At 71.2% G+C, this 99,818-nt stretch carries 88 protein-coding genes and 2 pseudogenes; 35 read left to right on the top strand and 55 right to left on the bottom strand.

Going from position 1 to position 99,818, the window contains the following annotated elements; all coding sequences use genetic code 11:
- Window positions 1-670: 670 nt before the first annotated feature.
- A complete protein-coding gene (gene trpS, locus ACIA8F_RS32820; protein ID WP_399384298.1) occupies window positions 671-1,669 on the top strand; it encodes a tryptophan--tRNA ligase in 999 nt (332 codons plus the stop codon).
- Window positions 1,670-1,728: 59 nt separating this feature from the next.
- On the opposite strand, the gene proC is transcribed toward trpS, so the two are convergent.
- From proC to ACIA8F_RS32795, 5 genes are all read right to left on the bottom strand, one after another.
- Window positions 1,729-2,538 (bottom strand): pyrroline-5-carboxylate reductase, encoded by an 810-nt coding sequence (gene proC / locus ACIA8F_RS32815; protein WP_399384296.1) that lies wholly within the window; start codon window positions 2,536-2,538, stop codon window positions 1,729-1,731.
- A gap of 117 nt (window positions 2,539-2,655) precedes the next feature.
- Window positions 2,656-3,393, bottom strand: coding sequence for an ABC transporter permease (locus ACIA8F_RS32810; RefSeq protein ID WP_399384294.1), 738 nt, complete (start codon window positions 3,391-3,393; stop codon window positions 2,656-2,658).
- Entirely contained in the window at window positions 3,390-4,196 is an 807-nt protein-coding gene (locus ACIA8F_RS32805; RefSeq protein WP_399384293.1) for an ABC transporter ATP-binding protein, read from the bottom strand. The genes ACIA8F_RS32810 and ACIA8F_RS32805 overlap by 4 nt, the downstream gene beginning before the upstream one ends.
- Window positions 4,197-4,252: 56 nt before the next feature.
- The gene (locus ACIA8F_RS32800; protein ID WP_399384291.1) at window positions 4,253-4,804 is read right to left on the bottom strand and encodes a hypothetical protein; all 552 of its coding nucleotides are present in this window, start codon (window positions 4,802-4,804) and stop codon (window positions 4,253-4,255) included.
- An 89-nt stretch (window positions 4,805-4,893) separates the two neighbouring features.
- Entirely contained in the window at window positions 4,894-5,196 is a 303-nt protein-coding gene (locus ACIA8F_RS32795) for a peptidase (protein WP_399384290.1), read from the bottom strand.
- A 108-nt stretch (window positions 5,197-5,304) separates the two neighbouring features.
- Between ACIA8F_RS32795 and ACIA8F_RS32790 the strand changes: the two genes are divergently transcribed.
- Entirely contained in the window at window positions 5,305-7,422 is a 2,118-nt protein-coding gene (locus ACIA8F_RS32790; protein ID WP_399384288.1) for a protein kinase, read from the top strand.
- Window positions 7,423-7,558: 136 nt separating this feature from the next.
- On the opposite strand, the gene ilvD is transcribed toward ACIA8F_RS32790, so the two are convergent.
- The 4 genes from ilvD to ACIA8F_RS32770 form a co-directional block, all read right to left on the bottom strand.
- Window positions 7,559-9,412 carry a dihydroxy-acid dehydratase gene (gene ilvD, locus ACIA8F_RS32785; RefSeq protein ID WP_399384287.1) on the bottom strand — a complete coding sequence of 618 codons (1,854 nt, stop codon included), beginning with the start codon at window positions 9,410-9,412 and terminating at the stop codon, window positions 7,559-7,561.
- 134 nt (window positions 9,413-9,546) lie between these two features.
- Entirely contained in the window at window positions 9,547-10,200 is a 654-nt protein-coding gene (locus tag ACIA8F_RS32780; RefSeq protein WP_399384285.1) for a TetR family transcriptional regulator, read from the bottom strand.
- Entirely contained in the window at window positions 10,197-11,030 is an 834-nt protein-coding gene (locus tag ACIA8F_RS32775; RefSeq protein ID WP_399384283.1) for a sugar phosphate isomerase/epimerase family protein, read from the bottom strand. The genes ACIA8F_RS32780 and ACIA8F_RS32775 overlap by 4 nt, the downstream gene beginning before the upstream one ends.
- Window positions 11,031-11,129: 99 nt before the next feature.
- Window positions 11,130-12,077 (bottom strand): Ppx/GppA family phosphatase, encoded by a 948-nt coding sequence (locus ACIA8F_RS32770; RefSeq protein WP_399384282.1) that lies wholly within the window; start codon window positions 12,075-12,077, stop codon window positions 11,130-11,132.
- A 63-nt stretch (window positions 12,078-12,140) separates the two neighbouring features.
- Between ACIA8F_RS32770 and ACIA8F_RS32765 the strand changes: the two genes are divergently transcribed.
- Window positions 12,141-12,992 (top strand): hypothetical protein, encoded by an 852-nt coding sequence (locus ACIA8F_RS32765; protein WP_399384280.1) that lies wholly within the window; start codon window positions 12,141-12,143, stop codon window positions 12,990-12,992.
- 12 nt (window positions 12,993-13,004) lie between these two features.
- Here the strand turns inward: ACIA8F_RS32765 and ACIA8F_RS32760 are convergent, their stop codons facing one another.
- Entirely contained in the window at window positions 13,005-14,909 is a 1,905-nt protein-coding gene (locus ACIA8F_RS32760; RefSeq protein ID WP_399384278.1) for a hypothetical protein, read from the bottom strand.
- A gap of 158 nt (window positions 14,910-15,067) precedes the next feature.
- Here ACIA8F_RS32760 and radA point away from each other — a divergent pair, with 158 nt between their 5' ends.
- Both radA and disA read left to right on the top strand, forming a co-directional pair.
- Window positions 15,068-16,495, top strand: coding sequence for a DNA repair protein RadA (gene radA / locus ACIA8F_RS32755; RefSeq protein ID WP_399384276.1), 1,428 nt, complete (start codon window positions 15,068-15,070; stop codon window positions 16,493-16,495).
- Between the two features lie 171 nt (window positions 16,496-16,666).
- Window positions 16,667-17,791: a DNA integrity scanning diadenylate cyclase DisA gene (disA, locus tag ACIA8F_RS32750; RefSeq protein WP_399384274.1), complete on the top strand. Its 1,125-nt coding sequence runs from the start codon at window positions 16,667-16,669 to the stop codon at window positions 17,789-17,791.
- 123 nt (window positions 17,792-17,914) lie between these two features.
- On the opposite strand, the gene ACIA8F_RS32745 is transcribed toward disA, so the two are convergent.
- Entirely contained in the window at window positions 17,915-18,754 is an 840-nt protein-coding gene (locus tag ACIA8F_RS32745; protein ID WP_399384272.1) for a hypothetical protein, read from the bottom strand.
- Window positions 18,755-18,954: 200 nt separating this feature from the next.
- On the opposite strand from ACIA8F_RS32745, the gene ACIA8F_RS32740 reads away from it, so the two are divergent.
- The 7 genes from ACIA8F_RS32740 (at window position 18,955) to ACIA8F_RS32710 (ending at window position 25,633) form a co-directional block, all read left to right on the top strand.
- A complete protein-coding gene (locus tag ACIA8F_RS32740) occupies window positions 18,955-19,563 on the top strand; it encodes a phosphatase PAP2 family protein (RefSeq protein ID WP_399384271.1) in 609 nt (202 codons plus the stop codon).
- Window positions 19,564-19,637: 74 nt separating this feature from the next.
- The gene (locus tag ACIA8F_RS32735) at window positions 19,638-20,603 is read left to right on the top strand and encodes an A/G-specific adenine glycosylase (RefSeq protein WP_399384269.1); all 966 of its coding nucleotides are present in this window, start codon (window positions 19,638-19,640) and stop codon (window positions 20,601-20,603) included.
- Window positions 20,604-20,783: 180 nt separating this feature from the next.
- Window positions 20,784-21,344 carry a SigE family RNA polymerase sigma factor gene (locus ACIA8F_RS32730; RefSeq protein WP_069920779.1) on the top strand — a complete coding sequence of 187 codons (561 nt, stop codon included), beginning with the start codon at window positions 20,784-20,786 and terminating at the stop codon, window positions 21,342-21,344.
- 38 nt (window positions 21,345-21,382) lie between these two features.
- The gene (locus ACIA8F_RS32725; protein WP_399384308.1) at window positions 21,383-22,039 is read left to right on the top strand and encodes a hypothetical protein; all 657 of its coding nucleotides are present in this window, start codon (window positions 21,383-21,385) and stop codon (window positions 22,037-22,039) included.
- 48 nt (window positions 22,040-22,087) lie between these two features.
- Complete coding sequence (cseB, locus tag ACIA8F_RS32720) at window positions 22,088-22,792, top strand: two-component system response regulator CseB (protein WP_399384267.1); 705 nt, start codon at window positions 22,088-22,090, stop codon at window positions 22,790-22,792.
- Window positions 22,793-22,869: 77 nt separating this feature from the next.
- The gene (gene cseC, locus ACIA8F_RS32715; protein ID WP_399384266.1) at window positions 22,870-24,183 is read left to right on the top strand and encodes a two-component system sensor histidine kinase CseC; all 1,314 of its coding nucleotides are present in this window, start codon (window positions 22,870-22,872) and stop codon (window positions 24,181-24,183) included.
- Between the two features lie 130 nt (window positions 24,184-24,313).
- Window positions 24,314-25,633: a LamG-like jellyroll fold domain-containing protein gene (locus tag ACIA8F_RS32710; protein WP_399384265.1), complete on the top strand. Its 1,320-nt coding sequence runs from the start codon at window positions 24,314-24,316 to the stop codon at window positions 25,631-25,633.
- 61 nt (window positions 25,634-25,694) lie between these two features.
- Here ACIA8F_RS32710 and ACIA8F_RS32705 read toward each other — a convergent pair whose 3' ends face one another.
- On the bottom strand, window positions 25,695-26,309 hold the full coding sequence (locus tag ACIA8F_RS32705) for a M23 family metallopeptidase (protein WP_399384263.1): 615 nt from the start codon (window positions 26,307-26,309) through the stop codon (window positions 25,695-25,697).
- A 401-nt stretch (window positions 26,310-26,710) separates the two neighbouring features.
- Between ACIA8F_RS32705 and ACIA8F_RS32700 the strand changes: the two genes are divergently transcribed.
- Entirely contained in the window at window positions 26,711-29,698 is a 2,988-nt protein-coding gene (locus ACIA8F_RS32700) for an NACHT domain-containing protein (RefSeq protein WP_399384262.1), read from the top strand.
- Window positions 29,699-29,783: 85 nt separating this feature from the next.
- On the opposite strand, the gene ACIA8F_RS32695 is transcribed toward ACIA8F_RS32700, so the two are convergent.
- Entirely contained in the window at window positions 29,784-32,309 is a 2,526-nt protein-coding gene (locus ACIA8F_RS32695) for an ATP-dependent Clp protease ATP-binding subunit (protein ID WP_399384260.1), read from the bottom strand.
- A 487-nt stretch (window positions 32,310-32,796) separates the two neighbouring features.
- Here ACIA8F_RS32695 and ACIA8F_RS32690 point away from each other — a divergent pair, with 487 nt between their 5' ends.
- Window positions 32,797-33,438 carry an SCO3374 family protein gene (locus tag ACIA8F_RS32690; RefSeq protein ID WP_399384259.1) on the top strand — a complete coding sequence of 214 codons (642 nt, stop codon included), beginning with the start codon at window positions 32,797-32,799 and terminating at the stop codon, window positions 33,436-33,438.
- On the opposite strand, the gene ACIA8F_RS32685 is transcribed toward ACIA8F_RS32690, so the two are convergent.
- The 11 genes from ACIA8F_RS32685 to ACIA8F_RS32635 form a co-directional block, all read right to left on the bottom strand.
- Window positions 33,420-33,758 (bottom strand): Lsr2 family protein, encoded by a 339-nt coding sequence (locus ACIA8F_RS32685; RefSeq protein ID WP_250752815.1) that lies wholly within the window; start codon window positions 33,756-33,758, stop codon window positions 33,420-33,422. The two genes, ACIA8F_RS32690 and ACIA8F_RS32685, sit on opposite strands and share 19 nt — an antisense overlap.
- A 165-nt stretch (window positions 33,759-33,923) precedes the next feature.
- On the bottom strand, window positions 33,924-34,454 hold the full coding sequence (locus tag ACIA8F_RS32680) for an amino-acid N-acetyltransferase (RefSeq protein WP_399384257.1): 531 nt from the start codon (window positions 34,452-34,454) through the stop codon (window positions 33,924-33,926).
- 9 nt (window positions 34,455-34,463) lie between these two features.
- Entirely contained in the window at window positions 34,464-34,988 is a 525-nt protein-coding gene (locus ACIA8F_RS32675) for a BlaI/MecI/CopY family transcriptional regulator (protein WP_399384255.1), read from the bottom strand.
- Window positions 34,989-35,099: 111 nt separating this feature from the next.
- Window positions 35,100-35,273, bottom strand: coding sequence for a hypothetical protein (locus tag ACIA8F_RS32670; protein ID WP_399384254.1), 174 nt, complete (start codon window positions 35,271-35,273; stop codon window positions 35,100-35,102).
- A 13-nt stretch (window positions 35,274-35,286) separates the two neighbouring features.
- On the bottom strand, window positions 35,287-35,955 hold the full coding sequence (locus tag ACIA8F_RS32665) for a hypothetical protein (protein ID WP_399384253.1): 669 nt from the start codon (window positions 35,953-35,955) through the stop codon (window positions 35,287-35,289).
- Between the two features lie 130 nt (window positions 35,956-36,085).
- Complete coding sequence (locus tag ACIA8F_RS32660; RefSeq protein WP_383955091.1) at window positions 36,086-36,271, bottom strand: DUF397 domain-containing protein; 186 nt, start codon at window positions 36,269-36,271, stop codon at window positions 36,086-36,088.
- A 196-nt stretch (window positions 36,272-36,467) separates the two neighbouring features.
- Window positions 36,468-37,277, bottom strand: a complete 810-nt coding sequence (locus tag ACIA8F_RS32655) for a type III pantothenate kinase (RefSeq protein ID WP_383955093.1) — start codon at window positions 37,275-37,277, stop codon at window positions 36,468-36,470.
- A 3-nt stretch (window positions 37,278-37,280) separates the two neighbouring features.
- Entirely contained in the window at window positions 37,281-38,228 is a 948-nt protein-coding gene (gene nadC, locus ACIA8F_RS32650) for a carboxylating nicotinate-nucleotide diphosphorylase (RefSeq protein ID WP_399384306.1), read from the bottom strand.
- 53 nt (window positions 38,229-38,281) lie between these two features.
- Window positions 38,282-40,102 carry an L-aspartate oxidase gene (locus ACIA8F_RS32645; protein ID WP_399384251.1) on the bottom strand — a complete coding sequence of 607 codons (1,821 nt, stop codon included), beginning with the start codon at window positions 40,100-40,102 and terminating at the stop codon, window positions 38,282-38,284.
- Window positions 40,099-41,121, bottom strand: a complete 1,023-nt coding sequence (gene panC, locus ACIA8F_RS32640; RefSeq protein WP_399384249.1) for a pantoate--beta-alanine ligase — start codon at window positions 41,119-41,121, stop codon at window positions 40,099-40,101. The genes ACIA8F_RS32645 and panC overlap by 4 nt, the downstream gene beginning before the upstream one ends.
- Window positions 41,118-42,146, bottom strand: a complete 1,029-nt coding sequence (locus ACIA8F_RS32635) for a Rossmann-like and DUF2520 domain-containing protein (protein ID WP_399384248.1) — start codon at window positions 42,144-42,146, stop codon at window positions 41,118-41,120. The genes panC and ACIA8F_RS32635 overlap by 4 nt, the downstream gene beginning before the upstream one ends.
- Window positions 42,147-42,187: 41 nt before the next feature.
- Between ACIA8F_RS32635 and ACIA8F_RS32630 the strand changes: the two genes are divergently transcribed.
- The 3 genes from ACIA8F_RS32630 to ACIA8F_RS32620 all read left to right on the top strand — a co-directional run bounded on the left by ACIA8F_RS32630 (window position 42,188) and on the right by ACIA8F_RS32620 (window position 46,681).
- Complete coding sequence (locus tag ACIA8F_RS32630) at window positions 42,188-43,633, top strand: threonine aldolase family protein (protein ID WP_399384246.1); 1,446 nt, start codon at window positions 42,188-42,190, stop codon at window positions 43,631-43,633.
- A 106-nt stretch (window positions 43,634-43,739) separates the two neighbouring features.
- A complete protein-coding gene (locus tag ACIA8F_RS32625; RefSeq protein WP_399384244.1) occupies window positions 43,740-44,864 on the top strand; it encodes a DUF5937 family protein in 1,125 nt (374 codons plus the stop codon).
- A gap of 266 nt (window positions 44,865-45,130) precedes the next feature.
- Complete coding sequence (locus tag ACIA8F_RS32620; protein WP_399384242.1) at window positions 45,131-46,681, top strand: M20/M25/M40 family metallo-hydrolase; 1,551 nt, start codon at window positions 45,131-45,133, stop codon at window positions 46,679-46,681.
- Between the two features lie 182 nt (window positions 46,682-46,863).
- Here the strand turns inward: ACIA8F_RS32620 and ACIA8F_RS32615 are convergent, their stop codons facing one another.
- Complete coding sequence (locus ACIA8F_RS32615; protein ID WP_399384241.1) at window positions 46,864-47,862, bottom strand: SAM-dependent methyltransferase; 999 nt, start codon at window positions 47,860-47,862, stop codon at window positions 46,864-46,866.
- Window positions 47,863-47,968: 106 nt separating this feature from the next.
- Between ACIA8F_RS32615 and ACIA8F_RS32610 the strand changes: the two genes are divergently transcribed.
- Both ACIA8F_RS32610 and ACIA8F_RS32605 read left to right on the top strand, forming a co-directional pair.
- Entirely contained in the window at window positions 47,969-49,168 is a 1,200-nt protein-coding gene (locus ACIA8F_RS32610; protein ID WP_399384239.1) for a sensor histidine kinase, read from the top strand.
- Window positions 49,169-49,170: 2 nt separating this feature from the next.
- Window positions 49,171-49,866: a response regulator gene (locus ACIA8F_RS32605; RefSeq protein WP_399384237.1), complete on the top strand. Its 696-nt coding sequence runs from the start codon at window positions 49,171-49,173 to the stop codon at window positions 49,864-49,866.
- Window positions 49,867-49,960: 94 nt separating this feature from the next.
- Here ACIA8F_RS32605 and ACIA8F_RS32600 read toward each other — a convergent pair whose 3' ends face one another.
- Both ACIA8F_RS32600 and ACIA8F_RS32595 read right to left on the bottom strand, forming a co-directional pair.
- On the bottom strand, window positions 49,961-51,295 hold the full coding sequence (locus ACIA8F_RS32600) for a PH domain-containing protein (RefSeq protein ID WP_399384235.1): 1,335 nt from the start codon (window positions 51,293-51,295) through the stop codon (window positions 49,961-49,963).
- 173 nt (window positions 51,296-51,468) lie between these two features.
- Window positions 51,469-51,960 (bottom strand): PH domain-containing protein, encoded by a 492-nt coding sequence (locus ACIA8F_RS32595; protein ID WP_399384233.1) that lies wholly within the window; start codon window positions 51,958-51,960, stop codon window positions 51,469-51,471.
- A 101-nt stretch (window positions 51,961-52,061) separates the two neighbouring features.
- On the opposite strand from ACIA8F_RS32595, the gene ACIA8F_RS32590 reads away from it, so the two are divergent.
- From ACIA8F_RS32590 to ACIA8F_RS32580, 3 genes are read left to right on the top strand one after another with little or no spacing between them, the layout of a single operon-like run.
- On the top strand, window positions 52,062-53,204 hold the full coding sequence (locus tag ACIA8F_RS32590; protein ID WP_399384232.1) for an NADH-quinone oxidoreductase subunit D: 1,143 nt from the start codon (window positions 52,062-52,064) through the stop codon (window positions 53,202-53,204).
- A gap of 45 nt (window positions 53,205-53,249) precedes the next feature.
- Window positions 53,250-54,167 carry an arylamine N-acetyltransferase gene (locus ACIA8F_RS32585; protein WP_399384231.1) on the top strand — a complete coding sequence of 306 codons (918 nt, stop codon included), beginning with the start codon at window positions 53,250-53,252 and terminating at the stop codon, window positions 54,165-54,167.
- A 52-nt stretch (window positions 54,168-54,219) separates the two neighbouring features.
- Window positions 54,220-54,435, top strand: coding sequence for a hypothetical protein (locus ACIA8F_RS32580; protein WP_399384229.1), 216 nt, complete (start codon window positions 54,220-54,222; stop codon window positions 54,433-54,435).
- A gap of 85 nt (window positions 54,436-54,520) precedes the next feature.
- Here the strand turns inward: ACIA8F_RS32580 and ACIA8F_RS32575 are convergent, their stop codons facing one another.
- The 4 genes from ACIA8F_RS32575 to ACIA8F_RS32560 all read right to left on the bottom strand — a co-directional run bounded on the left by ACIA8F_RS32575 (window position 54,521) and on the right by ACIA8F_RS32560 (window position 58,267).
- A complete protein-coding gene (locus ACIA8F_RS32575) occupies window positions 54,521-55,729 on the bottom strand; it encodes a hypothetical protein (protein ID WP_399384227.1) in 1,209 nt (402 codons plus the stop codon).
- Between the two features lie 97 nt (window positions 55,730-55,826).
- Window positions 55,827-56,819 carry an ABC transporter substrate-binding protein gene (locus tag ACIA8F_RS32570; protein ID WP_399384225.1) on the bottom strand — a complete coding sequence of 331 codons (993 nt, stop codon included), beginning with the start codon at window positions 56,817-56,819 and terminating at the stop codon, window positions 55,827-55,829.
- A gap of 57 nt (window positions 56,820-56,876) precedes the next feature.
- Window positions 56,877-57,542, bottom strand: coding sequence for an ABC transporter permease (locus ACIA8F_RS32565; RefSeq protein WP_399384224.1), 666 nt, complete (start codon window positions 57,540-57,542; stop codon window positions 56,877-56,879).
- The gene (locus tag ACIA8F_RS32560; protein ID WP_399384223.1) at window positions 57,542-58,267 is read right to left on the bottom strand and encodes an ABC transporter permease; all 726 of its coding nucleotides are present in this window, start codon (window positions 58,265-58,267) and stop codon (window positions 57,542-57,544) included. The genes ACIA8F_RS32565 and ACIA8F_RS32560 overlap by 1 nt, the downstream gene beginning before the upstream one ends.
- Before the next feature lie 133 nt (window positions 58,268-58,400).
- On the opposite strand from ACIA8F_RS32560, the gene ACIA8F_RS32555 reads away from it, so the two are divergent.
- A complete protein-coding gene (locus tag ACIA8F_RS32555) occupies window positions 58,401-59,426 on the top strand; it encodes an ABC transporter ATP-binding protein (protein ID WP_399384222.1) in 1,026 nt (341 codons plus the stop codon).
- An 18-nt stretch (window positions 59,427-59,444) separates the two neighbouring features.
- Here ACIA8F_RS32555 and ACIA8F_RS32550 read toward each other — a convergent pair whose 3' ends face one another.
- Window positions 59,445-60,551, bottom strand: a complete 1,107-nt coding sequence (locus ACIA8F_RS32550; RefSeq protein WP_399384220.1) for an alpha/beta hydrolase-fold protein — start codon at window positions 60,549-60,551, stop codon at window positions 59,445-59,447.
- A 154-nt stretch (window positions 60,552-60,705) separates the two neighbouring features.
- On the opposite strand from ACIA8F_RS32550, the gene ACIA8F_RS32545 reads away from it, so the two are divergent.
- The 6 genes from ACIA8F_RS32545 (at window position 60,706) to ACIA8F_RS32520 (ending at window position 66,106) form a co-directional block, all read left to right on the top strand.
- Window positions 60,706-62,562 carry a phosphatidylglycerol lysyltransferase domain-containing protein gene (locus tag ACIA8F_RS32545; RefSeq protein WP_399384219.1) on the top strand — a complete coding sequence of 619 codons (1,857 nt, stop codon included), beginning with the start codon at window positions 60,706-60,708 and terminating at the stop codon, window positions 62,560-62,562.
- Between the two features lie 524 nt (window positions 62,563-63,086).
- Window positions 63,087-63,992 carry a dihydropteroate synthase gene (gene folP, locus ACIA8F_RS32540; protein ID WP_399384218.1) on the top strand — a complete coding sequence of 302 codons (906 nt, stop codon included), beginning with the start codon at window positions 63,087-63,089 and terminating at the stop codon, window positions 63,990-63,992.
- 53 nt (window positions 63,993-64,045) lie between these two features.
- The gene (locus ACIA8F_RS32535) at window positions 64,046-64,432 is read left to right on the top strand and encodes a nuclear transport factor 2 family protein (protein WP_383950244.1); all 387 of its coding nucleotides are present in this window, start codon (window positions 64,046-64,048) and stop codon (window positions 64,430-64,432) included.
- 141 nt (window positions 64,433-64,573) lie between these two features.
- Window positions 64,574-64,933, top strand: a complete 360-nt coding sequence (gene folB / locus ACIA8F_RS32530; protein ID WP_030010912.1) for a dihydroneopterin aldolase — start codon at window positions 64,574-64,576, stop codon at window positions 64,931-64,933.
- Between the two features lie 8 nt (window positions 64,934-64,941).
- Complete coding sequence (gene folK, locus ACIA8F_RS32525) at window positions 64,942-65,538, top strand: 2-amino-4-hydroxy-6-hydroxymethyldihydropteridine diphosphokinase (RefSeq protein WP_399384304.1); 597 nt, start codon at window positions 64,942-64,944, stop codon at window positions 65,536-65,538.
- Window positions 65,539-65,617: 79 nt separating this feature from the next.
- Window positions 65,618-66,106: a DUF3180 domain-containing protein gene (locus ACIA8F_RS32520; protein ID WP_399384216.1), complete on the top strand. Its 489-nt coding sequence runs from the start codon at window positions 65,618-65,620 to the stop codon at window positions 66,104-66,106.
- Here ACIA8F_RS32520 and ACIA8F_RS32515 read toward each other — a convergent pair.
- The 7 genes from ACIA8F_RS32515 to dacB all read right to left on the bottom strand — a co-directional run bounded on the left by ACIA8F_RS32515 (window position 66,103) and on the right by dacB (window position 74,715).
- Window positions 66,103-67,014 (bottom strand): hypothetical protein, encoded by a 912-nt coding sequence (locus ACIA8F_RS32515; RefSeq protein ID WP_399384214.1) that lies wholly within the window; start codon window positions 67,012-67,014, stop codon window positions 66,103-66,105. The two genes, ACIA8F_RS32520 and ACIA8F_RS32515, sit on opposite strands and share 4 nt — an antisense overlap.
- 142 nt (window positions 67,015-67,156) lie before the next feature.
- Window positions 67,157-67,765, bottom strand: coding sequence for a GTP cyclohydrolase I FolE (gene folE / locus ACIA8F_RS32510; RefSeq protein ID WP_399384212.1), 609 nt, complete (start codon window positions 67,763-67,765; stop codon window positions 67,157-67,159).
- A 110-nt stretch (window positions 67,766-67,875) separates the two neighbouring features.
- Window positions 67,876-69,906 carry an ATP-dependent zinc metalloprotease FtsH gene (gene ftsH / locus ACIA8F_RS32505; protein ID WP_399384210.1) on the bottom strand — a complete coding sequence of 677 codons (2,031 nt, stop codon included), beginning with the start codon at window positions 69,904-69,906 and terminating at the stop codon, window positions 67,876-67,878.
- 182 nt (window positions 69,907-70,088) lie between these two features.
- Entirely contained in the window at window positions 70,089-70,649 is a 561-nt protein-coding gene (gene hpt / locus ACIA8F_RS32500) for a hypoxanthine phosphoribosyltransferase (protein ID WP_030158549.1), read from the bottom strand.
- Window positions 70,650-70,714: 65 nt separating this feature from the next.
- A complete protein-coding gene (gene tilS, locus ACIA8F_RS32495; protein WP_399384209.1) occupies window positions 70,715-71,833 on the bottom strand; it encodes a tRNA lysidine(34) synthetase TilS in 1,119 nt (372 codons plus the stop codon).
- 233 nt (window positions 71,834-72,066) lie between these two features.
- Window positions 72,067-73,218 (bottom strand): zinc-dependent metalloprotease, encoded by a 1,152-nt coding sequence (locus ACIA8F_RS32490; RefSeq protein WP_399384207.1) that lies wholly within the window; start codon window positions 73,216-73,218, stop codon window positions 72,067-72,069.
- A 48-nt stretch (window positions 73,219-73,266) separates the two neighbouring features.
- The gene (gene dacB, locus ACIA8F_RS32485) at window positions 73,267-74,715 is read right to left on the bottom strand and encodes a D-alanyl-D-alanine carboxypeptidase/D-alanyl-D-alanine-endopeptidase (RefSeq protein ID WP_399384205.1); all 1,449 of its coding nucleotides are present in this window, start codon (window positions 74,713-74,715) and stop codon (window positions 73,267-73,269) included.
- 172 nt (window positions 74,716-74,887) lie between these two features.
- On the opposite strand from dacB, the gene ACIA8F_RS32480 reads away from it, so the two are divergent.
- Both ACIA8F_RS32480 and ACIA8F_RS32475 read left to right on the top strand, forming a co-directional pair.
- On the top strand, window positions 74,888-75,382 hold the full coding sequence (locus tag ACIA8F_RS32480; RefSeq protein WP_266912864.1) for an inorganic diphosphatase: 495 nt from the start codon (window positions 74,888-74,890) through the stop codon (window positions 75,380-75,382).
- 181 nt (window positions 75,383-75,563) lie between these two features.
- Window positions 75,564-77,225, top strand: a complete 1,662-nt coding sequence (locus ACIA8F_RS32475; RefSeq protein WP_399384204.1) for a threonine/serine exporter family protein — start codon at window positions 75,564-75,566, stop codon at window positions 77,223-77,225.
- Window positions 77,226-77,359: 134 nt separating this feature from the next.
- Here the strand turns inward: ACIA8F_RS32475 and ACIA8F_RS32470 are convergent.
- The 6 genes and pseudogenes from ACIA8F_RS32470 to ACIA8F_RS32445 form a co-directional block, all read right to left on the bottom strand.
- Window positions 77,360-78,031: pseudogene (locus ACIA8F_RS32470) on the bottom strand (DedA family protein); the annotation flags it as partial.
- Window positions 78,032-78,116: 85 nt separating this feature from the next.
- Window positions 78,117-78,830, bottom strand: a complete 714-nt coding sequence (locus ACIA8F_RS32465; protein WP_399384202.1) for a MerR family transcriptional regulator — start codon at window positions 78,828-78,830, stop codon at window positions 78,117-78,119.
- Between the two features lie 254 nt (window positions 78,831-79,084).
- Window positions 79,085-80,311, bottom strand: coding sequence for an IS110 family transposase (locus ACIA8F_RS32460; protein WP_399384302.1), 1,227 nt, complete (start codon window positions 80,309-80,311; stop codon window positions 79,085-79,087).
- Between the two features lie 239 nt (window positions 80,312-80,550).
- Window positions 80,551-82,047, bottom strand: a complete 1,497-nt coding sequence (locus ACIA8F_RS32455) for a hypothetical protein (RefSeq protein ID WP_399384200.1) — start codon at window positions 82,045-82,047, stop codon at window positions 80,551-80,553.
- Complete coding sequence (locus tag ACIA8F_RS32450) at window positions 82,044-83,066, bottom strand: tyrosine-type recombinase/integrase (RefSeq protein ID WP_399384199.1); 1,023 nt, start codon at window positions 83,064-83,066, stop codon at window positions 82,044-82,046. Before ACIA8F_RS32450 ends, ACIA8F_RS32455 begins: the two co-directional genes overlap by 4 nt.
- A gap of 119 nt (window positions 83,067-83,185) precedes the next feature.
- Entirely contained in the window at window positions 83,186-83,983 is a 798-nt protein-coding gene (locus ACIA8F_RS32445) for a hypothetical protein (RefSeq protein WP_399384197.1), read from the bottom strand.
- Between the two features lie 251 nt (window positions 83,984-84,234).
- Between ACIA8F_RS32445 and ACIA8F_RS32440 the strand changes: the two genes are divergently transcribed.
- Window positions 84,235-84,597, top strand: coding sequence for a helix-turn-helix domain-containing protein (locus ACIA8F_RS32440; RefSeq protein WP_399384196.1), 363 nt, complete (start codon window positions 84,235-84,237; stop codon window positions 84,595-84,597).
- Window positions 84,598-84,818: 221 nt separating this feature from the next.
- Here the strand turns inward: ACIA8F_RS32440 and ACIA8F_RS32435 are convergent, their stop codons facing one another.
- Window positions 84,819-85,421: a hypothetical protein gene (locus ACIA8F_RS32435; protein WP_399384195.1), complete on the bottom strand. Its 603-nt coding sequence runs from the start codon at window positions 85,419-85,421 to the stop codon at window positions 84,819-84,821.
- 912 nt (window positions 85,422-86,333) lie between these two features.
- Here ACIA8F_RS32435 and ACIA8F_RS32430 point away from each other — a divergent pair.
- Window positions 86,334-86,462: a hypothetical protein gene (locus tag ACIA8F_RS32430; protein WP_399384193.1), complete on the top strand. Its 129-nt coding sequence runs from the start codon at window positions 86,334-86,336 to the stop codon at window positions 86,460-86,462.
- A gap of 202 nt (window positions 86,463-86,664) precedes the next feature.
- Window positions 86,665-87,879: an enoyl-[acyl-carrier-protein] reductase FabV gene (gene fabV, locus ACIA8F_RS32425; protein WP_399384192.1), complete on the top strand. Its 1,215-nt coding sequence runs from the start codon at window positions 86,665-86,667 to the stop codon at window positions 87,877-87,879.
- An 11-nt stretch (window positions 87,880-87,890) separates the two neighbouring features.
- Here fabV and ACIA8F_RS32420 read toward each other — a convergent pair.
- The 9 genes and pseudogenes from ACIA8F_RS32420 to ACIA8F_RS32380 form a co-directional block, all read right to left on the bottom strand.
- Window positions 87,891-88,121 (bottom strand): annotated as a pseudogene (locus tag ACIA8F_RS32420) (Tn3 family transposase); the annotation flags it as partial.
- A gap of 104 nt (window positions 88,122-88,225) precedes the next feature.
- Complete coding sequence (locus ACIA8F_RS32415; protein ID WP_399384300.1) at window positions 88,226-89,341, bottom strand: prephenate dehydrogenase; 1,116 nt, start codon at window positions 89,339-89,341, stop codon at window positions 88,226-88,228.
- 265 nt (window positions 89,342-89,606) lie between these two features.
- Window positions 89,607-90,842 carry a PLP-dependent aminotransferase family protein gene (locus tag ACIA8F_RS32410; protein ID WP_399384190.1) on the bottom strand — a complete coding sequence of 412 codons (1,236 nt, stop codon included), beginning with the start codon at window positions 90,840-90,842 and terminating at the stop codon, window positions 89,607-89,609.
- Window positions 90,843-90,916: 74 nt separating this feature from the next.
- On the bottom strand, window positions 90,917-92,107 hold the full coding sequence (locus ACIA8F_RS32405; protein WP_399384189.1) for an alpha-hydroxy acid oxidase: 1,191 nt from the start codon (window positions 92,105-92,107) through the stop codon (window positions 90,917-90,919).
- Window positions 92,104-93,243 (bottom strand): 4-hydroxyphenylpyruvate dioxygenase, encoded by a 1,140-nt coding sequence (gene hppD / locus ACIA8F_RS32400; RefSeq protein ID WP_399384188.1) that lies wholly within the window; start codon window positions 93,241-93,243, stop codon window positions 92,104-92,106. Before hppD ends, ACIA8F_RS32405 begins: the two co-directional genes overlap by 4 nt.
- Window positions 93,244-93,367: 124 nt before the next feature.
- Window positions 93,368-94,294: a phytanoyl-CoA dioxygenase family protein gene (locus ACIA8F_RS32395; protein ID WP_399384186.1), complete on the bottom strand. Its 927-nt coding sequence runs from the start codon at window positions 94,292-94,294 to the stop codon at window positions 93,368-93,370.
- 1 nt (window position 94,295) lies between these two features.
- Entirely contained in the window at window positions 94,296-94,637 is a 342-nt protein-coding gene (locus ACIA8F_RS32390) for a Dabb family protein (RefSeq protein ID WP_399384184.1), read from the bottom strand.
- The gene (locus ACIA8F_RS32385; protein ID WP_399384183.1) at window positions 94,634-96,082 is read right to left on the bottom strand and encodes a pyridoxal phosphate-dependent decarboxylase family protein; all 1,449 of its coding nucleotides are present in this window, start codon (window positions 96,080-96,082) and stop codon (window positions 94,634-94,636) included. The genes ACIA8F_RS32390 and ACIA8F_RS32385 overlap by 4 nt, the downstream gene beginning before the upstream one ends.
- On the bottom strand, window positions 96,075-96,437 hold the full coding sequence (locus ACIA8F_RS32380) for a hypothetical protein (protein WP_399384181.1): 363 nt from the start codon (window positions 96,435-96,437) through the stop codon (window positions 96,075-96,077). The genes ACIA8F_RS32385 and ACIA8F_RS32380 overlap by 8 nt, the downstream gene beginning before the upstream one ends.
- A gap of 1,456 nt (window positions 96,438-97,893) precedes the next feature.
- Here ACIA8F_RS32380 and ACIA8F_RS32375 point away from each other — a divergent pair.
- On the top strand, window positions 97,894-99,564 hold the full coding sequence (locus ACIA8F_RS32375; protein WP_399384180.1) for a condensation domain-containing protein: 1,671 nt from the start codon (window positions 97,894-97,896) through the stop codon (window positions 99,562-99,564).
- Window positions 99,565-99,818: the final 254 nt, after the last annotated feature.

Raw genomic sequence — 99,818 nt, 5'->3', positions numbered from 1 at the left:
TCCGGGCTTCGTTCTGTTCTGTTCTTGCGTTTCAGACTCTATCAGAGTCTGTCTCGCTTGTTTCCCGCCTTCCAGGTCATCCGCTTTCGCGTTTTTCCTTTCCGGCGAGTTCGACTCTATCAGATCCTTTCGGGCCTGACTCCCAGTCAACGGGTTTTGTCGTTCGGGCTGTTGGGCCCTTGCGACGAGTGAGACAGTAGCGGATTCCTTGCCCCCGAACCTAATCGGCGACTGCGTCCGTGGACGCGGATTCCTCATTCGCAAATACGCATGAAAACGGGACGACAAAGTGAGTCGTTCGTTCGAATGTGTAGTGCGGGATGGCTGTCCGGGGACCGACCGGGGTCGGCGCTCACTTCGGACAACTCGAAGAACCTTACGGATCCGGGACAGGTGTGTCAACCCCGGGCCGGACCGCCTCGCGGGGCGGGCAAACCTGACGCTCTCCTCACCCCTCAGGGTCTAGCCTCTCTCCCATGACTACGCGTGCGCTCATGCTCGACCTTCGTTGGTGGGCCGCCTGACGGCGGCCGACCAACCACGCGAGCACGCACGCGCTCGACGGCCGCCGATCACGGCGGCCGTTTCTGTTTCTCCCCTCCCGGGAGTGGCTCGGTCGCCCGACGCGGTGGCGTCGATGCCCACACCGACACGAGCAGGGAGCAGGGACATGACGAGGATCTTCAGCGGGGTCAAGCCGACGGGGCATCTGACGCTGGGCAACTACCTGGGGGCCGTACGGCAGTGGGTCGCGGCCGAGCAGGAGCCCGACGAGGCGCTGTTCTGCGTGGTCGATCTGCACGCCCTGACCGTCGAGCACGATCCGGCCCGGGTGCGGCGGCTCAGCCGGCAGGCGGCGACCCTGTTGCTCGCGGCCGGGCTGACCCCCGAGAAGTGCACGCTGTTCGTGCAGAGCCACGTGGACGAGCACGCCCGGCTCTCCTACCTGCTGGAGTGCACGGCTTCGGACGGGGAGCTGCGCCGGATGGTGCAGTACAAGGAGAAGTCGGCGAAGGCCCAGGCCTCGGGGGACGGGGTGCGGCTGTCGCTGCTCACCTATCCCGTGCTCATGGCCGCCGATATCTTGGCCTACCGGACCGGTGAGGTGCCCGTCGGGGAGGATCAGCGGCAGCACGTGGAGCTGACCCGGGATCTGGCGGTGCGGTTCAACCAGCGGTACGGGTACACCTTCACCGTGCCCAAGGCCACGCATCCGGTGGTGGCGGCGCGGGTCATGGACCTGCAGGACCCGCGGTCGAAGATGGGGAAGTCGGGGGACGCGGGGCCCGGGGTGGTGTTCATCCTCGACGAGCCCGAGGCGGTGCGGAAGAAGGTGATGCGGGCCGTCACCGACAGCGGGGACGGCGGGGTGGTCTACGACCCGGACGCGCGGCCCGGGGTCGCGAACCTGCTGGACGTCCTCGCCGCCTGTACCGGGGGAGATCCGGCCGCGCTCGCCGACGAGTACACCGGGTACGGGGCGCTCAAGCGGGACGTGGCCGATGCCGTCGTGGAGCTGCTGCGGCCGGTCCGCGTGCGGCACGCGGAGCTGGCCGCCGATCCGGGGGCGGTGGAGGCGGTGCTGCGCGCGGGGGCCGGGCGGGCCCGGGCGATCGCGCGGCCCGTGGTCGACGCGGCGTACCGGGCCATCGGGCTGCTGGAGCCCTGAGGGGAGCGGGCCGGGCCGCTACGGGGCTGCGCGCGCAGCCCCGTAGCGGCCGGAGGACGTCAGCTGTTGCCGGAGGCCAGTTCGCGGCTGCGGTCGCGGGCCGCTTCGAGGGCGGCGATCAGGGCGGCCCGTACGCCGTGCTTCTCCAGCTCGACGATCGCGTTGATGGTGGTGCCGGCCGGGGAGGTGACGGCTTCGCGGAGCTTGACCGGGTGTTCGCCGCTGTCGCGGAGCATGACGGCGGCGCCGACGGCGGCCTGGACGATGAGGTCGTGGGCCTGGGCGCGCGGCAGTCCGAGGAGGATGCCCGCGTCGGTCATGGCCTCGACGAGGTAGTAGAAGTAGGCGGGGCCGGAGCCGGAGAGGGCGGTGGCCGCGTCCTGCTGGGATTCCGGGACGCGCAGGGTCTTGCCGACGCCGCCGAAGATCTCCTCGGTGTGCGCGAGGTGCGCGGCGGTGGCGTGGCTGCCGGCCGAGATGACGGACATGGCCTCGTCGACGAGCGCGGGGGTGTTCGTCATGACGCGGACGACGGGGGTGCCCTGGGCGAGGCGCTCCTCGAAGAAGGAGGTCGGGATGCCGGCCGCGCCGCTGATGACCAGTCGGTCCGCGGGGAGGTGGGGGGCGAGCTCTTCGAGGAGCTTGCCCATGTCCTGCGGCTTCACCGTCAGGATGAGCGTGTCGGCGCGCTTGGCGGCCTCGGCGTTGGTGACGGCCTCGACGCCGTAGCGGGAGCGGAGCTCCTCGGCGCGTTCCGGGCGGCGGGCGGTGACGAGGAGCTTGGAGGCGGGCCGGCCGCCGCGGATCATCCCGCTGAGCAGGGCCTCGCCGATCTTGCCGGTACCGAGGACTGCGACTGTCTGGGTCATGCCCGATTCACCTCGCCGAACTGTTCGTGCACGCATGCAGGGGTTGCGTCCTCATCCTTGCATTCGTGCGGGGAACGGTGACGGGCTGTCCGGACTGCGGTCAGGCCCGTTCTTCCGTCAGGGCGTGCGGCGGCGGAGGGTGGCGGCGCCGAGGGTGAGGACCAGGAGGGCGCATCCGGCGACGATGACGGCGTCGCGGACGAAGTCGGCGGTCATGTCGGTGTGGGTGAGGACCTGGTTCATGCCGTCGACGGCGTAGGACATGGGCAGGACGTTCGAGATGCCCGCGAGGACGGGCTGCATGGTGTCGCGGGCGGCGAAGAGTCCGCACAGCAGGAGTTGGGGGAAGATCACCGCCGGCATGAACTGGACGGCCTGGAACTCGGAGGCGGCGAAGGCGGAGACGAAGAGGCCGAGTGCGGTGCCGAGCAGGGCGTCGAGGAGGGCGACCAGCAGGAGCAGCCACGGGGAGCCGACGACGTCGAGGCCGAGGACCCAGAGGGCGACGCCGGTGGCGAGCAGGGACTGGACGACCGCCATGGCGCCGAAGGCGAGGGCGTAGCCGGCGATGAGGTCGCCCTTGCCGAGCGGCAGGGCGAGGAGGCGTTCGAGGGTGCCGGAGGTGCGTTCGCGCAGGGTCGCGATGGAGGTGATCAGGAACATCGTGATCAGCGGGAAGATCCCGAGGAGGGAGGCCCCGATGCCGTCGAAGGTCCGCGGGCTGCCGTCGAAGACGTAGCGGAGCAGGATCAGCATCAGGACGGGGACCAGCAGCATCAGCGCGATGGAGCGCGGGTCGTGGCGGAGCTGGCGCAGGACGCGGGCGGCGGTGGCGGTGGTGCGGGCGGTGCTCATCGGGTGCTCCCGTGGGGGGCTGCGGAGACTGCGGCGGCTTCGGCGTTGGCGGCGTCGACGAGGTGGAGGAAGCCCTCTTCGACGGTGTCGGTGCGGGTACGGGTGCGCAGGGCCTCGGGGGTGTCCTGGGCGAGGATGCGGCCCTCGCGCATGAGGAGGAGGTCGTGGCAGCGCTCGGCTTCGTCCATGACGTGGGAGGAGACGAGCAGGGTGGCGCCGCGGGTGGTGGTGATGTCGTGGAAGAGGTTCCACAGGTCGCGGCGCAGGACGGGGTCGAGGCCGACGGTCGGCTCGTCCAGGACGAGGAGCTCGGGGCTGCCGAGGAGGGCGACCGCGAGGGAGGCCCTGTTGCGCTGGCCGCCGGAGAGGTTTCCGGCGAGGGCGGTGGCGTGGGTGGTGAGGTCGACGTCGGCGATGGCCCGGGTGACGGTTTCGCGGCGGCGTTCGGCGGCGGCGCGGCCGGGGTCGAGGATCGCGGCGAAGTAGTCGAGGTTCTGCCGGACGGTGAGGTCGTCGTAGACGGAGGGCGCCTGGGTGACGTAGCCGATGCGGGAGCGCAGTGCGGGGTGGCCGGCGGGCCGGCCGAGTACGTCGAGGGTGCCGGTGACGTGGGCCTGGGTGCCGACGACGGCGCGCATCAGGGTGGACTTTCCGCAGCCGGAGGGGCCGAGGAGGCCGGTGATGCGGCCGCGGGGGACGTCGAAGGAGAGGCCGTCGAGGACGGTGCGGGGGATGCGGCCGGTGCCTCGGCGGACGGTGAGGCCGTCGGCGTGGACGGCGGCGGCCGCTTGGTTATTCATCATGTGATGAATAATGCTCCCGGCGGTGCCCCGGCGCAAGGCTGGGGTGGGTGCCGGGGCTACTTCTTGCGCTTGGGGCGCCGGGCGGCCGGGTTGCCCGTACGGGAGCTGCGGCGGCGGTCGAACTCGACCGAGGCGCGCTCGTACTCGGTGCGGCGCAGCTTCTCGCCGGGCGCCTCCACGAAGCAGCGCAGGAAGTACGCGATGAGGCTGCCGATGAAACCGATCGCCTTCAGGCCCTTCAGGGCCGTCTCGTCGGAGGACGGGGGCTGCCGGCGGCTGAAGGACTCCCAGGTCTTGACGAAGGCGATGGAACTGGCGATCGCGAAGAGGACGACGACCGAGATGCTGAGGAAGGCGCCGACGTTGCCGATCTCCAGGCCCTCGTAGGAGAACCGGAGCAGGAAGGCGCTGACGACGGCGAGGACCAGCGCGCCGGCGGCCACGCCGACGCGGCGCGCACCGTAGCCGCCGTCGTGGTTCACCCAGGTGGTCCCGAAGAACCGGATCGGCTCGGGCTCCGGCCCGGTGGGCACCGCGGGCTGCGCCGGGGGCGTGGGCTCGGAAGGGGCCGGCTCGGCAGGGGTCTGGTCTCGCTGGTCGTCGCTCACACCAGCGATTATCCCCCGCCGGGCAGGGAGGACCCGGGGTGTCTCACGGGCCGGGCCGGGTGGCGGACCCGGATGGGTGCGGGCGGGTGTCAGCCGCAGCGGCTGGTGACGTAGCCGTCGCTGCCGGTCTTCACGTACGCGTCGGAGATGAACTCGCCGTTGGCGATGTTGTCCCAGATGGTCGTGGTGCCGTACGGGCCGGTGACGTTCGTCCCCTCGCACTGGCAGCGGATGCCGACGGACGCACCGGCCGGGAGGACCCGGGTGACCGAGTAATTGGTGCCGGGGCCGCTGCGGACGTTCACCCGGTAGCCGGGCGCGACGGGGAACGTCGGGAATCCCGACCCCGAGGTGAGGCTCTGGACTTGGCTTGAATCGCTCTCGACGGACATGCGAAATGACCCCCCTGAGGTGTGTTGCCCTGCGCAACCCGCGCAGGGTAGCAGGACCTTGGGGATTCGCACGGGCCATCGACTAGGCTCCGGCGGGGGTGGTGAGCGGTGCGGTCAGCGCGGGCGGATTACGCGGGTTTTCCGGAGTACGCCGGGCAGTACCGGCTTGAGTCCGTGCTCGGTTCCGGCGGCATGGGCGTCGTCCACCTGGCCACCTCCGAGTCGGGGCTGAAACTCGCCGTCAAGATCGTGCATCCGCAGCACGCCGTGGACCCGGAGTTCCGGGCCCGGTTCCGGCAGGAGGTCGCGGCCGCGCGACGGGTGAGCGGAGCGTTCACCGCACCCGTCGTGGACGCCGACCCCGATGCCGAACGGCCGTGGATGGCCACGCTGTTCATCGACGCCCCGACGCTCTCCGAGCGGGTACGGGACCAGGTGCTGGAGCCCCGGGAGCTGGCGCGGCTCGCCGCCGGACTCGCCGAGGCCCTGCGGGACATCCACCGGGCGGGGGTCGTGCACCGGGACCTGAAGCCCAGCAACGTGCTGATGGACCCCGGCGGGGTGCGGGTCATCGACTTCGGGATCTCGCGGCCGGCCGACAGCGATCTGCGCACCGAGACGGGCAAGCTGATCGGGACCCCGCCGTTCATGGCGCCGGAGCAGTTCCAGCGGCCGCGCGAGGTGGGGACCGCCGCGGACGTGTTCGCGCTGGGCGCGGTGCTCGTGTACGCGGCGACCGGGCGGGGTCCCTTCGACTCCGACAGCCACTACCTCGTGGCCTACCAGGTGGTGCACAGCGAGCCCGACCTGACCGGTCTGCCGCAGCGGCTCGCGCCGCTGGTCGCCCAGTGCCTGGCCAAGGATCCCGCGGAGCGGCCGAGCGCGGACGCGCTGATCGTGGCGCTGCGGGCGGTGGCGTACCCGACGGACCAGGACACGCAGGCCTTCATCCCGCAGCCGCGCCGGCCGGCGCCCGACGAGGAGGCCACGCACCGGCGGGAGCGGATCGTGCCCCCGGCCCCCCGGGGCGGGCGGCGGACCCGGGTGGCCGTCTCGGCGGGGCTCGGACTGCTGCTGGCAGCGGGGTCCGTCGGCGGCTACCTCTGGTCCGGGTACGAGCCGGGGTCCGGGTACGGCGGCAAGGGGGCGAAGGCGAGCTCCGCCCCGCCGCCGCCCACGGCCGGACGGCCCCTGCCGTGGTCCGTGCGGCTCGGGGAACGGGGCGCCGCATGCGCCTGGCAGGCGCCGGCCCTGTACTGCTCGGGGCCCGGCACGGCCCTGGCACGGCTCGACCCGGCGAGCGGCACCTCGCTGTGGACCGTACCGGCAGCGGCGCCCGGCGCCCCGACGGCGAGCAGCAGCGCACCCGTCTTCGGGGCCGGGGTCGTGTTCGTGGTGGCGCAGGGCAGCGAGATCCTCCAGGCCCGGGACACCGCGACCGGGGCCGAGCGCTGGAGACGCAACGTCCCCGGAGGCGCACGCGTCGTGTCCGTCGCGGCGAGCGTCCTGATCGCCGCGACGGACGGCACGCTCACCGCGCTGGACGCGGCGACCGGGTCGGCACGCTGGACGAAGCCGCTCGGCGGACCGGGTTCGCTCTGGTGGGGCGGACCGGAGGGACCCGGCGGGGCCGTGCTGTATGGGGCCACGCCGAAGGCCGACGGCAAGTCGACGCAGCTTTCGGCCGTGGACCCGGCGAGCGGGACGGTGCGGTGGCAGGCCCGGGCGGCCGGAGCGCTGCGGCCGGTCGGAGTCGCGGGCGGCGGCATGTACCTGCTGGACAGCGATGCGGCGGGCAGGACGGAGGCGGTCGTACGGGTCGACCTGGGCACGCGTGCGGTGACCCGGGTACGGCTGGCGACGCCGCTCTACGACGCCCAGGCAGCGGTGGGGCCGGACGGAGTGGTCTACGTCTTCGGCGCCCCCGGTGGGCTGGCGGCCGTGGGCGCGACCCGGGAGGACTGGCGGATCGAGACGGGCCTGGCCAGCGCCTCCCGGCCGGTGTTCGCCGACGGGCGGGTCTTCCTGACCGCGCCGGACGGGCGGTTGCTGGCATTCGGCGCCGACGGGAAACCGGCGGGCCAGACCAGGCCCCGCATGGGCGGCGGGAAGGACACCTTCGCGGCGAGCCTGCCCGCGCCCGTCGTCGGGGACGGGCGGGTGTACGCGTCGGCGCCCGACGGGAGCGTGTTCGCCGTGGCGGCGGGTGATCCCGCGGGGTGGTGAGGGCGGCGGAACACCGGAGCCGGCCGAGATGCCGGGGATTCCGGGGCCGCCGGGGCCGCCGGGGCCGCCGAAAGACACGGACGGCCCCGTCCGAGGGTGTCGGACGGGGCCAGGACCGGGGCCTGCGGGTAGCGGGTCAGCGCTCCAGGAGGCTGACGTCGCGGACCGCGCCCTTGTCGGCGCTGGTGGCCATCGCCGCGTAGGCGCGCAGCGCCGCGGAGACCTTGCGCTCGCGGTTCTTCGGGGCGTAGACGCCGCCCAGGGCCTCGTGGCGGGCGGCCAGCGTGGCCTCGTCGACCAGGAGCTCGATGGAACGGTTGGGGATGTCGATGCGGATGCGGTCGCCGTCCTCCACGACCGCGATGGAGCCGCCCGAGGCCGCCTCCGGGGAGGCGTGGCCGATGGACAGGCCCGAGGTGCCGCCGGAGAAGCGGCCGTCCGTGACCAGGGCGCAGACCTTGCCGAGGCCGCGGCCCTTGAGGAAGGACGTCGGGTAGAGCATCTCCTGCATGCCGGGACCGCCGCGCGGGCCCTCGTAGCGGATGACGACCACGTCGCCCGCCTTGATCTCCTTGCGGAGGATCTTGTCGACGGCCTCGTCCTGCGATTCGCAGACCACGGCCGGGCCCTCGAAGGTCCAGATGGACTCGTCGACGCCGGCGGTCTTCACGACGCAGCCGTCGACCGCGATGTTGCCGCGCAGGACGGCGAGGCCGCCGTCCTTGGAGTAGGCGTGCTGGACGGAACGGATGCAGCCGCCCTCGGCGTCGAGGTCGAGGGTGTCCCAGCGCTCGGACTGGGAGAAGGCGGAGGCGGAACGCTGGCAGCCGGGGCCCGCGTGCCACAGCTCCACGACCTCGTCCGGAGCCGTGCCGGAGCGGACGTCCCACTTGGCGAGCCACTCCTCCAGGTTCGCGGAGTGGACCGAGGTGACGTCCTTGTTGAGGAGTCCGCCGCGGTGCAGCTCGCCCAGGAGGGCGGGGATGCCGCCGGCGCGGTGGATGTCCTCCATGTAGTACGTGCCGCCGGGCGCCACGTTCGGCGCGACCTTGGCGAGGCACGGGACCCGGCGGGAGACCTCGTCGATGTCCGTGAGGTCGTACTTCAGACCGGCTTCCTGCGCGGCGGCGAGGAGGTGCAGGATCGTGTTCGTGGAGCCGCCCATGGCGATGTCGAGGGCCATGGCGTTCTCGAAGGCCTGGCGGGTCGCGATGTTGCGGGGCAGGACCGACTCGTCGTCCTGCTCGTAGTAGCGCTTGGTGATCTCGACGATCGTGCGGCCGGCGTCCTCGTACAGGGCGCGGCGGGCGGTGTGCGTCGCGAGGACCGAGCCGTTGCCGGGGAGGGCCAGGCCGATGGCCTCGGCGAGGCAGTTCATCGAGTTGGCGGTGAACATGCCGGAACAGCTGCCGCAGGTGGGACAGGCGTTCTCTTCGATGCGCAGGACGTCTTCGTCGGAGACGCTGTCGTTCGAGGCGTCCACCATGGCGTCGATCAGGTCGAGCTTGCGGACGGTGCCGTCGACGAGGGTGGCCTGACCGGCCTCCATCGGGCCGCCGGAGACGAAGACCACCGGGATGTTGAGGCGCATGGCGGCCATCAGCATGCCGGGGGTGATCTTGTCGCAGTTGGAGATGCAGATCAGCGCGTCGGCGCAGTGCGCCTCGACCATGTACTCGACCGAGTCCGCGATCAGGTCGCGGGAGGGCAGGGAGTACAGCATGCCGCCGTGGCCCATGGCGATGCCGTCGTCGACCGCGATGGTGTTGAACTCGCGGGGGACGGCGCCGGCGGCCAGGATCGCGTCGGAGACGATGCGGCCGACCGGGGCCAGGTGGGTGTGGCCGGGGACGAACTCCGTGAAGGAGTTGGCGACCGCGATGATCGGCTTCCCGATGTCCGCGCTCGCTACGCCCGAGGCGCGCATCAGGGCACGTGCGCCTGCCATGTTGCGGCCGTGGGTGACGGTGCGGGACCTCAGCTCGGGCATCGGATCTCTCCCCATGTGTGCGGTGACGCGAACGTCTGCCGCGACTGTGGATATGGCTCGGTTACGAGGCTACGCCCCCTGCCCGGGATCCGGACGCGCTGTCCGGATCCCGGGACGGGGGGCTCAGCAATTGGTCATTCCTCGGTGAGGTAGCGCTGGAGGGTGGGGGCCACCAGCGCGATGATCGTCTCCGGGTCCGCGGACGCGAGGGGCTCGACCTGGACCACGTAGCGCAGGATGGCGATGCCGACCATGTGGGAGGCGGCGAGCTCCGCGCGGAAGGTCGGGTCGGGGACGTTGAGGTCGGCGGCGATCCGCTCCAGCAGCCGGTGCAGGATCAGCCGGCGCAGCACCTTCGCGGCGGCCTCGTGGGTGAGGGCCGAGCGGATCACGGCGAGCAGCGGGGTCCGGGTGACCGGGTTCTCCCAGACGCCGAGGAAATAGCGGGCCAGGCGCTCGCCGATGCCGTCGGGACCCGCACCGATGATCGCGGGCAGGACCAGGGCGGGCTCCATGCTCAGCTCGATCGCGCCGGCGAACAGCTCGTCCTTGCTGCCGAAGTAGTGGTGCACCAGGGCCGGGTCCACGCCTGCGGCCTTGGCGATCCCGCGGACGGAGGTCTTGTCGTAGCCGCGCGCGGCGAACTCGGAGCGGGCCGCCAGGCGGATGCGCTCCTGGGTGCCGGGGCCGTCGTCCGCCTCGTCCTGGCGGGGGCGGCCCGGGCCGCGGCGGGGCCTGGCCGGCTTCGCGGGGGCGGAGCCGTCGGGGTCCGGCAGGGGCTCGGTCATGGGTGCGGGGTCCTCGGTGCCGGGCCGGGGGCGGCCGCGAGGTGGAGCCGGGTGAAGGCCAGGGCCTCGGCGAGGTCGGCCTCGCGCTCGGCGGAGGACATCGCGCGGCGGGTGTTGACCTCGATGACCACGTGCCCGTCGAAGGAAGTGGCGGCGAGCCGCTCCAGCAGCTCGGCGCAGGGCTGGCTGCCGCGGCCGGGGACCAGGTGCTCGTCCTTCGCGGAACCGTTTCCGTCGGCGAGGTGGATGTGGGCGAGGCGGTCGCCCATCCGGTCGATCATCGCGGTGGCGTCGGTGCGGGCGGTCGCGGTGTGCGAGAGGTCGACCGTGAAGTGGCGGTAGTCGTCCTTGGTGACGTCCCACTCGGGCGCGTAGGCGAGCATCTCGCGGTCGCGGTAGCGCCAGGGGTACATGTTCTCGACGGCGAAGCGGACGTCGGTCTCGTCCGCCATCCGCCAGATGCCGGTCACGAAGTCGCGGGAGTACTGACGCTGCCAGCGGAACGGCGGATGCACGACCACCGTGCTCGCGCCGAGCTTCTCGGCCGCCGCCTGGGCGCGCTGGAGTTTGGTCCAGGGGTCGGTGGACCACACGCGCTGCGTGATGAGGAGGCAGGGGGCGTGGATGGCCAGGATCGGCACCTGGTGGTGGTCGGAGAGGCGGCGCAGCGCGTCGACGTCCTGGCTGACCGGGTCCGTCCAGACCATCACCTCGACGCCGTCGTAGCCGAGGCGTGCGGCGATCTCGAAGGCGGTCGCCGTGGACTCCGGGTAGACGGAGGCGGTGGAGAGGGCGACTTTCGCGGTCGGGATCCGGACTGGTTTTGCCACGGGGACAGGGTATCGGGGTCCCCGCGGCCCGGAACCCGCCCCACGTTCACCCACCACACCCCCCGCCGGCGCTCGAGGCGCACCCCACCGAGCCGCGGCTCAGACGCCGACCGGCGTGGACCTCCCCAGGTGGTCCAGCCGGCGGAGGATGACGCCTTCGCGGAGGGCCCAGGGGCAGATCTCCAGGGACTCGACGCCGAGGAGGTCCATCGCGCCCTCCGCGACCAGCGCACCCGCGAGCAGCTGGTTCGAGCGCCCCTCGGAGACCCCCGGGAGGGCGGACCGCTGGGCGGTGGTCATCGACGCCAGTCGCGGGACCCATTCCTCCAGGGACTTCCGGGTCAGGTCCCGCTGGATGTACAGGCCGTCCGCGGAGCGGGCCGCACCCGCGATCCGGGCGAGCTGCTTGAAGGTCTTCGACGTGGCCACCACCCGGTCCGGCGCCCCGAAGCGGCTGAACTCCCCGACCGTGCGGGCGATCTGCGCCCGCACGTGCCGCCGCAGCGCCCGCACGTCCGCCTGGTCCGGCGGATCGCCCGGGAGCCAGCCCGCCGTCAGGCGCCCCGCGCCCAGCGGGAGCGAGACCGCCGCGTCCGGGTCCTCGTCGATGCCGTACGCGATCTCCAGCGAGCCCCCGCCGATGTCGAGGAGCAGCAGCTTGCCCGCGGACCAGCCGAACCAGCGGCGTGCCGCGAGGAACGTCAGGCGGGCCTCGTCGTCGCCGCTGAGGACGGGCAGGTCCACGCCGGTCTCGGCCTTGACACGGGCCAGGACCTCGTCCGCGTTCGTGGCCTCCCGTACGGCGCTCGTCGCGAAGGGGAGTACGTCCTCGCACCCCTTGTCCTCGGCGGCCTGCACCGCGTCCCGGATGACGGAAACCAGCCGCTCGACGCCCTCGGGCGTCACCGCGCCGTGTTCGTCGAGCAGCTCCGCCAGCCGCAGTTCCACCTTGTGCGAGTGCGCGGGCAGCGGGCGCGCACCGGGGTGCGCGTCCACCACCAGCAGATGGATCGTGTTCGAACCCACATCAAGGACACCGAGTCTCATGGGGGGAAACGCTACTGGTCCAAAGGCGTAGGGGTGGAGTAAGGGGCGCTTAGGCTGGGGTTTGTGCCAAATACGAAGAAGGCCAACAAGCCCAAGACCAAGGCCGCCAAGGCCGATAAGGCCGGCAAGCCCGCCAAGGGAGCCAAGGCCGCCGCGGCGGACGAGAAGGGGCTCGACTTCCCGCGGGCCTGGGTGGAGTTCCCCGACCCCGCCGACGAGGAGCAGGTCTTCCGCTGCGACCTGACCTGGCTCACTTCCCGCTGGACCTGCATCTTCGGCAGTGGCTGCCAGGGCATTCAGGCGGGCCGCGCGGACGACGGCTGCTGCACGCTCGGTGCGCACTTCTCCGACGAGGACGACGAGAAGCGGGTCGCCGAGAACGTGGCGCGGCTGACGCCGGAGCTGTGGCAGTTCCACGACGTCGGCAGCGAGACCGGCTGGACGCAGCACGACGACGACGGGGAGAAGCAGACCCGCCGCTGGGACGGCGCCTGCATCTTCCTGAACCGGCCCGGTTTCCCGGCGGGGGCCGGCTGTTCCCTGCACATCCTGGCGGTGCGCGGCGGCCAGGAGCCGCTGGAGACCAAGCCGGACGTGTGCTGGCAGCTTCCGGTCCGGCGGACCTACGAGTGGATCGACCGGCCCGACGACACCCGCGTGCTGCAGGTGTCGATCGGCGAGTACGACCGGCGGGGCTGGGGTCCGGGCGGCCACGACCTGCACTGGTGGTGCACCTCGGCCACGTCGGCGCACGGCGCCGGCAAGCCCGTCTACGAGTCGTACCGCCCCGAGCTGACGGAGCTGATGGGCAAGGAGGCGTACGAGGAGCTCGTACGGCTCTGCGAGGCGCGGCTCTCCTCGCTGCTGCCGATGGCCCCGCACCCGGCCGATCCCGCACCCGGCCCCGTGGCGTAGCCCGGACGGGCCCTACGGGGCCGGCGCCGGAGTCGGCCCCGGCGTGGCTCCGTCCGAGGGGCTCGGGGTCGGCGTCGGGGTCGGGGTGGGACTGGGCTCCAGGGTCGGCGTCGGAGTCGGGGTCGGCGTCGGGGTGGGCTCCAGGGTCGGCGTCGGAGTCGGCGTGGGATCCGGGCCGGGCGGAGTGGGTGCCGGGCGGCCCCGGCCCCGGATGGAGATCACCGCGCCGCCCGGGTCCACCCCGACCCGGGCGCTCCAGGCCCCTACGGGCTGGGCCGCGGAGTCCACGGTGATCCGCAGGGTGACCGATTCTCCTGGCGCCAGCCGGCCCGAGGTCGTACTGGCGCGCAGCCACGGGGCGTCGGACCACAGCCGCCAGTCGACCGGGGCTCCGCCCGAGGCGGTGAGGGTGAGCAGGGTGGTCGCCCCGTGGGTGGAGGCGGTCGCGGTCAGCCGGCCCGGGGCGTCGGGGGCGCCGGGCGCGGAGCTCGGCGGGGCGCCGCTGCTGATGACCTCCACGGAGACGTCGGGGGCCGCGTCGGACGGGGCGAAGTCGGGGCCGTCGGTGGTGACGGCGGCGTTGCCCGCGTTCTCGTAGGCCGTCAGCGGGCGGCCTTCGGTACGGGCCTGCGGGAGCTCCGCGTCGCTCGCCGAGATGCGCGTGGTGCCGTTGCCCACGGGTTCCCCGGTGCTCGGGGCGCCCCGGTAGGCGGCCCACAGCGCCAGCACCGGGGCGGCGACGACGGTGGCGACGACCGTGGTGGTCACGGCGCGGGTGCGCAGCCGGTCGCGGCGGGCCGCGCGGTCCTTGGGGTCCATCGGGAAGCCGGTGCGGTCGAAGCGCGGGCCGGTCCCGGTGCCCCGGCGGCCGCCCGAGCGGAGCATCGCCGCGTGGACGGCGGTGCGCGGGGCAGGGACCAGGGGGAGGGCGGCGGTGTTGATGCCGCCCGAGCCGGGCCAGGGCCCTGCGGCGCCCACCCGTTCGGCGACGCGGCGGCAGCGCGGGCAGTCGTCGACGTGGCGGACGAGTTCGGCGCGCAGGGAGGAGGAGAGGAGCAGGTTCCCGTCTCCCCCGCCGTCCCCGTCGTCGCCGGTGAGCCGGGACACGCTCGGGCAGTTGCCCGTCTCCACGACGGCGAGGGCGGCCCGGGTGCGCTCCACCTCGCAGGCGGCGCCGGTGAGCAGCTCGCGGGCGGCGGCCGGGGGTGTGCCGAGGACGGCGGCGAGTTCGGGGACTCCGAGGCGGTGGCGGACGGCGAGTTCGAGGGCCTCGCGCTGCTCGGGGGTGGTCCCGGCGGCCTCGGGCCAGGCGAGGCGGGCGAGCTCGGTGCGGCGGTAGGCGTACACGTCCAGACCACCGTGGCTGCCGTGGCCGGCGTGGCTGCCCTGGCCGCCGTGGCCGTCGCCGTGGCCGTCGGGGCTGCCGTGGGCGTCGGGACCGCCGGATCCGTCGCGTCCCCCGCGTCCACGTCCGTCGGGTCCGGCCGCCGCGGCGTTCGCCGCCGCGTTCGCGTCGGCGCTCGCCGTCGCGGGATTCGGCGCACGGCCTGCGTCGGTGTGCTCCGGTGCACGCCGGGCGGAATGCGCTCCCCCGTACCCGTGGCGCGTGCGCCGCCGTTCGGCGAGCCTGCGCAGGCAGGCCCAGCGGGCGAGGGCGTACAGCCAGGCCCGCCGGTCCCCCTCGTCGGGGCAGCGGCCGGGATGGCGGTCGGCCACGGCGAGGACGTCGCCGAGCACGTCGGTGGCGGTGTCGTGGTCGCACAGGACCGAGAGGCAGTACGTGAACAGCCCGTCCAGGTAGGGCTCGTACCGGAACGGTGGCGGCTGCTCCACCCTGGTCGCCTCGGGGGGCGTGCGCCCGTGCGCCCGGTGTGCGCCGGTGCGCGGAGCGGGGTGTCCCTGGTTGCTGCTGGTCACTTGGCGACCGTAGGCGGCGCGCCGGTGGCGCTCCGGAAGCCTTCACCAGTTTTAGCCCTTACGGGTGAACAGATCGGCGCCATGCTGACGGCATCCCTGACGGTGCACGCCACGGCGTGTACGCCGGGCTGTCGGTGGCGGCGGCTACGGTGGGCCGCATGGCTGCCCGTACATCTCGTTCATCCGCCAAGGACCGGCCGTCCTACCGTTGTACCGAGTGCGGGTACTCCACCGCCAAGTGGCTGGGCCGGTGCCCCGAGTGCCAGGCCTGGGGCACCGTCGAGGAGCTCGGCGGCGCCCCCGCCGTGCGGACCACCGCGGCCGGCCGGGTCACCACGGCGGCCGTGCCCATCGGGCAGGTCGACGTCCGGACGGCGACCGCGCGCAGCACCGGCGTGGACGAGCTGGACCGGGTACTGGGCGGCGGGCTGATCCCCGGGGCGGTGGTCCTGCTCGCGGGCGAGCCGGGCGTGGGCAAGTCGACGCTGCTGCTCGACGTCGCGGCGAAGGCGGCCTCCGACGAACACCGCACCCTGTACGTCACCGGCGAGGAGTCGGCGAGCCAGGTACGGCTGCGGGCCGAGCGGATCGGCGCGCTCAGCGACCACCTCTACCTCGCCGCCGAGACCGATCTGTCGGCCGTGCTCGGGCACCTGGACGCCGTGAAGCCCGCGCTGCTGATCATGGACTCCGTACAGACGGTCGCCTCCCCCGAGATCGACGGCGCACCCGGCGGCATGGCGCAGGTCCGGGAAGTTGCCGGGGCGCTGATCCGGGCCTCCAAGGAGCGCGGGATGTCCACGCTGCTCGTCGGTCACGTCACCAAGGACGGGGCGATCGCCGGTCCCCGCCTGCTGGAGCACCTCGTCGACGTGGTGCTGAGCTTCGAGGGCGACCGGCACGCGCGGCTGCGCCTCGTGCGCGGAGTGAAGAACCGGTACGGCGCCACGGACGAGGTCGGCTGCTTCGAGCTGCACGACGAGGGCATCACCGGCCTCGCCGACCCGAGCGGGCTGTTCCTGACCCGCCGCACCGAGGCCGTCCCCGGCACCTGCCTGACGGTGACCCTGGAGGGCAAGCGGCCCCTGGTCGCCGAGGTGCAGGCGCTGACGGTGGACTCGCAGATCCCCTCGCCGCGCCGCACCACCTCCGGGCTGGAGACCTCGCGCGTCTCGATGATGCTGGCGGTGCTGGAGCAGCGCGGGCGGATCACGGCCCTGGGCAAGCGGGACATCTACACCGCGACCGTGGGCGGGGTGAAGCTGACCGAGCCCGCCGCCGACCTGGCCGTCGCGCTGGCGCTGGCCTCGGCCGCCAGCGACGTACCGCTCCCGAAGAACCTGGTCGCCATCGGGGAGGTCGGCCTCGCCGGCGAGGTCCGGCGCGTGACGGGCGTGCAGCGAAGGCTCGCGGAGGCGTTCCGGCTGGGCTTCACGCACGCGCTGGTGCCGGTGGATCCGGGCAAGGTGCCCGCGGGCATGAAGGTGACCGAGGTCGCCGACATGGGCGACGCCCTGCGGGTCCTGCCGCGCGGGCGGTCTCGTACGCCGGCGCGGGACGCCAAGGAAGCCGCCGCGGGCCAGTAGCCCTCCGCAGGGGCCCGGTCCGGCCCTCCGCAGCAGGTCAGCGGCCCCGGACCGGAGGCTCCGCGGCCCGGCCCGGCCAAGGCACGGCGGGGGCCGGGGCCGCGCCGGTAGACTTCGGGATGGTCCGCCCGGCCGTACGCAGGCGGTACATCCCGCGACCGGAGGAGTGCAGTGGCAGCCAAGGACGGGGCAGCAGCATCCGGGAAGTCGGGCGCGAGCTCCAGGCAGGAGGCCATGATGCGCGCCTCGCTGAGCGCGGTCGCACCTGGTCAGCCCCTGCGTGACGGGCTCGAACGGATCGTTCGCGGCAACACCGGAGGGCTCATCGTCCTCGGCATGGACAAGTCGGTCGAAGCCATGTGCACGGGCGGTTTCGTCCTCGACGTGGAGTTCACCGCGACCCGGCTGCGCGAGCTGTGCAAGCTCGACGGCGCGCTGATCCTGGACAAGGACATCACCAAGATCCTGCGGGCGGGCGTCCAGCTGGTGCCCGACGCGTCGATCCACACGGAGGAGACCGGCACCCGGCACCGGACCGCGGACCGGGTCTCGAAGCAGTGCGGTTTCCCGGTGGTGTCGGTCTCGCAGTCGATGCGGCTGATCGCGCTGTACGTGGACGGCGAGCGGCGCGTGCTGGAGGAGTCCGGGGCGATCCTGTCGCGGGCGAACCAGGCGCTGGCCACGCTGGAGCGGTACAAACTCCGGCTGGACGAGGTCGCCGGGACGCTGTCCGCGCTGGAGATCGAGGACCTGGTGACGGTCCGCGACGTCACGGCGGTGGCGCAGCGGCTGGAGATGGTGCGGCGCATCGCGACGGAGATCGCGGAGTACGTGGTGGAGCTCGGCACGGACGGCCGGCTGCTCTCCCTCCAGCTCGACGAGCTGACGGTCGGCATCGAGCAGGAGCGGGAGCTCGTCATCCGGGACTACGTGCCGGAGCCGACGGCGAAGCGTTCCCGCACGGTGGACGAGGCGCTGCCCGCGCTGGACGCGCTGACGCATCCGGAGCTGCTGGAGCTGGCGATCGTGGCGAAGGCCCTGGGGTACACCGGCTCGCCGGAGACCCTGGACTCGGCGGTGTCCCCGCGCGGGTACCGGCTGCTGGCGAAGGTGCCGCGGCTGCCCGGGGCGATCATCGAGCGGCTGGTGGAGCACTTCGGCGGTCTGCAGAAGCTGCTCGCCGCCTCGGTGGACGACCTCCAGACGGTCGACGGCGTCGGCGAGGCGCGTGCGCGCAGCGTGCGCGAGGGGCTCTCGCGGCTGGCGGAGTCCTCCATCCTGGAGCGGTACGTCTAGCCTGCGGCTCCGCTCCGCGGGTGCGGCTGAGCGCCGCTCCCGGGGCGCCGCCCCGGACCCCGCTCCTCAAACACCGGAGGGGCTGGTTTTGCCCTGCGGGCAAACCAGCCCCTCCGGGGACGCTTACTCCGACTTCAGCACGAACGACGTCCGTGCCACCGGCATGCCGGGGGACTTGACCTCGACCACGTAGGTGTCGGCCGCCGCCACCCCCGCCGGAGGCGTCTGGCACTGGGTGGCCTCGCTGAAGTGGCGGTCCCATTCCAGGGCTTGCTTGGTCTCGCCCTGCGAGGGCACCCGGTAGAACACGTTGCCCGCGCCCGCCGGGCAGTCCGCCGAGGACCAGACCGGCTTGGCGTTGCTCGCCTGGGTGATCGTCAGGACGGCCTGCTTCGGGCCGAGATCGACCTTGCAGGTGGTGCCCGAGACGTTGCGCGCGATGAGTTCGAGGCGCGGCTTCTCGCTCGTCTCGTACTCGTTCTTCACGCTCTTGACCTCCCACTGCAGCGCACCGGGCGCGCACGTGGGCACCGGCGAGTCCGCCGGGACGACCTGGCCCGCGCCGGGGCCGCCGGAGCCTTCCGTCCCGCCCTGGCCGGCCGTTCCGGTACCGGAGCCCGGTTCGCCGTTCTTGCCCGTGCCGGGGCTCGCGCCGGGGTCGGAGCCCGTGCCGGTGCCGGTGCCCGCCGCGGAGCCGCCGGAGCCGCCTCCGGAGCCCGATACGCCGCGCCCGCCCGGGGCCTGACTGATCGCCGGACCGGATCCCGAGGGTCCGGGGGTGATTTGGGTGACGGGACCGGAGCCGCCCTGGCCCTTGCCGTTGGTACTCGACTTGCCCGCACCGGAACTGACGGTCCATACGGCGAGCATCGCGAGGAGCGCGGCGACGGACGCCAGCACGGCCCTCCGTCGCCAGTAGATGGAGGAGGGGAGCGGCCCGACCGGATTGCGCAGAGATCCCACGAACGGAACCTTACGAGAGTTCGGGGCGCGATCAGTGCCCACATGCCGCGCAGACGACTTGTTTTGCCGATGATCATCCTGCGGGGTGATCCAGGGCACCCGAAACGGGCCCGGAGACCGGTCCGGAGACCGGTCCGGGGACCGATACTCATCCGGAGACTGATCAGGACGTTATTCCGATTTAGGTACCTTCAGTCACCATGGACAGCTCCGGCCTCTACCTCGACGTCACCGACTTCGCCCGCTCGACCCCCGGCTGGGTGCAGTCGGCGCTCGAGATCTGGACCGAGTACGGGCTGTTCGTCTTCGGCGCCCTCTTCATAGCCGTGTGGTGGCGCTCGCGCGGCGACCGCGACCCCCGCACGGTGGCCCTCGCGGTGCTCGCCCCCTTCGTCACCGCCCTGGCCTACGTCGCCTCCGAGCTGGTGAAGTCCAGCGTCGACGAGGAGCGCCCCTGCCGGGCCGTGGCCGGGGCGGCGGCCTCGCTGATCACGTGCCCGGCCACCGGCGACTGGTCCTTCCCCAGCAATCACTCCACCATCGCGGGGGCCGCGGCGGTGGCCCTGGCCCTGGTGGTGCGCAGGCTCGTCCTGCTGACCCTGCCGCTGGCCCTGCTGATGGCCTTCTCCCGCGTCTTCGTCGGCGTCCACTATCCGCACGACGTGGCCATGGGCCTGCTGCTCGGCGCGAGCCTCGCCGTGCTCGCCGTCCTCGCCCTCGCCGGGCCCGCGACCAGGGTCGTCGCCGCCGTGCGGGCGAGCGGTGGCCGCGCCGCCGTGCTGATCACCGGGCCGGACCCGGCCCGCTGAGACCCGTACGGGTCGCGCCGCCGCGGACCGGCACGAGGCCCCCGGGCCCGAAACGTGCCAGGATGCCGTCTGCCATGACTGCAACCACTCCCACCACCGCGCTGCACTCCCCCGTCATCGCGTGGTTCGAAGCACACGCCCGCGACCTGCCCTGGCGCCGCCCCGAGGCCGGCCCCTGGGGGGTGATGGTCAGCGAGTTCATGCTCCAGCAGACCCCCGTCAACCGGGTCCTGCCGGTCTACGAGCAGTGGCTCGCCCGCTGGCCCCGGCCCGCCGACCTCGCCGCCGACGCGCCGGGCGAGGCCGTACGCGCCTGGGGCCGCCTCGGTTATCCGCGCCGGGCCCTGCGCCTGCACGGCGCGGCCGTCGCGATAACGGAGCGCCACGGGGGCGACGTACCGCGCGAGCACGCCCAGTTGCTGGCCCTGCCCGGGATCGGCGAGTACACGGCGGCGGCCGTGGCCTCCTTCGCGTACGGGCAGCGGCACGCGGTCCTCGACACGAACGTGCGCCGGGTCTTCGCCCGCACCGCGACCGGGGTCGAGTACCCGCCGAACGCGACGACCGCCGCCGAGCGCCGCCTGGCGCGGGCCCTGCTGCCCGCGGACGAGGACACCGCGGCCCGCTGGGCCGCGGCCTCCATGGAGCTCGGGGCGCTGGTGTGCACGGCCAAGAACCCGGACTGCGGGAGCTGCCCGGTGGCCGGGCTGTGCGCGTGGCGGCTGGCCGGGAAGCCCGCGCACGAGGGACCGCCGCGGCGCGGGCAGACGTACGCGGGGACGGACCGGCAGGTGCGCGGCAGGCTCCTCGCGGTCCTGCGCGAGGCGGTCGGCGCCGTGCCGCAGTCCCTCCTCGACACCGTCTGGGAGGAGCCCGTCCAGCGGGCCCGGGCGCTCGACGGGCTGGTCTCGGACGGGCTCGTGGAACCGCTGCCGGGCCTCATGTACCGGCTGCCGGCCGGCCCCGCGAAGTCCGGTCCCGAGGCTGCTCCCGACCGCACCCCCGACCGCCCTCCGGGCCGCTCCCCCGAAGCCTCCTGAGGCTGACTCAGGGATTCCGCTTGTCCGCGGAAACCGCAGCTCACGGGCGCTGTTACACAACCTATGGGTGTCCGTGCGTCCACCGAAGGCTGACCCGCACAGGGCCGTGACAACGCCTCCGTACCGTCGAATCCGCAAGGCAGCGGATGTAGCGGTTGGTCGGAACGGAGGCGGTCTGAGATGGCGCACGGCGAGGTACTCGAATTCGAAGAGTACGTACGCACCCGGCAGGACGCGCTGCTGCGCAGTGCCCGTCGCCTGGTTCCGGACCCGACCGACGCACAGGACCTCCTGCAGACCGCGCTCGTGCGCACCTACGGCCGCTGGGACGGGATCGCCGACAAGTCCCTCGCCGACGCCTACCTGCGCCGTGTCATGATCAACACCCGCACCGAATGGTGGCGGGCCCGCAAGCTCGAAGAGGTTCCCACCGAGCAGCTCCCCGACGCCTCCGTCGAAGACGGCTCGGACCAGCGCGCCGACCGCGCCCTGCTCATGGACATCCTCAAGGTGCTCGCGCCCAAGCAGCGCAGTGTGGTGGTGCTGCGACACTGGGAGCAGATGAGCACCGAGGAGACGGCAGCGGCGCTCGGCATGTCGGCGGGAACCGTGAAGAGCACTCTGCACCGCGCCTTGGCCCGGCTCCGGCAGGAGCTGGAGAGCCGGGACCTGGACATGCGGGCGCTGGAGCGCGGTGACCACACCATCCGGTACGAGGGGCGTGAGCGGTGCGCGGCCTGATTGGCCAAAGACTGAGCGGCAGGAGCTCGGTGGTACTGATGTCGGCGGGGACGGTCGTCCTCGTCGGCACCGTGCTGTTCGCCGTCGGCTGCTCGACGGGGGGCACGGGGCTGCGGGACGGCGGCCCGGCCCGTACCGAGTCGGTGGCCAAGACCGGAGTCGCCTCCACCGTGCCCTCGGAGCACGACGCGGGCAGCGCCTCCCCGGTGGTACCGCAGGCCTCCGGCAAGCCGGCGCCCAAGGTCGACCCGATCGCCCTGATCAAGGCGGACCCCAAGATCAGCGCGGACGTCAAGCGGGACCTGAAGCCCTGTACGGGCAAGGAGTACCCGGTGGACGTCAGCTACGGGAAGGTCACCGGCGGCCCGGAGGTCGACATCGTGGTCAACGTCCTGTCCTGCGCCGACGCGCTGGGCCGCGGTTCGTTCGTGTACCGCGCGGACGGGGCCGGGTACGAGAATGTCTTCTCGGACGAGCAGCCGCCCGTCTACGCCGAGATCGACCGGGGCGACCTGGTCGTCACCAAGCCGGTCTACGGGAAGAGCGACGCGCTCTCCTACCCCTCCGGCGAGGACCTGATCACCTACCGCTGGAACGGTGAGCGGTTCACCGAGCAGGACCGGGTGCACACCGACTACAGCAACGTGGTCGACGGCGGGACGGTCCCCGCCCCGGCCGTCAGCCCCAAGAGCTGACCGTACGAAGAACCGAGCAACGAGTACCGAGGCGAGGCGAGGCTCCCGATGGCCGAGACACACGTGCTGTTCGTGGAGGACGACGACGTCATCCGTGAGGCCACGACCCTGGCGCTGGAACGCGACGGGTTCGTGGTCACGGCCATGCCCGACGGGCTGTCCGGCCTGGAGTCCTTCCGGGCGGACCGGCCCGACATCGCACTGCTCGACGTGATGGTGCCCGGCATGGACGGGGTGAGCCTGTGCCGCCGCATCCGCGACGAGTCCACCGTTCCCGTCATCATGCTGTCCGCGCGCGCCGACTCCATCGACGTGGTCCTGGGCCTGGAGGCGGGCGCCGACGACTACGTCACCAAGCCCTTCGACGGCTCCGTCCTCGTCGCCCGCATCCGCGCCGTGCTCCGCCGCTTCGGCCACGCGGGCGGTCCGCAGGGAGGCGTCACCGAGGAGGACGACTCCGGCGAACGCGGGGTGCTGCTCTTCGGCGACCTGGAGGTCGACACCGAGGGCATGGAGGTGCGCAAGGCCGGCGCCTCGGTGGCCCTGACCCCCACCGAGATGCGGCTGCTGCTGGAGTTCTCCACTTCCCCCGGCACCGTCCTCTCGCGCGACCGGCTGCTGGAGCGGGTCTGGGACTACGACTGGGGCGGCGACACCCGCGTCGTGGACGTCCACGTCCAGCGGCTGCGCACCAAGATCGGGCAGGACCGGATCGAGACGGTCCGGGGATTCGGATACAAGCTCAAGGCCTGATGCCTTGAGGGAACGAGCACGGGGGACGAGCGCGGGATGAACGACGAGCCCGGGAACGAAACGGGAATGAAGGCTGCATGAAGCGGTTCACCCTGCGGACCGGGATCCGCTGGAAGATCACGCTCGCCATCGCGTCCGTGGGCGCGCTGACCGCCATCGCACTGAGCCTGGTGGTCCACAGTGCTGCCCGCGTATCGATGCTGGAAAGCGCGCGCGAGGTGCAGCTCGACCGGGTGCAGTTCATCTCCCGCAACGCCGAGGCGGGCCGCAAGCCCCCCATGGGCGCCAAGCTCAACGACCCGGACCTGCCCGGTGAGCTGCGCGAGAAGGCCCGGTCCGGGCGGCGCGGCACCTACATCCAGGACAACCCGCGCGGTCTGCCCGAGGTGTGGGCGGCCGTACCGCTCGGCAACGGGCAGGTGCTGTCGCTGCACACGCAGTTCCGGGAGAGCGCCAACATGGTGCGCGACCTGGACCGGGCCCTCGTCATCGGCTCCGTGGCCGTGGTGGTCGGCGGATCGGCGCTCGGCGTGCTGATCGGCGGCCAGATCTCGCGCCGGCTGCGCAAGGCCGCGGCCGCCGCGCAGCGCGTGGCGCACGGGGACCCCGAGGTACGGGTGCGGGACGCGGTCGGGGGCGTCGTACGCGACGAGACCGACGACCTCGCGCGGGCCGTCGACGCGATGGCGGACGCGCTCCAGCAGCGGCTGGAAGCCGAGCGGCGGGTCACCGCCGACATCGCGCACGAACTGCGCACCCCGGTGACGGGCCTGCTCACGGCCGCGGAACTGCTGCCCCCGGGCCGGCCGACCGAGCTCGTACGGGACCGCGCGCAGGCGCTGCGCGCGCTGGTCGAGGACGTGCTGGAGGTGGCCCGGCTGGACAGCGCGTCCGAGCGGGCGGAGCTCCAGGAGGTGGCGCTGGGCGAGTTCGTGCACCGCCGGGTCCGCTCGCTGATGCCGGAGGCGAGCGTACGGATCGTCGCGGACGAGATCGTCAGCACCGATCCGCGCCGCCTGGAGCGGATCCTCGGCAACCTGCTCGCCAATGCCGCGCGGTACGGGCGGGCGCCGGTCCAGGTCGACGTCGAAGGCCGGGTCGTACGGGTCCGGGACCACGGGCCGGGCTTCCCCGAGGCCCTGCTCCGCGAGGGCCCGAGCCGCTTCCGGACCGGGTCCACGGACCGGGCCGGGGTCGGACACGGGCTGGGGCTGACCATCGCCGAGGGGCAGGCGCGGGTGCTGGGCGCCCGGCTGACCTTCCGCAACGTGGCGGCCCCCGGCGGCTTCGTCCAGGGCGGCTCGGCGGCCGGGGCGGTGGCGGTGCTGTGGCTGCCGGAGCACGCGCCGACGGCGACGGGGAGCTTCCCGGTCCTGCGCGGGGAGGGCTGAGACGGTCCGGGCGGAGGCCGCCCGGACCCGGCCGGTGCTGGCCGGTCCCGCCCGGTCCGGCCCGGTATCGGTGTCGCATCGCGGCCATCGGCTGTTCGATTGCGGACGCCGATGTTTTAGCATCCGAACCATGACTGACGGTACGGAGCACCCGCACAGCCCCCAGCCCGAGCCGGCCCCGGAGAGCGGCGGCTACGGGTTCCCGCCGGGTATACCCGCGCCGGGCGGCTACGGGTTCCCGCCCGGCCGTCCCGACCCGAACGCCCCGTACGACCGGCACGCGCCCGACGACGGCTACGGCTACCCGCAGGACTCGCCCGACCGGACCGCGTCGGGCGAGGGCCAGGGATACGGCTACCCGCAGCAGGGCGGCGGCTACGGCTACCCGCAGCAGGGCGGCGGCTACGGCTACCCGCCGGGTCCGCCCGCGCCCGGCACCTTCGGCCCCCCGATGCCGTTCCCCGGGGAGCCCGGCCCGGCCGGACCGCCCGGCCCCGGCCAGGACCTGCCGGCCGCGCCCTTCGGCGAGCAGCCGGACTGGGAGGCGATGGCCGACCGGTCGACGCGCGAGCGGCGCAAGAAGCGGCTGTGGATGGTGGGCGGCGCGGTGACCGTGCTCCTGCTGCTCGCCGGCGGCGGAGCGTTCGTCCTGCTGAAGAACGACGAGCCGGGCGGCGGCGGCAAGAACGACGTCGCCGACAACGCGCCCTCCACGTCCCCGTCCGCGTCCGGATCCCCCGACCCCGGCGCGTCCCCCTCGAAGTCCTACTCCCCCACCGTCGCGAGCGACCCCTCCCTGCTCCGCGACACCGTCGGCAAGACCAACGTGCGCATGGGCCCCGAGGCCACGGTGCCCCAGGTGGGCGCGCGCCACGAGCTCACCCTCAAGGGCACCCCGACCTCGTACGCCCAGGCCACCGAGGCGGCCGTGGACACGACCAAGAGCTTCTCCCTCTCGGCGCGCGTCAGGAACACCTCGCCGGCGAAGGGTGCGCACATCGTCCTGAGCCAGGGCAGCGGGGCGACGTTCTCGTTCGAGCTGGGCTCCGACACGGTGAACAACAAGCAGGCCTGGGTGTTCCGCGTACGGACCAACGCGCAGGGCGCCGCTCCCACGATGGTGACCGTGGCCGCCGAGGGGGCCAAGACGGTCAAGGTCTGGACCGTGCTGACGGCCGTCCACGACGCCGAGAAGAAGATGATCTACCTCTACGTGGAGGGCAAGAAGGTCGGCGAAGCCGCGGTCCCGGGGATCTGGCAGGGCTCGGGCCCCTTGCAACTGGGCCGGGCCCGCCACCAGGACGCGTGGGCCGGCGCCTGGACGGGCTCCATGAACTACATCCGGTTCTACGGGTCGGCCTTCACCCCCGAGCAGGCCACCGCCTACCGCAAGGGCGAGCTGGACGCCGGCGCCCGCGCCACCGGCACCCACGCCTGGGTGACGGGCTGACGGGCTGACTGGCTGACGGGTCTGTGGCAGGTCGGACGGCCACAGACCGGACGGCCACAGGTCAGACGGTGACGCCGACCGACCGCAGGAAGGACACCGGGTTCACGGCCGAGCCGTAGTTCGGGGTGGTCCGGATCTCGAAGTGGAGGTGCGGGCCGCTGGAGTTGCCGGTGTTGCCGGAGAGGGCGATCCGCGCGCCCTTGGAGACCTTCTGGCCGATCTTGACCTGGATCTTCGAGAGGTGCGCGTACTGGGAGTACGTGTTGTTCGCGTGCTTGATCACGATGGCGTTGCCGTAGGCCGGGCCGTCGCCGCCGCCGTTGGGGCCGGCCTTGACCACGGTGCCCGCGGACACGGCGTCCACCGGGGTGCCGACCGGGACGGCGAAGTCCTGGCCGGAGTGCTTGTGCGACCACATGGTGCCGCCCTTGCCGAAGGTCGCGGAGAGCGTGTACTTCGACACCGGCTTCTCCCACAGGGCGGCCTGCGCCTTGAGGGCCGCGGTCTGGGCGGCGGCCTGCTCGGCGACGAGCTGGACCGTGCCGGTCAGCTCGGCCTGGGGCACCTCGTCGGCGAACGCGGCGGTCGTCCCGGCCCCGAGAGCCAGGGCCGCGCCGAGGGCGGTGGCGCCGATGGCGATACGGGTACGACGGGTGCTGACGCGCTTCGCGGACATGAAGGAACCTCCGGGCCGGGGACGGGGATGGTGTTGCGGGTGTTGCGTGTGTTGCGGGTGTTGCGTGTGTTGCGGGTACTGCGGGTGCTTCGGGCAAGAAAGGACCCGGCACGCTGAGCGGGTGCCGGGCTTGCTTGCCCATCCTTGGTAACCCGCGCACCCCGGCTTCCCCAAACCTCCGCGTTACTACCCGGGCTCGTAGATACAGAGGGGGCTGTCAGCCCTGTTGACCGCCTCCCCACTGGCCCAACGGTGGGGCAAATCGGACATCGATCTCTACGAATGCTCCTAGTAGGTCCGATTTGCCCTGTGCGGCTTGTCACCGGCGCGGGACCTCCGCCCGCCCCCGGCCGGGACCAAAGCCCTGCGACCGGCGTCACACCGGAGCTACGCTCCGGCCCGTGGACGCATCCGTGGTGGGGATCCGGCTGGCCTCGGGGGTCGTGACCCCCCTCCTGAAGAAGCTCTTCCGCGGGGAGGGCGCGGGAGCCGGCCTCGTGGACCGGCCCGTGCGGATCTCCTCGTACGTCTCCCTGCGCGAACAGCGCTCCCTCTCCCGCGACGACCTGCGCCGGCTGGCCGGCAAGCTGGTCGAGGAGGCCTTGCGGGCCCCCGGCGAACGACCCCTGCCGCCGGGCGGGGAGGCGGGCGTCGCGGCCGCACTGGCCGTCACCCTGCACGCCCTCGGGGACCTGGCCCTGGAGGACGCCGAGGCGGTCGGGATGGGCGCACGCGCCTTCGCCGCCGAACTGCGCAAGGCGGCTCCGGCCACGGGCCTGGGCCGGGACGCCGAGCTCTTCCACGACCGGCTCCTGGAAACCACCTGCCTGCACATCCTGCACTTCTTCACGACCCGCTCCGCCTACATCCCGTCCGCCCTGGTCGAGCAGGCCCGCCGCCAGGCCGAAGCCATCGCCAAGATCGACGCCCTGCTGGCCCGGATCCCGCGGCAGGACGGCCGGGACGCGGAGTTCGAGGCGAGGTACCGGGAGTACCTGGTCAAGCGGCACGGCACCCTGACGATCTTCGGGGTGGACCTGCCGCCGGGCTCGGCGCGCTGGCCGCTGGACGCCGCGTACGTGAGCCTGGAGACGGCCCCCCGACCCCGCCGCACCGGCGGTGAGGCCGGCGCCGAGGTCCCGCCCCGGGCAGCCGCCCCGGGCCCGGGTTCCCGGCGCGCCGAGGACGTCCTCGCCTTCGAGCCGTGCGTCCTGCTCCGCGGCGAGGCGGGCTCCGGCAAGACCACCCTGATCCAGTGGCTGGCCGTCTCCACCGCCCGCGACGAGCCCGAGGGCGGCCCGGTCCCCTTCGTCCTGCCCCTGCGGAACCTGACCCGCTACGGGGAGCGCCTGCCCGCCCCCGAGGACTTCCTGGTCGCCACCGCCCTGAAGGGCCGGGCCCCCGAGGGATGGGAGAGCCGGGTCCTGGGCGCGGGGCGGGGCCTGGTCCTCGTGGACGGCATCGACGAGATCCCGGAGGGCGAGCGGGACCGCGCCCGCGACTGGCTCACCGATCTGCTCACCGCCTATCCCGGCAACCGCTGGCTGGTCACCTCCCGGCCCTCCGCGGTCCGGCAGGACTGGCTGGCCGCCGAGGAGTTCGCCGAGCTGACCCTCGCCCCCATGAACCGGTCCGACGTGGCCGGCTTCGTCACCCGCTGGCACCGCGCCGCCGAGGCGGGCGAGCACCTCCGCGACCAGCTGCTGTCGTCCCTGGCCGGCAAGCCGGAGCTGGCGCGGCTCGCCACCAACCCGCTGCTGTGCGGGCTGATCTGCGCCCTGCACCGCGAACGGCACGGCTTCCTGCCCTCGGGCCGCAAGGAGCTCTACACGGCCGCCCTGTCGATGCTGCTCCACCGCCGCGACCGTGAGCGCGACCTGCGTCTGCCGGACCTGGCCGAGGAGCCGCAGCTCCAGCTCCTCCAGCGGCTCGCGTACTGGCTGATCCGCAACGGCCGCACCCAGCTCTCCCGGAAGCGGGCCGAGGAGCTCATCGGCGGCGCACTGCCCGCCGTACCGGCCGCCCAGGTGCTCGGGGACGCCCCGGCCGTCCTGCGGCACTTCCTGGAGCGGACCGGACTCCTGCGCGCGCCCACGGAGGACACCCTGGAGTTCGTCCACCGCACCTTCCAGGACTTCCTCGGGGCCCGGGCCGCACTGGACGAGGGCGGCCTCGGGGAGCTGACCCGGCACGCGGACGACGACCAGTGGGAGGACGTCATCCGCATGGCGGTCGCCCAGGGCCGCCCCCACGACCGCGCGGCGATCATCGGCGACCTGCTGGTCCGCGACTCCGACCGGTCGGTCCTGCTGGCCCTCGCGTCGCTGGAGTACGCGACCGAACTGGACCCCGGGCTGCGCCGGGAGGTGCGGGAGGCGGCCCGCCGGCTCATTCCGCCGCGCAGCGACGAGGCCGCGTACGCGCTCGGCCGGATCGGGCCGCTGATCCTGGACCTGCTGCCCCGCGACCCGGAGGTCCACCGGCACGCCCGCCGCTACGTGATCGCGGCCGCCGAGACCGGTTCCGAGGCGGCCATCGGATACCTCGCCGAGTACCGCCTCCACGGCAACGAGCAGGTCCGCGAGACGCTGACCCGGCTCTGGGAACGGTTCGACACCGATCACTACGCGGCCGAGGTGCTCGCCCGCATGGTCCCGCCGCCCACCGGTCTCCTCGTCGGATCGGACTCCGCCCTCGCCGCCCTGAAGGGCTTCACCGGCCCGCCCGACCTGTCCATCGGCCCCTCGGTGACCCGGGAAGCCCTGACGCGCTTCCTCGCCCGCCAGCCGGTGGCGGGACTGCGCCTGCCCGACGTGGGCGGCGGCGACCTCGGGTTCCTGCGCGGCCACACCTCCCTGCGCAGGCTCACCATCGGGCCCTGGCCCGCGCTGCTCGACCTGAGCGCGCTGTACGGGCTCCCCCTGGAGGAGGTGGCCCTCGGCCCCGGCCGCGACGTTCCCCTCGGCCCCGCCCTGGCCTCCTGGACCCGGCTGCGCGAGCTCAGGCTCGCCGCGGGGCACCGCGCCTGGTCCTTCACCGACTTCGCCCCCGAAGCCCGCCCGGAGCTGATCGACGTGGCCGAGGCGGACCCGGAGCTGGTGGGCCTCGGGCGGCTGGACAGCCTGCGTGCCCTGCTCCTCGGGGAGGACTGGCACCCCGGCGGGAAGGGCACCTGGGCGGAACTCTCGGCACTTCAGGGCCTGCGGGAGCTGACCGTGCCCGCCCGGGCGACGGACGATCTCGCCGCACTAGCGCACCTCCCCTCCCTCAGGACCCTCACGGTCCACGCCCTCGGCGGCTGGTGGGACGGGTCCGCCAGGACACGGGCGGCCCACCGGTTCCCGGAGGCGGAGCTGCGGACGCTGGCGTCCGAGGCCTACGAGGGCTGACCGGCGGCGGCCCACGGCAAAGGGGCGGCCCCGGAACCTTTCGGTCCCGGGGCCGCCCCTTCGTACCGCTGAGAGCGGCTAGCGCTTACGCACCCTTGGTGAGGTCCGGGCCGGAGCCCGACGCCTCGACGGGGGGAAGGTCCGCGATCGGAGTCTTCTCCTCGCCCCGGAAGGTGAACTTGGCTTCCTCGCCCTCACCCTCCTTGCCGACGACCACGATGTGACCGGGGCGCAGCTCGCCGAAGAGGATCTTCTCCGAGAGCACGTCCTCGATCTCGCGCTGGATCGTGCGGCGCAGCGGGCGGGCACCCATGATCGGGTCGTAGCCGCGCTTGGCCAGCAGTGCCTTCGCTTCCGTGCTGAGCTCGATGCCCATGTCACGGTCCTTCAGGCGGTCGTCCACCTTCGCGATCATCAGGTCGACGATCTGGACGATGTCTTCCTCGGTGAGCTGGTGGAAGACGACCGTGTCGTCGACACGGTTGAGGAACTCGGGCCGGAAGTGCTGCTTGAGCTCTTCGTTGACCTTCGCCTTCATCCGGTCGTATCCGGTCTTGGTGTCTCCCTGGGCCGCGAAGCCGAGGTTGAAGCCCTTCGAGATGTCCCGCGTACCCAGGTTGGTCGTCATGATGATGACCGTGTTCTTGAAGTCCACGACCCGGCCCTGGGAGTCGGTCAGGCGACCGTCTTCCAGGATCTGGAGAAGGGAATTGAAGATATCCGGGTGGGCCTTCTCGACCTCGTCGAAGAGGACGACGGAGAACGGCTTCCGGCGGACCTTCTCGGTCAGCTGGCCGCCCTCTTCGTACCCCACGTAGCCGGGGGGCGAACCGAAGAGACGGGAAACCGTGTGCTTCTCGCTGAACTCCGACATGTCGAGGGAGATCAGCGCGTCCTCGTCGCCGAAGAGGAATTCGGCGAGCGTCTTGGAGAGCTCGGTCTTACCGACACCGGACGGACCGGCGAAGATGAACGAGCCACCGGGACGCTTCGGGTCCTTCAGACCCGCACGGGTACGGCGGATGGCCTGGGAGAGCGCCTTGATGGCGTCCTTCTGGCCGATGACGCGACGGTGGAGCTCGTCTTCCATGCGGAGCAGTCGCGAGGACTCCTCCTCGGTGAGCTTGAAGACGGGAATGCCGGTCGCGGTCGCGAGGACTTCGGCGATGAGCTCGCCGTCGACCTCGGCGACGACGTCCATGTCGCCGGCCTTCCATTCCTTCTCGCGCTTGGCCTTCGCCGCCAGCAGCTGCTTCTCCGAATCACGGAGGGAAGCCGCCTTCTCGAAGTCCTGGGAGTCGATGGCCGACTCCTTGTCGCGACGCACGTTCGCGATCTTCTCGTCGAACTCGCGGAGGTCCGGCGGCGCGGTCATCCGGCGGATGCGCATCCGGGAGCCGGCCTCGTCGATCAGGTCGATCGCCTTGTCCGGGAGGAAGCGGTCCGAGATGTACCGGTCGGCCAGGGTGGCCGCCTGCACGAGGGCCTCGTCCGTGATGGAGACGCGGTGGTGGGCCTCGTAGCGGTCGCGCAGGCCCTTGAGGATCTCGATGGTGTGCTGGAGGGAAGGCTCCGCCACCTGGATCGGCTGGAAGCGGCGCTCGAGAGCGGCGTCCTTCTCAAGGTGCTTGCGGTACTCGTCGAGCGTCGTGGCACCGATGGTCTGGAGCTCACCACGGGCCAGCATGGGCTTCAGGATGCTGGCGGCGTCGATCGCGCCCTCGGCGGCGCCCGCACCCACGAGGGTGTGGAGCTCGTCGATGAACAGGATGATGTCGCCGCGGGTGCGGATCTCCTTGAGCACCTTCTTGAGGCGCTCTTCGAAGTCACCGCGGTAGCGGGAACCGGCGACCAGGGCACCCAGGTCAAGCGTGTAGAGGTGCTTGTCCTTGAGGGTCTCGGGGACCTCGCCCTTGACGATCGCCTGGGCCAGGCCCTCGACGACGGCGGTCTTGCCGACGCCGGGCTCGCCGATGAGGACCGGGTTGTTCTTGGTCCGGCGGGAGAGCACCTGCATGACCCGCTCGATCTCCTTCTCGCGCCCGATGACCGGGTCGAGCTTGGATTCGCGAGCCGCCTGCGTGAGGTTGCGGCCGAACTGGTCCAGGACGAGCGAGGTCGAGGGCGTGCCCTCGGCCGGGCCGCCGGCCGTTGCCGACTCCTTGCCTCCGCCGGAGTAGCCGGAGAGCAGCTGGATGACCTGCTGCCGGACTCGGTTGAGATCGGCGCCCAGCTTCACCAGGACCTGGGCGGCGACGCCCTCGCCCTCGCGAATGAGGCCGAGCAGGATGTGCTCGGTGCCGATGTAGTTGTGGCCGAGCTGGAGGGCCTCTCGGAGCGAAAGCTCCAGGACCTTCTTCGCCCGCGGGGTGAAGGGGATGTGGCCGGAAGGGGCCTGCTGCCCCTGTCCGATGATCTCCTCAACCTGCTGGCGAACAGCCTCGAGCGAAATCCCGAGGCTCTCCAAGGCCTTAGCGGCGACACCCTCACCCTCGTGGATCAAGCCCAGGAGGATGTGCTCGGTGCCGATGTAGTTGTGGTTGAGCATCCGGGCTTCTTCCTGAGCCAGGACGACAACCCGCCGCGCGCGGTCGGTGAACCTCTCGAACATCGTTTATCGCTCCTCAGAGCGGTCGGGCAGTTCGGGGTCGGTCCCCGCCCTGTCCTTCCGCATGCTAGTCCCGCGGGGCGGGACAGCTCATTCCAACTGCCGACATCCGTCCGCGGCTCACCCTCACGTCCGTGGGAAAACCCGGCTGTAAGTGCCGACAACTGCTCCAACCCGATGGTGCGAGACGATGTTCCCGCAGGCCAGGCAGATACCCGTCACAGGTGTACGCCGATGGCGAACGGAAGCCGGTCTCGGACCCTGCAAAACAGCGTGTCGCCCCGATCCACTAGGAATGTCTTACCCGTAAGAGCGGACAGTTCACGCTGGTGGACGACTGATCCCTCCGCTACGGGCGAACACGCATCCGTCCCGTATGTGAGACTCCGGCCCTGCGGAGGTTTACGTTCCGCATTGATGCGAGTGCCCTGCGTCACATCGGACGCTCCTTCCCGCGTAACTCCGGAGCGTTTCCGCAGTTGCTCCGGACATGGCCCTCACCGCGCCGCCCGCCACCGTCCCGCTCCCCCGCGCTCCGATCGGGGAGCTCCCGGCCGACTGGTACCCGCGCGTGCTCGGCTGGCCCGTGGCCGGCGGTCCGCCCGCGCAGCTGGTGACCGGGGTGCGGTTCGACGTACTGGAGCTGCCGGCCGATGCCGGCACGGCGGTGCTGCGGGGGCCCTGCCGCGATGCCGTCACGGGTCCCGTGGCCCTGATGGGCCGCAGGATGCGGTTCCTGGTGGCCCCTGGGAGCGCCGACGAGCTGGAAGGGCTGCTCGACTGGCTGGAGTGGGGCGGGGTGGCCCTGGATCTCGCCGCCCTGGGTACGGGTGGCCGGATCACCGCTCCACTGCCTCCGGGACACCTGGTGGGGCCCGGGGAAAGCCCTCGGGGGGCCGCCGTGTGGCTGCGGCCCCCCGAGCAGGGGTGTGAGGCACTGCTGCCCGCCCTGCCCGCTGCGGGGCAGGGCTCCGGGCCCGGTCGTGGCGCGGGCGCCACCGGGCCCGGTCTCGTACGCCTGGTCGCGGCGGCGGCGACGGAATGCCACCGGGCGCGGCTGCGGCGGCGTACGGCCTCTGCGCATCGCATCGGCACCGGGATTCCGACCGGAGGTCAGCCCCGGTTCTCGTAGGCCTCGCGGATCTCCTGCGGCACGCGGCCGCGATCGTTGACGCTCATGCCCTGGGCCTTGGCCCAGGCGCGGATCTCGGCCGTGTCCGGGTTGCCGGACGTCGCGGCGGCGCGGCCGCCCTTGGTACGACCCGCCGCGGCACGGCCACCGGTGCGGCGACCGCCCTTGGTGAACGGGTCGAGCAGCCCGCGGAGCTTTTCAGCGTTGGCGGTGGTGAGGTCGATCTCGTAGGTCTTGCCATCCAGAGCGAACGTCACCGTCTCGTCCGCCTCGCCGCCGTCGAGGTCGTCGACAAGAAGGACCTGAACCTTCTGTGCCACCGGGATTTCCTTTCATCGAAAAGCAGTACGCGGAAAGGAAACCGCTTTTGACTGGAAAACACAAACCCCCCGTCACGGGTTCGGGTCCGCAACGGGTCGGGAAACATACGCGATTCGGACATAGGCCCCGGGGCCGGGGTCCCGGGAAATCCCCTGCGTGATCGATCAGAGGTGCAGAAGCATCCGGCTGTTGCCCAAGGTGTTCGGCTTCACTCGTTCGAGACCGAGGAACTCGGCGACACCCTCGTCATAGGAACGCAGCAGCTCCATGTAGACATCGGTGTCGACCGGGGTCTCGCCGATCTCGGTGAAGCCGTGCTTCGCGAAGAAGTCCACTTCGAAGGTCAGGCAGAAAACTCGGCTGACACCTACCCTGCGAGCGGTCTCCAGCAACTTGTCGAGCACGAGATGTCCGACTCCCCCGCCCTTCAAGTCGCGGTCGACGGCAAGAGTGCGGACTTCGGCCAGGTCTTCCCACATCACGTGGAGCGCGCCGCAGCCGACCACCTGGCCATCGGAGTCGCGTTCCGCGACCCAGAACTCCTGGATGTCCTCATAAAGGACGACCGGCGCTTTGTCCAGCAGGATCCGCTGCTGTACGTACTGGTCGAGCAGGCGGCGCAGCGCGGGAACGTCACCGGTGCGCGCTCGGCGGATCGTCACGGTTTTTGCATGTGCAGCGGAAAACTCACCCATGCCCGGACGTTATCCCCCCGGCGCGGTCCCCGGTGCCGCGGAGTCGCCTTCGGTGCTTGCGGGCGGCGGGGAAGCCGCCGACTCCGGAGAAGCTCCGGGTACCGGCGCGGCTTCGGGTTCCCGTACGGCTTGGGGTTCCTGTACGGCTTGGGGTTCCTGTGCGGCTTCGGGTTCTGCCGGCTGCACGATGCGCACGGCGTCCCGGAGTGCCTCGCGCTGTTCCGCCGACATCATGCCGAAGAAGGCCACGAGGGCGGCTGCCGGGTTGTCGCTCGTGGACCAGGCTTCGTTCATCAGTGCGGCCGAGTAAGCGGCCCGGGTGGAGACGGCCGTATATCGATAGGCGCGGCCTTCCGCTTCGCGGCGGACCCAGCCCTTCTGATGAAGATTGTCCATAACGGTCATGACCGTGGTGTACGCGATGGACCGTTCCTGCTGCAGGTCTTCCAGGACTTCGCGAACGGTGACCGGGCGGTTCCACTGCCACACCCGCGTCATGACTGCGTCTTCGAGTTCTCCCAAGGGGCGAGGCACAGCAGCACGATAGTGCGGGTTGTGGTGAATTGCGCGGCTATCCGGGCGGCAAGGCGCAACAAAATCGGGCGTACGGCCTCGAGGCCGTACGCCCGCCCCCGTGGAGGGGGCCTACTGCTGGGGCTGGGACTGCTGGGCGGCCTCGGCGCGGGCGAGCACGGCGTCGACGGCCGCGTCCTCCTTGGCCTTGTTGGCGCCGCCCTGGCTCTTCACGATCGTCACGACGAGCGCGATGAAGAACACGGCCATCACGAAGGGGGGCACGAGCGCGGAAACGTAGTCCATGCCCCCAGCCTAGCTACCCGACCGCGCGCCCGGCCTCCGGGGGCGGAGTGGGCTTGCGGCGGGGCGGGAAGACCTCGCCCGGGGTCGGGATGGGCCGGGCCGGGCGGTCGTCGGGGCGCGGTTCGGTCTTGGGGCGCGCCGGGTCGTTCTCCTTGCCGGAGCCGCCCTTGTCGGTGCCCCGGCCGTCGGTGTCCCTGCTGGCGGAGCCCCGGCCGCCGGAGCCCCGGGTGTCCGTGCCGCCGGCGAGGGTCAGCAGCCGGGTGCGCGGCGCGGGCGCCGTGGACAGCCTGCGGCGTACGGAGCGCTCCGCGATGGTCTGGGCCCGCTCCAGCAGCGCCCCGGCGACCGGGTTGGCGCGCAGCGCGCGGAGGGCGGCGAGGTCGTCCGGCACCGGTTCGTAGCCGGCGGCCAGGGCGTCCTGGAGCAGCTCCAGGTAGCCGGAGAGGCTGCCGGGCAGGGCGGCTCTGTACCGCGCCAGGTCGGCGAGGAGGAAGGCTCTGAGTCTCCCCGCCTCCTGGACCGCGTCGTCCACCGACGCCGCGAGGCGCAGGCAGTCCTGGACCTCGACGGCCGTGAGGGGGGCCGTCGAGGACTGAAGGGCGTGAGCGAGCGAACGCCTGAGCACGTGAAGCTCATCGGCGCCGAACGCCATGCCGCCGCGGGATCCGTAGGGCGTGGGCATGGGCCGAAGATACGCGCTAATCGGACAAAATCCCTTGAGTGAACACGTACAGGGCGCGTGTCCCCGCGGGAAAGCCCCGGGAAGAGCAGAGCCCGGAGCGGGAATGCCGGGCGGGAAGGATCGGAGGGTGTCAGTCCGCTTGCTTGACCACGCGGAGGAAATCGGCCCAGGCGGCCTGGGTGGTGGCGAGGACCAGATGGGCCGGGTCGGCGCGGTCGGCCACGCGGACCAGGGTTCCGGGGGCGGCGCTGACGTACACGCAGTTGTCCCCCTCGCCGCAGAACGAGGACTTCTGCCAGGCGGGCCGAGCGTTCATGGCGTCTCCTCCGGTCACTGGCGCTGTGGCGCCGGGGACGGGCTCCCGGTACTTCTCGTGGGGCACGTTATCCCCGCGACGGCCGTGGTCCGGCCATTTCCGGGGAAATTGTCATGCCGGGCGTCAGGACGCGGTAAGGACGCGAAAACGGCCCCCGGCCTCCCGAAGGGGGAGGGCGGGGGCCGTCGGCGCCCGGTCAGCCGAAGGAGGGCGCGTTGCGCTCGTAGACCAGCCGCAGGCCGATCAGGGTGAGCCAGGGCTCGTGGTCGTCGATGGCCTCGGCCTCGCCGAGGACGATCGGGGCCAGGCCGCCGGTGGCGATGACGCGGACGTCGTCCGGGACGCCGTTCGGGCCGGCCAGCTCCTTGGCCATGCGGCCCACGATCCCGTCGACCTGGCCCGCGAACCCGTAGACCACGCCCGACTGCATCGCCTCGACCGTGGACTTGCCGATGACGTTGCGCGGGCGGGCCAGCTCGATCTTGCGGAGCTGGGCGCCGCGTACGCCGAGGGCCTCCATGGAGATCTCGATGCCCGGGGAGATCACCCCGCCGACGTACTCGCCCTTGGCGGAGACGGCGTCGAAGGTGGTCGCCGTGCCGAAGTCGACGACGATCGCGGGCCCGCCGTAGAGCTCGGCGGCGGCGACCGCGTTGACGATGCGGTCCGCGCCGACCTCCTTCGGGTTGTCCATCAGGATCGGCACGCCCGTCTTGGTGCCGGGCTCCACGATCACCGCGGGGACGTCCCCGTAGTAGCGGCGGGTCACCTCGCGGAGCTCGTGCAGCACCGCCGGCACCGTCGAGCAGATCGCGATGCCGTGGATGCCGTCGCCCAGTTCGTTGCCGAGCATCGGGTGCATGCCCATCAGGCCCTGCATCAGCACGGCCATCTCGTCGGCCGTGCGGCGCGGGTCGGTCGAGACCCGCCAGTGCTCGACGATCTCGTCACCGTCGAACAGGCCAAGGACCGTATGGGAGTTGCCCACGTCGATGGTGAGGAGCATCGGTTACACCGCCTCGCGCAGATCGAGGCCGATGTCCAGGATCGGGGAGGAGTGGGTCAGCGCGCCGACCGCGAGGAAGTCGACGCCGGTCTCCGCGTAGGCGCGGGCGGTGTCCAGGGTGAGGCGGCCCGAGGACTCCAGGGTGGCGCGGCCGGCCACCAGGGCGACGGCCTCCGCGGTCTGCGCCACGGTGAAGTTGTCGAGCAGGATCAGGTCCGCACCGGCCTCCAGGACCTCGCCGACCTGCTCCAGGGTGTCGACCTCGACCTCGATCGGAACCTCCGGGAAGGCCTCCCGCACGGCCGTGAAGGCCTGGACCACCCCGCCGGCCGCGACCACGTGGTTGTCCTTGACCAGCGCCGCGTCCGACAGCGACATGCGGTGGTTGACCCCGCCGCCGCAGCGCACCGCGTACTTCTCCAGGGAACGCAGGCCCGGGGTGGTCTTGCGGGTGTCGCGGACCCTGGCGCCGGTGCCCTCCAGGACCTCGGCCCAGCGGCGGGTGGCCGTCGCGACGCCCGACAGGCGGCACACGATGTTCAGGGCGCTGCGCTCGGCGGTCAGCAGGTCCCGGGTGCGCGAGCGCACCGACAGGAGCACGTCCCCGGCCTTGACGCTGTCGCCGTCCTCCGCGTGCCGCTCGACCTCGAAGGACTCGGTGCAGACCACCGAGAACACGGCCTCGGCGATGCGCAGGCCGGCCACGACGCCGTCCTCGCGGGCGACGAAGTCGGCGATCGCCTCGGCCTCTTCGGGGACGGTGGCGACGGTGGTGACGTCGACCCCGCCGTCGAGGTCCTCGGAGAGCGCCATGTGCGCGATGTCCTCGACCTCGATGGGGTCCAGACCGGCTTCCTCCAGCAGTTCGGCGAGTGCCGGGTCGAGGCCGGACTCCTCGCCTTCGCCGCAGGCGCAGTCGTCGCCGCAGCCGCCGGTTTCGCTCTGGCCCACGAGGGGGAGCTCGGCGTGCTCGTGGGTGTGGTCGTGCTCGTGCGTGCTCACGGTTACGGCTCCAGGCTTTGGTTGCTGCCGGTGGGGGCTGTGCTGTCGGTGCTGTGTGCGGTGTCTGTGCTGTCTGCGGTGTCTGTGCCGTCCGCGTTCGAGGGGACCCGTACCGAGGGGAAGTCCGCCGAGTCCGTGGCGGTGACGACCAGCGCCCGCCGCTCGGTCTCCGACAGGCGGACGACCAGGTGGCGCCGCCAGGCGGTGTCGTCCCGGTCGGGGTGGTCCTCGCGCCAGTGGCAGCCGCGGGTCTCCGCGCGCCGCTGGGCGGCGGCGACCAGCACCCGGGCCACGCACAGGAGGTTGGTGGCCTCCCAGGTCTCGGTGCCGGGGACGGCGGTCTTGCCGTGGGTCTCCAGCTCCGTCAGCGCCGTCGCGTACAGGGCTTCGAGCGCGGCGGCGGCCCGGCTCAGCGACGCGGCGGAGCGGAGCACGCCCGCGCCGTCGGTCATGATGCGCTGGATCTCGTAGCGCGCCTCGGCGGGCTGGAGGGGGCCGGTGGCCGGGACGGGGATGCCGGGGCCGGTGCCCGCGGGCGGGTTCCCGATGATGTCGTCGGCGATGCGCTCGGCGAAGACCAGGCCCTCCAGCAGGGAGTTGGAGGCCAGCCGGTTCGCGCCGTGCACCCCGGTGCAGGCGACCTCGCCGCAGGCGTACAGCCCGGGGACGGTGGTGCGGCCGTGCAGGTCGGTCCGTACGCCGCCGGAGGCGTAGTGCGCGGCCGGGGCGACGGGGATCGGCTCCGTCACCGGGTCGATGCCGTGCGAGCGGCAGGCGGCGAGGATGGTCGGGAAGCGCTGCTCCCACATCGCGGCGCCGAAGTGCCGGGCGTCGAGGTACATGTGCTCGGTGCCCAGCTCCTGCATGCGCCGCATGATGCCCTTGGCGACGATGTCGCGAGGGGCGAGCTCGGCGAGCTCGTGCTGGCCGGTCATGAAGCGGACCCCGCCGGCGTCGACGAGGTACGCGCCCTCGCCGCGGACGGCCTCCGACACCAGGGGCTGCTGGCCCTCGGCGTCGGCGCCGAGGAAGAGCACGGTGGGGTGGAACTGGACGAATTCGAGGTCGGAGACCTCGGCGCCGGCGCGCAGCGCGAGGGCCACTCCGTCGCCGGTGGAGACCGACGGGTTGGTGGTCGCGGAGAAGACCTGGCCCATGCCGCCGGTCGCGAGGATCACGGCGGGCGCGTGGACGGCGCCGACCCCGTCGTGCTGGCCCTCGCCCATGACGTGCAGGGTGACGCCCGCGGTACGGCCCTGCGCGTCCAGGAGCAGGTCCAGGACCAGCGCGTTCTCGACGGTCTCGATGCCGGCGGCCTGGACGGCCTCGACGAGCGCGCGGGAGATCTCGGCGCCGGTGGCGTCCCCGCCGGCGTGCGCGATGCGGCGGCGGTGGTGGCCGCCCTCCCGGGTCAGCTCGATCTCGCCGGTCTCCGCGGAGGTGTCGAAGACGGCGCCGGTCGCGATGAGCCGGCGCACGGCGTCGGGGCCCTCGGTGACCAGGAGCCGGACGGCCGCCTCGTCGCACAGTCCGGCGCCCGCGACGAGGGTGTCGTCGAGGTGCTGCTCGGGGGTGTCCCCGTCGCCGAGGGCGGCGGCGATGCCGCCCTGGGCCCAGCGGGTGGAGCCGTCGTCGAGCCGGGCCTTGGTGACCACGACGGTACGGCGGCCCGCGGCCGCGCAGCGCAGCGCGGCGGTCAGTCCGGCGACTCCGGACCCGACGACCACGACATCGGCGTCCACGGACCAGCCGGGCGCCTGGGCGTGGAGCCGTATGCCGGTGCTGGTGCCCGCTGCTGCGGGGCCTCTGCCTGGGGTGCTCACGGTTGTGCTCCGAACTCCAATGGGATGTTGTCGATCAGACGGGTCGCGCCCACCTTCGCGGCGACGGCCAGTACGGCCTGACCGGTGAAGCCGTGGCCGGCCTCGGTGAAGTCCTGGGGGTCCACCAGCGCCAGGTAGTCCAGGACGAGCGACGGCTCGTGACGGCCCGCCTCCTCCAGGACGTGCCGCGCGGCGGCCCGTACGGCCTCCGGCAGCCCGGCGCCCGCCGCGGCGACGGCGTGGGCGTCGGCGGAGGCGCGGATCTCGCCGAGCCGGGCCAGGCCGCTGGCCCGCTCGTCCCCGGCCGGCGGGGCCTGGGCCTCGGCGCGGGCGCGCAGGGCGGCCTGCGCGGCGAGGCGGTCGCGGCCGGCGAACAGGGCGCGGGACAGCGCGAGGGCGGCGCCGCGCTCCTTGGCGGAGAGGTAGCGGTTGCGGGAGGACAGCGCCAGCCCGTCCGGCTCGCGGACCGTCGGTACGCCGACCACCTCCACGGGGAAGTTCAGGTCGGTCACCATCCGCCGGATCAAGGCCAGTTGCTGCGCGTCCTTCTGGCCGAAGAAGGCCAGGTCGGGGCGGGTGAGGTGGAGCAGCTTGGCGACGACGGTCAGCATGCCGTCGAAGTGGCCGGGCCGGGTGGCGCCTTCGAGGCGGCCGCCCATCGGGCCGGCGGTGATCCGGACCTGGGGGTCGCCCCCGGGGTAGACCTCGTCGACGGCCGGGGCGAACACGGCGTCGGCTCCGGCCGCTTCGGCGATCGCCAGGTCGGCGTCGAGGGTGCGGGGGTAGCGGTCGAGGTCCTCGTTCGCCCCGAACTGGAGGGGGTTGACGAAGACGGTGACCACGACCTGGCCGATGGGGCCGACGTGCTCGCGGGCGGTGCGGACCAGGGTGGCGTGGCCCTCGTGGAGGGCGCCCATGGTCATGACGACGGCGCGGCGGGCGGCGGTGTCTGCGGCGGCTTCGGTGGCTGCGGCTCGCGGCAGGCCGTGCAGGGCCGCGGCGGTGTCGAGGAGGATCACAGCTCGCCGCCTTCGGTTCCCTCGGGGCCGGGGTGGCCGGGGCGGCCGGGCTGGCCGGGGTCGATGCCGTTCGCGCCGTCGGCCAGGACGCCGAGGAGGTCCTCGGCCAGTTCGGGCTTGAGCAGGCCGTGCGCGAGCGCGCGGTCGGCGGTCGTACGGGCCATCGCGAGGTACCCGGCGACGGTGCCCGGGGCGTGCTTGCGCAGCTCCGAGACGTGCGCGGCGACCGTACCGGCGTCACCGCGGGCCACCGGGCCGGTCAGGGCGGCGTCACCGGAGCGCAGGGCGTTGTCGAGGGCCGCGCCGAGGAGCGGGCCGAGCATCCGGTTCGGGTGCTCGACGCCCGCCTTGCCCAGGAGTTCCATCGACTGGGCGACCAGGGTGACCAGGTGGTTCGCGCCGAGTGCGAGGGCCGCGTGGTAGAGCGGGCGGTTCACCTCGGCGATCCACTCGGGCTCCCCGCCCATCTCGATGACCAGGGCCTCGGCGGCGAGCCGCAGCTCGTCGGGGGCGGTCACCCCGAAGGAACAGCCCGCGAGGCGCTGCACGTCGACCTCGGTGCCGGTGAAGGTCATCGCGGGGTGCAGGGCCAGCGGCAGCGCGCCCGCGCGGCGCGCGGGGTCCAGCACGGAGACCCCGTACCGCCCCGAGGTGTGGACGAGGAGCTGTCCGGGGCGGACCGCGCCGGTCTCGGCGAGGCCCTCCACCAGGGACGGCAGCGCGTCGTCGGGAACGGTCAGGAGCACGAGGTCGGAGGCCTGGAGCACCTGGGCGGGCGACACCACCGGCACGCCGGGCAGCATCCGCTCGGCCCGGCGCCGCGAGGCGTCGGAGACCCCGGAGACGGCGACGGGGCGGTGCCCGGTCTGCTGCAGGGCGCAGGCCAGCGCGGGACCGACCCGGCCGGCTCCGACGACACCGACGGAGAGCCGGGCGGGGCGCTCCGCCTGGGGGGCTGTGTTCACGCGGGGGAGGCCTTCCGTTCCGTTCCGGTCCGCGGGGGGTACCGGACGATACGTCGCCATGCTAGCTGCTGGTGTGCGGGCCGGTCGGCGATGATCGGGGGATGAACCAGGACACGGAGCGGACGGTGGCCACGGGGGCGGAACCGGACCCGGGGGCGGAACGGGCCGGGCGTACGGGGCCGGGCGGCGCGGGCGCGGGCCCCGGCGGGAACGCGGGGGCGCAGCGGATCGCGGAACCGGATGCGGCGGCGGAGCCGGCCGGGGGCGCGGAGCGGGTCCCGGAGCCGGCCGCGGCTGCCCAGCGGGGCGCCGAGCAGGCCCTCGACGGGGCCGGGGAGCGGGCGGCCCGGGAGCAGGCGGCCGGGCGGGTGACGGACCTCGCCGACGAGGCCGCCGAACAGGAGGCCGCCGAGCGGGCCGCCGAGGTGGCCGCGGACGAGGTGGCCGCGCGGATGGTGGCCGCCGGGCGGGCGGCCCGCCGGAAACTGTCGGACAGCCTGCGGGAGGCCACGGTCGGCGAGCTGCTGGCGGAGCTGGGCGGGCTGGCCCCGGACCCCGACGAGCCGGGCGACGTCTACGGCAACGGCGTCGTGGAGCGGCTGGAGCGGCGGGTCGCGGAGCTGCTCGGCACCGAGGACGCGGCGTTCTTCCCGACCGGGACCATGGCCCAGCAGATCGCCCTGCGCTGCTGGGCCGGCCGGACCGGGAACCCGGTGGTGGCCCTGCACCCCATGAGCCACCCGGAGCGCTGGGAGGGCGGCGCGCTGTCGGCCGTCTCGGGGCTGCGCACCGCCCACCCGACGGGCGAACCGCGCCAGCCGACCGCCGCCGAGATCGCCGAGATGCCGGAGCCGTTCGGGACGCTGATGCTGGAGCTTCCGCTGCGGGACGCGGGCTTCCTGCTCCCGACCTGGGAGGAGCTGTCGGCCCTGGTGGACGCCGCCCGCGAACGGGACGCGGTGGTCCACTTCGACGGCGCCCGGCTGTGGGAGTCGACGGTCCACTTCGGCCGGTCGCTGCCGGAGATCGCGGCGCTGGCGGACTCCGTGTACGTCTCCTTCTACAAGTCCCTCGGCGGCCTCAGCGGGGCCGCCCTCGCCGGATCCGCCTCGCTCGTGGCGGAGACGAAGGTCTGGCGGCACCGGTACGGGGGCCAGATCTTCCGCCAGTTCCCGGCCGCGCTGTCCGCCCTGGCCGGGCTGGAACGGGAGCTCCCCGCGCTCCCCTCCTACGTGGCCAAGGCCCGCTCGGTGGCGTCCGCCCTGTCCTCGGCGCTCGCAGCGGCCCCGGAGGTGCCCTGGTTCCGGGTCCACCCGGAGGTTCCGCACACCCACCAGTTCCAGGTGTGGCTCCCGTACGACGCGGACCGGCTCACCGAGGCGGGCGTCCGCCTGGCGGAGGAGACGGGCACGGTCCTGTTCCGCCGCTGGTCCCCCGACGGACCGCCCGGCCTGTCGGTGACGGAGCTCGAGGTCACCCGCCCGGGCCTGACCTGGACGAACGCCGACGTCACCACGGCGGTGACCGCCTTCGTGGCCCGCCTGTAGCCGGGGGCCGGCCCCAGGGGCGTGTCGCGGGGGCGGGGATGGTCCGGGTGGGCGAAGGGGGCGTGGCCTGGGCGGCGGGTGGGTCGGGGGGCGGCAGAATGATCCGATGAGCGTCACCATCGACATCACCGGGCTCCCCGCGGAGCGGATCGGCTTCGCGCCGTCCCCCCTCGCAGAGCTCTGCATGGCGTTGCACGCGCTCTCCCAGCCCGGGCACCACCCCGGGCTCGCCTCCTGGACCTCCACCACCGCCGCCGCGCTCGATCCGGACCTCGCGGACCGGCTGCTGGAGGGCGATTTCATGTGGCGCAGCTCCTTCGCCGACCTGTTCATGGCCTTCGCCGGGATTCCCGGCGGGTCGGGGCTGCCCGCCGCGACCCTGGCCGCGGAGCTCGACGTACTCGACCGGCTGGACGACGAGCGGTTCGTGACGGCCGCCCTGGAGCACTGCCGGCTGGCCCTGTACAACGACGGCGACGGCCCGTCCCCGCTCTCGGACCCGCTCGCCCGGGCCAAGGCCCTGGAGACGGCCTCGGCGCGCGGGCCGCAGCAGTTGGCCTTCGCGGTGCGGGTGCTCGACGACACCGCCGGCGTCCGGGTCTGGCTGCGCCGGCTGATGGAGGACTGCGACGAGGCCTTCTTCGCGGAGACCTGGCGCCGCATCGGGCCCCGCCAGAGCGCGGACGTCCGGCACAAGACGGAGCTGCTGCGGCGCAAGGGGCTGCCGGCCGTGCTGAAGGAGGTCTCCGCGGCGCTGAGCGTCGACGAGGGGCTGACCACGGTCAGCGTCGACAAGATGGTCCACGGGTCCACCACCGCGACCGATCCCCGAATAGGCGACGGCCTGCTCTTCGTGCCCACGAACTTCGGCTGGCCCCACCTGCTGGTGCTGCACGCCCCCGGCTGGCGTCCGGTGATCCACTACCCGCTCGGCTCTCCCGAACTGGCCTCCTCCCCGGGGTCGGTGGAGCTGTTGCAGCGGCGCATGGAGGCACTGGCCCATCCGATGCGGATGATGCTGTGCCGCAACCTGGCGCGCGCCCCGTACACGACCGGCGAGTTGGCGGCCGCGCACGGGATCACCGCCCCGGAGGTGTCCCGCCATCTGGCGGTGCTGAGGAAGGCCGGGCTGACCCAGACCCGTCGCCAAGGCCGGTACGTCCAGCACCAGTTGGACCTGGCGGCGGTCGCACGGATCGGTTCCGACTTCATCGAGGGCATCCTGCGGTAGGCCTCCCCGCGGGGAGAGCGGAGAGCGGAGAGCGGGCAGTGGCCGGAACTCGACGGCTCAGATGCTCCGATATACGGATTTCACAAACCGGAATCAGTGAAAAGTCTGGCCATGGCCGCCACTTGATGCCTAACGTGCGTCCACCGCTCCCCCACCCGGCGCACTGCACCTGACCTGCGTCTGCAAGGACACACCTCTATACGCATGCCCGTATGCCCGTGCGCCCCGATGCCCCGCGCACGCGCATCTGCCGTGGAAGGACCTTCATGCCCTCACGACGTATAGCCGCAGCCACCGCCGCCCTGGCGGCCGCGGCCCTCGTCTCCCCGCTGCTCCTCGCCGGGCCGGCCGGTGCCACCGGCAGCCCGCAGAGCGACGCCGCCCGGGGTGACGCACTGGCCCGGAAGCTGGTCAAGGACTCCACCGGCAAGGGTGCCGACAACCACCTGAAGGTCTTCCAGGCCATCGCCGACTTCAACAAGGGCACCCGCGTGGCGGGTTCCAGGGGACACGTCCAGTCGGCCCAGTACGTCGAGCTCGTCATGCGCGCGGCCGGATACAAGGTCACGAAGAACGAGTTCGACTTCGTGTACGTCGCGACGGTCGCCGAGACCCTGAAGGTCAACGGCCCGGCCGGCCGCGACGTCCCGATCAAGCTGATGACGTACACCGCCAGCGGCCCGGCGAACGGCGTGACGGCACAGATCGCCGTCGCCCCGGTCGACGCCGACGGCACCAACGGCTGCGAGCCCGGCGACTTCGCCGCGGGCGCCTTCACGGGCAAGGTCGCGCTGATCAAGCGCGGCGGCTGCGCCTTCGCGGTCAAGCAGGAGAACGCGGCGGCGGCCGGTGCGGCCGGCGCGGTGATCTACAACAACACCGAGGGCGCCCTGAACGGCACCATCGGCTCGGCCGACGCGGGCAAGATCCCGACCGGCGGCGTCACGCTGGCCGAGGGCGAGCGGCTCGCCGCGGAGGCCGCCGCGGGACCGGTCGAGGTCACCCTCGACATCCGCGAGTTCCGGGAGAACCGCAAGACGTACAACGTCGTCGCGGAGACGCGGGGCGGAGACGCGAACAACACTGTCTTCCTCGGCGCGCACCTGGACTCCGTCACGGCGGGCCCGGGCATCAACGACAACGGCTCCGGCTCGGCCGGCATCCTCCAGGTCGCGCAGAAGCTCGCGAGCAGCCAGACGAAGATCAAGAACAAGGTCAAGTTCGCCTGGTGGTCGGCGGAGGAGTTCGGCCTGCTCGGCTCCGAGGCGTACGTCGCCGGGCTGACGGACGCCCAGAAGAAGCAGATCAAGCTCTACTTGAACTTCGACATGATCGCCTCGCCGAACGCCGCGTACTTCGTCTACGACGGCGACGACTCGGACAAGGTCGGCTCGGGCCCCGGCCCCGAGGGCTCCGCGCAGCTGGAGAAGGGGATCAACGACTTCCTCGACTCCAAGAAGATCCCGCGCGAGGGCACCGACTTCTCCGGCCGCTCCGACTACGGCCCGTTCATCGAGGTCGGCATCCCCTCGGGCGGTACGTTCACGGGCGCCGAGGGCATCAAGACTCCGGAGCAGGCGGCGAAGTTCGGCGGGCAGGCCGGGGTCGCGTACGACGTGAACTACCACGGCAAGGGCGACACCATCAAGAACATCGACCAGAAGGCGCTCGACATCAACGTCGACGTCATCGCGGACGCGGTGGGGCACTACGCGTACGACCTGGCTCCGCTGAGCCGGCCGGTCGTCTCGGTGCCGAGCACCGGCGGGGGCAGCGGGGGTGGCCTCCACGAGGGCCACGACCACGCGTCGGAGTAGCGCCCCTCCGGGGCGGGTGGGGCATCCGGCGCAGCCGCTGCGCGGCGCCGGGTCCCCTACCCGCCCTTCGCCCGTTCCCCGGGCTCCGCCCGGACCCGTTGCCGGGTGCGGCGCCGTTCCCGGGGGCCAGCCCCCGGGCCCGCTCCTCACACGCCGGAGGGGCTGAATTTTCCCCGGCGGCGTCAGCCCGGCCAGCCGCCCACTCCCACCGGCTGGACCAGCCAGCCGAAGTCGCCGAGCCCGCCGCGCGCCGTGAGCTCCGCGGCCTCCCCGGCCAGGGACAGCGCGCGGACGTACGCCACCGGGTCGGTGGAGGCCAGGGCCAGCGGGGGCCGCGCCCCCGAGACCCCGAGCGCGGCCAGCGCTTCGCGCTGCGTCACCAGGGCCGCCCCCGGCCCCGCGCACGCGTCGAGCGCCACGTGCGCGGTGACGTCGCAGCTCCCGTCCGGGACCGGGGCGGTCTCCCGCCCGGCGCGGAATCCGGTCAGCGTCCCGAAGGGCGGCCGGGCCTCCCGGGTGTGGGCGTAGTCCACCGCGACCGCGAGCCCCCGCTCCACGGTCGCGACCGCCGCCGCCCAGGCCTCGTCGCGCGGCCGCCCGATCTCCGCCCGGCCCGTGCCCTCCTGCGTGCCCGCCCGCGGCCACCAGCGCTCCAGCCAGGCCAGGTCGGGCCCGTCCAGAGGGCCGCCCGGGCGTTCCGTGCCGTCCCGGGCGACCTCCACGTAGCGGCCGTCCTCGGCGAGGTCCAGCGGTACGTTGTCGAGCCACTCGTTGGCGAAGAGCAGTCCGCGGGTGCCCCGCGGCGGCTCGCTCACCCACCGGATCCGCCCGTCGAGCCCGGCGGGCCGCTCCGCGCGCTCCACCCCGTACGGCCGCACCCGCGCGGCCGTCTCCGGCGGCAGCGCCGCCAGCACACCGGCCAGCAGTTCCCCGCGCCCGGCCCCGACATCGACCAGGTCCAGCTCCTCCGGGCGGCCGAGCTCCCCGTCCACCCACAGGAGCAGCCGGGCCACGGCCGTCGCGTACAGCGGCGAGGCATGCACGGACGTGCGGAAATGGCCCGCGGGGCCGGGCCCGCCGGGGCGTACGTAGAAGCCGTCGGGGCCGTACAGGGCCCGCTCCATCGCCGTCCGCCAGCGGACCGGACCCGCCTGCGCGGCGGCTTCACCCTGAGTGCTCATCGCTGAAAGGTTATGGCCGCCTCCACCTCGGGTAGTACTCGCGCGTCGCACGGATCGCCCCTCTGGTTGACTCCAGCACCTATCGGCTGTCCCTACTCTGGGTTACGTGCAGCGCCTCTACGATTTCCTCCGCAGACACCCGACGGGCGTCGACAGCTTCTGGGCTGTCCTCTTCTTCGGGTTCTCGATGGCCATCGTCGCCTCGATGCACACGGGCACCAAGGCCGCGCTGCTCGCCACCCCCTGTGTGGTGGCGCTGAGCGCGGCCGTCGCGCTGCGCCGCAAGTGGACCGTCCCGGTCTTCTGGCTCACCGTGGGCACCGGGCTCTACCAGCTGGCCATCGGCGCGCAGGCGAACTTCTACGACTTCGCGATGCTCCTCGTGCTCTTCACGGTCGCCGCCTCCGACGTGCCGCGCTGGGTCTCCCGCACGGCCCTCGGCTGGGGGCTGTCCGCCTCCACGCTGTTCTTCCTGCGCGTCGGCGTGGACAAGACGAACTCCGCCACCGACAACCTGCTCTTCGTCGTGTTCATGATGGTCCCGTTCGCCCTCGCCTGGGTGATGGGCGACTCGCTGCGCACCCGCCGGGCCTACTACGCCCAGCTCGTCGAACGCAACCAGCGCCTGGAGCAGGAGCGCGCGGCCCAGGCCAAGGTGGCCGTCGCCGCCGAGCGGGCCCGGATCGCCCGCGAGCTGCACGACGTGGTCGCGCACAACGTCTCGGTGATGGTGGTCCAGGCCGACGGCGCCGCCTACGTGATGGACGCGGCCCCCGAGCAGGCCAAGGAGGCCCTGCAGACCATCTCCGGCACCGGGCGCCTGGCCCTCGCCGAGATGCGCCGGCTGCTGGGCGTCCTGCGCACCGGTGAGCCGCAGGACTCCGAGGACTACGTGCCGCAGCCCGACGTGGAGCAGATCGAGGTCCTGGTCGAGCAGGTACGGGTGGCCGGGCTCGAAGTGGACTTCGAGGTCGAGGGCGCCCCCCGCAAGCTGCCCAGCGGCGTGGAGCTGACGGCGTACCGGATCGTCCAGGAAGCCTTGACGAACACCCGCAAGCACGGCGGCCCCGATGCGAAGGCCAGCGTGCGCCTCGTCTACTTCGACGACGGGCTCGGCCTGCTCGTCGAGGACGACGGCCGGGGCGCGGCCCGCGAGCTGTACACCGACGGCGGCGCGGACGGCGCCGGACACGGGCTGATCGGCATGCGCGAACGCATCGGTATGGTCGGAGGCACCCTCGACGCGGGCCCCCGGCCCGGTGGCGGCTTCCGGATCAGCGCACTGCTCCCCCTGAAGAAAAGGTGACCATGTCCTTCCCCACCGGCCCCTCCATCCGCGTGATGCTGGTCGACGACCAGGTCCTGCTGCGCACCGGTTTCCGGATGGTGCTCGCGGCGCAGCCCGACATGGAGGTCGTCGCCGAGGCCGGCGACGGCCTGGAGGCGCTGGAGGTGCTGCGGGCCACCAAGGTCGACGTGGTGCTGATGGACGTCCGCATGCCCCGTCTCGACGGGGTCGAGGCGACCCGGCGGATCTGCGAGCCCGAGGAACACCCCAAGGTCATCATCCTGACCACCTTCGACCTCGACGAGTACGCCTTCTCGGGCCTGAAGGCGGGCGCGAGCGGGTTCATGCTCAAGGACGTCCCGCCGGGCGAACTGCTGGCCGCGATCCGCTCGGTGCACAGCGGCGACGCGGTCGTCGCCCCGTCCACCACGCGCCGGCTGCTGGACCGGTTCGCGCCGATGCTGCCGTCGACCTCGGCGGAGCCGCGCAACAAGGACGTCGAGCGGCTGACGGAGCGCGAGCGCGAGGTCATGCTGCTGGTCGCCCAGGGCCTGTCGAACGGCGAGATCGCCGCCCGCCTGGTCCTGTCGGAGGCCACGGTCAAGACCCACGTGGGCCGCATCCTGACCAAGCTGGACCTGCGCGACCGGGTGCAGGTCGTGGTCCTGGCGTACGAGACCGGCCTGGTCCGCGCGGGCGGCGGCGGGACGGCGTAGCCCGCGCGGGCGGCGGGGCGGCGGGGCGGCGGGGCGGTCCGCGGTCCCCGGGTCCGCCCGCCGCAGCCTCCCGCCTCCGCGGTCGGCGTCGCCGTCAGGTCATCCAGCGGTCCGGGCGGGCCGCCGCGCGCGAGGTGCGGGAGCGGGCCGCCTGGGCGTGCAGCAGGTCCGCGGCCTCCGCCGCGCCGCGCAGGCGGGCCGCGACCGTGGCGTTCGCGCCGGTGTCCACGTGGACGTCCGCCACGCCGCGGGCACGCTCCCAGGGGCCCTGGGTCAGGCGCACGCTCTGCACCTTGGCGTGCGGGACGATCTCCGTACGCCGGCACAGGCGGCCGCGGCGGGCCGCGAACACGTCGGCGGAGACGGCCAGGCCGTACCCCTTCCACCACACCGGCACCACCCAGCGCGAGCCGTTCCGGGGCGAGGGCTCGAAGACGAGGCCCCCCAGGTCAACGCCGGGCAGCACCCGCGCGACGACGGCGTGGGCGGCGGCCCGGGTGGCCACCGGCACCAGGACGTCGTTCTTCGAGCCGGCCACCGCCAGCTCCACCCGGACCCAGCCGCGCCTGCGCCACAGCAGCGGCTCGACGATCCGTACGGTCTGCACGCGCCCCGGCGGCACCGTCTCGTGGGCGCGGTCGAGCATGCCGTGGTCCAGCCGGAGCCCGTCGGGGGACTCGGCGACCCGCCAGTCGTACTCGGTGAGGAAACGCCCGGCGCTCGCCGCCCACATCGCGCCCAGCACCGGGAGCAGCGCGGCGAGGGCCACCCAGGGGCTGGAGCTGAGCCACCACAGGAGCCCGGGGCCGACGATCGCGCCGGCGAGGACCGCCCAGGTGGTCAGGGTGAGCACCAGGGACACCGCCAGATCGCGCGGCCCCACGCGGAGCAGCTCCCGGTCGGGGGCCTCGCCCAGGAGCGGGGCCTCGGCCGGGGCGAAGCCGGCCGCACGGGCCAGCAGTTCGGCACGGAGCGAGACGGCGTCCTGCTCCGCGAGGAAGGCCAGCTCGTCCTTGGCCTCGGTCCCGATGACGTCGAGCCGCAGCTTGGCGACGCCCGCGATGCGGGCCAGCAGCGGGCGGGTGACGTCGACCGCCTGGATCCGGTCGAGGCGGATGTGCGCGGTGCGGCGGAAGAGGAGCCCGCTGCGGATGCGCAGTTCGGTGTCGGTGACCGCGTAGTGGGTGAACCACCAGCTGAGGAAGCCGTACACGCCGAAGACGAGGACCAGCGCGGCCAGCGCGAGGACCCGCAGGGCGGTGGAGACGCCCGTCACCCACTCGGCGAGGTTCTCGCCCTGCTGGGCGGCGATGCCGATGGTCGCGGCGATGGGCACCCAGGCGCGGCGCAGCGGCGTGAGGAAGTGCAGCCGCCGCTCCTGGCCGGGCCCGACGACGGCCGGCCCGACGGCGCCGGACCCGGGGACCACCGGCCCGGCCTCGCTGCCGGTGCCGGTCCCGGTCCCGGTCCCGGTGCCCGCCCCGGTCCCAGTCCCGGTCCCGGTCCCAGTCCCAGTCCCAGTCCCAGTCCCAGTCCCAGTCCCAGTCCCAGTCCCCTGATCCTGCGCGCCCCCGGACGCCGGGCCCGCCTGCGCCGGCGGCGTCACAGGCCCGCCGACCTTGCCTCGCCGAGCTCCGTCAGCCGGTCGCGCAGCCGTTCCGCCTCCTCGGGCGCGAGTCCGGGGATCGTGGCGTCGGTCGCCGCCGCGGCCGTGTGGAGCTGCACGGTGGCCAGCCCGAAGCGGCGCTCCAGGGGCCCCGAGGTCACCTCCACCAGCTGCATCCGCCCGTACGGGACCACGGTCTGCTCCCGCCACATCACGCCCCTGCTGATCAGCAGGTCGTCCGCGCGCTCCGCGTACCGCCAGGACCGCCAGTTCCGCCCGAGCATCACCCAGCCCCACGCCAGCACCACCAGCCAGAACCCGCCGAGCGCCGCCCACCCCGGCCCGACGGCGAGCCCCAGCACGACGGCCGTCACCACCGCGAAGACGGACATCCACAGCGCGAGCAGCAGCCTGCGCACCGTCAGCAGCCCTGTCCGCAGCCCCACCCACTCGGGCGGACCCGCCCCATCCTCTGTCCCCGTGTCCATCCCCCCACCCTAGGTCGGTGCGTGCCCTGCCGGCCGCCGCTCCCGGATCCGCAATCCGGACCGGGCCGCACCCCGCCCCCTCCGGCTGAGACAATGCCGCCATGACGGAGACCACGGTCGGCATCGGCGGCGCGGCGGAGAGCACCGACATGGTGCTCAACATCGGCCCCCAGCACCCTTCCACGCACGGCGTGCTGCGCCTGCGCCTCGTCCTGGACGGCGAGCGCATCGTCAGCGCCGAGCCGGTGGTCGGCTACATGCACCGGGGCGCCGAGAAGCTCTTCGAGGCCCGCGACTACCGCCAGATCGTGATGCTCGCGAACCGCCACGACTGGCTGTCCGCGTTCTCCAACGAGCTGGGCGTGGTCATGGCCGTCGAGCGGATGCTCGGCATGGAGGTCCCCGAGCGGGCCGTGTGGATGCGGACCCTGCTCGCCGAGCTGAACCGGGTCCTGAACCACCTGATGTTCCTCGGCTCGTACCCCCTGGAGCTGGGCGGGATCACCCCGATCTTCCACGCGTTCCGCGAGCGCGAGGAGCTCCAGGCCGTCATGGAGGAGATCTCCGGCGGCCGCATGCACTACATGTTCAACCGCGTCGGCGGCCTCAAGGAGGACCTGCCCGCCGGCTGGCTGGGCCGGGCCCGCGCCGCCATCGCCGACGTGAACACGCGCATGAACGTCTACGACGACCTGGTGCGCGGCAACGAGATCTTCCGCGCCCGCACCCGCGGCGTCGGCGTCCTGTCCGCCGAGGCCGTGCACGCGTACGGGGTCTCCGGCCCCATCGCCCGCGCCTCCGGCGTCGACTTCGACCTGCGCCGCGACGAGCCGTACCTCGCCTACGGCGAGCTCCAGGACGTCCTGAAGGTCGTCACCCGCACCGAGGGCGACTGCCTGGCCCGCTTCGAGGTCCTGCTGGAGCAGACCCACAACGCGCTGGACCTCGCGGTCGCCTGCCTGGACCGGATGGCGGAGCTGGCCCCCGGACCCATCAACCAGCGGCTGCCGAAGGTGCTGAAGGCCCCCGAGGGCGAGACGTACGCGTGGACCGAGAACCCCCTCGGCATCAACGGCTACTACCTGGTCTCCAAGGGCGAGAAGACCCCGTACCGGCTCAAGCTGCGCTCGGCGTCCTACAACAACATCCAGGCGCTCGCGGTGCTGCTCCCCGGACAGCTCGTCGCGGACATGGTCTCGATCCTCGGCTCGCTGTTCTTCGTCGTCGGCGACATCGACAAGTAGCCGGGGCCCGCGGACGCTGTCACACCCGCGGCCTAGGCTGCCGATATGACCTCCGGTACCTCAGCAGGCCCGCACCCGCACCCCGGGATGTACGCCGCCTACCTGCGGCGGCTCGGCATCGAGGAGCCCGGCGCGCCGTCCGTGGCCGGGCTGTTCGCCCTCCAGCGGGCGCACCTGGAGCGCGTCCCCTACGAGAACGTCGACATCCAGCTCGGCCGCGCCCCCGGCATCGACCCCGAGCTGTCGGCCCGCCGCTTCGCCGCCGGACGCGGCGGCTACTGCTTCCACCTCAACGGGGCCCTCGCCGCACTCCTCGGCCACCTCGGCTACGAGGTCACCCGCCACGTGGGCGGCGTGTACAAGGAATCACAGGCCGAGGACGCCCTGCGGGGCGTGAGCGGCGACCACCTGGCGCTCACCGTCCGCGTGCCGGGCGCGGAGGCGGACGGGGCGGGCGTCTACTACGTGGACGCCGGGCTCGGCGACGGCCCGCACGAGCCGCTGCCGCTGCGCGAAGGCACGTACCGCCAGGGGTCCTTCGCCTACTCCCTGGAGCGGCTGCCCGGAATCGGCTGGCTGTACCGGCACCCGGGCAGCTCCGCCCCGCTCGTGAACTTCCGCGCGGAGCCCGCCGGGACGGCCGCGGCGGCCGCCTTCGAGGCCGAGCACCTGCGGCTGTCGACCTCCGGGGACTCCGGTTTCGTACGGACCTTCGCGGCCCTGCGCCGCGATGCGGACGGCATCGACGCCCTGCGGGGGCGGGTGCTGAGCCGGATCGACCCGGCGCGGGGGAACACGGAGCGGGTGCTCGACGGCCCGGAGGAGTTCTTCGCCGCGCTCGAGGGGCTCTTCGGCCGGGCGCTCGACGATCTGACCCCCACGGACCGCACGGCCCTGTGGACCCGGGTGGACCGGGCCCACGCGAGCTGGGCGGCCGGCCGCGGAGCCGCCCGCGCGGGCTGACCCCGCCGCGGCAGGGCGGGCCGATGTCCGTGGGGCAGGGCAGACTTGGGGGATGTCCCTCTCACCCCGCCGGGCCTGCCCCTCCTGCGGCCGCGACTGCGCCGTCACCGCCGGGCGGATCGCCCGCCACGACCCGCCCGCCGGGCGGGGCCGCGGGGACCTCGTCTCCTGCCCCGGCTCCCGCGCCCGCGTGACCCTCGGGGCTTCGGCCCCCACCCTGGACGGCTTCGCCCTGTCCCCGCTCCCGGGCCAACTCCCGCTGTTCTAGACGCGAACGGGGGGCCGGCGCCCGCAACCGGCGCGGCGCCGCCGCCGTCCTCGGAGGGCGCGCTGCGCCAAGAGCTCCCGGTGCGCTAGGAGATCGCGGTGCGCAGCTGCACCACGTCGATGGGCTCGGTCTCGTCATGGGCGGTCAGGTCGATGACCTGGCCGCCGGCGGGCTGCTCGTCGGCGGCCGCCTCGGCGGTGCCGGCGGGGGCCGCGGGGGCCGCCCCGTCCTGGACGGACTGGCCTGACTGGACTGACTGCACGGACTCCGCCTCGTGGACGGCGAGGGCCTCGGCGCCGACGACGTCGGCGAGGTCCTCGTTCTGGACGGACTCGATGGCCGCGCGGGCCTGTGCCGCGGTCTTCGTACCGAAGAAGTCGAAGCCGCCCTCGACGCGCGAGGCCGGGCGGCGCTGCGCGGCGTACGGGGCCACCGCGGCGGCGAGCCGGCGCGCGGGGACGGCCGCCGCCGGGCCCGCGGGCACGGGGCCGGTGAGCGCGGGGCGGGAGTGCGCCTCCAGCTCGGCGGGCTTCGCCGGGGCGGCGGGAGCGCCGGCCGGGGCGGCGGAGAGGGCGGGAGCGACCGGGGCCGCGGACAGCGCGGCGGGGCCGGTCTGCGCCGGCCGGGCGGGCGCGGCGGTCCCGGGTCCCTTGCCGGGGCCCTTGCCGGGCGACGTGCCGCCCGGCTTGCGGGCCGGTCCGCCGGCCAGCGCCGACAGCGCGGCGTGGGCGCGGGCGAAGCCCACCGAGGTGGCCGCACCGGCGCTGGTGCGCTCCTCGGACACCGCGGGAAGTTCCTTGGGACCCTCGGAGGCGGGAGCGGCCGGGGCCGCCGGGGCCGCGGCCTCGATGGCCAGCAGCCGGCGTCCCTCCAGGGCGCTCGCCCGCTCGGTCTCCGCGGTGGCGTACCGGCGCAGCAGGGAGGCGTGCTCCCCGCGCAGACCGGCGAGTTCGACCCGCTTGGCGCGCAGTTTGGCGTCGAGCTTGCCGCGCAGCACCCGGGCCTCTTCGAGGTCGGATTCGAGCTCGGCTATCCGCTCGTCGGTGCGCCACTCGTCCTTGACCCGTTCGCGCCCGAGCTCGCTGACCCGGCGGCCGGCCGCCAGGTCCCACGAGCGCATGACGACGGCGCCGGCCAGCCCGGCGGCCGCGGTGAGCGCCACGAGCAGGCGCAGCGCCATAGGTTCCGCGAGCAGCCAGGCGGCTCCGGCGCCGGCGACGGACACACCGGCGACGGCCGTCGGCGTGAGCAGCCGGTGAAGAGGTTCGGGATTGCGGTGGCGTCCACGGGGCATGGCCTGAAATTTACAGGGAGTGGACGGGGTGTGGGGTAGCCGCCCGGGAATCTGTTTCCGAGCGGTTACCGCACTTGGCGCACGAAAGGCGCAACTCCTACTTCTTCAGCAGGCCCTTGGACTCCAGATAGGCCTTCGCGACATCCGAGGGCTTGGCGCGCTCGGCGTCGACCTTGCGGTTCAGCTCGACCAGGTCGGCCGTGGTGAGCGCCTTGGTGATCTTGTCGAGGGCGGCCGCGATCTCGGGGGCGCCGGCGTCCTTGGCATTGACCACCGGGAGCACGTTGTCGGCGTTCTGGAGCTTCTTGTCGTCCTCCAGCAGCACCAGGCCGAAGGTGTCGAGGGTGGCGTCCGTGGTGGTGGTCAGGACGAGCTGGTCCGCGCCGTCCTTGACCGCCTGCTTGGCCTGCGGGGTGCCGACGCCCTTGGGGTCGATACCGGAAACGTCGATTCCGTACGCGGACTTCAATCCGGGGGCGCAGAAGGGCCGCACCGCGCATTCGTCACCCGCAGCGATCTTCACCTTCAGACCGGACTTGCCCAGATCGGAAAGGGTCTTGAGATTGTTCTTCGTGGCGAATTCCTTGCTCACCGCGAAGGCGTTCTGGTCGACCGCCGAGCCCGCGGGCAGCGCCTTCAGGCCCAGCGGGCCCGCCAGCTTCTCCAGGGCCGCCACCGTCGCCGTCACATCGCTCGACGCGACCGGCTTCTCCGTCGGCGCCTTGGAGCCGTTCACCTTGGCGTTGAGGAACTCCGCGAGGGTCGCCGCGTACTCCGGGACGACGTCGATCTCGCCCTTCTCCAGCGAGGGCTCGTACAGCTCGCGGTTGCTGACCGTGGTGATCGAGGTGTCGTAGCCGGCGTCCTTGAGGACCTGCGCGTACAGCTCGGCCAGCACGTTGGACTCGGTGAATCCGGCGGCGCCGATCACCAGTTTGCCGCCCTTGGCGCCCTCGGACGACCCGGAGGCGGCGGCGGAGGAGCCGCCGTCCTTGGTCTTCTCCAGGCTGTCGCCGCCGCACGCGGCGAGCGATGCGGTCAGGGCGACGGCACCCAGGGCCGCGCCGAGGGCGCGCGTGGACTTGCTCATCTCAATCTCCTTCAAGGGGTGGGCCGGCAAGGGGTGGGCCGATGCGTCGGGGCTCGCTCAGCGGGTGGCCGCGCCCGGCAGCAGCCGGTCGGCCGCCACCAGCGCGCCCTCCACGAGCAGGGCCAGCGCGGCGACCAGCAGGGCGCCCGCGACGACCTGCGGGGTGTTGTACGTGTTGAAGCCGGCGGTGATGATCCGGCCGAGGCCGCCCTGGCCGACCATGGCGGCGATGGTGGCCGTGGCGATGACCTGGACGGCGCCCGAGCGCAGCCCCGTCATGACCAGGCCGCGCGCGAGCGGCAGTTCCACCCGCCAGAAGAGCTGGCGGCCGGACATGCCCATGCCCCGGGCGGCCTCCACCACCGAGCGGTCGACCTCGCGCATGCCGACGTAGGCGTTGGTCAGCAGCGGCGGGATGGCGAACAGGACCAGCGCGGCGATGGTGGGCACGTACCCGGCGTTGCGCAGCGGGGAGACCATGAACAGCGCCAGCACCGCGAAGACCGGTACGGCCCGACCGACGTTGGAGACGTTGACGGCGAGGCCGCCGCCCTTGCCGAGGTGGCCCAGCCACAGTCCGACCGGGAGGGCGAGGGCGCAGGCCAGGGCCAGGGCGACGCCGCTGACGTACACGTGCTCGCCGAGCCGGTGCCAGACTCCGCTCTCCCCGGACCAGTTGGCCCCGTCGGCCAGCCAGTCCCAGGCCTGTCCCAGTACTCCCATCAGACGGCTCCCGCGGTGACGTCGGCGGTACGGGCGGCGCGCTCGGCCCGCGTCGGGCGGCTCGCACGGGTCCAGGGCGTCAGCAGCCGCTGGACGCCGAGCAGCGCCAGGTCCGCGACGAGCGCGAGGAGCACGCACAGCACCGAGGCGGTGAGCACCTGCGCCTTGAAGGAGCTGTTCACGGCGGGTGCGATGAGGTTGCCGAGGCCGCCCTTGCCCACGATGGAGCCCACGGTGGTCAGCGCCACCGTGGAGACGGTCGCGATCCGCACGCCGGCCAGCAGCGCGGGCAGCGCCAGCGGGAGCTCGACCTGCCACAGCAGCCGGCCCGGTCCGTACCCCATCCCGCGCGCGGCTTCCCGTACGTCCTCGGGCACGGCTTCGAGACCGGCCAGCACGTTGCGCACGAGGATGGTCAGCGAATACAGCACCAGGCCGGTCACCACCAGGGCCGCCGAGAGTCCGAAGACCGGCAGCAGCAGGGAGAACATGGCGAGCGAGGGGACCGTGTAGAGCAGGGTGGTGATGCCCAGGACGGGGGCCGCCCAGTGCCGGCCGCGGCGCGCCAGCAGGGCGAGCGGGACGGACACGGCGATGCCGATCAGCACCGACACGCCCGTGATCCAGATGTGTTCGAGGGTGGCGTCGGTGAGCTCCTGGGAGCGGGACGTCACGTACTCCCAGCAGATCCAGTCGTTCGCCACCAGGCAGCTCTGTCCTGCCATCGCTCCTCACCCCCCGTCACCGACCGCACGTAGGAGCGACCATAACCCCCGGCACGGACAATGGCCGGAATCCTTCGCACACGGGCAACACGCCCTTCACAAACGGACCCCGCGGGTAGGGAAAGATGGCGGGGTGATCCGATTCGAGCAAGTGACCAAGCGGTACCCCGACGGGACGACCGCCGTCGCGGACCTGTCCTTCGAGGTCGCCGAGGGCGAACTGGTCACCCTGGTGGGCCCGTCCGGCTGCGGCAAGACGACCACCATGAAGATGGTCAACCGGCTCATCGAGCCGACCTCCGGCCGGATCCTGCTGAACGGCGAGGCCATCGCGGAGGCCGACCCGGTCGAACTGCGCCGGCGCATCGGCTACGTCATCCAGCAGGTCGGGCTGTTCCCGCACAAGACGGTGCTGGAGAACACGGCCACCGTGCCCCAGCTCATCGGCACCCCGAAGGCCAAGGCCCGCGCGCGGGCCGCCGAGCTCCTCGACCTGGTCGGACTGGACCCGGCCGTCTACGGGGGCCGCTACCCGGAGCAGCTCTCCGGCGGGCAGCGCCAGCGCGTCGGCGTGGCCCGGGCGCTCGCCGCGGACCCGCCGGTGCTGCTGATGGACGAGCCGTTCGGCGCGGTCGACCCGGTGGTGCGCGAGCGGCTGCAGAACGAGTTCCTGGCACTCCAGCGGACCGTGCGCAAGACGATCCTGCTGGTCACGCACGATCTGGAGGAGGCGGTCCGGCTCGGCGACCGCATCGCCGTCTACGGAGCGGGCACCATCGAGCAGTTCGCCCGCCCGGCGCAGGTGCTGGGCGCCCCGGCGACCGACTACGTGGCCGGCTTCGTCGGCGCGGACCGCGGGCTGAAGCGGCTCGCGGTCACCCCCGTGACGGAGGCCGACCTGACCGAGCTCGCCGACCCGACCGACCCGACCGGCCCGGCGGACCCGGCGGACCCGGCGGACCCGGCCTCCGGCAACGGAAAGGCCCCCACCGCCGAAGTGGCGCTGGGGGCCAGTCTGCGCGAGGCGCTCGCGCTGCTGCTCCAAGAGGACTCGGGCCGGATCGGGGTCACTGATCCCGCCACCGGCGCGCTGATCGGCGTACTCACCCCGGAGGGGGTGCACCGGGCGCTGCGCCGGGCCCGGCTGCAGGAGGCCTGAGCCGGGGCCGGGCGCCCGTTACGCCTGGATCCGGCCGCTCATCCACACCAGCATCGGCGGGATCTCGCGGCGCCAGGTGTTGAAGTTGTGGCCGCCGCTGTCGAGGATGATCGAGGAGACCCGGTCCGGGCCCTTGACCAGCTTGATGAACTTCTTCGTGCCGGCGAGGTTCGGCTCGCCCTTCTCGCTGCTGGTGACGAGGAAGGACGTGCCCGTCGGCTGCTTGGCCTTGACGGCCTCCAGCACGTTCGCACGGGCCTTCAACTGGTCGTCCCCGTGGAAGAGGTCACCGGTCGTCGGGTCGTCCGCGGCCTCGTAGTACGCGGACAGTCCCGCGGCCGCACCGAAGTTCTGCGGGTAGTGCGCGGCCATCTTCAGGGCGCAGTAACCGCCCGTGGAGTTGCCGATGAAGCCCATGTTCCCGGGCTTCTTGCCGACCCGGAAGGTGCTCTGGATGGCCTGCGGGAGGTCCTGGCCGTAGAAGGTCTCGGTCTGCGGGCCATCGGGTATGTCCACGCACTCGGTGTCGCGCGCACCGGGAGTCGGCCGCATCATGACCAGGATCATCGGCTTCATCTTGCCCGCCTTGGACAGGCTGAAGGCCTTCATCGGGTAGTCGAGCCCTTTGATCAGGTTCTCCGCCATGCCCGGGTAGCCCGTCAGGACGATGGAGGCCGGGAAGTTCTTGTCCTTGTACTGCGGCTGGAAGTACTCCGGCGGCAGCCACACGTACCCGGGGCTCGTTATCTTCGACTTCTGGCCCGTTATGGACACCTTCAGGATCTGCCCGCCGACCGGGGGCTTGGCGCCGCCGGGCACGTCGAGGTGCTGCTTGTCGACCACCTTGATGTCGTCGCTGCTCATGGAGTGGTCGACTACCTTGCCGATCGACGTCTCCTGGCCGAAGAGGTCGGCCCAGGAACCGTAGAAGAGGAACGACTTGTTCGCGGCGAGTCCGATCGCCGCGAACATCGCCAGCTGTGTCGCCAGGAGGAGGCCGATCCGGCCGAGGACCGAGCGCCAGGAGCGGCCCGAGAGCTTCGGCCAGAACCACACCGTGGCCGCGAACAGCAGCACCCCGGCAAGGATGGCCAGCGCCAGAACCGTATTACTGGTGAGACCCATGAGCAGTCAGTCGACTTTCTATGGCAGGACTAGATTTTTTCTCGACGGAAGAGTGAACCCGCTCCCCCTCGATGTCGTCCTAGTGGACGCACCACCCAACGAAGAGCCCCAGCGGCCTTCGGCCACATGATCTCTCGCGGAGCAACGGGAAGCGATGTCTAGCAGGATAGATGGCGATAAGTCGGGACAGGTTCCGAAGCCTGTCAGCCGAATCCTCCGAGGCCCCCGACCGGAGTCCGTCCCCGGCGTCGTGGGCACCGCCGTCACGGTCGTCGGACTGCTGGACATCGCCGCGGGGGTCTTCCCGCGCTTCCGGCACAGCCGCATCCACGCGGTCACCGAGGTGCTGCCCGGCTCCGTCGGCCCCTTCGCCGCCGCCCTGGCCCTCAGCGCCGGCGTCCTGCTCCTGCTGCTCGCCCACGGGCTCAAGCGCCGCAAGCGCCGCGCCTGGCGGGCCGCCGTGGTGCTGCTGCCGGCCGGGGCCGTCGCGCAGTTCACGTACCGCCACTCGGTCATCGGCGTGGTCATCGCGGCGGTGCTGCTGGCGCTCCTGCTGCGCCACCAGAGTGAATTCAAGGCGCTGCCCGACCCGCGCAGCCGCTGGAAGGCGCTCGCCAACTTCGTCCTGATGAGCGCGGGCTCGATCGGCCTCGGTCTGGTCATCGTCAACTCGCACCCCGGCCGCGTTGTAGGCAATCCGGGTGTTTATGAGCAGATCAGTCACGTCGTCTACGGGCTCTTCGGCTTCGAGGGCCCCGTCGACTACGCCGGCCGGGTGTCCTGGACCGTCGGCTACTCACTGGGCGCCCTCGGCATGCTGACCGCCGTCACCACCATCTACCTGGCCTTCCGCCCCGAGCACCCGGCCGCCCGGCTCACCGCCGACGACGAGGTCAAGCTCCGCGAGCTGCTCGCCCGGCACGGCGGCCGCGACTCGCTCGGCCACTTCGCGCTCCGCCGCGACAAGGCCGTCGTCTTCTCCCCCAGCGGCAAGGCCGCCGTCACCTACCGCGTCGTCTCCGGCGTGATGCTCGCCTCCGGCGACCCCGTCGGCGACGTCGAGGCCTGGCCCGGCGCCATCGAGCGGTTCATGGAGGAGGCCAAGACCCACTCCTGGACCCCCGCCGTCATGGGCTGCAGCGAGACCGGCGGCGAGGTCTGGACCCGCGAGACCGGCCTCGACGCCCTGGAGCTCGGGGACGAGGCGATCGTCGACGTCAAAGACTTCTCGCTCTCCGGCCGGGCGATGCGCAACGTCCGGCAGATGGTCAAGCGCATCGAACGCAACGGCTACACCACCCGGGTCCGCCGGGTCTCCGAGCTGACCGAAACCGAGCTGGAGCAGGTGCGCGGCGCAGCCGAGGCCTGGCGCGGCACCGACACCGAGCGCGGCTTCTCCATGGCCCTGGGCCGCGTCGGCGACCCGGGCGACGGCGACTGCTACATCGCCACCGCGCACCGCGTCGAGGAGGGCGACACCTCCCCCTTCGGCGACCTCAAGGCCGTCCTGCACTTCGTCCCCTGGGGCGCGGACGGCATGTCGCTGGAGCTGATGCGCCGCGACCGCGCTGCCGACCCCGGCATGAACGAGCTGCTGATCGTCGCCTCCCTGGAGGCCTCCCCGGCGCTCGGCATCGAGAAGGTCTCCCTGAACTTCGCGATGTTCCGCTCGGCCCTGGCCCGCGGCGAGAAGATCGGCGCCGGCCCGGTCCTGCGGATGTGGCGCAGCCTGCTGGTGTTCCTCTCGCGCTGGTTCCAGATCGAGTCGCTCTACAAGTTCAACGCGAAGTTCCGCCCGCGCTGGGAGCCCCGCTTCGTGGTCTTCCGCACCACCCGGGACCTGCCCCGCATCGGCTTCGCCGCGATGCAGGCCGAGGGCTTCGTCACCCTGGCCCTCCCCCGCCTGTTCGCCGCCCGCCGCCGCCCCAAGCCGGTCCGCACCTGCGCCCACCACCACGTCCCGTCCCCGTCCGTCCCCACCCAGACGGAACGCAAGGTGCGCGCCGCCTGAGGAATCCGGCCCGAACCCCCGAATCCAGCCCCGGCGAGCCCGAATCCAGCCCCGCCGGCGTTTGAGGCGCGGGGGTCCGGGGGCGGAGCCCCCGAGGGGGTCCGGGGCGCAGCCCCGGGGAACGGAGGAAGGGCGGGGCGGGGAGCAGCCCGCGCAGCGGCACCCCCCCCCCCCCCCCGCCCCGCCCGCCCCCCCCCCCGCCCCCCCCCCCCCCGCCCCCCCCCCCCCCCCGGGCGCGGCCCAGGCCCCCGGCCCAACCCGGGGCACCAAGTAAACCAAACGCGGGCCCCCCCCCCCGGGCCGGGGCCGCCCCGCGCCGCCCCCCCCCCCCCCCCCCCCCCCCCCCCCCCGGGGGGCCGGGGCCCCCCCCCCCGGGAACGGAGGAAGGGCGGGGCGGGGAGCAGCCCGCGCAGCGGCACCCCACCCACCCACCGGCCCGGCCGGCCCCGCACCCGGCCACCCGCCCACCGGCCCCGCCCGCCACGCAGGGCGAGGCCAAGGCCACGGGCCCTACCCTGGGAACCATGAACACGAACAGCGGCCCCGCCCCCAGGGGCCTGGTGACGGGCCTCCCCCACTGGGACCGCTGCGCGGTCATGGGCGTCGTCAACGTCACCCCCGACTCCTTCTCCGACGGCGGCCGCTGGTTCGACACCACCGCCGCCGTCAAGCGCGGCCTCGACCTCGTCGCCCAGGGCGCCGACCTCGTGGACGTCGGCGGCGAGTCCACCCGCCCCGGCGCCTCCCGCGTGGACGAGGAGGAGGAGCTGCGCCGGGTCGTCCCCGTCGTCCGCGGGCTCGCCTCCGAAGGCGTCGTCGTCTCGGTCGACACCATGCGCGCCTCCGTCGCCGCCGCGGCCGTCGCCGCCGGCGCCACCCTGGTCAACGACGTCAGCGGCGGCCTCGCCGACCCGGGCATGATCCCGGCCGTCGCCGCCGCCGAGGTGCCCTTCGTCGTCATGCACTGGCGCGGCTTCAGCGACGGCATGAACAGCCTCGCCGTCTACGACGACGTCCTCGCCGAGGTCACCGCGGAACTGCGCACCCGCATCGACGCCGTCGTCACCGGCGGCATCGCCCCCGAGCGGCTCCTGGTCGACCCGGGCCTGGGCTTCGCCAAGAACGCCGAGCACGACCTGGCCCTGGTCGCCCACCTCGCCGAGCTGCGCGCGCTCGGCTTCCCGCTGCTGGTCGCCGCCTCGCGCAAGCGCTTCCTCGGCCGGGTGCTGGCCGGCGCCGACGGCGCCTCCCCGCCGCCCGCCCGCGAACGCGACGCCGCCACCGCCGCCGTCACCGCCATCGCCGCCTCCCGGGGGGCCTGGGCCGTACGGGTCCACGAGGTACGGGCGAGCGCCGACGCGGTTCGGGTGGCCCGTGCCGTGGAAGGGGCACTGGGTACGACCCGTAGCAACGAGGAAGGGGCACGGTGAGCCGTACCGACATCGAATCCGTCGAAGAGGTCAACACGGCCTTCTACGAGGCCATGGAGCGGGGGGACTTCGACGCACTGTCGGCGCTCTGGCTCGAAGACGAGATCTCCTGCGTGCACCCGGGCTGGCCGGTGCTGTCGGGACGCGGCGAAGTGCTGCGCTCCTACGCGCTGATCATGTCGCACACCGAGTACATCCAGTTCTTCCTGACCGACACCAAGGTCACGGTCATAGGGGACACCGCCCTGGTGACCTGCACCGAGAACATCCTCAGCGGCGGACCCGCCGAGGACGGCGGAGAACTGGGCCCGCTCGTCGGCCAGCTCGTCGTCGCGACGAATGTGTTCCGACGCACACCGGACGGCTGGCGCCTCTGGTCGCACCACGGTTCTCCCGTGCTCACGGACTCCGACGAGGACGACGAGGAGGAGCCCTCCTAGCCCTTCAGCCGGGGGGCTGTCGGGGGCCGAGGTATTTCGCAGGTAAATTCGAAGACGGACGACGTCGACCGCACTCGGCGTGGGCCATGGATCCGGGGAGTCCCGGACCGGAAGCACCTACGAAAAGCAGGAGTGATTCGCGTGGATCGTGTCGCGCTGCGCGGCCTCAAGGCTCGCGGGCACCATGGCGTCTTCCCCCGGGAACGCGAGGAAGGCCAGACCTTCATCGTCGACCTGGTGCTCCACCTCGACACCCGGCCCGCGGCAGCGGGCGACGACCTGGCTAAGACGGTGCACTACGGGGTAGTCGCGGAGGAAGTCGTCGACGTGGTCCAGGGCGAGCCCGTGGACCTGATCGAGACCCTCGCCGAGCGGATCGCCCAGCAGTGCCTCAAGCACGAGGCGGTCGCCCAGGTGGAGGTCGTCGTCCACAAACCGGACGCGCCGATCACCGTTCCCTTCGACGACGTGACCATCACGATCACCCGGAGCCGCGCGTGAACAACGGAATGAACGCCCAGAGCGACCCCACCGTCCAGCCGGTACCCGCCTCCGTGGTCGAAGCCGTCGACGCGGCGGACGTGACCCTGTCCAACCCCAAGTGGGCCGTCGTCGCGCTCGGTGCGAACCTGGGCAACCGCCTGGAGACCCTCCAGGGCGCCATCGACGCCCTCGGCGACACCCCGGGCCTGCGGGTCAAGGCCGTCTCCGCCGTCTACGAGACGGAGCCGTGGGGCGTGGAGGCCGGCTCGCAGCCCGCGTACTTCAACGCCGTCATCTCGGTGAAGACCACCCTGCCCCCCGGCTCGCTGCTGGAGCGCGGCCACGCCATCGAGGAGGCCTTCGACCGCGTCCGCGAGGAGCGCTGGGGGCCCCGCACGATCGACGTCGACATCATCGCCTACGCCGACGTGGTCTCCGCCGACGCCGACCTCACCCTCCCGCACCCGCGCGCCCACCAGCGCGCCTTCGTGCTGGCCCCCTGGAACGACGTCGACCCCGAGGCCCAGATCCCCGGCCACGGGCCGGTGGCGGAGCTCCTGGCAGCCGTGGGCGTCGCCGGAGTCACCCGGCGCGAGGACCTGGAACTGCGCCTCCCCGAGTGAGCCGCGCCCGCGGGGCGGGGCCGTCGCACCCTTAGGATCACCGGATACGCACGCACGGGGAACGGTGGGAGAGGCGCACGTGAAGCAACTGAGGCCGGCGGTCCTGGCGGGCATTTTCGCGATCGCCGCGGTGCTGTCCTGGGCCGGAGCCCGGCTGTGGAACGCGTACGGCACGCTCCCCGGCGTCCCGGTGGCCGCGCCCATCGTGCTCGGCGCCATCGCCGTGGTCCTGCTGGCGACGGCCCTGTCGCTGCGCTCCCGTCTGAAGGCCCAGCGCGAGCGGGTGCCCGGCGCCAAGGGCGTGGAGCCGCTCATGGCGGCCCGCGCGGTCGTCTTCGGCCAGTCCAGCGCCCTCGTGGCGGCCCTGGTCGCGGGCGCCTACGGCGGCGTCGGCGTCTTCCTCCTCACCACCGCCATGGACGTGCCCGCCCGCCGCGACCAGACCTGGTACGCCGGCTTCTCGGTCCTGGCGGGCGCGGCGGTCGTGGCGGCGGCCCTCTTCCTGGAACACGTCCTGAAGCTCCCGGACGACGAGGACCCGGCCAAGGCGACCGCCACCCCGGCCTAGACCTCCCACGGCGTCCGGACAAGATGCCCGTTCACCAGGAAGTCCGGGTGAGGGGTCAGCCGGAAGCCGTACAGCGTGGACGGCTTGGTGCTGAGCGGCCGTTGCGTGACCGTGGCGACCTCGACCCAGGCCGACTCGTGGAGCTCGACGTCGTGCTCTTCCGCCCGGAACGTACCGCGCTTCGGCCAGCTGTCCGCAACCACGAGGTGGGATGACAACCCATCGGTGCGTGGCGTGAAGCGTGCACCGATGATCTCCGCGATATCGGCGAGAAACGGAGCGTTCGAGCTGACGAGGACTCTCGCCGGCCATCGAGTAATCCTGTACCCGTCACCGTCGCCGTAGCCGTCAAGGAATCCGCCGAAGGTCTCCTCGTCTCTGAGTACCACCCGCGGGAAGCTCTGGCGCATGTGGTGGGCATCGCCGCCCGCGTACTGCCTCATGAGGTCGGCGAGGTAGGAAGAGACCACACGGACCCGGAAGCCGGGTACGTCCCGCCCGAGGTATCCGGAAGGCCTTGTCACGGCTTCCAGCCGCGCGGGAAGGCCCGTGGCTCCGGTCACGGATCGCGCGTACTTCGCGGCGAACGCCTCGTCGTTGACCACCAAGGACACGTAGTTCCTACCCACCGTGCCGTCGGAGCACGTCGCCCCGATCAGGTAGCCGAGCTGGTATCCCGGCTGGATCGAAAGCCGTTCCCGGCGCAACTTGCGCGCGTGGGCCCAGGCCACCACGGTCCCGACGGCGTCACGTGCGTGCGTCCATCCGTCGGGCGTCCGGAGAAGCTGGTCCGGGGTCACGGCGAAGGTCGCGTGGTCCGTGCTCACGTCGACGAGGGCACGCGTCTGAGCCACGACCACGTCGACGACCTCGGTCTGCTCCGTGCGTCCGTCCCCGAGCGTCCACAACCGGGTTCCAGGCCGGACATCGCATGCTCGAAGGCGTCCTCCCACTGCATTGACCGTCTGCCTGCTCGGTAGGCCCCAAAGCATCGGTCCCCCTCAGCGAACTCGTGGAGGGGGACCGTAGCGGACAGCGCTGACAATCCGGCTAGCGCGCCAGGATGAGACTCATCGCCTCGGCTCGTGTTGCCGTGGCACGGAGCTGACCGCGGACCGCGGACGTGGTCGTCTTGGCTCCCGGCTTGCGGATTCCACGGACCGACATGCACATGTGCTCGGCCTCGACCACCACGATGGCGCCGCGCGCATCGAGGATCTCCATCAGCGAGTCGGCTATCTGCGTCGTGAGACGTTCCTGCACCTGCGGTCGGCGGGCGTAGACGTCCACGAGCCGGGCCAGCTTCGACAGACCCGTGATCTTGCCGTTCTCCGCCGGGATGTAGCCGACGTGAGCGACGCCGTGGAACGGCAGCAGGTGATGCTCGCACAAAGAGACGATTTCAATGTCCTTGACCAGGACCAGCTCATCGTGGCCCAGGTCGAACACCGTCGTCAGCACGTCCTCGGGCTTCTGCCACAGACCAGCCAGAATCTCCCTGTACGCCCGTGCCACGCGACCCGGGGTCTCCAGGAGCCCCTCTCGGTCCGGGTCCTCACCGACCGCGAACAGCAGCTCGCGGACCGCCGCCTCGGCGCGCTTCTCGTCGAACTCTCGGATCGCGCCCTCGCCACCGGTCAGGGTCACTGGGTCGGTCATGTTTTCCTCGTTCCTGTCTGTGCAGTCGCGGCCAAACAAGTATGACCAGATGAAAATGCCGCGCCCCCCAGGCTAGAACCTGGGGGGCGCGGCATCCATTCCGGGAGGTACTAGGCCTCCGGGCGCTCCTCCGGGGAGGGCTCCGGGGTCTTCTCCACCGAGACGGTGGAGGAGGAGGCCGACGTGCCGTTCGCCGCGTTCGTCAGCTGGAGCTCCTTGGGAGAGAGCACCGGCGGACGGGTGGACGGCGTGCGGTGCGAGGAGCCGGTCCACGCCGGGCGGGCCGGGCGCTTCACGATCGTCGAGAAGACCTCGGCGATCTGCTCCTTGTTGAGCGTCTCCTTCTCCAGGAGGGCGAGGACCAGGTTGTCGAGGACGTCGCGGTTCTCGACAAGGATCTCCCAGGCCTCGTTGTGCGCGGTCTCGATGAGCTTCTTGACCTCTTCGTCGACCAGCGCGGCAACCTCCTCCGAGTAGTCCCTCGGGTGCGACATCTCGCGGCCCAGGAACGGCTCGGTGTTGTCTCCGCCGAACTTGATCGCGCCGAGGCGCTCGGTCATGCCGTACTGGGTGACCATCGCGCGGGCCGTTGCCGTGGCCTTCTCGATGTCGTTCGCGGCGCCCGTGGTCGGGTCGTGGAAGACCAGTTCCTCGGCCGCGCGCCCGCCCAGCATGTACGCGAGCTGATCGAGCATCTCGTTGCGCGTGGTGGAGTACTTGTCCTCGTCGGGCAGGACCATGGTGTAACCCAGGGCCCGGCCGCGGGACAGGATGGTGATCTTGTGGACCGGGTCGGAGTTCGGGGAAGCCGCCGCGACCAGGGCGTGTCCGCCCTCGTGGTACGCGGTGATCTTCTTTTCCCGGTCCGACATGATCCGGGTCCGCTTCTGCGGGCCCGCCACGACGCGGTCGATCGCCTCGTCCAGCGCGTGGTTGTCGATCAGCTTCCCGTCCGAGCGGGCCGTGAGCAGCGCGGCCTCGTTCAGGACGTTGGCGAGATCGGCACCCGTGAAGCCGGGCGTGCGGCGGGCGACGGCGCCCAGGTCCACGTCCGGGGCGACCGGCTTGCCCTTCTGGTGGACCTTGAGGATCTCCAGACGGCCCTGCATGTCCGGACGGTCGACCGCGATCTGGCGGTCGAAGCGGCCGGGGCGCAGGAGGGCCGGGTCGAGGATGTCGGGACGGTTCGTGGCGGCGATCAGGATGACCCCGCCCTTCACGTCGAAGCCGTCCATCTCGACGAGCAGCTGGTTGAGGGTCTGCTCGCGCTCGTCGTGACCGCCGCCGAGGCCCGCACCGCGGTGCCGGCCGACGGCGTCGATCTCGTCGACGAAGACGATCGCCGGGGCGTTGGCCTTGGCCTGTTCGAACAGGTCGCGGACACGCGAGGCACCGACACCGACGAACATCTCGACGAAGTCGGATCCGGAGATCGAGTAGAAGGGCACACCGGCCTCGCCCGCGACGGCACGCGCGAGCAGGGTCTTTCCGGTGCCGGGCGGGCCGTAGAGCAGCACGCCCTTGGGGATCTTGGCGCCGACGGCCTGGAACTTCGCCGGCTCCTGGAGGAACTCCTTGATCTCGTGGAGTTCCTCGACGGCCTCGTCCGAGCCCGCGACATCGGCGAACGTCGTCTTCGGGGTGTCCTTGGTGATGAGCTTGGCCTTGGACTTCCCGAAGTTCATGACTCGGGAGCCGCCGCCCTGCATCTGGTTCATCAGGAACAGGAAGACCACGACGATGAGGACGAACGGCAGCAGCGAGAGCAGCACGCTCAGGAACGGGCTGGTCTTGTCCGGCGTGACGGAGTACCCGTCAGGGATCTGACCGGCTTCGTACTTGGTCTGGAGGTTCTGGGCGAGCTGTACGCCCTGGTCCCCGATGTAGTTGGCCTGGAACTTGGTGCCGTCGTTGTCGCCGAGCTTCTGGTCCTTCTTCAGCTCGATCTTGATCATCTGGCTGTCACCGGTGGTGAGCTTGGCGCTGTCCACCTGGCCACTGTTGATCGCCTTGATGACCTCGCTGGTCTCCACCGACTTGTAGCCGCCGCCGGAGCCGACGACGTTCATCAACACGACCACGGCGAGGACGGCCAGCACGATCCACATAACCGGCCCACGGAAGTATCGCTTCACGTCCATCCATACGGGGCGCTAGGCACCCCGTCCCTCCTGCCCGTAGGTAAATGCTGCTGTGAGTAAAGACTGTTCTTCGGAATGTACCCCTGCATTGTCACCCGCGGCCTCATGGGACGGCTGACAGACCCGCCTTTCCATGCTCCAACGGCGGGAATCGCTCCAGGGTTCCCCTGTCGGGCGCTGGATCAGCCGCCGTAGACATGGGGAGCGAGGGTGCCGACGAACGGCAGGTTGCGGTACTTCTCGGCGTAGTCGAGGCCGTAGCCGACGACGAACTCGTTCGGGATGTCGAAGCCGACCCACTTCACGTCGATCGCGACCTTGGCGGCGTCGGGCTTGCGCAGCAGCGTGACGACCTCCAGGGAGGCCGGCTGGCGGGAGCCGAGGTTCGACAGGAGCCAGGACAGGGTCAGGCCCGAGTCGATGATGTCCTCGACGATCAGGACGTGCTTGTCCTTGATGTCGGTGTCCAGGTCCTTCAGGATCCGGACCACGCCCGAGGACTGGGTTCCGGCGCCGTACGAGGACACCGCCATCCAGTCCATGGTGAGCGGGGTGGACAAGGCGCGCGCCAGGTCCGCCATCACCATCACCGCGCCCTTGAGGACGCCGACGATGAGCAGGTCCTTGCCCGCGTACTCCGCGTCGATCTTCGCGGCCAGCTCGGCCAGCTTCGCGTCGATCTCTTCCTTGGTGATGAGCACCGACTGGAGGTCGCTGCCCATGTCCTTCTCGTCCACCCGCATCACTTTCGTTGTCGGCTGGGGCTCCGGGGGTGACCCCGGAGGTCTCAGCCGTGTTTCAGCACCAATCAGCCCTGCCGGATGACCAGTCTGCCACCCTGCCGCTGGGCCTCGACCCGGCCGGGCAGGTTGATGGCTCCCTGACCGCGCCATCCGGTGATGAGCCGGTCGACTTCCTCGATGTGGCGGGCGAAGAGGGAGCCTGCGGGGGAACCGGCGGCGACGACGGCCCGGCGCAGTACGCGGCGGCGGACGGCGGGGGGCAGCGCGTACAGCTTGGCGCACTCCAGGCGGCCGTCCTCGTCCCGTACGCCGCTCTCGGCCTCGGCGGCCCAGGCGTCCAGGGCATCGGCGTCGTCGCGGGAGAGCTGGGCGGTGCGGGCGAGCGCCTCCACGACCCCCTTGCCGAGCGCCTTCTCCAGGGCGGGCAGTCCCTCGTGGCGCAGGCGGGAGCGGGTGTAGGCGGGGTCGATGTTGTGCGGGTCGTCCCAGACGGCGAGGGACTGGACCATGCAGGCCTTGCGGGCGGTCTGCCGGTCCACCTGGAGGAAGGGCCGGCGGTAGCGGTGGCTGCGGCCGCCCCGTACGCCGGGGCCTCCGGAGACTTCCGCCATGCCGGAGAGCGAGCGGATGCCGGAGCCGCGGGCGAGGCCCAGCAGGACGGTTTCGGCTTGGTCGTCGCGGGTGTGGCCGAGCAGCACGGCGACGGCGCCCAGTCGGTCGGCGGCCTCGTCCAGGGCCGCGTAGCGGGCGTCGCGGGCCGCGGCTTCGGGGCCTCCGTCGCGGCCGACGCGCACGGCGACGGACTCCACGGGGTCGAGGTGCAGCGCGGTCATGCGGGAGACGACCTCGGCGGCGCGCAGGGCGGAGCCGTCCTGGAGGCCGTGGTCGACGGTGATGCCGCCGGCCCGGATTCCGAGTTTGGGGGCCTCGAAGGCGAGGGCGGAGGCGAGCGCCATGGAGTCCGCGCCGCCGGAGCAGGCGACGAGGACGAGCGGGGCGGTGTCGGGGAGGGGGTCGTGGGGGGCGGCACCGGCCGAGGAGCCGACGGTGCGGCCGGGGCGGCCCACCCGGGGTGCGGGGGCGGGAGCGGGGCGGCTGGTGATGTCGGTGAGGTCGGTGAGGACGTCGTGGAGTGCGCGGCGGACCGCCAGGCGTATCGCTGCGACCGCAGGATGGGGACCCATGTCCGGTGCCCTTCGGTGGAGTTCGGATGCCTCGGAGGCGCTGGGGAGGCGTAGGGGGAGGTGGTGTGCCGGTGTGCTGCCCGGCTCCCCCGCGGGCGGGGGTTGTCACTCAGAGTGCGTCGATGGTGACAGAACCGAGCCGTTCCCCGAGCATCGCACGCCCTTCCACGCCCCACGGTCCCTCGGACGGGTGACGCTGCTTCCCCCAGAGGGACATCTTCACGCCTCTCCGGTCACACCTCTTCGCTCGCCTCGCTCTGCTCGCTCCCCTTGCGGTGGACGCGGGCCACCCAGTCCGCGGGCCTGGCGATCTCGGACTTGGTCGGCAGTGTGTTCGGGGAGGTCCAGACCCGGTTGAAGCCGTCCATGCCGACCTGGCCGACGACGGCGCGGACGAAGCGTTCGCCGTCGCGGTACTGGCGCAGCTTCGCGTCGAGGCCGAGGAGCTTGCGCAGGGCGGCGTCGAGCCGGCCGGCTCCGCTGGCCCTGCGCTGCTGGAACTTCTCGCGGATCTCGGCGACGGAGGGCACGACCTCGGGGCCGACCCCGTCCATGACGAAGTCGGCGTGGCCTTCCAGGAGGGACATGACGGCGGTGAGCCGGGCGAGCACCTCGCGCTGCTCGGGGGTCTGGACGAGCTCGACGAGGGAGCGGCCCTCCTCTCCGCTCTCCGCGTCGGGGCGGGCTCCGGCGAAGGACTGGGCGGCCTCGCGCAGCCGCTCCAGGACGGTCATCGGGTCCACTTCGGTGGCTCCGAGGAACGTCTGGATTTCGCCCTCCAGGTGTTCGCGGAGCCACGGGACGGCCGTGAACTGGGTACGGTGCGTCTCCTCGTGCAGGCAGACCCAGAGGCGGAAGTCGTGCGGGTCCACCTCCAGCTCGCGCTCCACGTGGACGATGTTCGGCGCGACGAGCAGCAGCCGGCCGCCCGTGGCGGAGCCCGGGAGGTCGAGGCCCGCGGGCGCGAAGGTCTCGTACTGGCCGAGCACGCGGGAGGCCAGGAAGCTGAGCAGCATGCCCAGCTCGACGCCGGTGACCTTGCCGCCGACCGCGCCGAGCACGGCGCCGCCGGGGGTGCCGGAGCGGCGGTCCTGCATCTTGCCGAGGAGGGGCGACAGGAGCTCGCGGAAGCCCGCCACGTTGGCCTTGACCCAGCCGGCCCGGTCCACGACGAGGACGGGCGTATCGGCCGGGGCCGTGCCTTCGGGCATCATCCGCGTGAAAGCGCGCACGTGCCGTTCGGAGGTCTTGGCGTGCCTGCGCAGCTCCGCCACGACGGCCCGCGCCTCTTCCCGGCTGACCTCGGGACCGGGCCGCACGAGCCTGGTCGCGGTCGCCACCGCGAGGTTCCAGTCGACCATCTCCGCACCACCGAAGCTCGTCATGCGTCAACCGTACGTGGACCTCGGCGCGGGCGGGATCCCCAGGACGCCCTAGGAAGCGGTGGCCACGGCAGCCGCGAGCTTGTCGAGGCCCTTCTCGGCGGCGCCGGCGTCCGGGGTGTTCGCGGTCAGGAACGCGAAGGCGAGCAGTCGGCCGGTGGGGTCGAGGACGGTGCCGGCGAGGGTGTTCACGCCGGTCAGGGTGCCGGTCTTGGCCCGCAGCAGGCCGGCCGCCGGGGAGGTGCCGGAGTTGCGGCCGCGCAGGGTGCCGGTGAATCCGGCGACGGGCAGTCCGGTGAGGACGGGCCGTAGCTCCGGCCGCTGCGGATCGGCGGCCCTGGCGAGGAGGGCGGTGAGCAGGCCGGCGCTGACCTTGTCGGCGCGGCCCAGCCCGCTGCCGTCGGCGAAGCGGGAGCCGGCGGTGTCGACCCCGAGGGCGGCGAGTCTGGGACCGGTGGCCTGGGCGACGCCGTCGAAGCTGGCGGGCGCTCCGGAGGCGAGGGCCGTCTGGCGGGCGAGGGCTTCGGCGATGTCGTTGTCGCTGTAGGTCAGCATCCGCTCGACGAGCCCGGCGAGCGGCGGCGAGAGGGTGGCGGCGAGCGGGACGGCCCCCGCGGCGGCCTTGGCCCGCGCGGGCTCGCCGGTGACCTTGACCCCGCGTTCCGCCAGCAGGGCGGCGAAGGCCCGGGCGGTGTCGCGGGAGGGGTCCTGGCTGCGCTTGACGGGGCCGGAGAAGGATTCGTCGGGGCGGCCTTCGTCGGCGGTCAGGGCGGTGACGGGTGCGAGGTTGGGGTTGTCGCCGATCGGGTGGACGGCGGGGCCGGTGTAGAGCGAGTCGTCGTAGCCGAGGGCCACGGTGTCGGTGCCGGCGGCCTTGAGGGCCTGGGCGGTGTCCGCGGCGAGGGCGACGAGGCTGCCGCCGGAGCCGGCGGGCGCCTTCTTCTTGGCGGTGAGCGACGGGTCGCCGCCGCCGACGAGGACGATCTGGCCGGGCCCGGCGCCGGGGGTCACGGTGGTGCGGATCCGGTGGTCGGGGCCGAGGGCCGCGAGGGCGGCCGAGGCGGTGGCGATCTTGACGGTGGAGGCGGGGGTCATGGGCTCCCGGGCCCCGGCCTCGAAGAGGACCGTCCCGGTGGCGGTGTCGATCACGGAGGCGCTGCGGACGGTCCCCAGGGCGGGGTCGGCGAGCAGCGGCCGCAGGGCGGCGGCGAGGACTCCGGAGTCCGCGGCCACCGCCTGTCCGCCGGTGGCGTCGCCGGCTCCGGCCGGGCGGAGCCCGGCGAGCACGCCGGGGGCGCTGGGGGCGGCCTCCGGGAGGGCCGCGGCGCCGTCCGTGCCGTGATCTGCGCCACCCGTACGGCTCCAGGAGGCGGCCTTGTCCCGCTCGGCCTTACGCTGGCCGGAGTCCCAGGGACCCGCGGCGGCCACCGTCGCGGCCGACAGGGCGAGGCCGGAGACGGCCGACACCGCGATGAGCTGCCAGGTCCTGACCAATGGCACCTCGGACCAGCCCCTTTCGCGATCACACATATGCGTGAGGGACACTTAACCATTGCGTCTTGCCGCGAGCATGGCACCCCACCCGGCAGGGCCGGGACGGCCACGCACGCAGGTGAGTCGGAGCAGTCCCGAAGCAATCAAGCTACTGAAGCTGATCATGGAGGAGCAGGACGTGGAGTTCGACGTCACCATCGAGATCCCCAAGGGTTCGCGGAACAAGTACGAGGTGGACCACGAGACCGGCCGGATCCGTCTGGACCGTCGCCTCTTCACCTCGACCAGCTACCCGGCCGACTACGGCTTCGTCGAGAACACCCTCGGCGAGGACGGCGACCCGCTGGACGCGCTGGTCATCCTTGACGAGCCGACCTTCCCGGGCTGCCTCATCAAGTGCCGCGCGATCGGCATGTTCAACATGACGGACGAGGCGGGCGGCGACGCCAAGCTGCTGTGCGTGCCGGCGTCGGACCCGCGCGTGGAGCACCTGCGCGACATCCACCACGTGTCCGAGTTCGACCGCCTGGAGATCCAGCACTTCTTCGAGGTCTACAAGGACCTGGAGCCGGGCAAGTCGGTCGAGGGCGCGAACTGGGTCGGCCGCGTCGAGGCCGAGGCCGAGATCGAGGCCTCGTACAAGCGCCTCGAGGCCCAGGGCGGCCAGCACTGAGCTCCGCTCGGTGACGGAGCGGGCCTGAGGCCCCTCCAGCCCCTGTGACACCGCGGGCGGTACCCCTTGGACGGGGTGCCGCCCGTCGTCTTGTGCGGGGGCGGGCCGGCCGGTGCCGCTTTCGCGGCGGATCAAGGTGTTCCGCATACTGATACGGGCTGGGTCGGGGACTGGAGGACGCGTGGCGGAGGGCGAAGGATCCGGGACAGAGGACCGGAAGCCGAAGTCGGACGAGGCGCACAGTGCGTTCTCCGTGCCGGACGGGGTCGGCGTGGACCCGGAGGCGACCGAGGAGGACCAGCCGACCTCGGAGTTCGCCGTCCCCGAAGGCCTCGCGTCGGTGCCCGCGGATCCCGACGGCCCCGCCTCCGCGTTCGCGACGCCGCACACCTACAGCGCCGCGCACTCCCCACCGGCCTACACCGGCCCTCCGGGCTTCCCGGTCACCCGGTTGAAGGAGTCCCCCTGGCAGGACCGCATGCGCACGGTGCTGCGCATGCCGGTCGACGTCCGGCCGGTGCCGGAGCCCTCTCAGCGGCTGGCCGTGGAGACCGGGCCCGCGGTGGGGCGCGTGCTCGACCTGACGCTGCGCATCGGCGAGCTGCTGCTCTCGGGCGGCGAGGGCGCCGAGGACGTGGAGGCCGCGATGTTCGCCGTGGCCCGCAGCTACGGCCTGGACCGCTGCGAGCCGACCGTCACCTTCACCCTGCTGTCGATCACCCACCAGCCCTCCCTGGTGGACGATCCGGTGTCGGCGAACCGCACCGTCCGCCGCCGCGGTACGGACTACACCCGGCTCTCGGCCGTGTTCGCCCTCGTCAACGACATCACCGCGCACGAGGTCGAGATCTCGCTGGAGGACGCGTACCGCCGGCTCGCCGAGATCCGCCGCAACCGCCACCCGTACCCCGGCTGGGTGCTCACCGGCGCCGCCGGTCTGCTGGCCGGGGCGGCCTCCACGCTGGTCGGCGGTGGCGTGCTGGTGTTCTTCGCAGCCGCACTCGGTGCGGTGCTCGGCGACCGGCTGGCCTGGCTGTGTGCCGGGCGCGGGCTGCCGGAGTTCTACCAGTTCGTGGTGGCGGCGATGCCTCCGGCCGCGATGGGCGTGGCGCTGAAGATGACCGACCTCGACGTGCGTTCCTCGGCGATCATCACCGGTGGGCTGTTCGCGCTGCTGCCGGGGCGGGCCCTGGTGGCGGCCGTGCAGGACGGTCTGACCGGCTACTACATCACCGCGTCCGCCCGACTGCTGGAGGTCATGTACCTCTTCATCGGCATCATCATGGGCGTGCTGGTGGTGCTCTTCGTCGGCGTCCAGTTCGGCTCCAATCCGCAGCCTGAGGACGTGCTGCAGATCGAGCAGCGGCCGCTGCTCCAGATCATCGCCTCGATGGTGCTGGTGTTCACGTTCGCGATCCTGCTCCAGCAGGAACGTTCCACCGTGTGGTTCGTGACGCTGAACGGCGGGATCGCCTGGGTGATCTACGGGGCCCTGCACTACGCCGCCAAGATGCCCCCGGTGCCGTCCACGGCGATCGCCGCCGGGCTGGTCGGCCTCTTCGGCCAGCTCCTCGCCCGCCACCGGTTCTCCTCCGCCCTCCCCTTCGTCACGGCCGCCATCGGCCCGCTGCTGCCCGGCTCCGCCACGTACTACGGGCTCCTCCTGATCGCCGAGGACCGGCTGAACGAGGGGCTGGGCTCGCTGACGAACGCCGCGGCCATCGCCCTCGCCATCGCCATCGGCGTCAACCTCGGCTCCGAGACCTCCCGCCTGTTCATGCGCATCCCCGGCGCGGCCAGCGCGGCCAAGCGCGGCGCGGCGAAGCGCACCCGCGGGTTCTAGGGCCGGCCCACCCGTACGGCCTCCGTACATGACGATGCCCCGCGGACCGGGGATCCGGTCGCGCGGGGCATCGTACGGAGCTGCGAGCAGCGAGCAGGCTAGCGCTTGGCGTGGCGGCCGCTGCGCTGCTGGCCCGGGGCCTGCGGGTCCTCGCCGGCGCCGGGCTCCGTGCCGCCGGCCTCCGCCGCCGCCTTCTTGTTCTTGCGGGACTTCAGCACCTCGAAGATCACCGGGATCACGGAGATCAGGACGATGCCGATGAAGATCGGCTCGACGTTCTTCTTGATGACCTCGAACTGGCCGAGCTGGTGGCCCAGGACCGTGACGCCCGCACCCCACAGCACGCCGCCGATGACGTTGAACATCAGGAACGTGCGGTACTTCATCGCGGTGGCGCCCGCGACCATCGGCGCGAAGGTGCGGATGATCGGCACGAAGCGCGCGAGCACGATGGCCTTGGGGCCGTGCTTCTCCATGAACTCGTGCGCCGCGTCGAGGTTCTCGCGCTTGAAGAGCCGGGAGTTCGGCTTGTTGAAGAGCTTCGGCCCGAAGACCTTGCCGATCATGTAGCCGACCTGGTCACCGAGGATCGCGGCGGCCACGATCAGGGTGCACACCAGCCACAGCGGCTGGCTGATCGTGCCGCTCGCGACGAACAGGCCCGCCGTGAAGAGCAGCGAGTCTCCGGGCAGGAACGCGAAGAGACCGGATTCCGCGAAAACGATGACCAGGATGCCGATCAGGCCGAAATGGCCGATCAGGTACTCCGGGGAGATCCACTCAGGACCGAGCGCAAGCGTGTTCACGGGTTCCGGGCTCTCCAGGATCAGGTGGGGGTGTCCGTCCAATTATGAACGCACACCGCGCCCGCCTGGTTCCAGGGAAGGGCGGCTAGACCCTGCGGACCGCGTTGGCCAGGATCGCGTCCCGTACGAACACCGCCAGCCCGGGCCGGACGGCCTCGTAGTACGCCGTGAACCGCTCGTCCGCCACGTACATCTCGCCGAGGCCCGTGTGGATCTCGTACGTGCAGAAGTAGTAGCTGCCGTTGATCCAGCCGCGGTGCTCCTCGGCGAGGTCCATGGCCTCCTCGGACTCCGCAGGAGCGCCGGAGTCCAGCAGGGCGGCGAACCGCCGGTTGATGTCCTCGGCCAGGGCCTGGATCCGCAGCCAGTCCTCCTTGCTGTACGAGGCGGTCCGGCGGGCGGACTCCCGGTACGTGTCGCCCCAGCGGCGCTCGGCCTCCTCGGCGTGCTCCTCGGGATCGAAATCCCCGAAGACCTCGAACTTCTCCTCGGGGGTGAGGTTGATGCCCATCTTCTTCGCCTCCATGGCGTGCTCGACGGCCGCGGCCATCCGCTGGAGCCGGGCGATCCGGTCGGACAGGAGGGCGTGCTGCCGGCGCAGGTGCTCCCCCGGGTCCGAATCCGGGTCGTCCAGCAGGACCGCGACCTCGTCGAGCGGAAAGCCGAGCTCCCGGTAGAACAGGATCCGCTGGAGCCGGTCGAGGTCGGCGTCGTCGTACCGCCGGTGCCCCGCCCCGCTGCGGGCGCTCGGGGAGAGCAGCCCGATCTCGTCGTAGTGGTGCAGCGTGCGCACCGTCACGGGATCTGTCGAAAAACGTGTCTGAAAGTCTGACGAGGTAGTCGGGCAGATCAGACGGCTTGGCGACAGGTGTGGTGGCAGCCCGTGAGGGCGCAGCCACCGCGGTCAGTGTAGCGGGTGGAGCATGCTGGGCAGCAGAATATCTGCACCCCTGCCGACAGGGGTGAGGTGCCTCTGAGGGCGGAGCCGGGGGCGAGCGTGAGAGCCAGGGGTGCGAGGGATGCGGCAGGTCAGACACCCCATGTCGTTTAGTGTCAAGCGGCATGGGGTTGGGCGTGGTGCGCCCAGGCGGTCGCTTCGTCGTAGCGGGTGCGGGTTTTGAGGCAGCCGTGGAGGATGCCGACGCGTCGGTTGCCGAGCTGGCGCAGGGCCGGGTTGTAGCCGGCCTCGCGGGCACGTTGCTTGCCGTAGTAGCCGCGGGCGCCGGGTGAGGCCCGCAGAGCGCAGAACGCCTGGGTCTGAAGCGCGTCGGCGAGCCGGTTGTTGCGGATGTAGCGGGCCTGGACGGTGTGGCTCTTGCCGGAGGCCCGGGTGATCGGGCTGGTCCCGGCATAGTTCTTGCGGGCCTTCGCGCCGGCGTATCGGGTGGGGTCGTCTCCGAACTCGGCGAGCACCCGGGCGCCGACGATCTCACCGATGCCGGGCATCGACAGGTAGATCTCAGCGTCCGGGTGCGCCAGAAAATGCGCCCTCACCTGCACTTCCAGGGCGGCTATCTGCTCGTTCAATGCGATGATCAGACGGGCGTGAGCGATGGCGGCGGCCGCGTAGGCGGCGGTGACCGGCTCGGGCAGGCCGAGTTGCCGCTCCCGCAGCGCGCTCTGGATCGTGGCCGCTTTCGCGTCCCGGTTGTGGCGGCGGTGGCGCGTCAGAACAGCGGCGATCTGGGTGTGAGTCAGCCTCGCCGCCGTGGCCGGGGTGGGTGCCTTGACCAGCAATTCCAGTGCGTCTGTGCTGGTCAGGGCCAGGTCCGCGTAGGCGTTCAGGGCGGCGGGGAAGTACTCGCGCAGTGTGGTGCGCAGCCGCTGGAAGGTGCGGGTTCGTTCCCAGATCAGGGTCTGGTGGGCGCGGGCGACGACCTTGACGGCCTGCGCCTGCTCGCTGTCGCCGGCCACCGGCCGCAGCTGGTCCCGGTCGATGCGGACCATGTCGGCGAGCGCGTGCGCGTCGCCCTTGTCACTCTTGGCTCCGGAGGAGCCGTATCGCTCCTTGAACCGGTTGACCTGCCGGGGATTGATCGCGAACACCTGGTAGCCGGAGGCGACCAGAGCCTGCACCCAGGAACCGCGGTCGGTCTCGATCCCGACCACGACGTCGGCCGGGTCCAGGTCCCCGCCGCCGTGGCGGGCCACGAGTTCGTGCAGTTTCGCGATGCCCGCCACTCCCTCGGGCAGGTTCGCGGCGGCCAGTTTCCGGCCGGTCTCGTCCTGGACCTCGACATCATGGTGGTCCTCGGCCCAGTCATCACCGATCAGCAGCAACAGACTCTCCCCAGTCACGTACTTCACCCAGCGGTGCAGCCTGCGGAAGGCACGGCACGCGGCCTAATGGATCCAGTGCTCACGCCCTGACGGGCGGGCACGCCACCCCATCAGCGGTCTGGCCTCCCGGCCGACCAGCCGGGGCACGGTCTGACCTCAGAACTCGAAGGCTCCGGCGTCGATAGTGCTCACCTGCTGGCGGCTACGGAAACGAGCATTCCCCGGTTCCGTAGCTCCCATTAGGCTGCGGCCGGGGTCCTGAGCACAGCGCGTGCCATGGAGTTGCTGAGCCAGGCGTAGCCGATGTAGATGAGCAGAGCTGCGGTGGCGCCGTAGGCGGGTACCCGTTCGTGGGGGTAGCGCTGGTCGAACCGGGAGTGCAGGGATTCGCTGTCCTGGCGGAACCCTTTGAGCCGGCGTCCGGCGGGGGTGTCGGGTGGCACCTGTCGCAGGTGTTCCGTTCGGTTGAACCGCTTCTTGCCCGTTGAGGGGTCGGTTTGGCGGTCCTCTTCCGTCTCGTCAACCCGAATGTGCTCGCTATGCGTCTTGACGGGGCAGGGAATAGTGATCCGGTGGTAATAGCGGGTGGCCTTCTTGCCTTTCCTGCAGGCGAGTTCCTCGACAGGGAGGGGAGCGTAATGGTCCTTGCCGGTCTTGAGGTCGATGAGGCGCTCGCAAACGCGCCCCTCGGCGACATACAGCTTGTGGTTGCAGGGACCTTCCTGGAAGAGAGTAAGGGATTCGGGTGAGAGCCCACTGTGCTGCGTCGTGAAGGCGACGAGACCGGCAGCGATCAGCGGAGCACGGTGAACTCCCCGCAGGGCAGTGTCGTAGGTGATGGCACGCAGATCAGGAGCCTTGGTGAGGAGGTGCTTGACCATTTTGACGAAAGCGGTTCCTTCGTCGTCGCGGTGAGGGTCGCGGGCGCGTGACTTATGGCGGATTGATTCGATGCTGAGCACGATCCGGCTGTGAGGAGTGTCAGCGAGGCGTACGGCCATGGCTAGGAACTTGTTGCCGTAGACGCGGTTTCCTCCGCCCTCAACGCTGATGCCGGCGTCAGGATCAACGCGGTGGCGGCGGATCTCTCCAGTGACCTTGTCTGCGACCTCGTGCTGCCTTTGGGATGACGCGGGCCTGGCGACGGTGGCGTCAGCGTGGACGACTTGCTGACGTTCGGGGTAAGCGCGACTGACGCGGTTACCGCTCTCGGCCATCATTCCGGAGTCGAGGGCCTGCTGGATCCACAGGTCGCGGCTGATATCCCGGATTGTCGCGAAGGCAGGCTTGAGATGCTTTTGGAAATAGTAGTTCCACTGGCTGCGGCTCGGGCCGACGGCTGGGAGGGTGTCCGCTGCTTCATCTCCTATGTGGCTGCGCAGGGCGTCGCGCACTTGATTCCACCAAATGGAGTCCTGAAGGTTGACCGCGGTGTAGCGGGCGGAATCGAAGATCGAGATGGAGCTGAGGAAGATCAGGTAGACGACCGGAGGGTAGTGGGCGGGCCGACCCGTCCTGCTCTTGGCGGGCAGTGAGTCGGCTGCCGTGTAGAGGTCGGGGTTGCTCACCAGGTACGAGAACCGCTGGTTGAGCGAGATCGCAGGCGCTTCGGGGCCTTTGGGGGGCAGCGGGTCTCCGGCGGCGCCGAACGCGTCATCGGGGATCGGGCCGACGGTGTAGTCGGGCCGCTTCCTCTTGGCGGGCTTGCGCTTGGGGCGGGATTTGGGCGTGCTCATGCCGTACCGCCTGTGCGGGAGGTCTTCCACTGGAGCCCGGCAAGGCCTGCCGCGCTGTCGAGGGAGGACAGGCCCAGGCGGCGGGCCACCTCGGAGAGCGAGCCCGATTCGTTGAGGATCTGGCGGGCGAGGAACCGCGTGACGTCGCGGGGTTCGACTTTGCGTGTGGTGGTGGACAGTCCGCAGCGCCGGACGATCTCACCGAAGGCGGATCCGACGCTGGACTGGGCGACGTGGGCGGCGGAGCGGGGATTGACGACCAGGAGGTGCCGGTTCGGGGTCTTGCCAGCCAGGTAGGTCAGACGCAGGCCGAGCACGTAGCGGGCCCATTCGGACAGCGGGCAGATGCGGGCTTCGGTGTAGGTGGCGCCGCACGTGGTGATTTCACCGGCGCCCAGATCGAGGTCGGTGGTGGCTGCTGCCGCGATCTCGGCACTGTGCAGCCCGGTCAGGAGAAGCGCCAGCACTGCGGCGTTGCGGGTCGCGGGCATGCCGCGCTCGGAGTGGAATTTCAGCAGCTCGATCTCTTCGGTGCTGAGGCCGGCGCCCGCTTTGCGAGGACTGCGGTGGATGCTCTCCGCGTCCACGAGCGGGACGCACTGGGTCAGGCCCAAGGCGCGGGCATGGGTGTAGAACGATGCGATGCCGGATCGGCGTTGGCGGCGGGTGCCGTCCTCGGGGCTGACGATGATGTTGCCGTGACGGTCGCGTCCAGGAGCGAGAACGAACGCTCTCACCAAGTCCGCGGTGACCTCGTCGATCAAGGTGACGCCGTGGGCCTTGCCGAAAACCAGCAGCCCTTCCGCGGCCCTGGTGTAGAGCTTGGCGGTCTGCCGACTCATCAGCCCGGTATCGGCTTCGTGCGACCAGGCACGACTGACCTGTACGACTGCGCTTCTCAGCGTGACGGCAGCGCACGCCGTGTGCTTGGCGGGGGTCTGTCTTGCCGGTGGACGGTGTGTGCGCCCGTCGGCGGGCACGCTACCGTGGGCGGTGTTCCTTGCCTTGCGTGAGGACATGCCGAAGCCCCTTCCGCGCGGCCGCGCCGCGCCGGATGGTGGGTGGAGGCGGGGTCCGGCAGTGCCATCCCGGCCAAGGGAAGAGGGCGCTGCCGGACCTGCTTTGTGTGAGGGGTTACCTACGTGACGGGGCGGCTCCGGAGTTTGGTGGTGATCTCGGCGAGGCCGCGCAGGTGGCCGTGGAGGGCCAGCAGGTCCTCGACGGACAGGCGTGCCAGATCTGCCAGGAGAACCGGTGGAAGCAGCAGCGCGAGCAGGTCCAGTTCCGGTGCCGGCCCGCCATTTGTTGCCGTCGGTGTCTGTTCACGGCGCGGCCGGGGAACTGACGGGGCGAAGGAAGCACCGTCTTCGCCGCCGACTCCCGAGGGCGGATCGCCTTCGAGGGCGGGTGTGGGGCCAGGCTGTTGCCCCGTCTCTTTCTGCGGTCCGCTGTCCTGGGCCAACCGGCTGCTGTCGCTTGGCTGCTGGTCCTGTCGCTGGAGCGAGTCGAGGTCGAGCGCACCCCCGTGCCAGCTCAGTCGGCCGTCCCCTTCGGGAAGGAGCATGCCTACGGCCACGAGCAGGTCGACAAGGACATGGGCCTGGCTCATACGCTTCTCGGGGGCACGGGCGGCTTGGCAGAGTTCGAAGACCAGGAACTGGCGGGATCGCGGCCCTTCGCCCAGGCACTGCGTCACCGTGCGGGTGAACCACTCGTCCTTCCACGCCTCACGGAGCGCCTCCAGGCCGGCCTGCTCTCCCTGGGCCCAGGCGCGGCCGACACCCTGTCCCCTCTTCGTCGGAACGTAGCCAGAGCGGGCTGGGCCCTTCACGATCAGCCCGGTGGCGAGGAGAAACACGGGGACGAGCCCGCAGCGCCTCTCGGGGACGGCGGTCAACTCATGGAGGGCGGCCGCGGTCAACGGCTCGTCCGCCATGCAAAGCGCCCTCATGACGCGCAGATGCCGGTCGGCCCGGAGCCTGTCACTCGGCAGAATCCGTTCACCGGACCCCAAAAGGGAGCGTCCCACTGTCATGCCATTCCACCTCCGATCGTCCAGAGACTGCCTGCGGGCCGGCTGCGCTGACCTGACGCGGCAGTGAGCGTCTCGCAAACACGGTCTTGCTGTTTTGATAGCATGCCTGGTGGGGATGCGCCTCTCGGCACCCCGTCCTTCACAATGGGCGAATGACCGGAGGAAAGTGGCGTGCGAAAAAGCCGTGGGAGTACGCGGTGGCCGGTGAATGGCCGTACGCGGTGATGGACGGCTTCCTGCCGGCTCAGGTGGGCCAGGCGGTCGCCCGCGCGCTGGCGGAGGCCATGGAGCGCCAGAAGTTCAGCGCGAACTCGCTGGCGGCGGCCTCGGGCGTCAACCGGCAGGTCATCTCGAACGTCCTGGCGGGCACCGTGTGGCCCGACCTGATGACGATGGTGCGACTGGAGGAGACGCTCGGCGAAATGCTGTGGCCGCGCCACCTCGACTGGCCCGCCGACGAGAGCGGAGTGCGCCAGCAGCCGCTGCCGCCGCAGAAGCGACGCGACCTCGACTAGAGAACTTTCACTCCATGTCGGTGCAAACGGACGTGAAGAGGGCATGGGTGTGGGCCCTTCCGTTGGAGGGAAATGGCCGAACACCCCGCGAGCATGGGTGTGAACCGCTAGCTTCGGAGGTGGCGGCCTTGCCGCGTTGGGAGACCGCCGCCCCAGGCGTGGCCCAGGTGTCCAGCCGGGAGGCCACGATGTGGGGCGGCGGTCCGCTTATGTGGGCCTGCCTAGGCGGCCTCCCAGGCCGCGGTGAGCCGGTAGAAGGTCTGCTTGCCGTCGGGACCGATGGTCTTCGTCACGACCTCGCGCTTACGTAGGCCATCGAGCAGGGCCCGAGCTCGGTCCATCGAACCGTCAGCGCCCGCTTCGAGTTCCATCGCGACGGCCTTCGGGGTCCACTCCCGCTCCGGGTCGCGCGAAAGGATTTTCAGGACCGCCAGTGTGCGCTCGCCCGCAATCCGGACAGGGTGCGTGGCGGGCTGTGGCTCTGGTGCAGGGCGCGTCGCTGTGGCCGAGGTGGGGTCGTGTTCGGGTGAGAAGGCAACGAGCCGAGTCTGGGCGGGTTCGGAAGCCTGGCGAAGGCCTATGCCCCGTGCCAGAACGGTGCAGAGGTCCTCGAGTACCTGCTGGGCCTCCTGGAGCTCGGCCGCGGCCTCTTGCTCCTGCGCCGTAACCTCTTGGACTTCGGCGTTCAGCTTGGCGATCATCGCCTCGAGTCGGGCCCGGTGCTCACCGTGTGATGCGACGCGGACATCGCGTTCACGGATCATCGCCTCCAGATCTGCGGCAACGTAGGCCGCAGACTGATTGAGGCCCTCGGGCAGGCTCATGTCGCCACAGTAGAGCGACAGTTCGGTGCATGTCTGCCGATCCAAGGAGTGAGTACGCAGCAGCTGAATCTCTGACCACATATGTCTGTTAAATGATCACCTCTGAGGGTGCATCTGAGTACCTCCGCCGTACCTGTTGCGCCGCTTTTGCGGAGACCTAGGCGGGCAGGGGTCTGTGCACAGCTCACATCAGGGCATCTGAGTGACTCTTAAGGCTTACGACATCGCATCACGACGTCGTGAGCCTTAAGAGTCACTCAGATACTGGGTTGGATGGGATGGGGACTCCGTGAGTGTCACGTTCGTAGATGCGGGCCTTGTTCTTGGTGTGCTTGCGTTCCACTTCTTCCTGTAGGTCGATGCCGTTCATCTCGGCGAGGGCGGCGACGTAGAGGAAGACGTCGGCGAGCTCCTCGCCGAAGTCGGGTAGTCAGCACGTGGATGCCCCGGGCGTCGAGGGGGGGGCAGCTTCGGGCGAGGGTATGGGTCACGCCCTACATACGCACCGTGCCGCTGGTCAGATCGAAGTCGGTTTTGGACCTGCTCCGGTCTCTGCGCTGGAGAGCCCCGGCAAGCAGGAGCACCAGCGGACCGGAGTGCCGGTGGCGGGCATACCCCGTTCGCAGTGGAACCGGAGCCGGGCGATTTCCTGGGGCTGGAGGCCTGCGCTGGGCCGCCGCGGGCTGCGGAGAATGGGTCGGGAGTCCACCAGCAGAGAGGTCTTCGTCATGCCGGTGGCTGCGCATGTGGTGGTGGATTTTCGCGCCGAAAGGCTCCCGTACAGGGTGCGGCCGAGGGTCTATCTGCTCCGCCGAGTCCGAAAGCCCAGGCGGCCTGGGTGGGGGTGGCGCCCGCGTTCGGTGAGCGGCGGGATGAGACGCATGACGACGGCGCATGACGAAGCTGGAAAGAATGAAGGCTGCGGCAAGGAGGAAGTCGAGGCACAAGAAGCCGGAGAGCGACCGCCGGTACTTCAAGCCGTCCGCGGAGGACATTGCCGAACTCGCGAGCCTGCTCGTCCCGGGCGACAGACTGCGCTGAGGTGGGCAGAACGCGAAAGGTGCCGAGCAGGTCACGGCCGCTACTTGCTCGGCTGGAAGTGATGGAAACACTCCAAGACCGGCGCGTGATCGTTGTTCCTGACGGGGCTACCCCGTATGGGGAAGCTGTCACAGACTTGCAGGGCGTGGTTGGCCGGGCTGGTCGCTGCGTCTGTGTTCCGGCCGACCCTAGGACTGTCATCTTGAACGAGCGCGTTCTCGTCCCCCGCAATCGGGGCTTCCTCTTCCTCGACTCCCATCCTGCGGGCTGCGGGCAGTTGGTGGCCGACATGTGGCAGGCATGCCCCGCCCCTGCCGGCGTGCCAGAGGGCGACGGGCCCGTCGCACTGGTAATAGGCTCCTCCGCCGGATACGGTCTCGCGGCCACGCTGGCCGGACTCAAGCGCGCCGGTATCCGCGGTATCGCGGTGTCCTTCGAGAAGGCCCCCACCGTGCGGCGTACCGCGACGGCAGGCTGGTACCGCACCGCCGCCACCGCCGACATCGCCCGCGCTGCCAGGCGAGACCTGGTCTTCCTCAATGGCGACGCGTTCTCCGACGTGATGAAGGACCAGGTCGCCGACCTCATCGAGCAGCGTTTCGGTGGCCGGCTGGACTACCTGATCTACTCGGTAGCCGCGCCCCGGCGTACCGACCCCGCCACCGGCACCACCTACGCCTCCGTCCTCAAGCCGATCGGCCAGGCCAACCGCACCAAGACCCTCGTCTTCGACGACGAAGGTCTTGGTGAGGTCCGCGAGGTCGAGACCGGGCCGGCCGAGGGAGACGACGTCCAGCAGACGGTGGCCGTGATGGGCGGCGCGGATTGGGAACGCTGGATCGACCACCTCGTCGGCCGGGGCCTGCTCGCCGACGGGTTCGCCACCGCCGCACTGTCCTACATCGGCTCACCGCTGACGGAGGGGATCTACCGGCAGGGCACCATCGGTGCGGCCAAGTCCCACTTGGAGGCCACCGCCTGCACCCTGAACGAGCGGCTCGACAAGACGGTGGGCGGGCGCGCAGTGACCTCCGTCAACGGCGCCGCCGTCACCCAGTCCTCCACCGCCATCCCCGGCATCGCCCTGTACACCGGCCTGCTGCGTGGTGTCCTCGGAGAGAACCTGGTCCCGCCGATCCGCCAGCTCGCCGCCCTGTGGGACCAGCTCACCGGCGCGGCCCCGCTCGCTCTGGACGACGAAGGCCGGATCCGCCTGGACTCCTGGGAACTCACCGACGACGTCCAGGCGGCCGTCGCCGAACGTTGGGAGGCCGCCACTACGGCCACCATCGCAGACCTCGCCGACCTCGATTGGTTCCACGCCGAAGTCCAACGCCTGTACGGATTCTCCGTGCCAGGCGTCGACTACTCCGTCGCAGTCGCCATCGACATCCCCTGGCCCGACCACACATCCTGACCCGGCTCAGGCACAAGGGCGTTGAGGACCAGTCCGAGGGATCCGATCTGGTCTTCCACGCAGTCCCGGTAGAGCTGCCCGGCGCGGCCGGGGAAGACTTTCCGGGCGAGCGCGTGGCGGCCCTCCTGGAGATTGGCCTGCACCTTGGTCCGCCACCAGCATCCGTGCTCGTCGGCCAGCCCCAGGACGTACGGTGTCTTGGATGTCCGACCGTGGTTCGCGATGGTGTCCCTCGATGGCGTCCTTGTACGGCTCCACGTTGGACTTCAGCGGCATCGCGGCTCCTGCGGACGCTCCCATTGCCGAGCGCCCCACCACCCGCTGCTGGGTGGTGGGGGCTGACGGATCACATGCGAAAACTGGGTTGGCTCTCAGGAGGCCCGATGGCGATCCTGCCATGGCCTTTGAGATTCCGTGAAAGCGCATCAGCGCCTTCAGGCGTGACGAGCAATTCCACCACCCCGGTTGTCTTTCCTGGATCGTGGTCTATGAAGACGTCTTCGATGTTAACCCCGGTCGCTCCGATGTCGGCGAACAGGCGGGCCAGCTCTCCTGGCTGGTCACCCACCGGTACCGTGACCGTTACGTAACTCGCCTTCGGGGTACCGTGCTTGTTCGGAAGCCTCTCGCATCCCGCAACGCCTCGGTTCAGCACGTCGAGCAGAGCCTCGGCGCCCCCGTCGGACTCCCCCTCGGCACCGCTTTCCAGATGTCTCAGCGCCGCTATCACTCCCTCCAGGTCACGGGCCAGCTCGGTGAGGCTGTCCGCCACAGTGCCGGCGTTGGCGGACAGGATGTCGAACCACAGCCAGGGATCGCCCGCCGCGATCCGGGTGACGTCGCGTACTCCCTGTCCTGCAAGGCTGATCTGCGACTCCGTGGCATGCTCCAGGCGTGCGGCCATGAGGCTGGCAACCATGTGTGGGGCATGGGAGACTAGGGCGACTGCCGCGTCGTGCTCGTCTGGCCTCATGACCAGCGGATATGCGCCGCACATCTCGATCAGGCTCTCGACGGCTTGTTGGGCCTGCTCGGAAGTCGCGGGGTGGGGGGAAAGGATCCAGACCCGCCCCTCGAACAGGTTGGCGCGAGCGGCGAGCGGACCGGAGCGTTCTCCGCCGGCCATGGGGTGACCTCCCGCAAATGACGTGAGATCGCAGCCCAGGTCGACGATGTCCGCCATGGGGCGCGCCTTGACGCTGGCGACGTCTGTATAGGCCCGGGCCAGCCCGCGCTTCTGTGCCTGCGCGAGCGTGGTGGCCAGTTCCGCCGGCGGTACCGCGAGGATGGCCAGGTCGACCGCTTCCGGTGGTTCCTCGGCACGCCCGGCTCCAACAGCCGCGGCGGTCAGGGCGGCCATGGGTTCTTGGTCGACGAGGTAGACGATGACGCCTCTGGCGGAAAGCGCCAGAGCGATCGAAGTGCCGATCAGGCCCGTTCCGACGACAGCGGCACTACGCAACATGGATTCCCCAAGATTGATCGCATCAACAATGCCCCGGCCGGCGTTGCACGGTGATGGCGGTGGCCCGGAAGTCGGTGCGGTGCGGCAAGCCCCCCGAAGGGCTGTTCGAGGAAACTGGCATGCGATCTCGAACTCTTTTCGGCGGGAGCCCACGGCACCGGCGACCGCTGCCTCCTCTTCCGGTTCGAGGCAGCCTCGCGAGGAACGCGGTAGGCGATCTCACTCGCTACCCCGACAGGCAACAGATCGCCGATCATCTCGGTTAGACCTGCCGCTGGCCGGAGAAGAGGGCGGCGAGGCGTTCAAGCCCTTCATCGATCTGTGCCTCGTCGACCTGGCTGTAGGAAAGGCGGAGTTGGCAAGCCATGTGCGGATCAGAGCCGAAGTAGCTCATCGGGGTCCACAGCACGCCGTAGTCGTCCGCGGAGATCTCAAGCAGCGCGTCGTCCGCCGGGAAGGGCACCTTCAACACGATGAAGAACCCGCCGCGCGGTACGTTCCAGGTCACCCCTGATCCGCCGTCGGACGGGAAGTGCCGCTCCAAGCCTGCCAGTAGGCGCCGCAGGTTGTCCCGGTACAAGGCGATCTCACGCTCGTTGGCGCTGTACAGATCCAGACCGTGGGTCAGGAGCTTGCCCGCGATGACTGCCTGGGCGATGGGTGAGGTGTTCACCGTGAGCATGCTCTTGATCTTCGAGAGTTCGTCGGCCAGCAGCCCCTCCCGGCCATCGGCGCCGAGGACTCGCTGGTCGGCCACCGCGTACCCGATGCGGGCGCCGGGCAGACCGGTCTTGGCGAACGATCCCAGGTAGACAACCCTGCCCCGGGTGTCGAGCGACTTCATCGTGGGCAGCCGCACGCCGTCCGCGTCGAAGTAGCCGTACGGGTTGTCCTCCAGCAGCAGCAGGTCGAGCTGCTCCGCGAGATCGAGTAGTGCGTGCCGGGTCTCCGGATCGATGCTGATGCCGGAGGGGTTAGCGAAGTCCGCGACCAGGTAGCAGGCGCGGGGGCGTAGACCGCGCGCGCGTGCCTCACGCACCACGTGCTCAAGGCTTTCGAGATCCACGCCGTTCGGTCCGCCGGCCACCTCAAGCACCGGCATGTCCACCAGCCGGGCCGCCCCGCTGAGTCCCACGTAGCTGGGTGACACCGCGAGGATCACGTCCCGCTCATCCGCGCGCAAGGCGCGAAGCACCAGGAACATCGCTTCCTGGCAGCCCACGGTGACCACCACCGACTCCGGATCCACGGCTATTCCCTCGTCCACTTCCAGGTGGCGGGCGATCAGCTCGTGGATGATGCCCTTGGTCCGCCCGTACTGGAACAGGGTCCGGCGCACCTGCGCCTCGTCGTACCCTTTCTCCTCCCTCAGGTACTGCTCGAAGCGCCGGAGGTAAGCGTGTACGAGTTCGATGTCGAAGAAGCCCTCGAAGGGCCGCCCCGGAGCGAAGGAGATCGCCTCGGGGAACCGTTGGGCGATCTCGTTGAGGAAGTTCATTGAGCCGAGCGTCTTGTCCTCGAGGGACGCGTGCAGCTCTGCCGTGTGCAACAGGGCTGCCGGATACCGCTGTGTCACCGTAGGACCATCCCTTCGTGACTGGTCTTGTCCAGGTATGTCGTGTGGGCATGGGCGGTGCAGGTGCGGTCCGCGGCCATCGCGTCCCGGCGCACTTGCAGGGTGCCCGCGGCCTCCGGGCCGGAGCACCCTGCGAGCCCGAGGGCATCCCTCAACTCAGCTGCGAGCAGGTCGAGGACCCTGCGCGCCCCTTCGGCGCCGCCCGTCGCGAGTCCCCATAGCAGCGGACGGCCGAGCAGGACGCCGCTCGCCCCGAGCGCGAGGGCCTTGAGTACGTCGACCCCGCTGCGGACACCGCTGTCGAGCAACACCTCGCAACGTCCGTTCACCGCCGCGCACACCTCCGCCAACGCATCGATGCTCGCTACGGCCCCGTCTAGTTGTCGACCGCCGTGGTTGGAAACGACGATGCCGTCCACCCCAGACTCGGCGGCCTGGGCCGCGTCCGCCGGATCGAGTACGCCCTTGACCAGCAGCGGCAGCCGGGTGCGGCGCCGAAGCTCCGCTAGGTCCGCCCAACTGAGGGACGGGGCGAAGGCCGCGGCCGTGTGCCGGGCTACCGCGGATTCGCCCGAGGCTGTCCGGTGCGCCACCGATTCGGCACCCACCGGGAAATGCGCGGCCACGATGTCGTCCGGCAGGGCGAACCCATTGCGCAGGTCACGTCGACGCCGGCCCATCCATGGCACGTCGACCGTGAGCATCACAGCACTGCACCCGGCGTCCTCGGCGCGGCGTACCAAGTCGAACGACTGCTCGCGGTCACGCAGCCAGTAGAGCTGGAACCAGGTCGTCGCCCCGACGGCCGCGATCTCCTCCACCGTGTAGCTGCTCAACGTGCCGACGGTAAAGGGGATTCCGGCCGCTGCCGCCGCGCGCGCCGAGGCGAGCTCACCCTCGGGGTGCAGCAACTTCTGGTAGCCGACCGGTGCGGTTGCCACTGGCATGGCAGCCCGGCTGCCCAGCAGGGTGGTTGCGCAGCTGCAGTCCGATACGTCGCGCAGGACCTTGGGAGTGATCCGCAGCCGGTCGAACGCGGCTTGGTTGTCAGTGAGGGTGAACTCTGCGCCGCTGCCGCCTGCCACGAAGTCCCGTACGGCGGGAGGCAGCACGGCGTTCGCAGCCCGTTCGAAGTCGGCCAGAGCGAAGAAGTCGCCGGGTGTGAACACGTTGGGGACGGCCGTCATCGAGCGGAGACGTTCTGCTGCAGCCGTTCCAACTCGACAGCCTCGTAGAGGGCCTTGATGTTGGAAGACCCGAACGTCTCAGCGCCAAGCCGCTCGATCACCTCGAAGAAGAGGGTGCGCCGCGGGTGCGTCGATCGAGTGAAGATCTGGAACAGCTGACCGCCGTGGTCCTCGTCGACGAGGAGGTTCCACTGACGCAGAGCATCCAAGCCGTGCCGCTGCAACTCTACTCGCAAAGCCAAGAGTTGATAGTACGTCCCCGGAGCCTTCAGGAACTCCACACCGTTGCGGGCCAGAGCGCGGACCGAGTCGACGGCATCGGAGCTAGAGAACGCGATGTGCTGGACTCCCGCACCGCCGTGGTTCTTCAGGAAGTCATCGATCTGGCCGGGGTCAGCCTCCGGATCCGGCTGGATGATCGTGAACGTGATGTCACCTTCGCGGCTCTGCACCACCTTCGACAGCATGGCCTGCGAGCCCACGGCGATGCGTTCCTCGAATATCTCCCTGAAGCCCAGCGCATCCCGGTAGAGCTTGACGACCTCGTCCAGCTCGCCGACGTTCACGCACACGGCGAAGTGATCGATCTCCTCCAGGCCGGAGTCTGCGGAGGTAGGCGTCCGAGTGCCGGAGTCGGACGAGACCGGCTCGAAGCCCAGCGGCAGGCCGTCGGGACCCTCCCGCTCGATCAGAGTGTGCACCAAGTCTCCGAATCCGGAGATCGTGGCGGTGGCTACCACACCCGGCCCGGGCAGCCGGACCGGCTCGCTCAGTGGCCTGGCACCACGGCCCACCGCGTACGCGAAGGCGGCCGCGACATCGGTGGTGCTCAGGGCGATACGGGCCACGCCGAAGCCATGCAGAACGGTATAGAGGGAAGCCTCGTGCTCGTCGTCGGTGCCTTCAGTGAGCACGAGGACGATCCTTCCCTGGCGCAGGGCGAGACTGCGGAAGCCCTCCTGGGCACCGCCGGCGGTGCCCGCGACAGTGAAGCCGAATCGCGTGGTCCACGCGGCGGCCTCGCGGTCGAGGTCCTCGACGTAGATCTCCACGTAATCGATCCGGAGGTCATCGAAGGGGAGCTCGGCCGCGGGCTGCGGCTGTGCGTGGCGTGCGGGGTCTGCTGCAATGGTCATACGGCTCAGTCCGGTGCTTCCTGTGCTAGTGATCTGTTGTCGCGATGCCGGGCCGGCCCGGAGTAGCGGTGTGCACAGGCGCTCTCCGGGGCCGGCCGGCTGCCCCGCTCGGGACCGGGTGGTGCTACGCGGCCGGAGGCACGGGCCCGTCCCAGACGACCGGGCAGAACTCGGGGTCGCTGTAGTCCGGGGCCCCATCCGGCGTCCTGCGTACGAGCTCGTCATGGTTGTAGGTGGCCAGGCTGCCGTCCGGGAGTGAGAAATCCCGGTATGCGTTGGCACCGTCCTGAAGGTGCAGCGAGATGGCCCGGCGCGGCTCGGCGGACCGGTTGGCCCCGCTGCCGTGGTAGGTGCGGCAGTGGTGGAAGCTCACATGCCCTTCCGGGATCTCCACCGGCACCTTGACGACCTTCGCACCGTTCGCCTCCGCGGTACGGTCAAGGACCGACTCGGCATCGCGCCCCAGCTGTACGAAGTGCCGAGCTGTGACGGCGTCACGGCTCAGCTCCTTCCAGCGGTGGCTGCCATCGACCATGGTGATGGTGCCCATCTGCTCGTCGCAGGTGTGGAAGGGGATGAAGGCCGTGAGCATCCGCTCCGAGGTTGACGTCGCCCAGTAGTCCCGGTCGAAGTGCCAGGGCACGACATTGCTGGGCTCCTCGGGCCGTGGCGGCTTGCGAATGAGGGTCGACTGGAACACTCGGATCTGATCCGCCTGTGCCAGCCGCGCCGCCACCGCTCCCAGCAGGGGCTTGCGCAATACCTTGGCTATCGCGTCGCTCTCGTAGTGGATGTAGTCGTTGTGGCGCTGGACGTCGCCCTTCTCGGGGGTCCAGTACGCCAACCGCGCCGGGTGCTTCGGCAACACACGGTCGCGTCGTCCCGCGTAGAACTCCTCGCTGGCCGAGCGCAGCAGAGCTGTCTCCTCGTCGGTGAACAGCTTCTTCGACAGGTACCAGCCGTGCTCAGCGTAGAACGCGACATCGTCGTCGGACGGCAGGAGTTCGCGCTCCTCCGCGGTCAGCGCGAAGACCTCGGTGGGTGCGGACACGTCATTCTCCTTCAAGGTGTTGCGGGGATGGGGCAGTCGCGAGCCGGTGGGCTTCCTTGATATCGGCGATTACCCGATCGCTGATCGGTGTCCAGCTGCTCGCTGCTTTGTGGTGGAAGGGATGAGTGAGGTAGCGGGCCACGGCCTCCTCGTCGTCCAGCAGGCCGATGACCGCGTAGTCGTAGGCGGCGGGCCGGTCGGAGACGTTGCGACCGCAGTGCCACTCGCGCAGCTCTTCGATCTCGTCGCCCATCCGTTGCTGGAGCGCCTCCGCCTCGCGTACCTCAGGGCTCTCCCAGCTGAAGCCGGGCTTCAGCCGGAAGAGCACGATGTGCCGGATCACCGGCACTTCTCCGCGGCGTGGTTCAGGGCGGCCCACAAACGCTCGATGTCGCCCCCCGTGGTGTGGATATTGGCGAGGGAGACTCTGATCACGTAGCCGTCGCGGATCACCGAATGCGATACGAAGGCTTCGCCGGAGTCGTTGAGTTCCTTGACGATGCGGGCGTTCAGGTCGTCCATCCCGGCGCCCGAACCCACCCCGCCCTGCGGCGCGTACCGCAGGCACACCAGCGGATAGCGCGACGGGGCCGGGCACTGCCAGTCCGGGTCGTCGGCGGCCAAGCCGCGCAGGCGGTCCGCCAGCTCCATGGCGTAGTCCAACCTGGACTGCAGCCCTGCACGGCCGAACGACCTCAGTACCCACCAGAGTTTCAGGGCCCGGAAGCCCCGACCCAGCTGGGGCGACAGGTCCATAAAGTCGAACGTGCCGCCCGTGTGGACCGACGTCAGGTACTCCGGGACGATCCGGTACGTGTTGGCCAGTGCACCGCGGCGCCTGCAGTAGAGCGCGGTCGAGTCCAGTGGGACGAACAGCGTCTTCTGCGGGTTCACCACCAACGAGTCGCCGACGGACACGTCCTCCGCCGCACCGCCCATGCGGGAGGCGAAGGCGAACAGACCTCCGTAGGCGGCATCGACGTGCAGCCAGACCCCGAGCCGCCGACAGATCTCACTGATCGGCTCCAGCGGGTCCGCCGCTGCCACGGAGGTGGTGCCGACCGTGGCGACGACGGCGACCGGCACGAAGCCGGCTGCCACATCGCGGGCGATGGCGGTCTCCAGTAGGTCGGGACGCATCCGGTACTGGTCGTCAGACGGGATCTTCACCACGTTCCGGAGACCGATTCCGAGGGTGATCGCAGCCTTGTCCACCGAGCTGTGGGCCTGGTCAGAGGTGTAGATCCGGGCGACCTTGGCGTGCGGCCCGCTCATCCCCTCCTCCCGGACGTCATAGTCGAGCGCTGCATCCCGAGCTGCTCCGAGTGCGTAGAGCGTTGCCAGCGAGGCACCACCGACCAGCAGACCGTCCGACTCACCTGGATACCCCGCCAGTTCGGCGAGCCAGCGCAGTACCACATGCTCCAGGGCCGAGGCCGACGGGCTGGTCTTCCACAGCATTGAGTTGACGTTGAGAGCGGCCGTCATCGTCTCGGCGAGCATCCCGGGGAAGCTCGCACATGTGGAGAAGTAGCCGTGGAAGGCAGGGTGATTCCAGTGGACGAGGTCCGGAACGACCTTTTCCCACGTATCCGTGAGGATGCGCGGGAACTCCTCGCCCTGCTCCGGCAGGGCCGCGTCCAGGCGACCCATCAGTTCTGCCGCGTCGTAGGGACGTGCTACCGGCACATCCCTGATCAGTTCGAAGTGCTGACGGAGCGTCGCGAACAGCTCATGACCATGGCGTTCGAAGTCGGCCGGCGCCCAGTCGCCCGTGGTCTCAGGCATGCGTGCTTTCCACGTGGGCGTGCGTGTCAGTGGCTTCGACATCGACCGGGAGTTCCGTGAAGTAGATGATGCGGCGCGGGCCGTCGCAGTACTGCTCGTAGAACTCGCCGAGCAGCTTCTCCTCTTCCTTGATGAATACCTCGTGCTCGGCACGGCTGTGCCAGGTGTACATCATCCAGATCTCTGCCTCGCGCTCCTGGAGCTGGTAGAAACGGCCGTGTTCGCACCAGCCCGGGTTGTCGTGCGCGCCTGGGCCGACGATGTCGTCCATCACCTGCATCAGTTCCAGCGCGCGCCCGGTGAACTCGTCCTTGAGCTTCCAGGTCTCGATGACCGTGACCTTCTCTGCACCCATCGTGCTTCTCCTATCTGATTGGTCCGGTCGCCCGAAGGGCGGGCAGCCGGTCCCACATTGGGTCTGTGACCCGGGTCTTAGGTCTCGCCTACGGCCGCGACAGCGGTGCCCAGCGCGCCGTTCTCCCGGGCCTCCTCCGTGACAACCGCCTCGACGAAGGCCGTGGCGCTCTCCCCGGCATGTACGCACCCACGCGCATCACACTCCAGCCCCCAGGAGCGAAATCGACCACTGCCGGAGGCGCGTGCATCGGGCTCGGGTCAGGAGGGCGCGGCGCCATCCGCGACGAGATCGGTGCCATACGGCGCCGGCCTCGCCGCTTGCTGGCTTAAGCAACACGGTCGCGACCCGGCCCAGCAGTACTGCGCCTTCACCCGCTCCACCGGTCCTCCAGCATCTCCCCGGGGCACCAGGACACCTGATGCCGTCCCCGCTGTGGTCCAGGGCGGCGGTACGGGACAGAGCGGTGGCCGCGGACTTCACGGTCGCCTACGCGTCGGAGCTCGGCGGTGAGTGCCGAAACTGACGTGATGTGCCCGGCGTTGTTGACTGCCACGTTCAGTCCGCCGAAGCGGTCGCCTACGCCGGCGACCAGACGGCCTGTCTCCTCGGCGTGGGCGGCCGGGGTGGCGAACGACGGAAGCAGTGCGACGTAGGGGAAGCCCTTCCCAACTTCGTGGGCCGAGTCGGTACCGTGGGGGCACGGAATTGAGATGCCACCGCTTACCTTCGTCGAATTACGGAAGACAGCGGACGACACCTTTTCTCCTGAGCGTTGCGTACCAGTGGCCTGGGCATCGGGCTTCGAACGGCACATTCTGGCGTGTGTATGTACAGCCGCAAACTGGGGCACACCCGGATTGCGGCCGTATCCGTGGGCGGGCTGGTGGATGAATGGCACGTGGGCCAGATCTGCGTAGCGACCGGCGAGAGCCAATAGGCGGTGGCGAGTTCCCTCTTCGGGGTTCGCTCAGTCGTACATGACGAGGAACCAGTCAGCTGGCCGGCCTTGGTGAGCGGCTGAGCCACTACAAGGCCGGTGAGGTCTGGTGCCACAGTCCCGCAGCGTCTGGCCTGCGGCGTTTCGTCAGTGTGCACCACGTCAAGGGTGATCGACAAGAGGGTTCTTGCGCTAGGTGTGCGAGTCGACAACTCAACCGCTCCGGCTTCGTGTGTATCGTACAGCCAACCTCAGATCGAGCTCAAATCAAGATCGGCATCCTTGACATCGAATCGCAAGCCAGGTGATCCTTCCGTCTCAGGGGAATCGGTTCCGATCGCAACTTCTGGAACTGATTCGAGACGCAAGAGGCGTTGGGTTCGCACCAAATGGGACTTCCGGTGACATTCCTGGAGCCTGCTCGTTCTCTTTCAACTACATGCCGGAGATCGCGGCGCGCTAAGTGAAGCCGGTTGACTCCGGCGCGATCCACGCACCGACATCAGGAGCACGTTCGTGATACCACTTTCATTCGCCCAGCGGCGCCTCTGGTTCCTGAATGAACTAGAGGGCGTGAAAGCGGTATATAACACTCCGTTGGCGCTGCGGCTGGTCGGCGCACTCGACAAGGGGGCGCTTCGGGGGGCACTGTGCGACTTGGTCGCCCGCCATGAGTCCCTGCGCACGGTGTTCCGGGAGTCCGACGGGGAACCTCATCAGCACATCTTTGAGCCGGCCGAGGCCGTGCCAGCCTTGTCGGTGGAAGATGTGCGGGGATCGCAGGTGTCGGACGTGCTACTCCGGGCTTATCGAGTCCCCTTTGACCTGGCCAACGAAATTCCGCTCCGGGTGCAGCTGTTCGAGCAGGGGCCCGACGAGCACATCCTGCTGATCACCCTCCATCACATCGCCGGTGACGGATGGTCCATGGTTCCCCTGTGGCGCGATGTGAGCTCGGCCTATGCCACGCGACTGAAGGGTGAGGACGTCGCCTGGGAAGAACTTCCCATTCAATATGGAGATTACACGCTCTGGCAGCGCGAAGTTCTTGGCGACGAGTCTGATCCTCACAGTCTCGGACACAAGCAGCTGGAGTATTGGAAAGCCAAGCTCGACGGTATCCCCGAGGAGCTGAGGCTTCCGACCCGAGGTATCCGTCCCGCGGTGGCGAGCCGCACCGGCATCCCGGTCGAGATCGAATTGACCCGGTCCACTCATGCCAGGCTGGCCGAGGTGGCTGGCAAGAACGGCAGCACCGTGTTCATGGCTCTCCAGGCGGCCGTGGGTGCGCTGATGGCGAAGCTTGGCGCCGGTCACGACGTACCCATCGGCACTGCGATCGCCGGCCGGACCGACCAGGCCCTCCATGACCTCGTCGGCTTCTTCGTCAACACCCTGGTCCTGCGTACCGACATGTCGGGAGACCCGAGCTTCCTCGAGATTCTGAAGAGAGTGCGGACGGCGAACCTCGAGGCCTACGAAAATCAGGATCTGCCGTTCGAGCGCCTCGTCGAAACCCTGAACCCCCCGCGTGTACCCGGAAGGCATCCGCTGTTCCAGGTCATGCTGACGCTACAGAACAACGCCGAAGCGGACTTCCGGCTTGATGGGCTTGACGTCAGTGTCGAGGAGATCGAGGAGCGCACGGCCCAGTTCGACATCGCTTTCCTACTCAAGGAAGAGCACAGCGAGCACAGGGCTCCGGCCGGCATCCGAGGAGCCATCCTCTATTCGGAGGACCTGTTCACCCCTGACGTGGCGCGCTTGATCACGAAGTACTTCGCCGCCCTGATCGACCAGGTGGTCGACAGTCCGCAGCTGCGCCTCGGCGGCATCGACAGTCCGGAGATTCCGACGGCCCTGATGGAGGGAGCGGAGGCGGCGGAGTCGAAGGCGTCCACCGACGACACGCCGACAACGCCATTCGATGAACGGCTTGAAGTCCTGCGCGGCATATTCTCGCAAGTTCTCGGGGTTGAGGACGTGGGACTTCACGAGAGCTTCTTCGCGCTGGGCGGCCATTCACTTTTGGTGATTCGTTTGATTAGTCGCGTGCGCACCGCGCTGGGCATCGAATTGGATGTCGCCAAGATCTTTGAGGCGCCGTCGGTGGCCGAACTGTACAAGTGCCTCGACGAGGCACCCCCGGCCCGACCGAGCCTTGGATCCAGCAGGCGGTCGCGCTAGCCCATATTGGGAAATGGGATCGTCGGGGCTCTGCTTGCCGGCCGACCCGTTCTTTGTCATGCGCCCAAGACAAGGGCATGCGGTAGTTCCTCAACAGATATTGGGTGTCACTGTGTCTTCACATGAATCTCGGCAGCGCCTTGAGAGCCTGATCGGGCAGGTTGACGTTCTGTCGTCGGTGGAGCGTCGGCGGGTGATGTCGGAGTGGAATCACACGGCGGCAGAGGTGCCGAGTCTGTCGTTCCCGGGGTTGT

This window comes from Streptomyces sp. NPDC051563 (assembly GCF_044454225.1).
Lineage (GTDB): Bacteria > Actinomycetota > Actinomycetes > Streptomycetales > Streptomycetaceae > Streptomyces.
Note: the sequence above shows the minus strand (reverse complement) of the source record. Positions and strands in the feature narration are given on the sequence as shown.

Bases quoted from the DNA above. Each gene is read 5' to 3' on its own strand.
- trpS (WP_399384298.1), top strand. From the start codon at position 671: ATGACGAGGATCTTCAGCGGGGTCAAGCCGACGGGGCATCTGACGCTG.
- proC (WP_399384296.1), bottom strand. From the start codon at position 2,538: ATGACCCAGACAGTCGCAGTCCTCGGTACCGGCAAGATCGGCGAGGCC.
- ACIA8F_RS32810 (WP_399384294.1), bottom strand. From the start codon at position 3,393: ATGAGCACCGCCCGCACCACCGCCACCGCCGCCCGCGTCCTGCGCCAG.
- ACIA8F_RS32805 (WP_399384293.1), bottom strand. From the start codon at position 4,196: ATGATGAATAACCAAGCGGCCGCCGCCGTCCACGCCGACGGCCTCACC.
- ACIA8F_RS32795 (WP_399384290.1), bottom strand. From the start codon at position 5,196: ATGTCCGTCGAGAGCGATTCAAGCCAAGTCCAGAGCCTCACCTCGGGG.
- ilvD (WP_399384287.1), bottom strand. From the start codon at position 9,412: ATGCCCGAGCTGAGGTCCCGCACCGTCACCCACGGCCGCAACATGGCA.
- ACIA8F_RS32780 (WP_399384285.1), bottom strand. From the start codon at position 10,200: ATGACCGAGCCCCTGCCGGACCCCGACGGCTCCGCCCCCGCGAAGCCG.
- ACIA8F_RS32770 (WP_399384282.1), bottom strand. From the start codon at position 12,077: ATGAGACTCGGTGTCCTTGATGTGGGTTCGAACACGATCCATCTGCTG.
- radA (WP_399384276.1), top strand. From the start codon at position 15,068: ATGGCTGCCCGTACATCTCGTTCATCCGCCAAGGACCGGCCGTCCTAC.
- ACIA8F_RS32740 (WP_399384271.1), top strand. From the start codon at position 18,955: ATGGACAGCTCCGGCCTCTACCTCGACGTCACCGACTTCGCCCGCTCG.
- ACIA8F_RS32735 (WP_399384269.1), top strand. From the start codon at position 19,638: ATGACTGCAACCACTCCCACCACCGCGCTGCACTCCCCCGTCATCGCG.
- ACIA8F_RS32730 (WP_069920779.1), top strand. From the start codon at position 20,784: ATGGCGCACGGCGAGGTACTCGAATTCGAAGAGTACGTACGCACCCGG.
- ACIA8F_RS32725 (WP_399384308.1), top strand. From the start codon at position 21,383: ATGTCGGCGGGGACGGTCGTCCTCGTCGGCACCGTGCTGTTCGCCGTC.
- cseB (WP_399384267.1), top strand. From the start codon at position 22,088: ATGGCCGAGACACACGTGCTGTTCGTGGAGGACGACGACGTCATCCGT.
- cseC (WP_399384266.1), top strand. From the start codon at position 22,870: ATGAAGCGGTTCACCCTGCGGACCGGGATCCGCTGGAAGATCACGCTC.
- ACIA8F_RS32710 (WP_399384265.1), top strand. From the start codon at position 24,314: ATGACTGACGGTACGGAGCACCCGCACAGCCCCCAGCCCGAGCCGGCC.
- ACIA8F_RS32705 (WP_399384263.1), bottom strand. From the start codon at position 26,309: ATGTCCGCGAAGCGCGTCAGCACCCGTCGTACCCGTATCGCCATCGGC.
- ACIA8F_RS32695 (WP_399384260.1), bottom strand. From the start codon at position 32,309: ATGTTCGAGAGGTTCACCGACCGCGCGCGGCGGGTTGTCGTCCTGGCT.
- ACIA8F_RS32690 (WP_399384259.1), top strand. From the start codon at position 32,797: ATGGCCCTCACCGCGCCGCCCGCCACCGTCCCGCTCCCCCGCGCTCCG.
- ACIA8F_RS32680 (WP_399384257.1), bottom strand. From the start codon at position 34,454: ATGGGTGAGTTTTCCGCTGCACATGCAAAAACCGTGACGATCCGCCGA.
- ACIA8F_RS32670 (WP_399384254.1), bottom strand. From the start codon at position 35,273: ATGGACTACGTTTCCGCGCTCGTGCCCCCCTTCGTGATGGCCGTGTTC.
- ACIA8F_RS32665 (WP_399384253.1), bottom strand. From the start codon at position 35,955: ATGCCCACGCCCTACGGATCCCGCGGCGGCATGGCGTTCGGCGCCGAT.
- ACIA8F_RS32660 (WP_383955091.1), bottom strand. From the start codon at position 36,271: ATGAACGCTCGGCCCGCCTGGCAGAAGTCCTCGTTCTGCGGCGAGGGG.
- ACIA8F_RS32655 (WP_383955093.1), bottom strand. From the start codon at position 37,277: ATGCTCCTCACCATCGACGTGGGCAACTCCCATACGGTCCTTGGCCTG.
- ACIA8F_RS32635 (WP_399384248.1), bottom strand. From the start codon at position 42,146: ATGGCGACGTATCGTCCGGTACCCCCCGCGGACCGGAACGGAACGGAA.
- ACIA8F_RS32630 (WP_399384246.1), top strand. From the start codon at position 42,188: ATGAACCAGGACACGGAGCGGACGGTGGCCACGGGGGCGGAACCGGAC.
- ACIA8F_RS32625 (WP_399384244.1), top strand. From the start codon at position 43,740: ATGAGCGTCACCATCGACATCACCGGGCTCCCCGCGGAGCGGATCGGC.
- ACIA8F_RS32620 (WP_399384242.1), top strand. From the start codon at position 45,131: ATGCCCTCACGACGTATAGCCGCAGCCACCGCCGCCCTGGCGGCCGCG.
- ACIA8F_RS32615 (WP_399384241.1), bottom strand. From the start codon at position 47,862: ATGAGCACTCAGGGTGAAGCCGCCGCGCAGGCGGGTCCGGTCCGCTGG.
- ACIA8F_RS32605 (WP_399384237.1), top strand. From the start codon at position 49,171: ATGTCCTTCCCCACCGGCCCCTCCATCCGCGTGATGCTGGTCGACGAC.
- ACIA8F_RS32595 (WP_399384233.1), bottom strand. From the start codon at position 51,960: ATGGACACGGGGACAGAGGATGGGGCGGGTCCGCCCGAGTGGGTGGGG.
- ACIA8F_RS32590 (WP_399384232.1), top strand. From the start codon at position 52,062: ATGACGGAGACCACGGTCGGCATCGGCGGCGCGGCGGAGAGCACCGAC.
- ACIA8F_RS32585 (WP_399384231.1), top strand. From the start codon at position 53,250: ATGACCTCCGGTACCTCAGCAGGCCCGCACCCGCACCCCGGGATGTAC.
- ACIA8F_RS32580 (WP_399384229.1), top strand. From the start codon at position 54,220: ATGTCCCTCTCACCCCGCCGGGCCTGCCCCTCCTGCGGCCGCGACTGC.
- ACIA8F_RS32575 (WP_399384227.1), bottom strand. From the start codon at position 55,729: ATGCCCCGTGGACGCCACCGCAATCCCGAACCTCTTCACCGGCTGCTC.
- ACIA8F_RS32570 (WP_399384225.1), bottom strand. From the start codon at position 56,819: ATGAGCAAGTCCACGCGCGCCCTCGGCGCGGCCCTGGGTGCCGTCGCC.
- ACIA8F_RS32565 (WP_399384224.1), bottom strand. From the start codon at position 57,542: ATGGGAGTACTGGGACAGGCCTGGGACTGGCTGGCCGACGGGGCCAAC.
- ACIA8F_RS32560 (WP_399384223.1), bottom strand. From the start codon at position 58,267: ATGGCAGGACAGAGCTGCCTGGTGGCGAACGACTGGATCTGCTGGGAG.
- ACIA8F_RS32550 (WP_399384220.1), bottom strand. From the start codon at position 60,551: ATGGGTCTCACCAGTAATACGGTTCTGGCGCTGGCCATCCTTGCCGGG.
- ACIA8F_RS32545 (WP_399384219.1), top strand. From the start codon at position 60,706: ATGTCTAGCAGGATAGATGGCGATAAGTCGGGACAGGTTCCGAAGCCT.
- folP (WP_399384218.1), top strand. From the start codon at position 63,087: ATGAACACGAACAGCGGCCCCGCCCCCAGGGGCCTGGTGACGGGCCTC.
- ACIA8F_RS32535 (WP_383950244.1), top strand. From the start codon at position 64,046: ATGGAGCGGGGGGACTTCGACGCACTGTCGGCGCTCTGGCTCGAAGAC.
- folK (WP_399384304.1), top strand. From the start codon at position 64,942: ATGAACGCCCAGAGCGACCCCACCGTCCAGCCGGTACCCGCCTCCGTG.
- folE (WP_399384212.1), bottom strand. From the start codon at position 67,765: ATGACCGACCCAGTGACCCTGACCGGTGGCGAGGGCGCGATCCGAGAG.
- ftsH (WP_399384210.1), bottom strand. From the start codon at position 69,906: ATGGACGTGAAGCGATACTTCCGTGGGCCGGTTATGTGGATCGTGCTG.
- hpt (WP_030158549.1), bottom strand. From the start codon at position 70,649: ATGCGGGTGGACGAGAAGGACATGGGCAGCGACCTCCAGTCGGTGCTC.
- tilS (WP_399384209.1), bottom strand. From the start codon at position 71,833: ATGGGTCCCCATCCTGCGGTCGCAGCGATACGCCTGGCGGTCCGCCGC.
- ACIA8F_RS32490 (WP_399384207.1), bottom strand. From the start codon at position 73,218: ATGACGAGCTTCGGTGGTGCGGAGATGGTCGACTGGAACCTCGCGGTG.
- ACIA8F_RS32455 (WP_399384200.1), bottom strand. From the start codon at position 82,047: ATGAGCACGCCCAAATCCCGCCCCAAGCGCAAGCCCGCCAAGAGGAAG.
- ACIA8F_RS32450 (WP_399384199.1), bottom strand. From the start codon at position 83,066: ATGTCCTCACGCAAGGCAAGGAACACCGCCCACGGTAGCGTGCCCGCC.
- ACIA8F_RS32445 (WP_399384197.1), bottom strand. From the start codon at position 83,983: ATGGCGGACGAGCCGTTGACCGCGGCCGCCCTCCATGAGTTGACCGCC.
- ACIA8F_RS32440 (WP_399384196.1), top strand. From the start codon at position 84,235: ATGACCGGAGGAAAGTGGCGTGCGAAAAAGCCGTGGGAGTACGCGGTG.
- ACIA8F_RS32435 (WP_399384195.1), bottom strand. From the start codon at position 85,421: ATGAGCCTGCCCGAGGGCCTCAATCAGTCTGCGGCCTACGTTGCCGCA.
- ACIA8F_RS32430 (WP_399384193.1), top strand. From the start codon at position 86,334: ATGAAGGCTGCGGCAAGGAGGAAGTCGAGGCACAAGAAGCCGGAGAGC.
- ACIA8F_RS32410 (WP_399384190.1), bottom strand. From the start codon at position 90,842: ATGAACTTCCTCAACGAGATCGCCCAACGGTTCCCCGAGGCGATCTCC.
- ACIA8F_RS32405 (WP_399384189.1), bottom strand. From the start codon at position 92,107: ATGACGGCCGTCCCCAACGTGTTCACACCCGGCGACTTCTTCGCTCTG.
- hppD (WP_399384188.1), bottom strand. From the start codon at position 93,243: ATGACCATTGCAGCAGACCCCGCACGCCACGCACAGCCGCAGCCCGCG.
- ACIA8F_RS32385 (WP_399384183.1), bottom strand. From the start codon at position 96,082: ATGCCTGAGACCACGGGCGACTGGGCGCCGGCCGACTTCGAACGCCAT.
- ACIA8F_RS32380 (WP_399384181.1), bottom strand. From the start codon at position 96,437: ATGGGTGCAGAGAAGGTCACGGTCATCGAGACCTGGAAGCTCAAGGAC.